Below are 115,343 nucleotides of genomic sequence, written 5' to 3' on the forward strand. Positions count from 1 at the left end.
GAGGGCCTCCGGGCGATGTGAATCTTGGTCGACTCACACCACGCCAGAAGGCCCTCACCCTTTTCAAGGTCATCGACAGCGTGTCGCCGATCCTCCACCGCTGTCACCAACGTCCATGGTCAGAACATCTAGGGCAGACGGATCCTTTGAGGCGCTGCCTACCGTCCAGAGCCTTGCCCCATCGACACGGCCACGGAAGTGCTTGACGTGCTAGATCGACTACATAAAGTGATTCCCTGCGAGTGATTATCGGGGGGATGTATGAGATCGCGAGCAGGGTGGGTGTCGGTCACGCTAGTCGTCGGGGCGCTGGTTCTGGGCTCGGCCAGAGCGGCGTTGGCGGGGACGCCCGGATGGAACGATTCCTTCGGTGACGGTCGGGTGACAGTGCCCGCCGATCGGTCGATGATCAAAGTGTGCGATGCCAAGGTGGACAACCTGGCTTACAAGGCTGTCTGGCACAACGACAATCCCATCGATGCGCGAAAGCCGTTCGAGGTGCGGGCGCCGCAGGGCGGTTGCGCGACCGACAGTTCCCTGTTCGGATCGGTGAAAGTCTTCAAGCTCTGTCAGGGACAGATCGGTACGGACAAGCGCGTGAAATGGGGTGCCTGCAGGGCGGCGGTGTGGCCGGGCGGTCGCTGACCGACCCCGCATGATGAGCGCCGAGGCGATGATGGCCGACCTGAGGTTCGGGGTCACGCACCTGTGCTGCCGCCTCCGAGGGTCTGCTGGATCTCGCCTTGCTTCTGTTCCACCACGGTCTTGATCAGGGTGGCCAAGCCCAGTGCGACGCCGGCGATGATGGCCGTGATGATGACCCACTCGACGGCGGAGGCTCCGCGTGTGGGGGCCGTTCGTGCGCGTTGTATCCGAACGGCGAGGCATGCTCGCAGGTAGATGACCCAGGGGTGGTTCACGCCGCCTCAATATCCTTCAGAGCAGTGCGGATGTGACTGACGGCGGTCTGGGAGTTACCTCGCAGGTCGCCGTCATTCGTGCGCTGATTACTCTTTGCAATATCTTGCAAGCGCATTGTTGCCGATTTTGTCGGTGCGTGAGGCGCAATCGCTCTGGAATCTGGAACTCCGGCCGGTCGATCCACGGTGCCCCTCCGGTTCGCTGTAGTGCCTCGCTCGACCACGTCCGCCAGCCAACCCCGGCATCCAGGCGTGCGTGCCGCTTTTGCCGGCCGCGTCCCGTGCTCACGGTTCGATCACAGTTGCCTGTGGCCGCCGAATGTGCGTGCACCGCCGTTATCAGGTGGCCGTCCTCCTTCTCGACCGGTGACCAGCCGGGTTGACGCGAGGGAGGGCGCTGATGACGGAGTACCGGTTCAACTCGCCGCCGGGGTGGCCGGCTCCGCCTCCTGGATGGAGGCCTCCTCCTGGATGGCAGCCCGACCCGTCCTGGCCTCCGCCCCCGGCGGGCTGGCAGTTCTGGGTGGCCGACGCCCCGCCCGCTCACGCACCCGTTCCGTCGCCTGCTCCTGCTCCTGCTGGGACGAACGGCCGTCACGCCATGCCGGTGCCTGAGGCTCCCGTAGTTCCCGTTCCGGAACGTTCCGGCGGCGGGCTGTTCGGCGGCAAGAAGCGGCTGGAGGCGGAGAACGCCCAGCTGCGGGAGTGGGTCGAGCGGCTCGGCGGCCTGGACGCGATGCAGATCACCGCCGCGACCGAGCTGTTGCGCGCGGAGCAGGCCCGGTTGCAGGTGGCGATCCAGGACGCCGATCGTCGGCTGCGGGAGATCGAGGCGCAGATCGTGCAGACCGAGGACGTCGCCCTGCTGCAGGAGGTGGGCGTCTATGAGTACCAGCATCCCCTCGGCGACGCGGTCGCGTACAAGGCGAAGCTGGCCGAGGTCAAGGACAAGATCAAGAGCATGGCCCGCGCCGGGCAGGCGGTGCTGGGCGCGACGAACTGGACGGTCAACGGCTCCGCTGCCGAGGGGCGGCGGATGGTGCGGGACTTTTCCAAGCTGATGCTGCGCGCCTACAACGCCGAGGCCGACAACTGCGTACGCACCATGCGGCCGTACAAACTGCAGTCGGCGATCGACCGGCTGAGCAAGGCCGGCGAGGCCATCGTCAAGCTCGGCAAGACGATGCACATCCACGTCAGCGACGACTACCACCGCTTACGGGTCTACGAGCTGCAGCTGACCGCCGAATACCTGGCCAAGGTCGAGGAGGAAAAGGAACAGGTCCGCGCGCAGCGGGAGCGGCAGCGGGAGGAGGAGGCCGCGCGCCGGGAGTTCGAACGCGAGAAGGCCCGCCTGCGTAAGGAGGAGTCCCACTACCGCACCGCGCTGGCCAAGCTGCTGGCGAACGGCGACACGGCGGGCGCGGAGGAGCTGAAGGCGAAGCTGGAGGAGATCGGCGCCGCGGTCGCCGTTGTGGAGGCGCGCGAGGCCAACATCCGGGCGGGCTATGTGTATGTGATCTCCAACATCGGCGCGTTCGGCGAGAACGTCGTGAAGATCGGCATGACCCGGCGGCTGGAGCCCGAGGACCGGGTGCGCGAGCTGGGGGACGCCTCGGTGCCATTCAAGTTCGACACCCACGCGCTGATCTTCAGCGACGACGCCGTCTCCCTCGAAGGCCGGCTCCACGACGAACTGCGCGAGCGGCGCGTCAACAAGGTCAACCCGCGCCGCGAGTTCTTCTACGCCACACCAGCGGAGGTCCGCGACCTGCTGGAGAAGATCGCCGGCCAGCACCTGCTGGAGTACCGCGACGTGCCCGAGGCGTTGGAATGGCGGCAGTCGGTGCACGGCGCTGCACCCGCAGTCTGAGTCCTGCAGGGCGGGAGCTGAGTCCCGCAGGGCGGGAGCAAGATATTCGTAATGTCCCAATACCGCTGCATCCGGCGGGATGCGGCGGGGGACATTCGTGATCAGAACCCCCCCACTCCCGTCACTGGTACGGGGGTGGGTTCTGATCGATAGCGACCGGGCGCGGTCGTTGGGGGAGCGGTCATGAGCATGTCCGATGGGGGAGAGGACACCGGGTCCAGCACGGGGTCCAGGCAGGTGCGGCAGCGGCGGCGTCAACGGGAGGCGGTGCCGCGGCCGCACGTGGTGAAGTTCGTGCTGACCGAGGAGGAGCACGCCGACCTCCGCACGGCCGCCGAACGCCTTGGGCTGGCGCACGGGGCGTACGCGGCGGAGGCGGTCTTGGCGGCGGCGCGGATGGTGAACCCGCCGATGCCCGACCCGCTGCGCGAGGCGCTGATCGAGCTGATGCACGCCGCCGGCCAGGTGCGCCGCATCGGGGTCAACCTCAACCAGGCCGTGGCGGCGCTCAACGCGACCGGCGCCGATCCCGGCAACCTCGTTCCGTACGCCGCCGCGTGTGCGCGGGCGGTGCAGCGGCTGGACGGAATCGCGGAAGGCGTCCGGAAGGTGATCCGGTGATCGGAAAGGTGATGCGCGGGCGCCGCGTCGGCGGACTGCTGTACTACCTGTACGGTCCGGGCCGGGCCAACGAGCACATCAACCCGCACCTCGTCGCCGGGTGGCGGCATCCGTCCGAGCTGGAGCCGGCGCTCCGGCCGGAAGGCGGGCGGGATTTCCGGAATCTGATCGGATTGCTCAACCAGCCGCTCGCCGCGCTGGGGGAGCGCGGTTACGCCGAGCCGGTGTGGCACTGCGTCGCCCGCGCCGGCCGGGAGGATCGGACGCTAACGGACGAGGAATGGGGCCAGGTTGCTCAGGAGATCATGACCCGCACCGGGCTGGCGCGGGTCGACGATGACGACGGAGTGCGCTGGGTTGCCGTACGGCATGCCGACGACCACATTCATATCGTCGCCACGCTCGCCCGCCAGGACGGCACCAAGCCCCGGACCTGGAACGACTTCTACCGGGTACGGGAGGCCTGCCAGGCCGTCGAACGCCGGTACGGCCTGCGCCTGACCGCACCTGGAGACCGAACTGCGGCGCGCCGGCCGACCCGCAGCGAGACGGAACAGACCCGGCGGCGCGGGTGGGACGAGGTGCCGCGGACGGTGCTGCGGCAGCACGTCGTCACCGCAGCCGCCGGAGCGGCCTCGGAAGAGGAGTTCTTCCGGTCGTTGGACGCCGCGGGCGTGCTGGTGCGGCAACGGATGAGCCAGCGCGATCCCGGCGAGGTGACGGGGTACGCGGTGGCGTTGCCGGAGCATCGCAACCGCGTCGGCGAGCTGGTGTGGTTCGGCGGTGGCAGGCTCGCCGCCGATCTCACTCTTCCGAAACTCCGCGCGCGGTGGAGCAGCGGAAGCGATCACCACCCCGGCGGAACGGGCGCGGACGAACGTCGGGAGATCTGGGAGCTCGTGACGACGGCGGCCCGGAAGGCCGCCGCGCAGCTGCGTGAAGCCACAGCCGGCGAACCGTGCGGCGCGGCGGACGTGCCGGGTGCCACCTCTGACCTGCTGCATGTCGCGGCGCGCCTGCTGAAGGACCGGAGGCTGCACAACGCCGCAGAGGCCTTCGATCGCGCCGCGCGGGAGCCGTACGCGCGGATTCCGCCCCCGACACGAGCAGGGCTGGAGCTGCGGAGGGCCGTGCGAAGGCTCGCTGCCGGGACGCGAGGGTCCGCAGGATCGCTCATCGCCGACATCGCGGCGCTGGTCGCCGCGGTGGCCGAACTCCGTACGGCGCAGGGCAGGATGGCCCAGGCGGTCGCGGCACGAGCGGCGGCCCAACAGCTCGCCGTGGCGTCACCTGCGGCGGGTGCCCCGGTGCGGCTGGCCGCGGCGGACTTCCCACAACCCGTCGCCAGGCCGCTCGGCGCGGATTCCGGCCAGAATCCGCGCTCGTCCGGGCGTTCCACCGGTCCTCCGGCACCATCTGCGTCACCTCGGCATAGGTAGCTGGAAGATCGTTATTTTTGCTCGTGCGACTCGGCTCTGAGCTGCGCTGTTGCACCGGTGTAGCTGCCTATCGTGGTTGATCATCTTCGCTTCGTGATCGACCCGGGGGTGGCGTCGTGACAGCCAGCAATCCGTTCCGAGGCCGGAAGGCGATGTGGCGGTCGGCTGCCGCAGGAGTGCTGGCAGGCGCCGCAGCGCTGGGCGTGGCGGGGACGGCTCAGGCGGACCCGCCGCCCGGGTGCCCGCACCTGACCGGTACGGCAGGCCGGTACGTCGACAACACGAAGTTGTGTTCCGCCATGCAGCGCGAGGTGCAGAACTGGCTCGCCGGCAACAGCATCGACGTGGGCCGCGCCGTACGGGACTCGTGGCGCGGGCAGGCCTCCCAACCGGCCCCGGAGCAGCCCCAACAGGTCGTACACCTTCCGCAGGTCCCGCAGCAGCCGGCACCTGCTCCAGCCGCCGCACCTTCTCCCGTGGCTACAAAGAGTCCCGAGAAGCCGGAGGCGGCACCTGTGAGCCGTGATCGGGAAGCGGAGGAGCATCACGTCCGGAACCGGCCCCGGCGCGATCACCGGCGGACGCCAGGCCATCATGCGGCGAGCCCGTCAGCAGCGGCCACCGGCGACAAGCCGCAGTTGATAGAGGAAGTGGCGGCGAGACGCGGGCTTGGCTGACGGCGGCGCTCCAATACTGGACCAGTGTCGACGCTCGAAAACGGACCCATCTACCGGCCTCATGGGCCTAGATCGGGAAGGTGCTGAGCGTGGAGGACTGGGCGGAGATACGCCGGCTGCATAGAGCCGAGCAGATGCCGATCCGGGCGATCGCCCGCAAGCTGGGTGTGGGTCGCAACACGGTGCGGCGGGCGTTGGAGTCGCAAGGACCACCCAAATACGTCCGCGAGCCGTCCGGATCGATCGTGGACGCGGTGGAGCCGCAGATCCGGCAGTTGCTGCAGGAATGGCCGGACATGCCCGCGACGGTGATCGCCGAGCGGATCGGCTGGCAGCGGGGGCTGACCGTGCTGAAGAAACGCATCCGGGAGCTGCGGCCGCTGTATGCGCCGCCGGACCCGGCGTCGCGGACCAGCTATCTCCCTGGTGAGCTGGCTCAATGCGATCTGTGGTTCCCGCCGGTGGATGTGCCGCTGGGATGTGGGCAACACGGGCGACCGCCGGTGCTGGTCATGGTCAGCGGATATTCGCGCTGGATCAGCGCAAGGATGCTGCCCTCGCGCCAGTCGGCGGACCTGATCGCGGGCCAGTGGGTGCTGCTGCGGCAGTTGGGCCGCGTCCCCAAGGCGCTGGTGTGGGACAACGAGGCGGCGATCGGCCAGTGGCGGGGCGGACGCCCGCAGCTGACCGAGGCGATGAACGCCTTCCGCGGCTGCCTGGGCATCAAGGTCATCCAGTGCCGGCCCGGCGACCCGGAGGCAAAAGGACTGGTCGAACGCGCCAACGGCTACCTGGAGACCTCGTTCTTGCCGGGCAGGTCCTTCACCGGCCCGGCCGACTTCAACGCCCAGATGGCCACCTGGCTGCAGCGAGCCAACCAGCGTCATCACCGCCGCATCGAGTGCCGGCCCGCCGACCGGCTGGCCGCCGACCTCGCCGCGATGCTGGAACTGCCGCCGCTGCCGCCGGTCACCGGCTGGCACCTGACCACCCGCCTGGGGCGGGACTACTACGTGCGCCTGGACTCCAACGACTACTCGGTGCATCCCTCGGTCATCGGCCGCCGCATCGAGGTCACCGCCGATCTGGACCAGGTGCGGGCCACCTGTGACGGACGGCTGGTCGCCTCCCATCAGCGGTGCTGGGCAGCCCACCAGACCATCACCGCACCCGAACACGACCAGGCCGCCCGCGCATTGCGCGCACTCGCCCGGCGGCCGTCGCCGCCTCCAGCGGTGGACACCGACGTCGAGCAGCGCAAACTCACCGACTACGACCGCCTGTTCGGCCTGGGTGAGCACCAGGTGGTGACGCGATGACCGCGAAGAACGCCGTGGGCAGCCGTGACGCCACCGCTGAGATCGCCTACCTGACCCGCGTGCTGAAGGCGCCCTCGTTGGCCGCATCTGTTGAGCGGCTGGCCGAACGCGCCCGCGCCGAAGACTGGAGCCATGAGGAGTTCCTGGCCGCCTGCCTGCAACGAGAAGTCGCCGCCCGCGAGGCCCCCGGCGGGGAAGGCCGCATCCGGCTGGCCCGCTTCCCCGCCCGCAAGTCGCTGGAGGAATTCGACTACGACCACCAGCGCTCCCTCAAACGCGAGGTCATCACCCACCTGGGCACTCTGGACTTCGTGGCCGCCCGGGAGAACGTGGTCTTCCTCGGCCCGCCCGGCACCGGCAAGACCCACCTGTCCATCGGGCTGGGCATCCGCGCCTGCCAGGCCGGTCACCGGGTGCTGTTCGCCACCGCGGCCCAATGGGTCGGCCGTCTGGCCGAGGCGCACCACGCCGGGCGCCTGCAAAACGAGCTCGTCAAACTCGGCCGGATCCCGCTGCTGATCGTGGACGAGGTCGGTTACATCCCGTTCGAAGCCGAAGCCGCCAACCTGTTCTTCCAGCTCGTCTCCTCCCGCTACGAACGAGCGAGCCTGATCGTCACCAGCAACAAGCCCTTCGGCCGCTGGGGCGAGGTATTCGGCGACGACGTGGTCGCCGCCGCCATGATCGACCGCCTCGTCCACCACGCCGAGGTGGTCTCACTGAAAGGAGACAGCTACCGGCTCAAAGACCGTGACCTGGGCCGCGTGCCCGCGGCCAAGACCAACGACTAGATCAACAAACGGGTCCAGATTCGAGCGTCGCCCCTGGTCCCACATTCGGGATCAGGCACACTTTCCGTGATCGGACCCCGGCTGAGCTGATCACAGTTCAGGTGTTCTAGCCAGTAGCTCGCCTCCCAATGGCGACGATCTGCGGCGTGTTGATCAGTGAGATGGTCGCGGTCTTGTTTCCCCACCTCGCCCGCGTGCGCATCGACCAGGTGTTCCGTGCGGGAACGACGGTGCGGATCCGAGCCAGAACCGGCACCATGGAGGCCGCGTGCCCGGACTGCGGGATTCAGTCACGGCGCAGGCACAGTCACTATGAACGGCGGCTGTCCGACATCGCAGCCGGCGGCCAGGAACTGCTCATTCACCTGCGGGTACACCGATTCTTCTGTCGTAATACCTCCTGCGCGAGGGCGACGTTCGCCGAGCAGATCCCCGACCTGACGGTGCGATACGGCCGCCGCAGCATCCCGGCGGGCAAGGTATTGCGGGCGATTGCGCTGGCGCTGGGCGGTCGCGCCGGGGCCCGGCTTACCCAGCGCTTGGCCACCTCAGTGAGCCGGACGACGCTGATCAGACTGATCCGCGGCCTGCCCGAGCCGCCCCTCCTGGCGGGTCCACGGGTGCTCGGCGTGGACGACTTCGCCTACCGGCGGGGCCACTCCTACGGCACCATCCTGATCGACATCTCCACCAGCACGGTGGTCGACGTGCTGCCCGACCGGACGGCCGACACTCTCGCGGCCTGGCTGCACACTCACCCCGGCGTCGAGATCGTGTGCCGGGACCGGGCCAGCGCCTATGCCGAGGGCGTGGCCCGCGGCGCACCACATGCGATCCAGGTGGCAGATCGCTGGCATATTTGGAGGAACCTCGGCGAGGCCGTCGAACGCACCCTCACCCGGCACCGCCATCATCTGCCGTCCCTGATCCCCCCGGTCAGCGTTCAGCCCACACCTTCTCCACCTGAGCAGGCGCCCACCCCACCTCGGTCGCCCGCCGACCGCGACGACCGGATCGCCGTCCGCACCCGGGAACGGCATGCCGTCGTTCACGCTCTGCTGAGGCAAGGCCACGGCGTCCGGGAGATCGCCCGGCGGCTGAACCTTGGCCGCAACACCGTCCGGCGTTTCGCCCGCGCCGCCAACCCTGAGGACCTGCTCGTACACATCGGCACCGGCCAACGCCCCAAGGCATTGGACGCTTATGACGGCTACCTGCGTAAGCGGTGGGCGGAGGGATGCACCAACGCCGAACTCCTCTGCCGTGAACTGCGCGATCTTGGTTACTGCGGCGTAGCACCGTCGTCCGCCAGTACGTCCGCCCCTGGCGAAGGGGCCTGCCACCTGCACCGGCTTCGCCCCGCCCGCCCACGGTTCGGCAGGCCACCGGGTGGTTCCTGCGCAACCCCGCCCGCCTCGAACCCGGCGAGCAACGCCAGCTCGACGCACTCACCGCCTTAAGTCCCCAACTGGGAGCGCTCCGGGACCACGTGCGCCAGTTCGCTGAGATGATGATGAACCGCCGCGGCCGGGACCTGGAGGCATGGATCAACGCGGTACTCCGCAACGACCTGCCTGACCTTCACTCCTTCGTCACCGGGCTACGCCGCGACCAAGACGCCGTCACCGCCGGCCTCACCCTGCCCTACAGCTCTGGGCCCGTCGAAGGGCACGTCAACCGCACCAAAATGCTCAAGCGGCAGATGTACGGCCGCGCCAACCCCGATCTCCTGCGCAAACGCCTCCTGCTGGCCGACTGACCAGGGTCAGATCACGGAAAGTGTGCCTGATCCCACATTCGAGCGACGTTGACAGAGAACAAGCAACTCAAGGCCTGGATCCGGGAACTGGAGCTGGAACGCGACATCCTGCGCCGGGCGGCCAAGTTTTTCGCCGGGGAGGCCAACTGGTGAGTCGCTTCCCGTTCATCGCCGACCACGCGAGTGCCTTTGGGATGACCGGCGACAAAGCTGTTTCAGCCGGGCGAAGAGTCGATGTTTCCTCGTACGGCTTGCAGCGCTTCGTGTAGATCGTCCCAGGGGAAGGAGACCGCTCCTGGTGCACCTGAGTTGGGTGCGGGGAGACGCTCCCAATCGAGGATTATCCGTACGCCCCATTCCTCGAGCCGGGCCACGCTGCTGGGGAAGGCGGGGTGCCTCGCGAGCGCGTGGTTGGGCCAGGGGACGGCGACGATCGGCAGGCCGAGGCCGAGGGCTTCGTTCAGCAGACCCAGCGCCAGGGTGTCGCTGATGCCCTGGGCCCACTTGTTGGTCGTGTTGAAGGTCGCCGGGACGACCGCCATGGCGTCGGCCGCCGGCAGGACGTCCGGTTCCTCGGGCCGCTTGTAGTCGTGCCGTACGGGATAGCCGGTGAGCGTATTAAGCCGCTCGGCGTCGATGAACTTCGTCGCTGACGGCGTCGCGATGATGCAGACCGTCCAGCCGTCCGCCTGAAGGCGCTCGACGAAGGCGGGGAGGTCGCCCGCCGGCCGACCTCCGCACGCGATCACATACAGAACCGGCTTGCCTTCTGCCATATCCCGCCGTTCCCCATTCCTCTGAGATCACCATCGGTTACTATCCGCTGACTCACGGGCACGGTTACCGTGGTCGAGGCGAACACTACGTCCCCAACGTGAGGTCGTGCCATGGCGACTGAGCACGTGGAAAGTGGAGAGCTGGACCGGCGCATTGGTAGGCGCGTCCGAGCGCTCCGATTGCGCCGAGGCCTTGGACTGCGCGCGTGTGCGGAGTTGTGCGGACGGACGGAGGAGTGGCTGCGCCAGGTCGAGCGCGGTGAGCAGCGCTTGGACAAGCTCTCCACCCTCGTCGCCCTTGCGAACGTGCTCGGCGTACGAGATCTGAGCCTCATCGTCGAAGACCGGCTTCAGGGCATGACGTGCACCGTCACCGAGGGCGGCAGGATCCGGCACGAGGCCGTCCCCGCCATTCGCCAGGTGCTGTCCACGCCGATCTATCCGCCGCAGCCCGTGGCCGACCTGCTCGCCGAGAGCGAGAAGCTGCGGAGTCGGCTGGCCGTCGCCTGGTCGGCCTGGCACGGGTCGGCCCGGCCGTACACCGCTCTGGGCGCGGTGGCGCCCGGCCTGCTACAAGACGCACTGAACCTGCACCGAGCGGCCGCGCCCAGCATGCGGCGCACCACCTGGGCGCTTCTCGCCGAGACCTTCCAGCTCGCGCAGCGTTTCCTCTACTGCGTCGGGGAGGCCGAGCTGGCGGCTCGCGCAGCCGACCGTGCGATGGTCGCCGCCGAGGAGACCGACGATCCGCAACTGATCGCGATCTCCGCCTGGACCTCCACGATGGCCGCAGTCGGGCGCGGACAGACTGACGAGGCCTTCGAAGTGGCGTCGACCGCGGCGACTTACGTGGAACCGAGGTCGAGTTCCTCGCAGGCCGTGCTTTCGGCGTGGGGTTCCTTGCACCTGTTCGCCGCCATCGCCTGCGCGAAGAACCACCGCGGCGCCGACGCCTGGCGGCACTGGGACCTCGCTCACAGGGCCGCCTCCGCTCTCGGCCCTGCTCACCACAACCCTCTGACGATGTTCGGCCAGGCCAACGTCGCCATCTACGGCGTCGCGATAGAGGTGGAGACAGGGCGCTCCGGCGCGGCGATCGCCCGGGCCAAGGCCATCACCGTCTCCGCCATCCCTTCGACGAATCGGCGGGCCCAGCACCTCCTCGACCTGGCGCGAGGGCACATGCGGCAGCGGGATTTCGACGCAGCCCTCACCTGCCTTCGGATGTCGGAGACACAGTCGAGGGAGACCGTCGTCTTCAACCCGCTCGCACGTCAGACCATCAGCGAGATGATCGAGGCGAGGCGCCGTCCTCCGGCTCTTTTGCTGGACCTCGCGACAAGAGCCCGCGTCATCGCCTGAATGCCACCCCCAACCGCTGGTTGGGTTTGCCCACGCGAGCCGGCCGTACGGTCGCGCCATGAGTACGCAGCTTGCCGATCCGGCGGTGGTCCGCGACGCGCTCCAGTCGCTCGCCACCGCACTCGAAAGGCCGGGGCTTCGCCGCGCGGCTCCGTAGCGGTGAGGGGTCCTCGCTCCACCTCTTCGTGATGAACCCTGAGGCTCCCGTCCTCACGGAACACATCATGATCGCGCCGGATGCGGAGGGGGAGTGGAGCTTCTGGTTCCCCTGGCCCGAACGGATCGCCCTCGTCACGAACGTCACCGAGGCCGCTGACCGCATCGAGTGTGTGCTGGCCGAGGTCGACCGTTAGCCGGAGCGTACCCGTATGGTCTCGCACGGTGCGACTCGCGGCGCTCCCAAGGACGCGCAGCTTCCCGCGCCGTTCCACAGTGTCCACGTCGCGCCACCGCAGACAGGCTGCGAAAGGCTCGTGTGGAGGAAACCGACGGCCCGGTGCACACACCTGCGGGTACGACGGCACACGTGTGAGTGCCAGCCGGTGGTCTACGAGCTGTGCGTTTCCGGCGGCCTGGTGTTCATCCGCCGCACCGTCCGCAAGCCGACCGGTCAGTCCGTACGCGAGACGGAGTGGCTCCTGACGGCCAGAGCCATGGAGCTCTGGCAGCGCCTGCTCACCGGGCAGGCCCGATAGCTCCCCCTCCACCAGGAAACCCACGTCAGAAGGAGAGTGCCTCAATGACCCTGAGCGCCCAGCTCGACGCGTTCGCCGTCGAATTGCCGGTCGCCTTTGACCCGCGCTGGAACCGTATCCCCGGGATCACCGTGGACAGAGCCACCATCACGGTCGACCCCGAGAAGTACTTCTTCCGGTTCGAGAACTCCACCTGGCTCCTGTGCGACTGGAACCTCGTCGCCAGCCAGCTTCTCGGCATCGAGGAGTCCGCGGAGACCGCCGTCGAACAGCTCGCACTAGAGTTCGTGCAGGAGCACGGCTACTCCACCTCCGACGCCGGCCGGGTGCTGGCCACGGCCTGGGAGGTCTACAGCTACCTGTTCCGCGAGGAGCACCTGCCCACCCTCGGCTTGCCCCAGATCACCGCCGACCACCTGCGGATGCTCCGCGAGGCCGCCACCTTCATGGCGCTCAACAAGGTCGAGCTGGATGGCCACATCTCCAACGTCGGCCCGTGCTGGTTCTTCCCCGCCGCGACCTCCGTCGTCTACGAGCTGGACGAGGAGGACGGCGGCATGCTCGACGAGGTCTACCACGGCACAGGGGTCGACAAGCACTGTTCAACGAGTACCGCCGCATCGAGTCGATCAAGGCGCACGCCGCGCTCGGTGGCCGGCTGGTCCACGGATGCCAGTCCGTGCCCAATCAGTCCGGCGGAGCCTGCGTGCCGTACGGCGCCTCGATGCAGACCTTCCGCACCCAGCTGACGAGCTTCCGTGAGGAGTGGCTCGCCAAGGTCTACGCCTGCCGCACCGCCAGCTGACCCTTCCCGTACGGCCCGCGCTTCGATGAGCGCGGGCCGTGCGCCCCAGATACCGAAGGAGTAACCGTCGTGGACGACTCGACCGTCACCCGGCTGTGCGCCGAGCTTTGTACCAAGGCGAGGTTCCCGGGTGAGCCGAAACGCGAGCCGATGCGTGCCTGGTCGCTGTCGGCGGTGGAACGCCTGCACTTTCCCGACAGCTCCACGGCCATCTTCAAATTCGCCGCCGAGCCGTTCACCGGCGAGGACCGAGCGCTCAAGCTGGCCGCTGTCCATGGCGTGCCCGTCCCCGAGCTGTACGCCTCCGCCGTCATCGGCGGCATCCTCGGCATGCTGATGCAGGACCTTGGCGAACCGGTCCGGGAGGCAGCGGACGACGACGGGGTCAAGGCGGCGGTCGTACTCCACCGGGTTCGCCCCTCGGAGATTCTGCCGACGACCCTCGACGCCGACGAACTGCGGGCCCTGCCCTTGCGCGCGCTCGCACACCTGGACTACCTGCGGCAGGTCCGCCGCTGGAAATCCACTCTCGACATCGCCGAGATGCTCTCCGCCCTGGACAAGGCGGCTCCCGCACGTGCCCAGGGGGCGGAGCTGGCGCCGTTCGGGCTGTGCCACTCGGAGTTCCACCCCAGCTCGCTGCACGTCGGGCGGACGGGATGGCGGCTGCTCGACTTCGCCCGCGCGTTCAACGGCCCCGGCCTACTCGACTTGGCCTCCTGGCCCGGAACTCAACAGCCCGCCAACGTCCAACGGGTCCGTCGGCTGATCGAAGCCTACGTCGCTGTCGGCGGATCGCAGGAGGCCTTGGCGCCACGGGGTGGTCTGTCCGCCGAAGCATGGGCCCTCGGCTGGCACCGGGTCTGGATCGTGGAGTGGTTCATGGACCAGACCGTGCACTGGATCAACGACCCGACCAGCGATCCGGCCTACATCAAGGCCGTACGGCGTCACCTCCGCGAAGCCGTACGGCTGCTCGCGCCATGAACCGCCAGGCATGGCAGGAGCACGCCCGGCAACGTCAGGCCGTCGAGTCGGCACTGCCGGCGGCGGCTCCGTCTCGCATGTACTGGACGCCGGAGCCTGACGGCGGGCCAGGAGCTGAGATCCTGGGACACCTCGCCTGTGCGCGCGTCCTCGAGTTGGGGTGTGGCACGGGCCATCACCTCGCCCACCTCGTCGGAGTCCATGGCGCCACCGGAATCGGCGTCGACATCTCCGAGAGGCAAATCGAACGGGCACGTACGCGCTATGGGCACCTGCCGGGGATCGCCTTCGTCGCCGATGACGCGGTTGAGTTCCTGGCGACGCCGTGCCATCCGTACGACGCCTGCTGCTCCGTCTTCGGCGCCGTGGGGCTCACCTCCCCGAATGCGCTCGTTCCGTTGATTGCGCGGGTGCTGCGGCCTGGCGGGGTGTTGGCCTTCGCCGTTCCGCATCCCAGACGCAGTGACCGGGGCACCACGTTGCTGTTGCCGTCGGGCGGCAGAATGCCGGTCCGCCGCTGGAAGCCGAGCGTGCTCGCCTGGGTCGCGCTGCTGTCGGCAGCCGGTTTCCGGGTCAAGGACCTTCAGCACCTGGGTGAGTCGCCGGCAGGCCCGAACACCTTGCTCGTTGTCGCCCGTAAATCATGACGGTTCGAGGAGGCTGTCGTGCCCGAGGTTTATCTGCTCATCGACGTCGACGGCGTGCTGATCCCGTTCCCCGACAGCGAGGGGAACGGACCGGCTACTCACGTGAGGCACAGCGTCGTACCCACCGGCTATGACGCGGGCTCACAGGTCCCCATATGGCTGGATCCCACGCACGGGCCCATGCTGGCTGAGCTGATCAGCGAGCTGCCTCTGACACCGGTCTGGTGCACCAGTTGGCGTGGCGACGCCAACCCCTTGATCGGCGCCAAGCTGGGCCTGGAGCCGTTCCCGCATGTAGAGCTGGCCCGTCAGGACATCACGACGAGCCACCCCAACGGCTACCTCTGGAAACGGGACGACGTCTCGGCCTGGCTCGGCACCGCTCAGGCCGTCTGGATCGACGACGACTTCACCCCCGCCGACCACGTCTGGGCCGCAGGCCGGACGGCAGCAGGAATTCCCACCTTGCTCGTCCAGCCGGATCCCAAAGTCGGTCTGCTGCCGACGCATCTGGAGACGATCCGTTCGTGGATGGCCGGACTCGTCGGCATGCCCTCCCGGTCCTTCACGTCCCTGCGCGATTGATACAAGCGTCGCCCGAGCAGCCTGTCAGCAGATGGGCTTGCGATACCGGGATAGGCGCAGTTCGTATCCGTCTCGGCGCCGGCGGCGGTGAGTACCGTGCCGCCGCTGGTCGTGGCGTTCCAGATCCAGGGCAGCACGTGGTGGACGGGGGGAGGGGTCGGGTGAGGCGCAGATGGCCTGCCGTAGGGATAGGCGCAGCTCCTGCAGATCCTGCAGGTCCGTCACCGCGTGACCGAGGGCCCGTTGCCGTCCGTCCCGGGCGGTGGCATCGACAAGCGCCATCGCCTCCTTGAAGGGGTCGGCCGTCGGCTGCGTGTCAGCGACGGGAGCCTCGAACTCGGTGCCCGGCACTACCTGGAGCCGGGCTGCGCGCCAGGTGCTCCAGTCGGTTCCGATGCCGTCCAAGGCGGCCAGCAATAGTTCGACGGCGCGCCGATCTGCGTCGTCGCCGTTCCCCCAGACAGCGGTGATCAGCGGGATGACCTGAGCCCAGGTGAGGTGGTTGAAGCGCGTCCGCGTCTGGGCGGCTGGCGGTGTGTGAGGCATCGGCGGAGTCAGGTAGGTGAGGTCGATGCGGCGAGCCGGATGATGATGTTCGGCCAGGGCGAGGTACCCCGAGAGCTGCCCTCGGCGGTGACTTGCGGTCTCGGTCTTCAGCTCGATCATCCACAGGCGCTCGGGCCATAGCATCGCGTAGTCCGCTGCTCCGCCCTGTTCGTCGTCATGCCGCCGTGGAAGGTCGAACTCGTCGACGAACTGCGGCCGAACTTCCCAGGCGCCGGTGCCGAACGAGAGCGCGTCCAGCACAAGCAGGAAACGGGCTGCGCGATCCGAGGGAGTGTTGGGCGTGTTCCATCGCGGATAGGGGTGTTCACGAGTGAGGCTGGCCTGGGACTGTGAGAGGGTTGAGAAGATCGCTTCCCAGGCTGCAGATGATCGTTTCCCATCACGGCTCGGAGATTCAAGATCTTCTGAGTGATGTACCAGCGTCGGGCGGCATTGAGCACCGCTACTCCGCCGATCATGTGGGTCCGCGGATCAGGCTTCTACGCGTCTTGATCAGGTCGGACGACTGCTGCCTACCAGTGTCAGCTACCGGTGCCTGCAGGCATACACCTTCGTACCAGGCTGGGGCGCCCCCAACGCGCCGACTCTCTAACAGCACGCCAGGGTGGTCACTGGTCTGTGGCCACGGCTTCCCTATTGCACCGGCTTCAGTACCGCCTGCTGGAGCACTACGCCCTCGCCGTACTTGCCCTCCAGACGTTGCTGGAGCTCCTCGCTGGCCACCCAGACGCCCACGACCACCTGCTCCTTCATGATGTCGACGGAAGTCGAGGTGATGGGCTGGCCAAGATCCTCACCGACGAACTCCTGGATCTGCCGCAGCGTTTCCAGGCTGCGCTGGGCCTGGCTGACGCAGAGCGCGCCGCCCCAACTCTCCCGGATCCACGCCTCCCTGCCGGCCAGGTCGCCCGTGGACTTCACGTTCAGCACCAGCTTGGTTGGGTCGTTGGCGTACTTCTCCGCCCACTCCCGCTTGCTGCCGTCGTAGCCGGGGATCGAGTCCAGATAGCTCTGGTCCAGCCACACCCCGCCCACGGCTTCTTCATTCTCCAGCCGCTGCTGAGTCGCCTGGAGCGCTTCCTGTGTGGTCTTGGCGGGATCGGCTGGCCGCCAGCCGCCCTCCGGGACGGGGCACGGGCTGTCGAACCTGTGCTCCTCCGGTCTGCCCTGGACCGCCGCCCCTGGTGGTTCGGTCAGGGTCAGCCGGGAGCCGTCCCAGGTACCGACCACCCGATACTGACCCCACTTCGTACCCTGGACGCTCTCGTGCTGGACCTTGGACCAGTCCCAGCCGACGATGTCCGGCCCATCGCACTGGAGTGGCAGCGACTGGGCCATCGCGGCGCACATCTGCGGCCCGTGACCGGGGTTCTCTAGGACGGAGACGGCGTCGGCCGCGTACGTAACCGGCTCGTCGGCCGCCACTCCGCTGCCGCAGGCGGTCAGCACGATGAAAGCAAGGAAGGCGAGTGAGCGCATGACCTTCAGACGTGCGAGCGCTCCGCCAGGTTCAGCAGCATGGGGGTGTTCAGGAATGGGTTCTTTGGATAGGGGCCGCCGAGGATCAGCATGGTCAGCAGCCGCTGGCAATATTCTTCCCGGCCGAGCCGGAGCCGTCCTAAAAGCCGCAGAGGATCTTCGGTCGCCATGACCCTCACGATCCCACGGCTCGGCTCGGGCCGCCCAGGGCCAGGATGGCCGAGCGCACGAGAGCCGGGGGAGGAACCAAGGCCTTCCCGCTCCCCGCCACTACCTCGTCGGCTTGCTTGCCTGCCGCCCGCCGTCCGGGTTGGACCTTGAGGCTGCCGTGACCGCGCCGACGGTAGCCACCCGGATGTTCGAGGTGTATTGCGATGCCGTCGCTCTGTTGACCGCGGTGGCGTCGTCGAAGAGTGCCGAGACCTGAGCGGGATTTCGGCGGCGGTCGAGGATGGACAGCGCGACCATGACGCTCGGACGCTCCCCAGGAGTGGCCGTATCGAGAGCGGCTCGATTCAGATCCGCAAGCACCGCGTTCGTGTAGCCGACGACTTCTCGGTACGCCCCCACGAGGGCTCGTACCCCGGATGCTCCCACCTGGCCATTCACGGCAGCACTGGTTCTCGACATCGCGTGGATCGCTTCGATCTGGCCAGGGGCGGTGACCTGAGCCAGGTCATGCTGGCCGAGTACGGCGAGGGCTTCTGCGGCGTGCCGGACGGAAAGCAGGATCTGCGACATGTCCGCGGTCGTCGGCGCCAGCTCGGCTGGGGACTTCAGCGTCGGCAGGTTACGCAGCTCAAAGGACCACTCCGGGTTGGTCGAGATGAGACGGCCCATGCGAATGGTCATCTGGTCAAGGTGATCCGCGGGGCCTGGACGCCGCTGGTCGAACAGGAGCCGCTGCCAGCCGTGCCGTACGGCCTGCCAGCGGTCGAGCACACGGTGAAGGCCTTCCGCGGACAGGCGTAGCGTGCGGCGGACGAGCAGTTCGCGGGCGGGATGCAGTTCGGTGTGCCGCCGGGTCAGCATCGCTACGGCCTGGTAGGCGCAGTGGAGGGCCACGACAGCGGCGGTGGCGTTGCGCCGGCAGTCCGCGGACGACAGCTGTCCTCCCGCCTCGGGCTGGGCCGTGCGTATCCCCTCGGCGTTCGTGATGATCCCGGCGCAGAGCTGCTCGACCGAAGCGGTTGCAGGTAGCGCCGAGGGCGGCTGGGTCGCCCTGAGGGGTACGGCGGCCAGCGTCTCGGTGGCTCCCGGCGCGGTCACCCGGAAGGCGATGTCCCCCGCGGTCTGCAGGGCGGTGGTCAATCGGTCGAGTCGCACGCTGTCCAGGCCCGCTCTGCGCACTTCGGCTCGGGCCGCCTTCATGACTCGGCCGAGGAATTGTGCCTGGCGTGCCACGACGTCCAGCACCGCGTGCCGGACGCCCATGTCCTCAATCGCGTTCGCCCAGTCCGATCGGGGGTTGTAGTGCGTCTTCAGCAGGTCATGGCCGGTGCCGAGGGCGAGCGCGGCGCCGGCGACATGGACCGGGACGGGATGCGAGGTGTTGCGACTCCGGCCGGCGAGTTGCCGGTCGAGGTCGCGCAGGATCACGTCGGCTTCCTGAAGCAGGACGCGCGGATGGTTCACCCGGTCCCACAGGTGGGACAGCTGCTCGTGCGCGGGGGCGCGTTCGGGCGCGAGATCGTCCAAGTATCGGAGCAGGACCGTCGTCATCCGGCGCGCCGGCTCGATCGTCGCGACGGCGGCGACACCGGAAACGGAGCGTTCGGCGCAATAGACGGCGGTGTTCATCTGCTCGGACGCCTCACGCAAGAAGTCGCCGAAGACGGTTGCCATGGCCGTTCACCCGCCCAGGAAAAGCTGGATGCGGGTGCCGCAACGTGAGGCGGTCAGCGCGGCAAGCCGGGCGTCCGGGGTCTTCAGATCGAGAGCCCTTTCGGCCATCACCTCCCGGATGAGCCCGCCCAGGGCAGCCATGGCTTTTGTGACAGCCGACCGGTCGTCGGCGTCCTTGAAGACCAGCGGCATGTCGTACGCCGTGGCGGGAACCGACCTCAGCGCGGACGCGCCCTCGAACGCGGCGCTTCCGGCCGAGACCCACGCCGGAAACTCCTCTGGGGCGCTCGCGCCTTCCATGGCTCTGGCCGCCTCCGATGCGACCAGGAACGCGTGTAGAGCGGTATCGACGTCGCGCCATGCCTCCAACTCGGCGTGCGCCTTGGACAGCTCATCGATCAGGGACATGAGACCTCCTAGTGATTCAGACATGACTGTCGAGTTCGGGCTCATCCGCCGGGCTATCCGAAGCGGATTCTGTGGAAGGGCCCCACCAGCCAGGCGGGGCGGGTTCGACGTTGGCCAGGTGGGGTTCGAGGTGTTCGTCCTCGCTGCACTGATAGAAGGGGCCGCGGGCACCGAGCAGGATCGGCAGCTGGTGGTCGAGGTGATCGCGGTACCACACGCCCATGCCGGTGCCGGCCTCCAGACGCAGCGCCTCCCAGGCGTGCCACAGCGCCGTGAGCCGCGAGATGGCCTCGGCGTGCCTCCACCACTGGGCGCACCAGCGGAACTCCCCACCGAGCGTCCGCCGGTACATGGGGACGAAGCGCTCGGTCACCCATTCCTCGACCGTCTCGTAGACCGGTTCGGTCATCGTGCCGCTCCTTCCGCGATGAGCCGTTCGAGCCGTTCACGGCAGGCCTGGATCCGGTCGGCGTCGCGGCTCTCGTACCACGGGAGCAGCGAGATCAGGGCGGGACGTCCGCCGGTGGCCAGCAGCAGTGCGGTCCCCGGCGGTAGCGCGCGGATGGCGGCGGGTTCGAGGATGTCCTGTCGGCGCAGCGAGATCTGCTCCGACGCCCGGCCGTCGGCGTACGAGACGGAACGGACGGGCACGTCGTGCTGGCCGACGAGCGTGGCCAGGTCGCGGGCCAGGCGCGGGGAATCGACGCCTGCGCCGATGACCTTGCGGGTCGCCGCGCCCCACATGGCGGCCATGCCCGCTTCGCCCCACACGGTGACGCCCTGCTCGTACGACTGGAGGATCGTCACCGGAACAATGCCGCGCGAGCCGAGGTGGTTGTACAGCTCGGGCAGGTCGGCGATCCGGCAGATGTTGGCCGCCTCGTCGAGGGAGACGACCATCGGCGGGTCGAGCCTGCCGCCCATGCGCTCGGCCCGGCGTTCGGCGGCCCGCATCGCGGTGTCGGTGAGCGCGGCGATGAGCGGCGCGGCAGCCGAGCGCGACTTGGACAGCAGGTAGAGGGTGTCGGTTCCGGCGGCGAAGGCCTTCGGGTCGAAGACCGGCAGGGCCGACGGCGTGACCCAGGAGATGATCGCTTCGTCGCGCAGTGCTTTGGCCGCCGTACGAGCCGTCTGGTAGATGCCGTCGCGCGTCTCGACCGCACCATTCTGTGCGCCGCGCAGCGACGAGGCGAGCAGGGAGAAGCCCGCGGCCTCCAGCAGTTCGACCGGTGTCGGTACGGCAGGCGTGTCGAGCCACTTGGCGACATCGCGCATCGTGCGGCCGGAGGAGGCGGCGGCGAGGAACAACGCGCAGAGCAGGTCCTGCGCGGCGGGTCCCCACAGGTCACGCTTGGTGCCGTCGTCGACGGTGAGGACGAAGTGCCCGGCCAGCCGGTGAGCGTCCTCTACCGTCGAGAGCCCGCGCAGCGGGTCCCACCACCAGGTCTGCGGCTGATAGGTGATGTGCTGCGGGTCGAACAGCCACACCGTGCCCTCGGCAGCGCGAAGGGTGGCGGTCGCCGCCCACAGGTCGGATTTGTTCGACGTGGCGATGACCGGCCCGGGAGCCGAGAGCACGTACGGAATGCTCAGGCAGGTCGTCTTGCCCGACCTGGGGGCCATGAAGGCCACGATGGTGTCCTCCCAGGAGGCGTACAGCGTGGGCCCGTTGCGCATCAGGTCGCCGAGCGCCAGCCCGATGTCGCAGGGCATTACCGGGCCGGACAGAGACGGCCGCAGCTCTCGGGCCTTCTTCTCCGCTGCCTCCGGCTTCAACGTGGCGAGGCCGGGGTTGTCCGCGAGGGCGGCCACCGGATCCACGGGATCGGGGAGCCGTCCGATGACGAACCACCAGGCGGCCACGACGACGGCGAGCGCAGCGATGATGAGGACCGCGGCAACCACGACAACGGCAAGCGTCGGCGTGCCGGGCCACGCGGAAGCCGTACGGCCTTCGATCACACGCCACGCGAAGTCGGCACCGAATTCGCGGACTCGCCCACCGAACAGACCGGCCGCGACGCGGGCCGAAATCCAGATGAGGCCGAAGAAGGCCACGACACCCCACCCAGCGAAGAGCGCCACCCATGCTCCGGTCGCGCCGTGCGGGGTGAACCCGGTGCGCGGCCCCACCGCCCTCGTCATCGGATCGCCTGATCGGTGTCGTAGAGCTCGTGCTCGACGCCGACGAGCGCGAGCTCGACCGGAATGCCGAGCCGGTCGCCGGTCTTGATGAGGTACTTGCCACGCCCCGGGTGCCGTACGCCCGGCTGCCAGGAGTCCGGTGCGGACCAGGATGCGACGAGTTCTTGCTCCGGCCCGGTGAGGCGGGTGATCTCACTGACGCGAGCCAGCTCACGCGGAGGCAGCCCGGCCAACACGGTGATAGCGCTGCGGTCGATGAAGCCGCGGGCCTTGGCCCGGTCCTCCTCGGTGGGCAGTGCCTCCAGATCAGCAAGCGAGTGGGTGATCATGATGGAGGCCATGCCCTTGGCGCGGTTGAGCCGGGTCAGGCTGTCGGCGTACTCGACCAAACCCGGCGCCCCGCGCAGCGCCCGCCACAGCTCGTCCATCACGGCCAGGTAGGAGTGGCCGGTGGTGCCGTCGACCATGGCGAAGCCGTACGCCCAGGTGCACAGCATGGCGGCGGTCAGCAGCTTGTCGCCGGCAGCGCCGACGCGGGAGATGTCTACGGAGACCGCGGGCGCGGTCAGGTCGATGGAGCGGGTGGTCGGCCCGTCGAAGACGCCGGCGAGCGAACCCGTGCAGAGCAGTTCGAGGGTGAAGACGAGGTCGCTGACCCGCTCGCGGTACCGCTCCGGGTCGTCGGTCCGCGCGGCCGATCGCAGCGCTTCGGGGCCTTCTTCGAGTACGGCGAGCACATCGGGCACGGTCGGTGCGGTGAGTCGTTCGTCGAGCAGATCGATAGCCCGGCCGAGGATGACCTCTTCGGCGTTGCCGACCGGCGCCTCGCGGATGAGTGTGCACAGCGCCATCAGCAGCGAGAGCCGCCGTCCGCGCAGCTCCCAGCGCGTACGTTCGGCTTCGGCCCCGCGCTGGGTCCGTACGGCGGCGCCGAGCGGGCCTGCGTCGAGAGGGTTGATGCGGTCGAGGCCGCGACCGACGCGGATGACCTGCCCGCCGACGTGCTCGACGAGCATCGTGTAGTCGGGCTTGGTGTCGCCGAGGATCAGCGCGGTCGAGCCGGACGCGATGGCCCCGACGATGAGCCGCTTGACCAGGGTCGACTTGCCGGTCCCCGGCTGACCGAGGACGAACACGCCCGGGTTGGTGACCAGCCCGGCGCGCAGCCAGGCCAGCGGGTCGAGACACACGACCTCCCCGAACAGCTGATGGCGGCCGATCGGTGTGCCGACGGCGGGGGAGCCCGAGCCGGCCACGAACGGGAACAGCCCGCACACCTGGGCGATGGTCGCCTGAAACTCCGCGCCGGCCTCGACGTGCACGGCGCATCCGCCGTACGGCTCTCGCCAGCCGCGTGCGGGAGTCTTCACCATGACCTCCTGGTGAGCTCGGCCGGGCAGACGCCGCAGGGCAAGGTGGTGGCGAATCCGGCGGACTGGCTGCCCTTCTGCTCATCGCGATACCGCTCGGGCTGATCCTGGCGCTCACCGCCCTGAGCGGCTCCGTTGGCTGCGGTCAGGGGCAGGACGGTGACATTCCACCGGACTACCTACGGATGTATCAGCAGGCCGGGCAGAGGTACGGCATCCCCTGGCACGTGCTCGCGGGAATCGGCAAGGCCGAAAGCGACCACGGGCGCGGTACCGGCGTCGGTATCCGGGAGGGTGCCAACCACGCCGGCGCGATGGGGCCCATGCAGTTCCTCGGTTCGACCTGGGCGGCGTACGGCGTAGACGGGAACGGCGACGGGCGGACCGACGTCTACGACCCGGCCGACGCTATCCCGTCGGCGGCGAAGTACCTGAAGGCGAGCGGAGCGCCGGCGGACATGTACCGGGCCATCTGGCGCTACAACCACGCCGACTGGTACGTCCGCCGGGTCCTCGACTTCGCCCGCGGTTACTCTTCGGGCTCGGCTGGTGTGGGGGAGGAGCTGTGCGCGCTTCCCGCGGCGCCGACTGCCGTGGCCGGCCGTGTCCTCGCCTACGCGCGGATGCAGCTTGGCAAGCCGTACGCCTGGGGAGCTGAGGGGCCCGGCGCGTTCGACTGCTCCGGGCTGACCATGCGCGCATATCAATACGCGGGAATCCTGCTGCCGCGCGTCGCCGCCGACCAGTGGCGCCAGGGCCCCGCTGTCACTCGCGGCCAGGAGCAGCCAGGCGACCTGGTCTTCCTGCACCCGGGAGCCGACGGGCCCGGGCACGTCGGGATTGTCGTCTCTCCCGGCCAGATGATCCACGCGCCGCACACCGGAGACGTCGTGCGCTACGCGTCCTATTCCGCTCGTTCCGACGTGGTCGGGTTCACCCGACCGGCAAGCTTGATGGAGAAGAGATGAAGGGCCTCACCCTGGCCGAGCTGCAGCAACTGCCTGCGACGGTCGACCTGCTCACCGCCGCCCGGGCTCTCGGGCTTGGGCGGACCAAGGCGTACGAGCTGGCCAAGAAGGGCGAGTTCCCCTGTCGCATCATCCGCGTCGGCGTCGCCTACCTCGTCCCTACCGCCGAACTACTCAAGCTCCTTGGAGTGGAGTCGCAGTCCGGGGGCAAGCCTTGATCTACTTGGGGGTTGATGTCGGAGGACTGAGCGCCACCGGACGCACATGGCCTGCCGCTTCCGCTGTCCTCAGCCTCGTACATCGCATCCGCATGACGTGATTCTGCTTGCTGTCTGTGCATGCCAATCGGTCTGTCGAGCGAAAGTCGAGTGGGCACACGCAGAGCTTGTGCAGTCGAATTCGTACGAGACCGAGGACCGCGGAGCAATGGTCAAGGCCTGTGGATCACGGATTCCTGAGCGGCTGTGGGGACGGGTGATTCTGAGGGGCGTTTGACGAGTTGCCGTTGATGAAGACGACGCCGGCACGGATGAGTGCGAGAGGTGGGCACGGATCCCGCCGAACAGGGCCGTTATCGCACCGTGGTGCAGGACGTCCAGGCCGTCGATGCTGTCTGCTCCCGCGAGTATTCCGGCCACGATGCTGGTGACATTGGCGTCCGCTGGGCACCCCCACTGTTCATCGTCCTGCTCGACTCCACCTTGTCCGCCATCAGACGGGCGAGCCCGCACCGCTCGGCAAGTCGCATCACCGGAACCAGCCCGGCGCACTCATGTCATCGAACGCAGCGGACACCGCCGAAGCAACATGGGAGATCTCAGAAGTGCTTTGTTGATCGCGCGTGAAGAACTCGCGTCATTGCAGGCCACTCAGTCTGCTGCGCTTGCTCGGCAAGACACTTCGTTGATCTCTTCCAGAGTGGGTTGCGCTTCGAGAAAATCCTGCGTCAAAGGTAGGCGTTCACTGAAGTGTTCCCGCCAATCCTTGCTGCCGACGTATTTTTGCAGGGCGATTCGGAGGCGTTCGCAAGTATCATGATCGCCCTTGGGTATCGCAAATCCGGTGGATTCGCGAGGGCCGAACCTGATCCCATTGATAAATTTAGTACCTTGTTGCTCTGCCAGGTGTATGCCGGCGAGTGTCAATCGGTCTCCGACGATCGCGTCCACGGTACGCTGATACAGCCTGGTGAGGCAGTCACCAAGGCTCCGTGGCGCGGTGATCTGTACCCTCATCTCCTTCGTCAAATATACGAGTGTCGTCGAACCCGCAACCGTGCATACACGCCGCCCGGAAAGGTCGGAAGTTTTTTCGATACCTCTTTCTTGATGACGAACCAATACGCCCAGTCGCGCGGACGCGAGCGGACCGACAAAGTCGACTTGTCTTTCTCTGGGTGCGGTTATGCCCAGCGTGCCCGCGATATGAACTTCGTTACTGGCCAGCGTCCTTATCGCATCTTCTCGCGCCACCTTCTTGAAGGTGAAACCTCCCTTGAAGCCGGCGAGGGTAAGCAATCCCTTGATTGCCTTTTTGTTGTAGCTCGAATCTGCTTCGCTATTGCGATTTCCATCGTCTTTCCAGACTCCGGCCACTACGCGCGTGGCATCGAGGAATGAGTCCGGCGCCTGGGGCACGTAGGTGCTGCCCGGGAGCAGAACGAGCGGCAACATCGCGAGCAGGGCACGGCCAGTCTTCGCCGTAGCGCTCGGCGCCTTTTTGCGGGAGCGGGAAGTGGCCGGACGAAGTCCTTGTCGAGAAGACAGTTGGGTGACAGCAGGCGGGGGCGGGGGTTTGATCGGCCCCCGTGTCACGGTGAGATTTCCGGCGGTGCCGACGGAGCGGCGTTGCGGGCGGGGGAGGCCTCGGCCAACCAGTTCTTGGTCGATGTGGCGGTGGATCTGATCCAGGGTGAGCGGGCCGGGCATGCGTAGTGCGTTCAGCAACGCTCCGGTGAAGGCGGTGTTCCGGGCACCAAGTGGGGCGTGAGAGAGGGCGGTCGCAGGCGTGGACGTCAAGGTATAGGTGCCCGTCAGATCAAGCTGCCCCAGGGCGAGGCTCCTCCGGTTGCTCATGACTGTGACGGCCTGGCCGGAGAAGCAGCAGTCCAGTAGGAGCACGCGAGCTTTGGCGCGAGCGCTGCCGACCATGCGTTTTACAAGGTCTACGTGGATGGCGGAGAAGCCGACGTGTTCGGCATCTGTGCCGGTCAGAGCGAAGTGCAGTACGCCGGTGTCGTCGAGGACTCCGTGTCCACAGTAATAGACCAGCAGCAGATCCTCCGCCTCACGGACAGCGGCGGTCAGGGCCACGCCGACAGCGGCCTGGTCTGCGGGATCGGCCAATATCTGACAATGATCGGCTGTCAGGAGGCCATGTACGGGATGCGTCAGCACTTCGCGCAGGTCTTCCAGATTCCTGCGCACAGCCGGGATGTCAGGCAACTCCGGGTCGCGGAAGGTACCTGCCCCGATGAGTACCGCCCGGCTGCCCCTGCCGTCCAGGAGCGGCTTACGACTCACTCTGCCGCTCGACAGCCGCCGGAAACTGTTCCGCCACCTCCCGCAGCACCGCCGCCGGGTCCGCAGCACGACGGATATCCACCTCGATACGCCGCCCGTCGGCAGCAGTGACGGTGACCTTGACGTCGGTACGGCGGGAGGTAAGCCAGGTGCACACCGATTGGATCAACACCGCCACCGCGCCACCGGAGCCCACCGCCACCGTCAGCAACTCCACCGACGCGCCCATCTCTCCCGGCTCTGGTGCTCGCCGTTGAGGCCGTACCCGCCCTCGCAGTTCATCCTCCGAACCAAGCCAGTTGAACAACTCCACAGCGTGGAGCGCGGCCTCCGCACCCTCGACGACTACTTGCAGGTCCACTGCATCGGACAGCTCAGACACGAGGCCACGTCCTTTGAATTACGGCTACTTGGTATCGATCATGCTAACGGCCTGGATGTGCCTAAGCTTCATCATGTCGCTAATCGAACGGCCCGCAGCCTCAAGTGATCTGCGCCAGACCAGATTGACGGCGGCCACGGCATCTCTGCTGGTGTGTCCAGTAAACGGCTCATCCAAGAGTCCGGAGGTGACGGACAGTCACGCGAGGAGTATTCGCTTTCGGAGGAGGGCGAAGCCGGCGCGCCCGTACATCTGTCGTTTGATCATTTCGTCTTGTTGACGACGCCCTCGGTGGGCCCATTGCTGTTCGTCGAGCCGGCCGGTGTGAGTGTCATCTCTTGCAGGAGTGTCCAGATCGGTAGGTCCGGTTCCCGTTCGCGGCGCCTGCGCAGGTACTCGCGGAAGGGGGCGACCAGGATGGGGCCGTGGATCAGCTGTTCGGGCCGGTCGGCCGCGGCGTATTTCTTGACGGTGTTGCGGGCCAGGCGCAGGCGGGTCATGATCTGGCCGTGTGAGGCGCCCTGGCGCGGGTGCGCTGTGCAAGCGGTCCTCACTGCGTCCGGACCTGCCGCCATCGGTCGGCGACCTGCTCCGTCGGGGGCGCCGTCGCGAGGGCCGGGCAGCGCCATCAACGCCGCCAGGACAGCGGTGGACGACCGCACCACCCCGGTCATGGCCGGCAGTGAGGAAGCGGCCCGCCCTGCCAGCACGATCGCGAAGCCGGTCACCATCTGCACTAACGGCCAAGTCCGGCGGGCGTATCGTTCGGCCGGCCCACCCGGCTCTCCAGGTCACTACCAGCGCCAACGCAGCAAAGCGGGAGAAGTCGCAACTTCTCCCGCTTTGGTGTGAAGTGTCCGAGGGTCGACACCAACCAAATCCCAATGTGCGCTGACCACCGAGTTCCTTCTCGGAACCCCGGGGGCGTGAGATGCGCTCCGACCGCTGGATCCGGAACACGACGACCGCGAGCGTGGTGCTTGTCGCGCTGATCGCCGCCGTCGTCTCCTTCCGTCACATGCACCGTCTCGCCCTCGATCACCATGAGGACCCGCTGGCGGCGGCACTCATCCCTCTCGCCGTCGACGGAACGATCGTGGCTGCCTCGATGTCCCTGCTCCTTGCCAGCCGCTACGGCTCACGCGGTGGGGTTCTTCCGTGGACGTTGCTCATCGTCGGCAGCCTGGCGAGCTTGGGCGCGAACGTTGCGGTTGCCGAGCCGTCCCTGATCGGCCGAGTGATCGCCGCTTGGCCGTCGTTCGCCCTGATCGGCGCGTACGAGATGCTGATGAGCCAGATTCGGAGGTCGGCCGACGGACAGGCAGAGGCTCAGGACTCGTCGACTCTCAGTGCGGACCCTGCCGCGCGTCCTGATGCGATGGAGGAGCAGGGCGACCGGGAAGACGCCGAGTTGTCCACTGTCCAGAGTGCGAACGGCCGGTCTCTGCAGCGAGAGGCCTGGCGGTGGGCGCAGCAGAACCCTCAGACAGACGGCAATCTCCCCAGCGGCGTTGCCATCGCCAGGGCCTTTGCTCGTAGTCCCCGTTGGGGCCGACGGTCACGTCCAGGGAAGTGGTGTACGAGCTGCCACCGCGTGATCCGTTTCTGCAGGTTAAGCGGTGAGGGTGTCGGGGAGCGGTTCCTGGTTCGGTGTGTCGCCGCAGATCACGCGTAGGCGAGCTTTGGCCAATACGTCCAGGCCCATGTATCGGCGGGCTTCGGTCCACTCGTCGGTCTGCTCGGCGAGCACGGCGCCGACGAGGCGGATGATCGCGGCCCGGTCGGGGAAGATGCCCACGACGTCGGTGCGGCGGCGGATCTCCTTGTTCAGCCGCTCTTGGGGGTTGTTCGACCAGATCTGCTTCCAGATCTCCCGTGGAAACTGGGCGAAGGCCAGCAGGTCGTCGCGGGCGCCATGGAGGTGGTCGGCGGCGGCCGGGTACTTGGCTGCCAGGGCGTCGATGACCCAGGCGTGCTGAGTACGCACCTGTTCAGCGGTCGGCTGGTCGAAGATGGTCCGCACCAGGGTGGCCACCCACGGCTGGGCCGACTTCGGGACCGTGGTGAGGAGATTGCGCAGGTAGTGGGTGCGGCAGCGCTGCCAGGAAGCGCCGGGCAGGGTGGCGCCGATCGCTTCCACCAGTCCAAGGTGGGCGTCGGAGATGACCATCTGCACCCCCGACAGGCCGCGGGCGACCAGACCGCGCAGGAACGCCAACCAGCCGGCGCCGTCTTCGCGGGAGGTGACCTCCAGCCCGAGGATCTCCCGCTGGCCGTTGGCGTTGACCGCGGTGGCGACCAGGGCGTGCACGTTGACCGTCCGTCCGCCCTCGCGGACCTTCTGCGTGAGGGCGTCCAGCCAGACGAAGGCGTAGGGCCCGCCGTCCAAGGCCCGGGTGCGGAAGGCCTCTACCTGTTCATCCAGCACCTTGCCATCTGTGAGACCTGGCTTTTGGAGATGCCGCCGATCCCGAGTTGCTCGACCAGCTTGTCCACCCGCCGGGTCGACACCCCCAGCAGGTAGGAGGTGGCGACGACGCTGACCAGGGCTTGCTCGGCGCGGCGGCGGCGTTCCAGCAGCCAGACCGGGAAGTAGGAGCCTTGGCGCAGTTTCGGGATGGCCAGCTCGACGGTGCCGGCGCGGGTGTCCCACTCCCGCTTGCGGTAGCCGTTGCGGGAGTTGGTCCGCTCGCTGCTGCGCTCACCGTAGGAGGCGCCGCACAAGGTGTCGGCCTCGGCCGACATCAACGCCTCGGCCATGGTCTTCACCATGGATGGCCGCCATCCTCGCCGGCGGCACCCTCTGACCTGTCGTCAGGCTGGCAGGACGCACCTGCGGGCGTGCTGGAATACAAAGACGTCGGCCTTCCGGGAGATCATGTACCGCAGGCTCGACAAGGGCGGCGGGGTCACAACCCGGCTGCTCAAAGCACCCCTCAACAAAGAGGGCAGGACCACGTACAGCGGGTGTTCCTGAGAGTCCGCAAAAGAGGTAGTTGATACACCGACTGCGGCAGATGGCCAAGCTCTGCGAGGGATACGGTCATCGTGTGCAGCAATCGGTCTTCGAGATAACTTGCTCGGACGCCGAACTACTGACCCTGCTGCATGGCGCGAGACAGATCATCGCAGAATCCGACGATTCGGTATCCCCAGGTGGTTATTTGCGAGCCGGGTCTGCTCTTCGAGCTGCTGCGCGAGGTCGGACGCCTCGATCGTCATGGCGATGGCGCTCGTCGTGAGCAGACCGTAGGGGAGTTGACGTCGCCTGGTCGCCGACAGCCATGGTTGGCGTCGGACCACCCAGTCGTCGCGGTACGCGTCGACGAGTCGGCGAAAAGGAATGATCCCCCCGCCGTACCACGGCATCCACGTCCCCGACCCGCAACCCGGCGCCGAGCAGCTGCAGTGGCTCGCGCCGCAGCGCCGCTGCACGCACGTTAGGGTGCGGCGGCATACCTGCGAGTGCCGGCCCCGGATATACGAGCTGTGCCAGGCTGGAGGGCTCGTCTTTATGGTGGGGATCGGCCAGCAGCGCGTTCAGCACCGACATGGCCTGCCCGCCGCACGTGTCGCAGATCGGGGTTGCGGTAGGCGGCGTGCCCGTCGAGCTTGCGGCGGCCTCGGTTGTACCGCTGGGTGAGCATTCATGACGACTGGTGGCGGTCGGGCGACCTGCGGTTCAAGGTGACGGGCGGCGGGCGCGCCGTGCGGAACATCAGCATGGGAAAAGCCCAGGTAGGGCGCGCGTACCTCGACCCGCTGACCATCGCGCGGGCCCTGGCCATCATCGACTACGCCAAGGAACGCCGGACGGCGGCGTGAGCCAGCCACCTACCCGCGCCGCGAGGCCCTCGGCCTGGGCGTGCCGGATGGCTCGCGGCCGTCAACGCCTCGTCATCTACCTGCCGGGGGTTGAGGAACATCGGAACGAAAAGTCACGCTAAGCCGCGCGACGCGGGTCTTTTTGGCGTGGCTTTCCGTTCCGGCACTGCGGCCCAGGCTGCTTGCTCGGGCGAGCGCCGTGCCCGGGGCGGCTTAACGTAACGTCCGTACGCGACCCTCTCCAGGCATGGCCAGGCCCTTACCCACGACCGGGGGAACCGGCCCGCGACCTGCACCCGGCTTGGATCCGCCCGGATCGCCAGCGCCGCCACCCGGTTATCCGACCGCGCCGCGCAAACGCGCGCCCGACTTATCCCCGCCCGTCCGGCCGGCGGGCGTCCGGAACCGCTTGCTGCCGCACGCGCTTCGCATCCAACGCGAAGCCTTCGCATCGAAGGCGAACGGCGTAGCCCGGCCCGGTGACCGTTGCGGCGGCTGACCTGGCAGAGCGCGGCTTAGCGTACGTTTTCGTTCCGATGTTCTCACGGGCCAATGCCTGCCCGCAGGGGCCCGGTCAGGGTGGCGGCTCCCCGTAGCTATAGGAGTTGCAGGCCGTGAGCAGGTCGGCGCGCTTCAACGCGGCTGGCTGGTGGGGTGTGCCGGCTGGGTGGCTGCCAGGCTGGCCAGGAGCTTGAGCCGCTCTTCTGAGGTGCTGCCCGGTTCGGCGGTATAGATGGTGAGGTCGTACACGGTCCGGTTGAAGATGGGCAGGTCGAGAGACTGGTAGGTCAGCTCCAGGTCGCCGACCTGCGGATGCCACAGCCGCTTGCTGCCGGCGTGGCGGAGACGCACGTCGTGGATGGCCCACTGGCTGCGGAACGCGGTGCTGAGCGTGGACAGCTCACCGACGAGGTCACGCAGCGCCCGGTCATGGGGCTCGCGTCCGGCCTCGGCGCGCAGCAGCGCGGCGCTGACGGCGGTGGCCGCGTCCCAGTCGACGAAGAACCGCTGGGAGCCCGGGTCGAGGAAGACGTAGCGGGCGAGGTTGGCGCGGCCGTGCCGTGTGGTGGCAGGGCTGTCGAAGACCGGCGCGAGTAGGGCCCGGGCCAGCGCATTGTAGGTGACGATGTCCTGGCGGCCGTTGCGTACGAACGCCGCGGACATCGTCATGGAGTCCAGCAGCCACTGGACCGGCGGCGGGACCTGGACGTCCTTGCGGCGCGAAGGTGCGCGGCGGGCGGGACGGGCGGCGTGGGCCAGGTCGAACAGGTAGGTGCGTTCGTCCTGGTCCAGGCGAAGGGCCTGGGCGACCGCGTCGAGTACCTCTTCCGATACGCCGCTGATGTGGCCCTTCTCCAGCCGGGTGTACCACTCGGTGCTCACACCGGCCAGCACCGCGACCTCCTCGCGGCGCAGCCCGGGGACCCGGCGCCGACCGCTGGCGGGCAGCCCGACCTGCTCCGGGGTGAGCTTCGCGCGCCGGGTGGCGAGGAAGTCCCGGATCTGGTCGCGGTTGTCGGGTCGCTGCTCCATGCCCCCCACGGTAGCCGCAGGGTTCGCGCAGGCGCCGACGGTAAGGGGGTTGAGCTTATCCCCCCTATAAATGCGCTCTGCCTCGCGCCCGGCCAGGCGGGTTTCCTGGGATCAGCATAGAACGCGACTTGCGATACGGAGATGGACCTTGTCCGACCAGCTCTTGTAGTGGTGATCGGCCCGCCCATCACCGTCGAAGCCCTCCTGTGATGCACCAACAGGACCTCCAGCACCCGGGAGTATGACCATGACCGGCAAGACCGTACTGATCACCGGCGCGACCAGCGGCATCGGCGCCCACACCGCACGATTGCTCCTCGACCGCGGCCACCGCGTGGCCGTCACCGGCCGCGACGAGACCAAACTCAAGTCCTTCCTCGACGAGACCGGCCACTCCGACCGGCTGCTCGGCATCATCGCCGACGCCGCCAACTGGCCGGCCACCCAAGCCGCCGTGACCCGCACCGTGGCACACTTCGGCGCCCTGCACGCCGCGGTGGCCAACGCCGGCTTCATCCCCGCCGACCACCCGCGCACCATCGCCGACGGCGACCCGGAACTGTGGGCGCCCATGGTCCTCACCAACGTCCTCGGCCCCGCCCTGCTGGCCAACGCCGCCCTGCCCCACCTCGAGACCACGGGCGGGCGGCTGGTGCTCATCGGCAGCGTCGCCGGCCTGAAGAACAGCCCCGCCAACCTCTACTCCGCCACCAAGTGGGCCGTCACCGGCATGGCCGAGAACCTGCGGATGTACGCCACCAGCCGCGGCGTCGGCGTCACCCTCGTCAACCCCGGCATGACCGACACCGCCTTCTGGCAAGGCGGCGTCCCGCCCGTCGCCCTGTCTCCCGAGCCCGTCGCCGAGGCCATCTGCTTCGCCCTCGGCCAGCCGTCCGACGTCGACCTCAACACCCTGACCATCCGGCCGGTAGGCCAGCCCGTCTGAGGCAGATCTGACACTCTGTGGTGTCGCAGCCGGTCGTGAGCCGTGGTGTTCCCATCGGAAGCGAGACAGTCACCCGGCAGGTGGCCAGAGATCTCCTGGTCTAGTCCGCGGATAGTCCGGCTCCATGCCCGCCCATACGGTAAAAGCGTGAGCGGCCCCTGCCCGTGAGGCTGCATGCCTCTCGTTCACTCCGCTCGACCCCCGCCGCGCCGCCGACGCTCTCCGCGCGGCCGACCCAGGGGCCGCTTCCGGGCGACCGTCATTGAAGCCGGTCAGCAGCTTAAAGGCCGGCCAGGTGCGCTAATCGTGCGTGATGTCCGGGTTCTGGATCAGGGCGCGGAACCCGGTCAACAATGCCTTGAGGCCTACTTCGAACTCGTCGTCGCTGCTGACCTCCGCGAGGGCGTCGGCGTGCTGCACGATCAGGGGCAAGGCCGCGGCGTCGCGGGAGCGGTACAGCAGGCGCCGGTGACGGCTCTCTTCGGGATCTGACGAGTCCAGGCCGAGGTTGAAGTTCACCGAGCCGATGATGAAGGTGGCCAGCGACGATGCGGCGGCGTACGCGAGCCGGGGGCTGAAGCCGGCGCCGATGAACAGTTCGAGGGAGTATTGCACCCCGGCCAGCGAGTTGGGGCCGAGCCGCTCGGTCCCGCGAAGGAGCGAGGCCACGCCGGGGTGCCGGAGCAGGTGCTCGCGGAACAGGCGTGCGGACCACGCCGCCTTCTCGGCCCAGTCCGTGTCGCCGGGCGGAACCGAGCTCGCCACGCTGAGTGCCCGGTCGACCAGCAGGGTCACCAGTTCCTCGCGGTTGCGCACGTGGCGGTAGAGGGACGCCTGCGTGCAGCCGAGTCCCTCGGCGATGTTGCGCATCGTCAGCGCGGCCACCCCGCGCGTGTCGAGCAGGGCCATGGCCGTGTCGAGGACGGCATCGAGGGTCAGTGATCTGCGCCGCCGCCGCCGCGCCGGTTCGTTCTCCTGGGCAAGCCACCAGGCCGCCGTGCCCGGCCTCGGTTCCGCCCGCTGGTTCTTCCGCGGGTCATGCGGCGGCAGCTCGCTGGCCATGCCTGTCGTTGTGGGTTCGCGCACGGGACCACGATAAGGCGTAGGCGAACGACGATCACTTATCATAAGCTAACAGCGTTCACATAGTGGCGAGTTGAATGGATCCTCATGCGCGCAGTGCGTAACACCGACCAGGGCATCCTCGTGACCGAGATTGACGAACCGGTAGCGCCCGGCGTACGCCTCACCATCACCTCGACGGGCATCTGCGGGACCGACGTGAACTTCGCGGCCGGCGGCGTTCAGGGCTACACCGTTCAGGGCTACACCTACGGCCACGAGTTCGCCGGCACCGCCGCCGACGGCCGGAGCTATGCCGTCGAACCCACGGTTTACTGCGGACAGTGCGACCAATGCCGCACCGGCCATGTCCAGCGGTGCACTGCCCCGGAGCACGGAACGCTCGGCATATTCCGAAACGGCGGCATGTGCGATGCCGTGACGGTCTCGGAGAACATGCTCGTCCCGCTTCCGGCCGGCCTGGACGTACGCGACGCCTGCCTCGTGGAGCCGGCGTCAGTGGCCTGGCACGGCGTCCGCAGGGCGGCGCTCATGCCGGGCGAGCGGGTGGCGGTCGTTGGCGGCGGCAGCATCGGGCTGCTGGCCGTGGCCGCGGCCCGGCAGCGCGGCCACGACGTTGATATCGAGGTGCGCCACAAGCACCAGAGGATGGCTGCGGAACGTCTCGAAGCCGGCCCAACCGAAGGCCTCTACGACGTCGTGATCGACGCCGCCGGCAGCGAGTCCGGTCTCGCCCGGTGCGCCGAGTTGGCCCGCCCCGGCGGTCGCATCGTGCTGCTGGGCGTCTACGTGCACACCGTTCCCATCCCGGGCGTCGCCAGCCTGGTCAAGGAACTCACCTACGTCAACTCCATCTCCTACAGCCGGCACGACGGCATCCGCGACACCGAACAGGCCGCAGCGTTGCTCGCCGGCAACCCTGCGATCGCGCAGACGGTGATCACCCACCGCTTCCCCCTCGACGATGCCGCAGAGGCCTTCCGCGTGGCCGGTGACCGGGCCTCCGGAGCCATCAAGGTCGTCCTCCACCCCTGACGGCCCTCTCCCCGTCGCCATCACCCCGCTGTGGCCTGCGGCAATGCTCTACTCGGGACTCATGGCAACCGACCCGAGGCGAAGGCGGCACTGCGACTGGTGGGGGCGGCCCGTTTCTGCCGTATTCCGGTGGCACCCGGTGATCGGCCCCAATATGTGCCGCCGCGACCTACGGAGACAAACTGGTACTGGCAGTCCATAGGCCGGCGCGGGGCACTGTCTGTCCGCCGGCGATGCGACGAAGGTGGAGACCGGAGGGGGCACGCACACTTCCGTGTAAAGGCACCACCTATCGTGCCGGCCCCATGATGCGGAGGCGCTGCGGCGCCTCACCGTTGCCATCGCATCCTGAAGACACCCGCTGTATCGGCGAAGAAGTTCGGTCCCTGATTTCCCTGACCCACGGGAGCGTCAATGCACATCTCCTCGGTAAAGAAGATCACCGTCGCGGTCGCCGCCTGGCCCGCCTGATCGGCTGGACCAACATCGCCGCCGCCGACCCCTACCGCCGCCACCCCGCGGATGGACTCTAGTTACTCGGTCTCACAACCCGAGAACGCTTCAGCCCTGCCCGCTGAGCGGCGCGCCGGTCCGGGGCGTCGGCAGTACGGTCTCGTGTTTGCGGCGGCGTCACAAAGGGTGCCTGTCAGTTGCAGGTGTCCACGTCCGGCGCTGGCCGCTGCGGGAGCCGCAATTTCGTTTCGAGACTACGAGCCCGACCGTACCTGGGATCGCCCTGAGCCGTTCAGGTGATCCTCGCCATTTGGTCACTGCGACGACGTCACCAAGCTCGCCCGCGTCACCCGTCACCGGCGACAACGCGATAGTGGTGCGCTCCAGCGTCAGCGCGGCGGGAGCGGCGATCCACCGCCCCCGCCGCGTGAACGGGTCAGTGGCGGTTGAGGTTCTGCATCCACTCCCGCAGCTCGCGCGCCTGCCGCGCGAGCTCGGAACGCGCCGCAGCGTCGCCGGAGGCCTCGTCGTTCGCCAGGTCGACGATCGAGTTCAGCGCCGGGATGGCGGTGGTGTAGTTGCGTGCCAGGTAGCTGTCCCGCGCGGTGTCCAGGGCGGCACCGGCGGCGTCCGCGGCGGCCGCGGTCAGCAGCCCGGCTGCTCGGTCGGCCTCGATCAGAAGGCTGGTCTCGCGGTAGGACGAGCAGTTGGCGCCCTTGCGGTCGGCGGTCGTCTCGATCCCGCCGAGGATGATCCGCATGAACGAGTCGTCGTAGTACTGCGTCCGGAAGTGGCCGAGGATGTTCGAGAACGCCTTGCCACCGCCCCAGTTCTGGCACCACGCGATCGGGTGGTCGCCGTTCATCAGCCGCAGCGGGTTGGTGGCCGCGTTGCCGCTGTTGAGGCTGCGCTGGTAGCTGTCCTCGTTGAGGCTCAGCAGCGTGTGCACGTCGGCCCGCATGTTGCGGTCGAAGTTGTAGAGCTCGTCGACCGTCATCCACCGGTCAGGGAGATGCGCGGTCGCCGGGTGCGTGTTGTCCTCGGTCACCACCTCGGTGTGGATGCAGCTGCCGCACTGGCCGAACCCGTTCTGGCCGCTCGGATGGTTGGTGAAGAACCCACCGACGAGGTCGCCGTACCACGGCCAGGTGCCGATCTCGAACGAGTCGGCGGCGCCGTGGATGCCGACATAGCCGCCGCCCTGGTGCATGTAGGCCTCGAAGTTCGGCTGCTCGGTGATCGGATCGAGCGGGCCCGGGTGCCCGACGTTGGACTCGAAGACGATGGTGTCGTACTGCTTGAGCGTGTCGAGGCTCAGGAACGGGCTCGTGGGCAGCGTGACGGTCGGGAGTTGCGGGTCGTAGACGTCGACGTTGAAGTTGTGCGCGATGCCGAGCTTCTGGATCGCGGCCACGGTGTGCGGGATGTGGTCGTGCCGGAAGCCCGTCGTCCTGGAGAAGACCAGGACGTTGTAGTCGGCGTCCGGGTTGTGCGGGAGCGGGGCGAGCACCGGGTCCGGGATGAACTTCGGGCCCTCCGCGGGCTCAGACTCGAGGCCCGTCGCGGGCTCCGGCGCGAGCCGGCCTTTGAGCTGGTCGATCAGGTAACGCGCATCGCCCACGAGTGTGCTGCGGGCCGAGCCGGGCGCGATCCCGTCGCCGGCGATCGAGACGAACTCGTTCAGGACCTGGCTCGCTTGCTTGGCCGAACCGGCGTCGGCGAGCGCCTTCGCCTGGTCGAGCTTGGCTTGGAGCGCCGCGCCGACCTCCGCCGGGACGCTGCCAGCGGTCACGAACCGGGTGATCAGCGTGCCGACGTCCGCGAACGATGTCGTCACGATGAACGTCTGCGTGTACTTCGCGCTGTTGGAAGCAGCGTCAGAGAGATGCACCGCGAGCGTGTGCACGCCGAGCGATAGGTCGGAGGTCTGCACCGGCAGCGGCGGGACCAGCTTGCCGTCGAGGTACATGTTCAGCACAGCCACTCCGCCCGAGCCGGGGGCGGGGTCCGTGCGCGTCGGGATAAGTGTGGCGACGTGACCGACGTGACCGTCGGTGATCGCCGGGTACGATGCAGCCGGCGCGCGCGTGTCGATCCGGACCGAGATCGAGCGGAACGCCGCGACGTTTCCGGCCGTGTCGACCGCGCGGTACCGGACGCTGGTGTTGCCCTCCTGCGTGATCACCGCCGACGCAGTGGCCGACGCCGGCGCCCCCTCGACGGGCACGTCGATGTAGGCGGCGCCGCCGTTGAGCGAGTACTGGAACTTGGCGATGCCGACGTCGTCGGTCGCCGACACGTTCAGCGTCACCGGGCCGCGGTACCAGTTGTTCTGGCCGGTCGGCGCAGAGGGCGACAGCGTCGCCACGTTGATCGTCGGCGGCGTCGTTTCCTGTGCCCACGACGGTGCCGCGGGGATGAGTGCGGCCGCCGTCAGGAAGGCGGCCACTGCCGATGTGCGAAATCTTCTTCGCATGAGTGTCTTCTCTCTCTTGCCGCTATACGGGCGGGATCGCTAGGTGCCGATGCCCGTGCCGACGAACTCGGGTTCGTCGGCACGGGAGGGTTCGCTAGGTGCCGATGCCCGTGCCGACGAACTCGGCCCAGTTGAGGTTGAACAGGTTGCCGCCCGTGGCGCCACCCGTGACCGAGCGGAACACCAGGAACAGCTCATGCGTCCCGGACATCGAGACTGGGAACGTCTGGCTTGTCCAGGTTCCCGTCCCGCCGGTGGACATGAGGTTGGCCGTCGTCAGGATCGGCCCGGTGATCGAGTCCTGACGGACCTCGATTGCTGCCAGCGGCGACCCGGGCGCGCGGCCGGTCGCCGCGTCCGCCACGCGGAACGTGATCGAATCGATGTTGGTCAGGTTGAATGGGCCGTTGAGCTGGAGCCAGTCGCCCGAGCCCAGGCTGCCGCGGTGCACGCCGGCGCCGCCGTCGGTGTTGGTCGCCGTGTTGGTGCCGGACTGGTTGACGACGAACTCCACCTCCTGGTGCTTCTGGCGGATCTGGTGCTGGCCGGTCGTGGTCAGCGGTGGGATGCCGCCCGGACCGCCGTGGTCGGTGTAGCGCGCCTGGACCACGCCGGAGACGTTGCCGCCGTGTGAGACGTCGTCGGCCTCCGTGTGGAGCACGCCCGAGCAGCCGTTGACGGACTCCTCGGCGTGGCCGTGCGCGTCGTGGCCGAGCACGAACGTCACCTGCACCTCGGAGCAATTCACCGTCCCGTCCTCGGGGTCGGTGACCGTGACCGAGAACGGGATGTCGTCGCCGAACGCGAACGTCCCGCCCTCCACCGGCGTATTGACGACCACCGCCGGGCTCGTGTTGCCCACGGTGATCACGGTGCTGGTCGGGGTTTGCTTGCCGGACGAGTCGAGCACGGTCAGCACGGCCGTGTAGCGGCCGGACTGCGTGTAGGTGTGTGTCGGGTTCGGGTCGGTCTCGATCGCCGAGCCGTCGCCGAAGTTCCACTCGTAGCGGATCGAGTCGCCGGGATCCTCATCCAGCGAGCCGGCGCTGGAGAAGTTCACGGTCAGCGGCGTTGAGCCGTCGGTGCGGTCCGTGGTGAGCACGGCCTTCGGCGCGCGCTTGCCCTTGACGTACTCCCACTTGTACATGCCCGCGTCGGGGCTGATGACGTTGAACCCGTTGCCGTAGGTCAGCAGGTAGAACGCGCCGTCAGAACCGAACTGCAAGTCCATCGGGTTGTCGCACTCGAACCGGAACCTGCCTGCCCCGGCGTTCGCACGGCTGCCGCAATCCAGGAAGTTGTTGATCTTCTGGACGTGGTTGTTCTGCTTGTCGAGCTTGACCTCGCGCAGCGTGTCCTGCGTCCACTCGCTGATGATCACCGAGTCGTCGTAGTACGGCGGGAACTTGTGAGGGTTCGGGTTCTCCGGGTCGTAGTGGTACTTCGTGACCCCGTGCGGACCGACGCCGCCGGTGTAGAGCTCGGGGAACAGCCGCGGGCATTCGGTCGTCGAGCCGGGCGCGATCGGGCCCGGGGTCGGCGCGTAGTAGGCCTCGCACGGGGTGCCGAGCGGCGCGCTCGGGTTGTTGTCGCGGTAGGAGTACCAGATGTCCGGGTCGGTGACCGGCGGGACGTCCCTCAGGCCCGGCTCGACCGTCGGACCGCCCTCAATGTTCCACAGCGAGTCGTTGCGCTGCGTCGGCCCGTCGCAGTCGAACTTCTGAGGCGGGTTGTTCAGCGGCGTGCCCGCGGTGGTGGTGCCGGGCGCGAACTCGTGGAAGTTCCACTGGTAGTGCGCGAGGTCGCGCTTGTAGCACGTCGGCCAGCCGTAGTTGGACGGCTTGCGCACGATCTCGTAGCGGCCGGTGCCCGACGGGCCGTGCGAGCGCTGCGGTGTCTGGGCGTCGGGCGAGTAGTCGCCGATGTAGGCCACGTCGTTCTCGTCGACCTGGATCCGGAACGGGTTGCGGAAACCCATCGCGTAGACCTCCGGCCGCGTCTTGTCTTGCGGCGCGCCCGCGACCAGCGGGAACAGGTTGCCCGACGGGATCGAGTAGGCGCCCGTGCCGGAGCCGAAGTCGGCCTTGTTGGCGTCGGCGGCGGAGATGTCGCCGTCCTTGACCTTGATCCGCAGCACCTTGCCGCGCAGGTCGTTGGTGTTCAGCGCGCTGCGGCGCGAGTCACCGGTGAGCCGCTGATACCAGCCGCCCGCCTGCGCCGTGTTGGTGGCGATCGCCGGCGTGGCGGTGCCGGTCAGGCCGGCGCCGTCGGCGGTGATCTGCGGCTGATCGGACTGCTGCTTGCCGCGGCGGAAGAACACGTTGACGTTCGACGTGTTGACCGGGCCGCCGCTGGTCTGGATCTCATCCGCCTCGATGTTCGAGAGCGCCTCGAGCGCCGCGTCGATCGCATTGCGATCCGCGTTCCACGCGATCGGCTCCGTCGTCTGGCCCTCGAAGGTCAGCGTGAACGTGCCGCCCGTCGCGTTGGTGACGCGCACGGTCTGCTGCTCGTCGGTCTTCTGCGAGTTGTACGGCCCGTAGCCGCCGGCGTTGATGCCGCCCGCGGGCGTGTCATCGCCGGTGACCATCCAGAGGTTGCCGTGCTTGTCGAAGTCGATGTCACCCCCGACGTGGCAGCACTCCTGGCGGTTGACTGGCACGCGCATGATCTGCTGCTCGGAGCCCATGTCGAGGTGCGCCGGCGTGCTGTCGGTGGCGTCGACGAACTTGAAGCGGCTGAGCTGGAAATAGCCCACGTACGGATCCCACGCGGTCTTGGACGCCGCCACGTCCGGCGGGGTGGTGTTCGGCGTGATCTGGGTGACGACCGATCCGTCGCTCAGCTTGACGTCGGTGACCTCCTTCGGCGAGTAGTAGAGGTAGACCCACTTGTTGGTCGCGAAGTTGGCGTCGACCGCCGGGCCATAGAGCCCGTCCTCGCCTGCGGAGTAGATCTGCTGCGTCATCGGCAGGCTCGGATCGGCGAAGTTGGCGACGACCGTGGTGACGCCCGTGGTCGAGTCGTGCATGCGCAGCGAGCCGAGGCGGTCCGTCTGCAGAACGCGGCCGTCCGGCAGCTGGTCGAAGCCGATCGGCTCCTGCAGGTTCGGCGGCGAGCCGATCTTCGTCTGCTGGTAGTTGGCCAGCACGGTCGCGCCGCAATCGCTGTAGACCGGGTCGGCCTGGCCCGCGGCCCAGCCGATCGCGCCCTTGAGGTGCTTGGTGAGGCCGGCGTCGAAGCTCGCGGCCGTGTTGCCCAGGCCGGTGTAGAACGAGCGGCCGCCCTGGAAGTCCTTACACCACGAGACCGGGTGATCGGCGCCCATCGTGCCCCCGGCGATCCCGTCGAGGTCGGCGCCCTGCGGCTGCGGCCCGAACGGGTCCTCGACGACGGTGTCGAGGACGTGTGACACACCGCGGACGTTCTTCGTGAAGTTGTACCAGTTGTCGGTCCGCGACCAGATCTGCGGCAGATCCTTGGTCGCGTCGTGGACGCGGTCGGCGACCTTCACGTCACCCGATTGCACGTCGGTCCTGCCGGACGCACGCGTCCCCAGGAGGTCAGTCAGGAACGACCAGGACTCGTCGGTCTCGACCGCCGAGCCGACGCCGACGAAGCCGCCGCCGTCGCGGAAGTAGCTCTCGAAGTTCGCGCGTTGCGCGTCCGTGAGCGGGCTCGCGTGACCCGTGTCCAAGAACACGACCGCGCGGTACTGCGCCAGCTTCTTCTCCGTGAAATGGTCGCCCACGTCAGCGGGCCCGGGCGCCACGACCGTGAAATGACCGGTTCTGGCCGCATCCCGGATCGCGGCCAAGCCGGCCGACGACACCGCGTCCTGAGTGCTGCGCACCACGAGCACCTTGAAGCCGGCGTCTGGTGGTGCGGGCTTGGCGGCAGGCGCGGACGGCTGCGGCAGCGCCGCTGCAGCGACCTTGAAAGCGGGCTCAGCCGCCGTGGGGGCCTCGGCGCTCACCGGCGTCGCGAGGAGCGTGATGAAAGGGGCGATGAGGGCTAAGGCCATCGTGGTCGCGGTGCGACGTCTCGGGCGTCGTCCGTTTTCTGGCAGGGCTGCGTCGAGCAGCCTGGCCCACGTTCGATGACGTGGTGACATGGGAAACCCTTTCCTGACCGGGGGGACGTCAGGCAAGGCGCGCGCCGCCGCGCTTGTTGCCGCTTGTTGGCGTTGGTTGCGGATACGGGGGGTTGCTGGAGAGGTGCCGCCTCCAGGTCTGTGGGGGCCGTCAGTAGGCTGTCGGCCGGGGTAGTGAATCCATGATCGTTTTCGGGTCGTCGATGATCCGGTTGACCACCATGCTCGCGGCGCCGCGGGAAGCGGCGCCGAAGCCGAGCGTGGAGGCGACGAATCGGCACTGGGCGGCGGGGGCGGCCACCACGAGCCGCTGTAGCTGATCCTGCGCGTGGGGCAGCAGCCACTCGGCCAGTGAGGCGAAGTAGCCTCCGATGACGATCAGTCGCGGGTTGAACAGGTTGGCCACGATCGAGCCGCCGAGCCCGAGCCATTGGCCGACCTGCGCCACCGCCTGCATCATGCGCCGGTCGCCAGCGCCTGTGCGGTCGTCGCCCAGGCTCCGGATCCGGTCGTACCGGGTCCGGAGCAGTGCAGCATCAGCACCGCGGGCCCGGTGCCGCTCTCCAGCACGTGGACGGGGGAGCCGTCGACTGTGACGGTCCGAAGTGCCGTCACCGGGACAGGCCAGGTGTGCTCATGCCGATGCGGAGTTGACGGACTTCGAGAAGACCTCCATCATCACCCGGCCGAACTGCGGCATGTCGGGCCAGCCGCGGCAGGAGACAAGGTTTCCGTCCACGACGTCGGGAGCGTCGATGACCGTCGCGCCCGCGTTCTCCATGTCACCGGTGATGGGGGGGAAGCACGCCGTCTTGCGGCCCTTCAGCAGCCCGTACACAGCCGGCACCTGCGCGCCGTGGCACACCAGCGCGATCGGGAGGTTGCGCGCGAAGAAGTGCTCGGTGATGCGCCTGACGTCGGCGTCGACCCGGATCCACTCGGGGGCACGTCCCCCGGGAATGATGAGGGCGTCGTAGCGCTCGACGTCGACCTCGGCCCAGGGCACGTCGACCGGCAGCTTTCGGCCGTTCTTCTCCACGTACGCGTCGGAGTTGGGGTCGAACTCGTGGATGACCAGCTGAACGTCACGCATCGTCCGTGACGAGACGTCGACGTCCCAGCCGCCCTCCTGCACGCGATAGTAGGGATACATGGTGTCGAGCTCCTCGGCGGCATCGCCGGTAAGGAGCAGCGCTCTGGGCACCTACTTCTCCTCGCAACTGGGGCGGGTGAGGTGGATCCAATCCGATCCGATCCGACTGCGTCAGCATTCCTCGGCCCGGCCCGCCCGTCAAGCCTTTACCGTCATTCCGTCCGAGCCCTTGACTTCGTCGAACAATCGGCGGAACCGCTCGCCGGACAGCAGGATGTGCCGGCGCATGGCGTAGGCGGCGGCGTCGGGGTCACGCGCGGCGATCGCGGCCACGACTTCTTCGTGCTCGGCCATGGCCAGGTGAGTGACCTGGGTGTCGTGGAGAAGCCGGAACAGGTGCACGTGCGTGTGCAGGCGACCGAGCGCTTCGGCCGCTTCCGGCCCCGACACACCCGACCGGCCCCAACAACTCCAAGTCACCGACCGTCACATCAACATACGTAATAGCCGAGTTTCGGGAAGTCCTCCAGCTGTCCGAGCAGCGTGTCGTACACCTCGTCGGCAAGCCGGCCGCGAGATCTTCCCGGCGGCGTTCCGCCCGTCCTGGCCTCACGGCCCCGCGCGATCGTCGCTTCGTCGTCCGTCGTGACGTGAGGTCCCTTCTAGCGTCTTCGCGAACCTGTTGACATCGGTCGCAACGCTGCTGCATGCTGACGACGACTCGGATCGTATAGGAAAGGTGACGGATGCTAGCCATCCTGCACTATCGCGGAACCGCCCGCCAGCGCCCTACTTCGACCACCTAAAGCTCCCCTGAGCATGCTCGACATCCTGCTCGGTTCGCCACCGGGCCACACAAGGACCGAAGGACTTTTCGACTGACTGAAGACCCAGTACGTCGCGGCGTACTCGTGACGCCGGTCTGCGGGGCGGCGCCCGCGACAGCCCGGCAATTCGACCAAGGGTCACCGTCATCTTTCTCCCCTCCGATCGAGGACGCATCCGTTCTCCGCGTCGCGGAACGCGTTCTTTCATTTCATTCGGCCGGCTCATCACGACCTCGCGATCGGCCTCGTTGATCGCTCCTGCCGGCGCAACCGCCGTCGGCCTGGACCTAGTGTTCGAATGCCGCCTGCAGGGCGTCGACCCGACGCAACGCCTCTACCAGCGGAAACTCTTACACCACTCCCGTGGACATAACCCGATGAAGACACCGTTCGCGATGTCATTCACCGCTTCAACGAGATCGGGCTGGCCTGCCTGGACCCTCGGTGGGCGGGAGGCCGTCCCCGCCTTCTCAGTGACGACGAGGAAGCCTTCGTCGTCCAGACGGCCACCACGCGACCGACCCGGCTCGGGCAGCCGTTCACCCGCTGGTCCATTTGGAAACTCGCCGCCTACCTGCAGACTCTTGCTGGCCGGGCCCTCCGGATCGGCCGGGAGGCATTACGTGCTCTGCTGGCCCGGCATGAGGTCACCTTCCAGCGCACCAAGACCTGGAAGGACTCCCCTGACCCCGACGTCGACGCCAAGCTGGACCGCATCGAGTACGCCCTCACCCAGCGCCCGGAGCGGACCTTCGCCTTCGATGAGTTCGGCCCGCTGGGCATCCGCCCTGCCCACGGGTCCGGGTGGGCCAAGCAGGGCCGGCCGGACCGGCTGCCGGCCACCTACCACCGCACCCACGGGATCACCTACTTGGGGGTCAAGGGGTCGTGGGTTCAAATTCCGCCGTCCCGACACTGCTGTAGCAGGTCAGAGGCCTGACCACTCTCCAAGTGATCAGGCTCTTTTGATGTCTGACCGTCGTTTGACCGTAAAGCTGAACGTGCCGACCGCTCCCGACCAGTGCCCCTCAATACCGGAGCTGACCAGGGGATCCACGGTCAACGAAGGTGCGCGTGGCCGCCATGTTCAAATGAACTTTCTCGTCATCGCAGGAAGCTGTCCCGTTATGGTGGGATTCGACGCAGCGAATCTACGTTGTAAAGGTCGCCACGCGCCCGAACTGATCCGTAACAAAGGCCCCTGGCGGGACATCGACGATGTTGAGATCGCTGTCGCGAGTACATCGACTGGTACAACCACCGCAGGCTGCACGGGGAGTTGGGCCTCATCCCGCCCGTCGAGCACGAGGGCCACGGTGGAGGACCTGTTCTCCCGCCGGATGCTCGGCTTCGCCATGTCCGCCCACCACGACGCCGCGCTGACTATCGCCGCGTTGCAGATGGCCGCCGTGACCAGGGGCGGCGGCGTGGACGGAGTGATCTTTTACAGCGACCGCGGCAGCGAGTACACCGCCGCCCGCTTTGCGGCCGCCTGCCGCCACTGGGGTGTGGTGCAGTCCATGGGGAGGGTCGGCTGCGCCCTGGACAACGCCGCGGCCGAGTCATTCAACTCCACCCTCAAAGTCGAGTTGGTCCACCGGCACTGCTTCGCCACCCGCGCCGAAGGCGCGTGAAGGTCGCCACCTGGATCGCCGACTTCTACAACACCCGCCGCCGGCGGGTTAGCGCCGATCGAGTACGAGCAACAAATCATGGCCGCCCGAACGGCCGCCAGGCAAGGGCCCAGGAGGCCATCGCCGCATAGAAACGTCTCCACGCTTTCAGGGGATTGCCAGAACGCCATGTTTGTCACCGCAGACCGGTGAGCTCGTCCACCGGGGCGTCAGCGACGGCCAGCGCGTGGAAGCGCGCAGGCCAGGTCGCCGTCAGCGCTGTGCGCCGCCCTTCGGCGCCACGCCCGGTGCGCTCTGCCGCCCCCGTCCTTCGGTTGTAGTGACGCAAGGGTGCTTGAGCAGGTGGGTGCCCACCCCGGTCGCTCCGGCTGGCTGCGCATGTTAGATTTTGCTCACCATCTTACGTGCGGGGCGTCGCCCGTGCCCTGGAGCCTGGACGGTTTTTGCGCGGACTCGCTGGTGCGACGGATTGGCGGTGGGTGCCGGCTGGCAGGGAGCCATGGCAGGCGATAGACGGCAGGCGTGATCTTACACTCGGGGTGTTAGTCCGCTGGTCGATGTGACGACCTGCGACGGGGCAGAAGGCCGGCATTACGGAGGGTGATGAATGGGTCGCGTCTCGCAAGCAGAAGCGAAGGTCAACAGAGAGCGAGTGGTGGCCGCGGCCTCTCGGCTGTTCCGTGAGGACGGTGTGGTCAAGGTCGGCATCGCGGATGTGATGAAGTCGATCGGACTGACTCAAGGCGGCTTCTACAAGCAGTTCGCCTCTAAAGATGCTCTCGTTGACGAAGCGACTGCCAAGGCATTCGCCGACAACTTGCACGACCTCGTGGCTCTGGACCACGAGGCCGGGGGGCATCAGGCGGCGTGGCAGTCGCTGCTCGAGTCCTACTTCTCCGTCGAGCATCGCGACAACCCTGGCACTGGTTGTCCCGCAGCCGGTTTCGCGGGCGACATTGCGCGTGAGCCCGAGCACAGGGAGACCTACGCCAGGGGCGTCCAGGAACTCGCGGGGTGGATCGCGCCTGGTGACGCCGGCCTGGCCGCCTATGCCACGCTCGTCGGCGGCATACTTCTTGCCCGTGCCACCGCAGGCACGCCTTTGTCGGAGCAGATCCTGCAGGCGGCACATGCGGCGGTGGCGAGGGCTGCCGACGGTGGTCAACCGGAAACCGGCTGACGTGTAGGCCACCTCGGTGTCCTGACCCGCTTGGTGTCCCGCAGGGTTGTGTGCGCGGCGCCGGTGTTGCTGGCGGTGGCCTCCGCGTTGGCGTGCTGGTGGGGCTGACCGTTACCTCCTTCGGCGGATCCGTCCTCGCAGGCGTGGAGTCGGGACGCGATCGCGCCGCGGTGACCTCAGTCGGCGCGGACGCCCGTGTGCAGACCTTCGGCGCCCTGCCGCAGGGACTCGGCGCGCAGGGCCGGAAGGTTACGGGTGTCCGCGAGGCGACGGGCGTCCGGATCGGGAACGGGCAACGGATCGCCAACTCTTCGACCCGTTTCGACCTGTTGGTCGTCGACCCCGAGCCGTACGCCCGTCTCGTGGCGGCCACCGGCCTCGGGTCCTCCCTCCGCGCAGACAGGCTGGACTCCGGCACATCGGGGGCCATTCCGGCCATCGCCTCCCCGGCAGTCGTGCGGAAGCTCGGGAAGGGCGTCGGTGACCCGGAGACCGTCAGGTCCTCAGGCGGGTCATCGTACGCGTCGTCGACAGACAGGACGCCACACCAGCAGCCCCAGCCACGAGTTCGTCATTGCTTCGAAGGCCGCCCTGGCGAAGGTGGCACCCGTGTCCAAGGAGCCGGCGCACGGGCCCTCGGTGCTGTACGCGACGGGGACCGGCATCGACACGAAGGTCCTGCCGCGCCGTCGTGGTCAAGGCCACGCCCAAGACGCAGGTGACGCTGCGGCCCTGGCCAACCACGCCTCACTGGTACTGGCCGACGAACCTACCGGCCAACTCGACTCAGCCGCCGCCGAGCAGGTCTTCGACGGATTCCGCACCGCCAACGAAAAGCTCGGCACGGCCATCGTGTTCGTCACTCACGACCGGGCGGTGGCCCTCCGCGGTCGACCGCACCGTCGCCATCCGCGACGGCCGCACCGTCTCCGAGGTCGTCCGCCACACCAGCGTCGACGACGAAGGCCGTACCACCATCCATGCCAGTGAGTACGCCACCGTCGACCGTGCCGGCCGCCTCCAGCTTCCCCGTGGCTTCACCTACGCCCTCGACATCCGCCACCGCGTCCGGCGTGAACTCGAACCCGACCACATCGCCGTCCGCCCTGACCATCCCGCGGAGTACGGACAGCCCTGGCAGCGTTCGCCTTTCGCGATGTGATGCGCCGTTCGGGTTCTGAGTGGGACGGAGTGCAGCCGTCAGGCTGTGCGTGCGTGGCCGAACGAGTACGTGTTCGTCAGATCGATGACGTGAAGGCAAGTCCCGCGCGGAACGGCCCTGACCCTAGGGGTCAGGGCCGTTGCGTCTTCAGCTCGCGGGCCACTCACCTGGCCGGTTCCGGTCGGGATGACGACGTCACTCGGTGGGCGGCGATTCGCGCAACTTGAATGTCGGTCGTGATCTAAATGAGGGTGGTGCCTCATTGGGGCAATCGTCGACACTGCGTGGGCTGGCGCAGACCTCTTAGATTGTGAACGTAATCACAGATGCGGCCGGACGACCTGATCAAGGTTGCGCCGCTGGCAGGTCGGGAGGGGTTTTCCCTTGCGGCAGGGTGGCTCGCCCCCGCCTCATAGATAATTGGTGACATCTATCACGTGGACGCTGTGAGGCGGGGGCCTGCATGATGGGCCCGCACATCATGCCCAACGCATCACCTGCCCCTATGAGGTTCGAATGACCCTGCCGTCGCTGTTGCTGGTCCCCGGAGCGTGGCACAAGCCCGAGCATCTGCAACTCCTCATCGATGACCTGCCCGGCATCGATGTCCAGACCGTGGCGCTCACCTCGTGTGGCGACGATCCCAAGGCGCTGGGCGACATGTACTCCGACGCGGCCGTCATCAGGGCTGCGGTCGAGGCGATCGGCGGGCCCGTGGTCGTCGTCGCGCACTCCTACGGCGGCGTCCCCACCACGCAGGCGCTCGCCGATGCGTCCAACGTCAAGAGCATCGTCTACCTCGCCGCGTTCCAGCTCGACGCAGGGGACTCCCTGCTGTCGAGCGCGGGCGGCGACCCGGCACCTTGGTGGGAGTTTCACCGGCAGGAGGGTGTCGGCGACTTCCTGACCGTCGCGAACCCGGTTGAGGTGTTCTACGGCGACGTGGACAGGAGCGTTGCCGAGAAGGCGGCGGCAGCCCTGGGTTACCAGTCCTACGCCGCCACCACCCAGAAGCTGACCGCGGTCGCCTGGCAGACGATTCCGAGCACCTACATCATCTGCGAAGCAGACGGCGCCATCCCGCCCTTCGTCCAGGAACTCTTCGCGAAGCGCGCCGACAGGACGCTGCGGCTGAACAGTTCGCACTCGCCCTTCCTGTCGCAGCCCTCCGCACTCGCCCAGCTCATCAGGCACGAACTCAGCCTGCCCTGAGCCGGCCAGCGCGGACTTCAGCCGGAGCGTGAGCCGGCTGCCCCTACCGCCCGTCAGTCGCGTCCGCTGCGGCCGGCGGGCCCCCAACCGCTTCCCCACGGCTCCGCGGGTTGCCGCTCGTGGGCAAGCAGGAGATGCGATCTCGTGACCTGGTTCATTACGGACAAGCCTGAAGTGTTTCGCTCCGAGGCGGGACCTTTTCTCACCGCACGTCCCGACCTGCACACCATGCTGCTGTCCGGACTCGACACGATCGAGCAGCTGCGGTCCGGGGGTGAACCCCCGCCCACGGTGCTGGGCTGGTGGCGGGAACCGGATGAAACAGCGACGACGGCCGCGTTCGTGTGGATGCCACCGCACCTGCTGACCGCGAGCCGCCTTTCCCAGGCCGCGGCAACGCACCTGGCCGGACTCCTGGCCACCCAAGCTCAGCCGTTTACACAGCTCCTGGCCGACGACTCATCGGTCCGTGCCTTCTCCGAAGCGTGGCAGACGACCACCGGCTCCGCGCCGAAGAGCGGACCGCACCTGCGCCTCTATCGTCTTGGCCGGCTCGTGTGCCCTGACGTCGCACCGCCTGGGGCACCGCGGACGGCAAGCGACGGTGACCGGGCTCTTCTCCACGACTGGTGCACCCGTTTCGTCACGGAAGCCGGCTCGCTCGGAGCGGATCTCGACGCATTCATCGACGAGCGGATGAGCCGGGGCGGTTGGCGGTTGTGGACGGTCGGGGACGAACCAGTGGCCATGGCCGCCATGACGTCGGTGGTGGCCGGCACGGCTCGCCTCACCCCCGTCTACACGCTGCCCGAACAACGCGGCCGGGGCTACGGCTCCGCCGTCACCGCAGCCGTTTCCCAAGCAGCCCGCGACGCCGGTGCGGAACACGTACTCCTCTTCACCGACCTCGCCAACCCGACGAGCAACAGCGTCTACCAGCGCATCGGATACCGCCCCGTCTCGGACTACCGAATCGTGGTGTCCTGACACCGCAAGATCAATGAATGGCTGTTCCGGGCAGGCGATCAACACACTGCCGGAGCCGCCAGACGTTGGCGGCCGCGAATCACTCGCCGCCAACGGCTGCCGGCGATTGCCGCGCCCAAAGACAACGACGCAACGGCTGGATCACACCGTCAGCGAGGCACCAGTGTGAAGTCGGCAGGGACAAGACACGAGATACCCTCGGGCCGCCCAGGCCCGAGGCTTTCAGACAGAGGAAACATCCATGATGGGCGTATCAAGCGGAGCTGATGAACCGCTCGCGGCGGCCGCGTCCCCGGGCAACCGTGCCCCGCGAGCCCTGTGGCACCCCGGGAGCATGGCCTGCGTGACCGCCAACTTCCGCCAGTACCTCACCGGTTGGGGCGTGGCGGACTGCGGTGAGGGTGACCTCGACTACTTCCGCAGCGGGCTGGCTCAGCCACAGTTCAACGGAGTGGTCCGTGTCCGCTCCCTGGATGCGGTCGAGCAGATCACTGCCACCGCGCGAGACCGGCTCGTGGGAGTGCCCTGGTGGTGGTGGGTCGGCCCGGACAGCCCCGCGGGCACGTCGTTCGCCCTCACCAAGCACGGAGCGAAAGAATTCACAACGATCCCCGTGATGGTCAAACCGCTCGACCAGGCTGTGGATCCGATGGATCCACCGGCCGGCCTGCGGATCGAGGTGGTAACCGATCACGATCAGCTGTCGGAACTGGTACGCACCTACAGCGCTTCCATGGGCGTCGCACCGAGCCTCGAACCCGACATCGTGCGGATCGAGTCGCAACGTCGGGACAACGCGGACATCGTCCGCCTGGCGGCGGTTCTCGAGGACCGTGTGGTCGGGACGACCACAGTGATCGCAGCCCACGACGTGGCCGGAATCTTCCTCGTCCACGTCGCGGACACGCATCGCCGACGCGGCATCGGCACAGCACTGACCGCAGCAGCGCTCCGCGTGGGACGGAACCGCGGTACGCGGCTGGCAGCACTCGCCGCGAGCCCGGTCGGCGAGCCACTGTACCGGCGATTCGGGTTCGTCGAAGTTTCGCAGTACCGCCTCTTCAGCTTCCCCGCCTAGCGTGATCTGCCACCTGTACGGAGTGAGGAACCGGAGCGTGTCCCCTAGGCCGGGATGTTCGAGCAGTACATCGACTGCAGCCGGGCAGTGGAAGAGGCGGCCGTGCACGGACTGTTCCTCGGAACGCACCGACATGGTGAGCAGGTTCGTTGAGGGAGTATGCGCGGGCTGACCAGTAGGCGGGCTCAGGGCCCGCCTTTCACATACCCGGGCCTTGCCCAACGGCGGGGCCCGCGTCGCCATCATCGACAAGCCCTGGGTGCCTGTCGGCTTCATCGCCCCAGGCCGCGATGAGGCCCGTTTCTGATGGGTGGGCCCGATTTTGCGAGCAAGTGCAGTACCGCACCCGCTACGTTTTCTGGCTGCGGGAGATGGAGGTGGAGTGGCTGCGGACGGCGACAGGCTGGATGGAGCCCGCCGAGACCTACGAGATGCCGCCGACGCAGCGGTGGGGCTGCTCAACGCCCGTCCCGTCACCGTCTACCTGTGGCATAGGTCGCGCTCGTCGCCGGCGTCCCGCTGATTCGACCTGAAGTGGGACGTATCCTCCTTCGAAGCCCATCTCCCGCTCGATGCGACCTGGTTCCAATTCCTCGCCGTCTGGCCGCTCGGCGCGGCCGTCGTGCTGGCCGGCGGGACGCAGAAAGCGGCGGCCGGGCTAGAGCTCGACATGCGCCTCGCCACGACGGCGTCGACACGCGTCCGAGCGCGGATGCACCGTCCGCGGCCGCGGCGGACTGGAGGACTTCGTCACATCCCGCCAAGGCAGGCCGCGGCTCCGTCTCAGATGTTCGCCGTCATCCGCCTGCTCATCGGACTTGGCCACCGAGGCGAGGCACGCCTACGCGCCCAGCACCTCAACGCCCACCTCGCCAGCCTCGACCTCGAACCCACCCCCGCGACCCAAGCCGTCCTCATGCAACTTCACACCCGCCCCAGATCCTGACGGGAGACGAAAACTCCGGCATCCGCCACGTCCGGCGGCCGGCTGATCCAACAATTTCGCGGCCCTGGCGCCGCCGCCGTGGTTACGGGAACCTCCGCTCGCGCAGCCGCTCAGGTTTCAGGGTTCGCGGGCGGTGACCGGGGTGACGGGGTGACCGGCGCACCAGACGGCGCGGATGTCGCGGGTGGCCGTGATGTCCCGGGTCGGGTCGCCGTTGACCAGCAGCAGGTCGGCCCGCATGCCCGGCCGGACGGCGCCCCGGTCGGCCAGGCCGAAGGCGCGGGCGGGCAGCACGGTCGCCGAGCGCAGGATCTCCACCGGCGTCATTCCGGCCCGCGCCATCAGCTCGAACTCGTGATGCAGGCTCTCGCCGTGGGGCACGGGCACCGGCGCGGACGGCCCGGCGTTCGCGTCCGTCCCGGCGAGGATCTCAACACCGGCCCGGTGCAGACGCCCGACGTCGCCCAGCACCTCCCCCAGGTGGTCGGCCCGCCCAGGCGGCGGGCCGGAGGTCACGAAGGCGGTGAGCAACGCCTCCATCATGGTGATCGTCGGGATGGACCGCTGGCCGGCGCTCCTCATCGCGGCCACGTCGTGCTCCCGGACCCCGCCGGCGATCGGCGTGTGCGTGACGAACTCCGCTCCTGACTCCACGGCCATCGTGTAGGCGCCCGGGGTGGCGGCGTGCACAATCGTCTTGAGCCCGTACTCGCGCGCCGTCTCCACCAGCGCGCGCAGCGCGTCCGCGGGCGGCCCGCCCTCGCCGGGGGCCTCGGCGACGCCCTTGATGTAGTCGACACCCTCCGCCGCCCGCGCCTCGACGTGCCGCCGGGCATCGGCTGCCGTCAGGATGACGGCTTCCGGCGGCATTCCCGGCATGCGGGCGTGGTGGCCGCCCGGCCCGATCGCGGGCAGTCCGGCGGTACGGAAGTCGGCCGCTCCTCTGGCCTCGCGCAGCGAGGCCACCCGCTCGGCCGGCCAGCAGGCCATGTCGAGTCCGGTCGTCACTCCCCAGGCGGCCAGGGCGGTCAGGTTCCCGGGGCTGTGCAGGTGGACATGCGCGTCGATCAGCCCGGGCAGCAGCGCCGCCCCCGCCGCGTCGATCTCCTCCGCTCCTGCGGGATCGTCGCCGATCAGCGCACCGTCGATGACGACGGTTCGGGGCTCGCCGAGCCGCTTGCCATCGAAGATCCGCACATTGCGCAAGGCTGTCCTGCCGTCAGTGGACATGGGCCACCCGCCCAAATAAGGAACAATTTTGTTCACTAACGGAGGCTAGCACGGCGAAGTGCGTGATAAACCGTCCTCATGAGTCCCACCCGCCGCCGCGGAGACGCCCTCACCACCGCGATCTTCCAGGCCGTCCTGAGCGAACTGGCCGGGAGCAGCTTCGAGGAGCTGACATTCGACAAGATCGCCTCCGTGGCCGGGACCGGGAAAGCGGCCTTGTACCGGCGCTGGTCCACCCCGGCCGAACTCGTCCTCGCCGCGCTGAGCGACCCCGGGACCGGCTTCGGCGAGCCGACGGCGCCGCCCGGCACGGGAGTGCTGCGCGATGACCTGATCGCCCTGCTCGAGCACTTCGTACGGGTGCTCGACGAGCCGCGCGGCCGCGCGCTGCTCCCGCTCATCGCCCACCGCCACCGCCATCCCGAGCTGTTCGAGCAGGTCCACCGGCTGGTGGTGCGCCCGCATCAGGAAGTACTGCTGTCCGTCCTGCGCCAGGCGGTCGAGCGCGGCGAAGCCGCACCGGGCAGCCTGACCCCGCGCGTTGTCTCCGTCGGGCCGCGCCTGATCCTTTTCCAGGCATGGGAGGGCGGTCTCGTGGATTCCGGCGAGATCGCCTCCATCGTCGATGAGGTGCTCATTCCGCTGACCAGGCCATGACCCCCTGCCCGGCATCCCGCAGGGCGTTCGTCCAATCGGCCGTGATGACCAGGAGGTCTGGGCTCGGATCGAGCTCAGCCGGCACGGTGCAGTGGCGGTCGAGCACAGTGACTGGTCGTCGGAACGGAGGATATGTGCGGGAGTACGCAGCCGTCCTGAACGAGTTGGCGCAGGCTCTTCGTCCGATGTCCTGGGGCGTCACCTGGTTCGAGGAACTGGCATCTGAGGACCAGTTCGCTGTTCTGCGCGATCTGGCTGGGTACTCCACTCAGCGCAACGTGGCCCGCGACATCGCGCTGCGCGGTGTCACGGGCTGGGCGGTGAGTCACGCTGCGGACGACCCGGCCTGAACCGTCGAAGCCGTCGACGGCGAGGAGGTGCAGGCTCGGTCGTCTACGGCCGGGAAGCTGACCATGAGACCGTCGACCAGAGGTCGCCCGTGGTGAGCATGATTTTGATCGACTCGCGGGCGGCCATCGCGGCATAGCCCTGCGCCACGTTCTCCAGCGGGAGGACGGTGTCGAACACGGGGCCGGGATCGAGGGTCCCGGCCGTGATGCGCGAGATCAGGTCGGGGAGGTACCGGCGTACGGGGGCGATCCCGAGGTTCAGGCTCAGGTTGTGGACGAGCGGCTGGAACAGCGGCAGCGTCGGCGCCGTGTGCGGCACGCCCACCGCGCCGATGGAACCGCCGTCCCGCGCCATGCCGACCGCCATCGCCCAGGACTCCGGCGTGCCGACCGCCTCGATCACATGCCGCACCCCGAGGCCGCCGGTCCGCTCGCGTACCGCCGCGATGCCTTTCTCGCCCCGCTCGGCGATGACGTCGGTCGCTCCGAAGGACTTGCCGACAGCGGCGCGGTCCGCGTGGCGGCTCATCAGGAAGATGCGCTCGGCCCCGAGGATGGACTTCGCCCCCAGCACCGCGCACAGCCCGACCGCTCCGTCGCCGATGACGGCCACGGTGGACCCCTCGGCGACACCCGCCATGACGGCTCCGTGCAGACCGGTGCCCATCACGTCCGAGGCGGACAGCAGCGCGGGGTACACGGACTCGTCGACACCGGTCGGACCGCCGGGCACCTTCACCAGCGTTCCGTCGGCCCATGGCACCCGCACCGCCTGGCCCTGGCCGCCGTCGGCGCCGGGTGCGCCGAAGGTGCCGCCCCTCTCGCACGAGGACTGGATTCCGTCCAGGCAGGCGGGGCAGGTGTTGTCGGACCACGTGAAGGGCGCGACGACCAGGTCGCCGGGGCGGACGGCACGGACCTCGCTGCCGACCTCCTCCACGATGCCGATGAACTCGTGGCCCAGCCGGGACTGCTCCGCACGGGTGATGACGCCCCGGTAGGACCACAGGTCCGAGCCGCAGATGGCGGCGCGCAGAACACGCACGACGGCGTCGGTCGGCTCGGACAACGCGGGGTCGGGCACGTCATCGACGACGACGTGGCCGGCGGACATGTAGAGGGCGGCGCGCAAGGGGATTCCTTCGTGGGGTCGGTTCGATCGGTTAAAAGGCCGGCCTGCGGACGTCCACGGCGAGCGTCGACTCGACGTGGGCGGCCACGGCCAGCAGTTCCATGTCGGTGCCCAGCGGGGACGACAGCTGGAGTCCGATCGGGAGGCCGTCGGCGCTCCAGCCGCAGGGCAGCACCAGGGCCGGGGCTCCGGTGAGGTTGTAGATGCCGGTGAACAGACCCTCCGCGGCCCCCTCCGGCGTGTCCACGGGAGGCGTCGTCACGGGCGCGACGAAGGGCGCGGCGGGGGTCAGCAGGACGTCGATCCCGGCGTAGACCTTGGTCGCGGCGGGCAGCAGTCGCTCCCGTACGGCGAGGGCCTTCCGGTAGTCGGCCTCGCTCACCCCGGAGCCGGAACTCAGCAGCCGCAGGGTCTCCGGCCCGTAGTGGCCGGGATCCGCGCTCACCCGCGCCCCGTGCACCTGCCACGCCTCGTACAGCAGGATGTGGGGGAAGGCCGCGTCGAGTTCGTGGAAGACGGAGCCGTCCACCTCGACGACGGAGTTGCCGGCGTCGCGGAGGATGTCGAGCGCCGCCCTGACCGCGGCGGCCACCTCCGGCTGGACCTCGGCGTGCTCCAGCATGCCGGGGAGCACTCCCACCCGGATGCCGGCACCGGCTCGTGTCACGGGACGGTCGCCGGTAAGGGCCGAGAAGACCGTGGTCGTGGTCGCGACGTCGCGGGCGAGCAGCCCCACGTGGTCGAGTGTGGGGGCGAGCGGCTCGACGCCGTCGACCGGCAGCGCGCCGTAGCTGGGCTTGAATCCGACCGCGGCGCAGTAGTGGGCCGGGATCCGGATGGAGCCGCCCGTGTCGGTGCCCAGCGCCGCCGGGCATACGCCGGCACCGACCAGGGCGGCCGATCCTCCGCTGGACCCGCCGGCCGTTCGCCCGGGGTTGTAGGGGTTCATCGCCTCCGGCACCTCCGGGTGGACCGCGCCGGCCGCGTACTCCAGCAGCGAGGTCGCCGCGAAGACGTCCGCGCCGGCCGCGCGCAGCGCCCGGACGACCGGGGCGTCGTCGGCGGCCGGCTCGGCGCGCATCGACAGGGGATTGCCGTTGCCGCGCGGGTGTCCGGCGATGTCGATCATGTCCTTGACGGCGACCGGCACGCCGTGCAGGGGTCCCTCGGGCGCGCGCGGCGGCGCGGGGAACAGCGTGACCACGGCGTCGAGCGGCCGGCCGAGTCGTTCGGCTCGTTCGTACGCCGCGAGCAGTCGCAGGTTCGCGACCTCGCAGGTGCGCTCGCCCCGCTCGATCGCCTTGATCAGCTGACCGGTGTGGGTGGTCAGCGGCCCTGAGAGGTCGTGCAGCAGGTCGTCGACCTCGGTCTTGCGCCTGCGGACCATCAGGTCGCGGTAGATGCCGCTGTGGGACTTGGCGCTGTTGCGGTTGAACGTGACGAGCCGGTCGAGCGAGCCCTCGAGGTCGTCGGGGTCGAAGCCGTCGAACCCCTCGGGCTTCACCGGCGCCTGCGCGAGCACCTCCCTGGCGATGCCGAGCATGAGCGGCCGCCACTCGGGCGCCTCCAGGGAGTCGGCGATAGACAGGTCGGAGACCGCGCCCGCGTAGAGCATCGCGCCGTAGGCCTCCTTGCCCCAGAGGAAGCCCATGATGTTGCCGGTGGCCACGGCGTAGGGCAGGGCCTCTACGAGCTCGCGGACCCGCGGTGTGATCTCACCGCCGGTCGGCTCGCCGACCCGGAAGGTGCCGATGTTGCCCTGCATGATCCGGCCCGGGCCCAGCACGTCCGCCCCGAAGTTCACGAAGCTCACGAGGAGCCGGTGGGCGCCGACGACGGCGGAGAGCCGGTCGGCGGTCAGGCCGTTCTGGAAGCTGACCAGGTATCCGTCGGGAGCGAGCCGATCACGCACGAGCTCCGCGGCCTGGTCGGTGTGATGGCTTTTGACCGCGATCGCGACGCGGCCCAGGCGTTCCGGCAGGCCATCGGGGGTGACCGCCCGCGCCCTCACCGTGAAGTTCTCGACCGGCCCCTCGATGGACAGGCCGTCGCGATTGATGGCCTCGACGTGCGCGGGGTCGGCGTCGCACAGGAGCACGTCGTGGCCGGCACGGATCATGTGCGCGCCGATCGTGCCGCCGATCGCGCCCGCGCCGATGATCGTCAGTTGCATGAGAAGCCGCCTGGTTTGGGAGTGATTGGGGGGCTTTGCCGTTGGACACTACCTGAACCGATTTGAATGCTCTAGTCTGCATCTGCTGGTGAAGTCGGGACGGCGGCCTTACGTATGACAGCTGATCGACGCGTAACCTTTACGAAACGTCGTGATGCTCCAATACTTCGTCGCGGGCCGATCTGATCCTCCGTCGGACCCCCGGAGGCCCTTGCTGAGGCCCCTTTTTCGTCCATAGCGACCCCTGCGCACCACCGCGACATCTCGTGAAGGATAGGCATGTCTGACCACAGCACTGACGCACCGACTCCATCGGCCGCACAGATTTTCGCCGGCCTCAGGGTCCCCGACATCAGCCGGCGCCGGATGCTCCAACTCGGCGCGCTCGGCATCGGGGCGTTCGCGTCCGCGCCGCTGCTGGCAGCCTGCGGATCGTCATCGGACACCTCCACCGGCACCTCGTCCGGCGCCTCGTCCGGCGCTGCCAAGAAGGGGGGAGATCTGGTCATCGTCCGTGACCATGACGCGGTGAACATGGACAAGACGATGGTGTTCAGCAACGCCTCGATCTGGACCTACGCACAGATCTACGAGCCGCTGGTCGCCATGACGGAGGACGGCCTGGGGGTGAGGCCCTGGCTCGCGGAGAGCTACGAGATGTCGCCCGACAACAAGTCGTGCACGCTGAAGCTGAGGAAGGACGTGAAGTTCCACAACGGCCAGGCCATGACCTCGGCGGACGTGAAGTTCTCCCTCGACGAGTCGAGCAAGACCAAGGGCGGCTGGGAGTTCATCAACTCCGCGATCAAGGAGGTGACCACGCCGGACGACTACACCGTCGTGGTGACCACCAAGTATCCGTGGGCGCCGTTGCTGGCCGACCTGAGCTGCCCGAACAACGGAATCATCCCGAAGGACTACGCGGGCAAGACCAAGGACGAGTTCTACGCCAACCCGATCGGGACCGGCCCGTTCGTGTGGGGCACCTGGCAGAAGGGCAACGCCCTCACGCTGAAGAAGAACCCCTCGTACTGGCAGTCGGGCAAGCCGTACCTGGACTCGGTCACCTGGAAGGTGGTCGCGGACAGCAATGCCCGCGCGATCCAGCTGCAGGGCGGGCAGGCGCACATCAACGAGAGCCCGCCGTTCTCCAGCCTCGCCCAGCTCAAGAGCACGCCCAACGTGAAGGTCGACCTGTTCCCGTCCACCAGGACGGACTACATCATGATGAACCAGCACAAGAAGCCGTACGACGACGTGCACGTGCGCCGCGCCATCTCCTATGCCATCGACCGGGAGGCGCTGGTCAAGACCATCCTGTTCGGCAACGGCACCCCGGCGAACTCGTTCCTGATGCCGTCGACGCCGTTCTACGACAAGAACTGCCCCGGCATCCAGTACGACATGAACAAGGCCCGGGAGGAGCTGAGTCAGTCGAGCGTGCCGAAGGGCTTCACCACAACGTGGCTCGCCATGTCGGGCGACGCGGTGGACGCGGCGATCGCGCAGGTCCTGCAGGCGTCGCTGAAGGAGCTCGGCATCACGATGAACATCCAGAACGTGGACCCGAGCGCGCAGCACGACATGACCGGCAAGCTGGATTACGAGATCGCGCACTCGTACTGGACGATGGACCTGGCCGACCCCGACGAGCTGGCGCAGTTCGCCCTCGATCCCACTTCCGGCGGGCACTCCTTCGACACCGGCTTCAACGACCCGGAGATCATGGATCTGGTTCACCAGGCGCAGAAGGAGTTCGACAAGACCAAGCGCCAGGCCCTGTACAGCCAGCTCCAGGCGAAGGCCGCCGAGTCCGCGTTCCTCGCGTTCCTGTTCTACACGCCCTTCCCGTACGCGACGGCGAGCGACGTGAAGGGCTTCAAGGTCCTGCCGACCGGGTCCTACCACATGGAAGACGTCTCGCTCTGAGCAGGGCCGATGCGGACTGAGAACTTGGAGCGCGAGCAACGATGAGGTATCTCGTCTACATCCTGAAACGGGTGGTGTCACTGATCCCGGTGCTGCTCGGGATCTCGTTCATCGTCTTCTTCCTGATCCGGCTGATCCCGGGAGACCCGGCGGCGACCCTGCTCGGCGTGCACGCCACCCCGGAGGCGGTCAAGGAACTGCGCGATCAGATGGGGCTCGAGAAGCCACTGCTGAGCCAGTATCTGACGTTCCTGGGCCACCTGCTGCAGGGCAACCTCGGATTCTCCTACGTGTACAACAGCTCGGTCCTGGGACTGATCGGGACCAGTCTGCCGGTGACGATCTGGCTGCTGGTCTCGGGCACCTTCTTCACGCTGCTGATCGCCGTACCGCTGGCCGTCCTGGCCGCGGCGCGGCGCAACGGGGTCGCCGACAACATCATCCGGGCGGTGCCGGTCGTGGGTCTGGGGTTGCCGGCGTTCCTGCTGGGCATCGTGCTCATCCTGGTCTTCGGACTGAAGCTGGGCTGGTTCCCGGTCGGGGGGTACGGCGACAGCCTGGGCGAGCACCTGCGCGGCATCGTGCTGCCGGGCATCACGGTCGCCCTGACGCTCGCGCCGATCGTGATCCGCAGCCTGCGCGCCAGCATGATCGAGGTGCTGAGCAGCGACTACATCGTGACGGCGCACAGCAAGGGGATCAGCACCGCGCGGGTGGTGCTCGGACACGCCCTGCGCAACGCCGCCGTCTCGTCGGTCACCGTCCTGGGCGTCAACATCGCCTATCTCACGGGATCGACGCTGGTGGTCGAACGGGTCTTCTCGCTCCCCGGCATCGGACAGCAGATGATCAATTCCATTTTCGGAAGGGACTTCCCCACCGTGCAGGGAATCACTCTGGTCTTCGCGATCATGGTCGTCGTCGTGAACCTGTTGACCGACGTGGCGCACTCCGCCCTCGATCCCCGGGTTCAGCTCACATGAGCGCGGTCGCCACCGCGGGCCCCGCCGTGCCGGCGGGTTCCGGCGGCCGCCGCCGGCGTGGACGGTGGAACGCGCCGCTCGTCGCCGGGCTGATCCTGTTCGGCCTGATCGTCGCCCTCGCGCTCTGCGCGCCCCTGCTGACGAGCCAGGATCCGATCAAGCAGAACCTCCAGGCCGCCTTCCTCGACCCCGGCGCGAAGGGCCACCTGCTCGGCACCGACGCGCTCGGGCGCGACGTGCTGGCCCGGCTGCTCTACGGAGCCCGCGTCGACCTGCGGGTCGGCGTGGTGGCGGTCATCTCGCCGCTGATCATCGGCAGCCTGATCGGGCTGGTCGCGGGATGGTTCGGCGGATGGGTGGACGCCGTCATCGGCCGGATCGTGGACATGGTGATCGCGTTCCCGTTCCTGGTCCTGGTCATCGCGCTGGTCTTCGCGATGGGGCCGGGGACGACCAGCATCTACGTCGCGGTCACCCTGGTCGGGTGGGTGGCGTACTGCCGCATCGTCCGTGGTCAGGTCCTGGTCGCCAAGGAGCAGGAGTACGCCATGGCGGCGCGGGCCAGCGGGCTGCCGACGTGGCGGATCCTGCTCCGGCACCTGCTGCCGAACGTCGTCCTGCAGGCGATCATCTTCTCGATGAGCGACATCGTGCTCACCCTGCTGGCCATCGTGACCCTCGGCTTCCTCGGCCTCGGCGTGCCGCCGCCGACCCCCGACTGGGGAACCATGATCCAGGAAGGTCAGCAGTTCATCTTGACCAAGTGGTACATGGCCACGATCCCGGGCCTGGCCGTCGTCGTCACGGGACTCGCGCTGGCGCTGATCGCGGACGGCATCGTGGAGAAGGCGAACCAATGACCCCTCCGCTGCTAGAGGTGCACGACCTGCACGTCGACATCCCCATGCCGCACGCACGACTGCACGCGGTCCGCGGCGTGTCCCTCACGGTGGGCGCGGCCGAGTCGGTGGGGCTGGTCGGCGAGTCCGGCTCGGGCAAGAGCCTCACCCTGCGCGCGCTGCTCGGACTGCTGCCCCGCCCGGCGCGGATCGTCTCGGGAACCATCCTCATCGACGGCGAGGACGTCACCGGGCTGCCGGCCAAGCGACTGCGGCGCCGGCTGGCCGACACGATGAGCATGATCTTCCAGGACTCGCTGACGGCGCTGAACCCGGTCATGCGCGTGGGCGACCAGATCGCCGAGGCGCCGCTGCGCAGGCTCGGCAAGTCGCGCGGCGAGGCCAGGGCGATCGCCGTCGACCTCATGAGAGAGGTCGGGATAGCCGATCCCGAGCGCCGGTACGAGCTGTATCCGCACCAGCTGTCGGGCGGGATGCGCCAGCGTGTCTGCATCGCGATCGCGCTGTCCACCAAGCCCCGGCTCATCCTCGCCGACGAGCCGACGACAGCCTTGGACGTGACGATCCAGGCCCAGGTCCTCGGCGTCCTGCGGCAGCTCAAGCAGGAGGAGCACGTCGGCCTGCTGCTGGTCAGCCACGACCTGGCCGTGGTCAGCCAGACCTGCTCGCGGCTGTACGTCATGTACGCCGGCAAGGTCGTCGAGTCCGGCGACCTGGTCGACCTGGTGACCGAGCCCCGGCATCCGTACACCTTCTCCCTGCTCCGGTCGGTGCCCGACCCGGACCGGCGCGTGGCCCGGCTGCTGACCATCCACGGCCGGCCGCCCGACCTCACCCAGCCTCTGACCGGCTGCTCCTTCGCCCCCCGATGCCCGTTCGCCGAGGACGCCTGCCGAGCGGGGGAGCCGGAGCCGGTGCCTGCCGGAACGGGGAGACTGAGCGCCTGCCGGCGCGTGGACACGGCGGAGCGGTGGAATGCGATGGCCGAGGAAGAAGCGGGGAGCACGCGGTGACGGCGGCTGACGAGATTCTCTCGATCGAGGGCCTGGCCCGGCACTTCACCCCTCCCGTCGCGGTGACCGACCGGCTCTTCCGGAAGAAGCCGGTGGTGAACCGCGCCGTCGACGGCGTGGACCTGGTGCTGCACAAGGGGGAGACGCTGGGCCTCGTCGGCGAGTCGGGCTGCGGCAAGTCGACCCTCGCGCGCACCATCGTCGGCCTGTACCGCCCGACGGCGGGCACGATCAACTACGAGGGCGAGGTCCTGCCGGAGAGACGCACCCGGGCACAGCAGCGCGCGATCCAGATGGTCTTCCAGGACCCCTACAGCTCGCTGAACCCGCGGATGACGGTCGGGCAGATGCTCTCGGAGCTGCTCCGGTTCCACAAGCTGGTCCCGCGGAACAAGGTGGACGCGCGCAACCGCGAGCTGATGCACCTGGTCGGCCTGCCAGAAAGCGCCCTGGGCCAGCGCCCGCGACAGTTCTCGGGCGGGCAGCGGCAGCGCGTCGGCATCGCGCGGGCGCTGGCGCTGGAGCCAGCCGTGCTGGTGGCGGACGAACCGGTGTCCGCCCTCGACGTGTCGGTCCAGGCCACCATCATCAACCTGCTGGCCGACCTCAAGGAGACGCTCCACCTGTCGGTCATCTTCGTCTCGCACAACATGGCGGTCGTGCGGCAGATCTGCGAACGCACGGCGGTGATGTACCGGGGCCGCATCGTCGAGACCGGGGCCACCGCCACCCTGTTCGACGATCCGGCGCATCCGTACACCCGGCTGCTCATCGGCTCGGTTCCCCGCCTGGCCGGCGCGGGGGGCCCAGTGGAGGCGGAGGCGGAGGCGGAGCGGACCGGCGACCTCGGTCCCGTGAGGGAGGAGGTCGCGCGGTCCGCGGCACGCGACGGGACCCAGCCCTGCCGCTTCGCGGACCGGTGCCCGTCGGTCGTCGCCGCGTGCGCCGCCGAGCCGCCGCTGCTCGCCGATCCCCGCGACGCACGCAGACGCGCCGCCTGCGTGCACATGACCCACCACCCTGAAGGAGTGATCGCGTGAGCGGTCCGATCGTCATCGGCAGCGAGCGGAGCGAGGCCGGCCTGCCCGCCGCCATGGAGACACTCGCCCGCGGCGGCTCCGCCCTGGACGCGGTCGAGGCCGGTCTGCGCAGATGCGAGGACAACCTGGACGACCACTACGTCGGGACCGGCGGGCTGCCGAACGCCCAGGGTGTGGTGGAGCTCGACGCGTCGGTGATGGTCGGCTCGACGAGGGCGTTCGGCGCCGTCGGCGCGGTGAAGGGATTCCCCAACCCCGTCTCCATCGCCCGGGCCGTCCTGGAGCGGCTGCCCCAGCACAGCCTCCTCGTCGGCGAGGGCGCCGAGCTGTTCGCCGAGGAGAACGGATTCGCCCGCGCGGAGCTGCTGACCGAGGAGTCCACGAAGCTGTTCCTGTCGGCACTCCAGCCCTCGGACGAGTCCGTCGAAGGCGAGCGGACCGCGGCGCAGGCCGGCGACGAGCTGTACCGCCGGACCGCGCTCGACCTCGTCAACCGCTTCGCCCCGCACGACGGGCCCTGGGGGACCATCAACATCATCGCCCTCGACGCCTCGGGCGAGCTCGTCGTGGGCGTGTCCACCAGCGGCTACCCCTGGAAGTACCCGGGGCGTATCGGGGACTCCGCCGTTCCGGGCGCGGGAAACTACGCCGACGCGCGGTACGGAGGCGCCGCCTGCACGGGCCGGGGAGAGCTGAGCATGCGGGTCCTCGGCGCCCGGGGCATCGTCGCGGACATCGCGCGCGGGCTCGACCCCTCGGCGGCGTGCCTGGCGATGCTCGCCGATGCGGCCACCCTGCCCGACGAGTTCCGTGCCGAGCTGCGCTGTCTCGCCCTCACGCCGGACGGCCGGCACGGCGCGGCGGCGGGACAGGCCGGCTCGTACTACGTGGTGATGACCGAGAGCTCGACCGGACCGGAGTCCCACCCGAGGAGCGTGCTGTCGTGAAAATCTTCATCTCCTCCGACATGGAGGGGACCGCCGGCGTGGTGGACTGGGACCAGTGCGTCATCGGCGGGTCGCAGTACCCGTACTACACCGAGCTGCTGACGGGCGAGATCAACGCCGCCATCGAGGGCGCGATGCGGGCGGGCGCCACGGAGTTCCTGGTGAACGACGCGCACTCGAAGATGGCGAACCTGAAACCGGACGCACTCGCCGGACGTGCCGGCTATCTGTCCGGCCGGTACAAGCCGATGTACATGATGCAGGGGCTCGACCCGAGCTTCGACGCGATCTTCCTGGTCTCGTATCACGGATCGATGGGCAGCAGGGGCTCGGTCCTGTCGCACACCTACTTCCCGTCGGCGTTCGCCGAGGTGAAGATCAACGGTGCCGTCGCCGGTGAGGCGGGCATCAACGCGCTCGTGGCGGCGGCGTACCAGGTGCCGATCGTGCTGGTCACCGGCGACGCGACGACCGCCGAGGAGACCGAGCGGTTCTGCCCGGGAATCAAGTCCGCGGTCGTGAAGCGGTCGGTGTCCCGGTTCTCCGCCGAGGCGTTGCACCCGGAGGCCGCGAGGGACCTGATCCGGGAGCGGGCGCGCGAGGCCGTCGAGCACCTGCCGGGCGCGGCGCCGCCGTCCATCGGCCTCCCGGTCACGCTCGGCATGTCCTTCCGCAGCAGCGACTACTGCGAGCTGGCCGCCAGGATCGCCGGAGTCGAGCGGACCGGGGACCTGTCGGCGGTCATCGTCGGAGACGACCCGCTGTGGATCTATCAGACGTTCATCACTGTCGTGCTGCTGTGCCGGGGGCTGGTCGAATGAGGATAGTCAACGTGCTCACGCAGCCGGTTCGCACCGGCTTCTTCGCCGACGACCAGGCGGCGATCAGGGCCGGTGCCGAGCACGACGGCTTCGCCTACGCGGGCGCCCCGATCACGCCCGGGTTCTCCGCCATCCGGCAGGCGGGCGAGGCGCTGTCGGTCATGCTGCTCCTCGAAGACGGCTCCGTGGCCCACGGCGACTGCGCGGCGGTGCAGTACAGCGGTGCCGGCGGCCGCGACCCGCTCTTCAGCGCCGCGGCGGCGCGCCGGGACGTCGAGGAGCACCTCGTCCCGATGCTGGCCGGCGCGGAGCTCGGCTCGTTCCGCGAGCTGGCCGGGCGGGTGGACGCATGCCGTACGACCTCCGGTCCGTTGCACACGGCCATCCGGTACGGCGTGACCCAGGCGGTGCTCGACGCCGTCGCGCAGAGCCGGCGGCTCACCATGGCCGAGGTCGTGCGTGACGAATACGCGACCGGCGTCGATCTGGAACCGGTGCCGATGTTCGCGCAGACCGGCGACGACCGGTACGCCAACGCCGAGAAGATGATCCTCAAACAGGTGGACGTCCTTCCGCACGCTCTGATCAACAACGTCGACACCAAGCTGGGCCGGGGTGGCGAACTCCTCGAGGACTACCTGCGGTGGCTGGTGAAGAGGATCGGGGAGCTGCGCCCGGACAGCGCGTACACGCCCCGGTTGCACGTCGACACCTACGGCACCGTGGGCCTTGCCTTCGACGGCGACGTCGGCGCGGTCGCCGCCTATCTCGCCCGTCTCGGGGAGATCGCGGCCCCGTACGAGCTGGTGGTCGAGCATCCCGTCGACGCCGGGAGCCGGGAGGCCCAGATCGAGACGTACGTCCGGCTGCGGTCCGCCCTGCGGCGGCTGGACGCACGGGTGAAGATCGCCGTCGACGAGTGGTGCAACACCCTTGAGGACATCGAGATGTTCGTCGACCGGGGCGCGGCCGACGTGATCCACGTCAAGACACCGGACCTCGGCGGCATCGACAACACGATCGAGGCGCTGCTGCTGGTGCGCGACCGCGGACTTGTCGCGTACTGCGGCGGCACGTGCAACGAGACGGACCGCTCGGCGCAGGTCACCGCCAACGTCGCCATGGCGTGCGGTGCGGGACAGGTGCTGGCCAAGCCCGGAATGGGAGTGGACGAGGGACTGATGATCGTGGGAAACGAGATGGCACGGGTGGCGGCGATCGCCGCGGCACGCCGAGAGCCGGTCCTGCCGTGAGGCCGCTGGAGGATGTCAGGATCATCGCGATCGAGCAGTACGGCGCGGGGCCGTTCGGGAGCGTGCATCTGGCGGACCTGGGAGCCGAGGTCATCAAGATCGAGGACCCGTCGACCGGCGGTGACATCGGGAGGTACGTCGTTCCCGAGCAGCACGGCGAGGACAGCCTGTTCTTCGAGACGTTCAACCGCAACAAGCGCAGCCTCAGCCTCGACATCTCCACGCCCGAGGGCCGCGCCGTGTTCGAGGACCTGGTCAAGGTCAGCGACGTGGTGCACTCGAACCTGCGGGGGGACGTCCCGGCCAAGCTGGGGATCCGCTACGACGACCTCAAGCATCTCAACCCGGCGATCGTGTGCAGTTCGCTCAGCGGGTTCGGCATGACCGGGCCGCGCAGCGCCGAACCCGGTTACGACTACGTGCTGCAGGGCATGGCCGGCTGGATGGACCTCACCGGCGAGCCCGGCGGACCGCCCACCAAGTCCGGGCTGTCGCTCGTGGACTACTCGGGCGGGCTGGTGGCGGCGGCGTCCATCCTGGCCGCGCTGCACGCCGCGCGGCGCGACGGCGTCGGCGCCGACTGCGACGTCAGCCTGTTCGACACGGCGATCTCCATGCTGACCTACCCGGCCGCCTGGCAGCTCAACGGCGACTTCGAGCCCAGGCGCACCCACCACTCCGCTCATCCGTCGCTCGTCCCCTTCCAGGCCTTCCCGACGGGAGACGGCTGGCTGGTGGTCGCCTGCCCGAAGGAGAAGTTCTTCCGCCGGCTCGCCGGGGCCCTCGGGCATCCGGAGTGGCCGGACGACCCCCGATACCGGGACTTCGCCGCGCGGCGGGAGAACGCCGAGGCCCTGCTGGCCGAGCTCGAGGCGGTGTTCGCCACCGGCACGAGCGAGCACTGGCTGGGCCTGCTGCGGTCGGCCGGGGTGCCGTGCGGGCCGGTGAACACCGTGGCGCAGGCCCTGCGGGATCCGCACACCGTCGCCCGGGGCATGGTCGTCGAGACCGAGCATCCCTACTTCGGCACCGTGCGGCAGGTCGCGAGCCCGCTGCGGGTGGGTGCGGAGCAACGCGCCCACGCGCGTGCTCCCCGGCGCGACGAGGACGCCGGCTACGTCCTGGGCGAGGTGCTCGGGTACGACGCGGAACGCATCGAGCGGCTGCGCGCCGCCGATCGCCGGGACTGAGGCCTCCCAGATGGCCACGCCGCCGCGAGGTCCGTGACCCGCCCCCGAAAACGCCTTCGGGCGCACGGACCCCCCACACGATCCCCGGTGAGCCGGCCGGACCGCTCAGGCCGGCTCACCGGACGGGGCCGACAGCAGATCGGCCACCAGGTTCTTCGGCTCTATCTCCACCAGGCTCAGCGCGGTCTCCGTGCGCTGCACGCCCTCGATCTGCCAGATGCAGTCCATGAGCAGCTGCCGCAGATGCTGGTGATCACGCACCCGGAGCCGGGCGAGCATGTCCATGGCACCGGTGACGATGTCGAGCCCTTCCAGCTCGGGTATCAGGGCGAGCTGCTCGACGAGGTCCTGCTGCTGGTAGCCCTGGACGGCCGTGATGATCAGGTACACCGTCATCGGATAGCCCACGGCGCTCCAGTTCACGCGCACGCCGTACCCCTGGATCACGCCAAGACGTTCCAGACGCGCGATGCGTTCTCCGACCGCGGGGGCGGACATTCCGAGCTCGCGGGCGAGCGCCCGCTGCGAGCGCCTGGAGTCCTGGCTGAGCAGGACGAGTATCTGCCGGTCCACGTCGTCGAGCGGAACCGGAGGCACAGGGACGGGCACGTCGGCGAGAGCACGCAGGGGAGTGGCCGAGGTATGTGAAGCAGCCGGGGCGTGCGAAGCAGGGGAGCGGCGGCGAGGGGGCATGGCGGGAAGGCTACCCCGCCGGGGACACGGAAAGAGCACGGAAAGAGCACCGCCGCCGGAGTCACCCGTACGACAGGTGCCACATCCCGGGGCGAACACCCGAGGCGACAGGCGATCCGAATGCGTTTGCAGTGGACGGCTGGTATTTGCGGGGCAAATGGTTAGTATGAGACGCAACTTCCCTTACAGTTGACCACTCCTAAGGTCGACATTGGTTTCACTTCGCACATCGAACGGAGTGTGAGGACCGGTGCGGGTCTTCGACAGCAACTGGATGCAGATCGCCGACTACCTCCAACGCGACGATCGCATCGTGCTCCCGGTCGGGTCGACCGAGCAGCACGGGTATCTCTCGCTCGGGACGGACGCCTTACTGGCCGAGCGTGTGTCGGTGGAAGCGGCGGAGCCGCTCGGCGTGCCGGTCCTGCCGGTCCTGCCGTTCGGCATGGCGCCGTACTTCGTGGAGTACCCGGGCAGCATGAGCCTGCGCATGAGCACCTACATCGAGGTGATCCGCGACCTGCTGGACTGCCTGGCCTCCCAGGGGTTCCGGCGGATCGCGGTGGTCAACGGCCACGGCGGCAACGCTCCCGTCGCCGGCCTCATCCGCGAATGGGTGTGCCTGCCGCGCGCCGAACGGGTGGAGGTGCTGTTCCACAGCTGGTACAACGCGCCGAAGACGGCGGAGGCCGCGTCCCGGTTCGACGACGACCAGTTCCACGGCTCCTGGCTGGAGAACTTCGCCTGGACCAGGGTCGACGGCGCCGAGATCCCCGGCGGCAGCGCGCCGGTCCTGCCGAGGTCGCTGGCGGACAACGTGACCGCGCGCGAGATGAGGGAGCTGTCCCCGGACGGCAGCCTGGGCGGGGCCTACCAGCGCAGCGACGAGGACATGCAGGTCGTGTGGGACGCCGGCGTGGCCGAGGTCCGCGAGCTGCTCGAGAAGGGATGGCTCGACCAGTGACAGCAGCCAGGGGCAGGGTCGCCGTCGTCACCGGCACGGCACACGGGATCGGGGCGGCCATCGCCGCCGCGCTCGAGGCGGACGGGGCCCGGGTGCACGGCGTCGACAAGGACACGGTGGACGTCACAGACTCGTCCGCGGTCGACGCCTTCTTCGCCGAGATCGGCGACGTCGACATCCTGGTCAACAACGCCGGCGGGGTGGTCGGCCAGGTCCACCACCCTCTGGAGGAGATCAGCGACGAGGACTGGTCCGCCGTGGTCGCGGCCAACCTGACCAGCACCTTCCTGTGCACCAGGGCGGCGGTGCCGGGCATGAAGCGGCGCGGCTTCGGCCGCATCGTGAACATCTCGTCGGGTGCGGGCCGCAGCGTCAGCCTGACCGGCATCCAGGCGTACGCCAGCGCGAAGGCCGGGCAGATCGGCTTCACCCGTCAGATGGCGCACGAGCTGGGGCGGTTCGGCATCACGGTCAACTGCATCGCGCCGGGGTTCGTCCTGTCCAATCCCACGACGATCGAGCAGTGGGAGAGCTACGGCGAGCAGGGCCAGGCCGCGCTCGTCGAAGGCATCGCCGTACGCCGGCTCGGCCGGTCCGAAGACATCGCGCACGGCGTCCGGTTCTTCGTCTCCGAATCCTCATCCTGGATCACCGGTCAGACCCTCTCGATTGATGGTGGACATGCTCTCTTTTGATTCGACCGACGCCGCCTACCTCGACGAGCTCGCCGGCTACGTCGCGGTGCCCAGCGTGAGCCGGGACGCCACCCCGGAGACCATGCGGACCGCGGCCCGATGGCTCGCGGCCCAGTTGTCCTTCGCCGGCGGCCGGGTCGTCGACACGGCGGGTCACCCCGTCGTCCGGGGCGAGTGGCTCGGGGCGCCCGGCGCTCCCACCATCCTGGTCTACGGCCACTACGACGTGCAGCCGACCGGCGATCTCGCCGAGTGGCGTACCCCGCCGTTCGAGCTGAGCGTCGACGGCGACGTGATGCGCGGGCGCGGGGTCACCGACGACAAGGGCCCGGTCTTCATCGTGCTCAAGGTGGCGCAGGCGTTCATCGAGCAGGAAGGCGCGCTGCCGCTGAACGTCAAGTTCCTCTTCGAGGGGGAGGAGGAGATCGGCAGCCCCCACCTTCCCGCCTACCTGCGCGAGCATGCGGACGAACTCGCGGCCGACCTGGTCATCTCGGCCGACGGGGCGATGTGGCGGCCGAGCGAGCCCTCGCTGTCCATCGCGTCCAAGGGCCTGGTGACGCTCGACGTCGAGGTCAGCGGCGCCGCCACCGACCTGCACTCCGGGCGTTACGGCGGCACCGTCGCCAACCCCGTGCACGCCCTGAGCGAGATCCTGGCCGGCCTGCACGCGCCCGACGGCCGGGTCGCGGTCGACGGCTTCTACGACGGGATCCCCGAGCTGAGCGACGAGCGTCGCGCCGCCATCGCGGCGGTGCCGTTCGACGAGGACCGCTACCGGGACGACCTGGGTCTCGACGGCCTCTTCGGCGAGGCCGGCTACAGCACGCTGGAGCGGCTGTGGGAGCGTCCCACCCTCGAGATCAACGGCGTACTGGCCGGAGGCAAGTACACGGTGATCCCGCACGTCGCGACCGCCCACATCTCCTGCCGTCTCGTGCCGGGCCAGCGCCCGGAACGGGTGCTCCAGGCGATCACCGACCATGTGCTCGCCCAGAAGATCCCCGGCGTCCGCGTCGCCGTCCGCCCCGACGAGGGCGGGGTGCCCGCGTACACGATCCCGGCCGGCCACCCGGCGATCCGCGCCGCCACCGAGGCGCTCGCGCACGTCTACCCGGACCAGGACGTCCTGCTGGCCGTCATCGCGGGGACGCTGCCCGCGACGGCCCTGTTCGAGGAGGTCCTCGGCGCGAAGACCCTGTTCTTCTCCTTCTCGACCGCCGACGAGAACCTGCACGCGCCGAACGAGTTCATGCGGATCTCCCGGCTGCGCGAGGGGATGCGCGCCTGGGAGCGGCTGTGGCGGCTGCTCGCCGACGGGCCGCACCGGCTGGCGCCGGTCCGCGGGGACGGCACGCGGTGACCGCGGGCGCCTACGAGTCGTACGGCTACCTCACGCCCGGCGTCGACTTCCCGGACATCGAGCTGGCCCCCGAGTTCGGCCGCGTGCCGCCGTACGCCGGCGGCCTGAGCGAGCAGGAGCGGGAACGGGCCGAGCGGCTGCTGCGGGACAACGTCGTGGTCAGCCTGCACGACCATCCCGTCCGGTTCCCCGCGGACATGCGGCAGACGCCGGAGTACAACAGGACCGGACGCCAGCACACCGCGTTCGCCGGGCTCCTCGCGTCGGGCATGACCGTGGTGTTCGACAACATGATGGACGGCACCGCCTGCGTCACCGGCAACGCCCCGTGGCGCTGGCTCGACATCATCACCGACCTCGGCATGCGCCAGGCAGACGTCGCCCACCAGTCCGACGTGATCGTGATCCGGACGATGGACGACATCGAGGACGCGCACCGGTCGGGCAAGGTGGGGCTGCTCTTCGGCCTGGAGGCGGCGACGCCGATCGAGAACGAGATCGATCGGCTCGACGTCCTGTACGGCCTCGGCCTCCGGCAGATCGGCATCGCCTACTCCGACGCCAACGCCCTCGGCAGCGGCCTGAACGAGACCACCGACGGCGGGCTGACCGACTTCGGCAGGCGCGCGGTCGCCAGGATGAACAGGCTCGGCCTGGCCATAGACATCTCGCACTCCTCCGACCGGACCGGCCTGGACGTCTGCGCCGTGAGCGAGCGCCCGGTGTTCATGACCCACGCCGGAGCGCGTGCGGTCTGGGACACGCCGCGGATGAAGCCGGACGACGTCCTGCGCGCTGTCGCCGAGACGGGCGGAGTCATCGGGATGTCGGCGGCGCCCCACACGACGTTGTCCGAGGCCCATCCGCGGCACACCATCCTGTCGGTGATGGACCACTTCCGGTACTGCCTGGACCTGGTCGGCATCGAGCACGTCGCGTTCGGGCCGGACACCCTCTACGGCGACCACGTCGGTTTGCACACCGTCTTCGGGCACCTGCTCAAGGTGGGCGCCGCGGCGCCCGGCGGCCCCTCCTTCGAGAAGGTGGAGTACGTCGACGGGCTGGAGAACCCGACCGAGAACTTCCACAACATCTGCGGCCTGCTCGTGCAGGAGGGGTTCTCCGACAGCGAGATCACGGCCGTGCTCGGCGGCAACATCCTCCGGGCGCTCAAGCGGATCTGGGCCTAGCGATGGAAGAGGATCAGTGATTCCCGACGACCAGCCCCCGGCGGACGACCGGCTCGCCCGGCTCAGCGACGAGTTCTTCCAGGTGAAGCACACCGCCGACCCCTTCAGCGCCACGCTGCTCGGCGTCTCGGGCTTCGACGGGCTGGTACCCGACCCCAGCCGCTCCGGCTCCGCCGCCGACGCCGCGAAGATCGCGGACATCGAGCGGCGGCTGGCGGAGATCGACCCCGGCGGCCTGAACCCGGCCGACCGGATCAACCACGCGGTGCTCGGCCGCCTCGCCTGGGGCGTGCGGTCCGATCTGGAGCACGGGCTGTGGGAGACGGGGGCGTCCGCGGACGGCTACTCCTCACCGCAGGCGATGATGTTCATGTCGGTCCCGGCCGCGTCCCTCTCCGACGCCGCGGCCGTCGACCAGTACCTCCGGCGGCTCACCGCCCTGCCCGCGTTCGTCGACGCGATCCTCGACCGCTATCGGGCGGCCAAGGAGGACGGGCGCATCCCCACCCGTGTCGGCGTCGGCCAGGCCATCGACCAGCTCACCGGGCACCTTTCGCTGAGCCTGGCCGACGACACCCTGCTCGGCCTCCGGCTGCCGGCCGGCGTCGACGAGGGGAGCGTCAGGGCGCGCGCGTCCAACATCGTCGAGGAGTCCGTCCGCCCCGCGCTCCGGCGCCTGCTCGCCGGCCTCCGGGACGAGTTGCTGCCCGTGGCCCGGCCCGACGAGCGGGTCGGCGTCCGCTTCGTCCCCGGTGGCGAGGAGGGCTACCGGGCCGCGGTGCGGCGCCACACCACCACGGACCTGTCTCCGGAGGAGATCCATCAGATCGGCCTCGACTGTCTCGCGGAGCTGAGACAGGAATGGGCCGAGCTGGGCGGCCGGGTGCTCGGCACGAGCGACGTGGGCGAGATCCTGTCCCGGCTGCGGGACGATCCCTCGTTGCGGTTCGGCTCGGCCGGCGAGATCGTCGACGTGGTGACCGACGCGCTGCGCCGGGCCGAGGAGGCGCGCGACGACTGGTTCCCGGCGTACGACATCGCCGACTGCGTCATCGAGGAGATCAACCCGATCGAGGCGGGCAACGCCGCGCTCGCCCACTACCGGCCGCCGGCGGGCGACGGGTCCCGGCCCGGCGCCCACTGCGTCCTCACGGCCGACCCGAAGGAACGCTTCGTGTACGAGTACGAGGCGCTGGCCTTCCACGAGAGCACGCCCGGCCACCACCTGCAGATCGCCTCCGCGCAGACCTTGACGGACCTTCCGGCGTACCGGCGTTTCCTGGACGCCGAGGTGTGCGGGTACGTCGAGGGCTGGGGCCTGTACAGCGAACGGCTGGCCGACGAGATGGGCCTGTACACCTCGGACATCGCCCGGCTGGGGATGCTCTCGTTCGACGCGCTGCGCGCCTGCCGGCTGGTGGTGGACACGGGCATGCACCACCTCGGCTGGTCGCGGCGGCAGGCCATGGAATTCATGTGGGACAACACCGCGACGACGCGGGCCAACGTCCGCAACGAGATCGACCGCTACATCGCATGGCCCGGGCAGGCGCTGGCGTACATGATCGGCCGTCGAGAGATCCGCCGCCTGCGGGCCGTGGCCGAGGCCCGGCTCGGATCCCGGTTCGACATCCGCGCCTTCCACGGGACGGTGCTCGGCAACGGCGCCGTCCCCCTCGGTGTGCTCGACCAGATCGTGGCCGCCTGGATCGACTCCGCGGCGGCCTGAGCCAGGGCGCCCGCTTTTCCTCAGCAAGGAGTGCACATGTTCGTGAATATCAATGGCGCGCGGCTCAACGTCGAGGTCCTCGGCGAGGAGGGCGCCCCCGTGTTGATCGCCCACCACGGCGGCGGGGGCATCGGCTCGCTGGCGGAGCCGAAGGCGACCTTCGGCCCGCTGTCCGACCTGTTCCGCGTCGTGGTGTTCGACGCCCGCGGCTGCGGCCTCAGCGAGGGCGTCCCGCCCTACTCGCACGCCCAGTGGGCCGCCGACGTCGACGCGCTGCGCGAGTGGGCCGGCGCCGAGTCGGTCGTGATCGCGGGTGGCTCCTACGGCGGATTCATCGCCATGGAGTACGCGATCGCCTACCCGGACAGGGTGCGGGCGATGATCCTGCGGGACACCTCACCGGACCGGACCAACCTGGAGCTCGCCCACGAGAACGCGCGCAGGCAGACCCGGGTGGAGCTCGACTGGGAGAACTACCGGCGCTACTGGAGCGGCGAAATCCGCGACGACGCCGACCTGAAGGCCCGCTGGGCCGAACTGATCCCGCTGTACGACCACGAGTACGACCCGGCGAAGGCGGCTGCGCGGGTCGAGGCCGGCATCTACCGCCACGAGGCGCACAACTGGTGCTTCCAGCACAACGCGCCGATCTATGACGTCAAGCCGCAGCTTCCGTCCGTGACCTGCCCCACCCTCGTCACCGTGGGCCGCCATGACTGGGTGACCCCCGTGTCGTCGTCGGAGACCATCGCCTCCCTCATCCCGAACTCCACGCTGGTCGTCTTCGAGAAGTCCGGGCACTCCCCGCAGATCGAGGAGGCGGAGCTCTTCCAGCGGACGATGCGCCAGTTCCTCGCCGAGGCGCTGCCGGACCTCGGAACGGCGGTGCGATGATCGAGCGGCGGACTCTCCGCATCCCCGGCCTCGGCCCGGACGGGCTCGACATCCCGTACTTCGACATCCGGGGCCGCGGAGACGGGCCGCGGCTCACCGTGCTGTCCGGCGTGCACGGCGCCGAGTACGCCTCGATCGCGGCCGTCCGCGAGTTCGTGCGGAACCTCGACGACGCCGCCGTCTCCGGGCGGATCGTCGTCGTCCCCGTGGTGAACGTGCCGGGATTCTGGGCCAGGACGCCGTTCGTCGTCCCGGTGGACGGCGAGAACCTGAACCGGAGCTTTCCCGGCGACCCTCACGGCTCGTTCACGGAGGTGCTCGCGCACCACGTCTTCACCGAGTTCGTCCTCGGCTCCGACTACCTCGTCGACATGCACGCCGGCGACCTGCCCGAATCGCTGGAGCCGTTCACGATCTTCGAGGAGTCCCCCGTCGAGGCGGCCTCGCTGGATCTCGCCCTGGCGTACGGCGCCGGGCACGTCGTCAGGCAGGCCGCGGTAGCGCGGACCGTGGCGGGCAGCACGTGCGCGGCCGCGGCGGACGCCGGCATCCCGGCGATCGTCGCCGAGTCGGGCCAGAACGGCCTGCTCGACCGGGCGGCGATCGACCGGCACCTGGCCGGGCTGACCAACATCGCCAGGTCCGTCGGGGTGCTGGACGGTGAGCCGTGGCCGGTGCGCGATGTCCGCCTGCACGAGGGATGGCACTGGCTGCGCACGGACCGGGCGGGCTGGTGGGAGCCCGCCGTGGCGGTGGGGGAGCCCGTGCCGGCCGCCGGGCTGCTGGGAACGATGAGCGACGTGTGGGGTGAGGTCTTCGCCGAGGTGCGGGCGCCGGAGGCGGGCACACCGTTGTTCCTGACGAGCAGTCCGGCGGTATCGGCCGGCGGCCTGCTGCTGGGCCTGGCCCGGCACTGATCCCGGCTGGGGCGGCCCAGAGCTCGCAGTATGACATCCATAGGAGCAGCCGCTTCCCGCCTTCGCCGCTCCGGGCATGCCGAGGGCGGCACCGACGTACAGACACCATCGACAAGGAGACCCGACGTGGACGAGAACGGAACCGCCTCCCCGGCTCCCCGAACGCCGTCAGTGAGCTGGGAGGGCCGTTACCTGGAGGATTTCGTCGTCGGCGACGTCTACCGGCACCCGCTGGGCCGTACGGTGACCGAGGTGGACAACGCATGGCTCACCCTGCTGACCCAGAACACGGCGGCCATCCACTTCGACCGGCACTACGCGGAGCGAACGCAGTGGGGCAGGCCGCTGGTCGACTCGACCTTCACCCTGGCCCTGGTCACCGGGCAGAGTGTGCACGACGTGTCCATGAACGTCATGGCGAACCTGGGCTGGGACCGGGTGCGCCTGCCCAATCCCGTCTTCGAAGGCGACACGATCTACTCCCAGTCGGAAGTGCTCTCGGTGCGCGAGTCGCAGTCCCGTACCGACGTGGGCGTGGTGGAGGTGCGCACCATCGGGTTCAACCAGGACGGCGTGATCGTGATCAGCTTCGAGCGCACCCTTCTGGTCTACCGGCGGGGGCATGGTCCCACCCGCACCGTCGTCGAACCCCGGTGGGACGAGAGGTCTCTGCGGGCCGCCGGTCTCGACCCGCGTCCCGGCACACCGTGACCGAGGCGTACGGGACGACGGCGCGGACCCTGCTCTTCGTGCCCGGGACCCGGCCCGACCGCTTCGCGAAGGCCGCCGCCAGCGGCGCGGACGCGATCATCATCGACCTCGAGGACGCCGTCGCCCCGCAGGACAAGGCCCACGCGCGGGCGGCCGCCGCCGGCCACGTCTCCGTCCACCCGGCACTGGTCAGGGTCAACGGGATCGGCACGCCGTGGCACGATGACGACCTGGCGGCGCTCGCCGGGGCCGAGGGGCTGGCCGGAGTGGTCCTTGCCAAGACCGAGGCGCCGGAGCACGTCGCGGCGGTGGCCGCCGTGCTCGGCCCGCGGGTACCGGTCTTCGCGTTGCTCGAATCCGCCCGGGGCGTACGGGACGCGGATCTCATCGCACAGGCGCCGGGCGTGGCGCGGCTGCTGTTCGGAAACCTCGACTTCTGCCTCGACATGGGCATTCCCTCGCGGGGCGGCGACGAGCAGGGGTTGTTGTTCGCGCGCAGCAAGGTCGTCCTCGCGGCGAGGGCCGCCGGGTTGCCCGGGCCCGTCGACGGGGTCGAGCCCGAGATCGACAATGATGCGGCGACCCTGGGGGCCACCCGCCGGGCGGCGGCCCTGGGATTCACCGGCAAGTTGTGTCTGCACCCGCGTCAGGTCGCTCTCGTCCGCAGCGCGTTCACGCCCTCGGACGGGGAGCTGGACTGGGCCCGGCGCGTGCTCGACGTGGCGGCCGGATCCGCGGGCGCCGCCGTACGGGTCGACGGAGAGATGATCGACAAACCTCGTCTGGAGCTCGCCCGTCGCATCGTCGACTCCGCGGGGGAGGAGTCGGCGTGAAGCGGGCGACCTCGGTCGGTCTGAAGGCCCCGGCGGCAACGTGATCGAACTGCCCTGGTATCTCCAGGACAGGACAAGAAGCAGGACAGGGGAGAGTGGCGATTCACGCCAGGTCCCACAGCAGCCGGTAGTAGGCGATGCGCTCGGGGTCGGGGGCGACGCCGTACGCGTCGTACACGACGCCGTCGTACCCCGGGCCGTAGTTCCACTCCGTGCTCCAGGCGGCGACCGCGAGATCGGCCCACCGGTCGGCCACGCCCAGCGAGCCGAGGTCGACGTGCCCGGCGAACGTCCCGTCATCGTGCAGCAGGGTGTTGGGAGCGCAGGCGTCGCCGTGGCAGACGACGAGGCGGTCGACCGCGGGCGGCTCGCCGAGACGCTGCCGGGCCGCCTCGTCGCGACCGCGGAGCCGTCGCTCGACGCCCCAGTCGTACGGGCACTCCTGTACGGGCAGGGCGTCGTGGAGCAGGCGAAGCCCCCGGCCGATCGCCGCCGCGGCGGTGGCGGGATCGGCGGTCCAGCGCGGGTCCACCGCCGAGCGGCCGGGAAGCGCCGCCGTGACGAGCCAGGCGCCGTCCGCGTTCGAGCCCCACGCCGACGCCCGAGGAACGGCGGCCCACCGCCCGGCCCATTCCAGGCGCTCCGCCTCGCCGGGCAGGTCGATCTCCGGGGTGCCGGCGGCGGCCCACTTGACGTACCTCGTGCCGCCGTTCGCGTCCTCCAGCCGGAACGTCAGGCCGCCGAGCTGGTTGCGCCATACCGGAGTGACGGTGTCGCCCGCGGCGAGTTCGGCGACGGCGCCGGGCATGGCCACCGGCCCGGCCGGGATCGAGGCGAGGGGGAGCCGGCTCATGACCACCATTCTCCCGCGAAAAGCAGTGGCAGGGCTGCGACCGCACCGCCACAGAGCCCGTACTCAGGATGAACTCGTGGCGTTCTCGTGGTGGCTGACGGATCGTTGCGGGGCGCGCTGTCTCCGGGTCATGAGGAACGCGGCAGCGGGCGGGCACACTCCGGACGAGCAGGAGCGGCGCGAGCGGCTGCGCTTGGAGGCGGGGGAGCGGTTCTCGCGTGGCGAGTCGGGCGCATCGCGCGGGAGTTGCGGGTCACGCTGCCGCTTGAACGAGATGTTCACAACAGTACGTTGACAATGAACAGTTGTGGCTACATTCTTGACGGTATGAGACCGACCGCCGAGCAGCCCCTCGATCCGTTCACGTCTCCGCGTCCGGAGGCGGCGCGCGCGCAGCGCGTCCACGCGTCGTTGTTCCGTGTCGCCGAGCGGCACGCCACCACCGACGAGCAACGCGGCCGGCAGGTCCACCCCTCCGTGATGGGACCCCACGAAGCCGTCAGACTCGTGTCGTTCCTGCTGAGCGGGGCCGCGCAGCTCGATGACGGCGAGCCGGAGGTGGACCAGGCCGACATCACGGCCGCCTTGACTCTCGTCCCCCAGGCCCGGGCAGAGATGGACGAGTTGGAGGCCGCGCTCCTCCAGATGGCGCGGGGGCGCGGCATGACGTGGCAGGAGATCGCCTTCGGCCTTGGGCTCGGCACCCCGCAGGCCGCCCGGCAGCGTTACGAACGGCTGGTGGACCGCACCGCGATCGACCCCGACGAAGGCCGGTAGGCGGCTCCGTGGCGGACGCGGCGGCCAGGAGCGATTCGGCGGCCGAGGCGCGGGCGTACAGGACCGAGCAGCGTGTCGCGGGCGCTCAAGAAGTGTGAGGGCCGGCTCTACGACTCTGAGCCTGGGCGTTGCCGACGCGTGCGTCTACGCTGCCGCCGACCTGCCCAACGTGCGGAAGAACCGCTTGAGCCGGCTCGGCGAATCAGTCGCCGAACAGGACTGCGGGTATCTTCGGTTGCCAACGCAGGGGCATCCGTTCAGCCGCTTGGCAAACGACTTCGATCTCACCGAGCCCGTGGTAGGCGAACCCCTCCCGCACCACCCGAGCCACGTCCTCCGTCGGCACCCGCCACTGCAGCCGCACGCCCGCGTTGCGGGCCACGAGCAGCTGCGCCCGGGCGTCCGCCACCTTCTCCAGAGCGATCTCGGACCCCCTGTATCCGCGCATGGATCTGCTGACGGTCCCCCAGTAATGCCAGTTCTTCGTGTCGATCAAGCGACCGTCGATGAAGTTCTCGAACTGCACGCCGTTGACGCGATACCCCCATCCCGGAGGTGTGCCTGCGGCGGAGAGCTGATACCAGGCGTCCTCGGGGCGCATGTTGGCACCCGCTTCGAAGTCGGGCACCCATTCACCCGGTCCGCCGCGCGCCGGTTGGATTCCGGACCATTTCCACGGTCGCTCCTGCAGCCGGGCGGCGCCGGCCGATCCGGGCAACTCCGCGCTGCCCGCCCTGGCTCTGACAACGGCAGAGGCGATCGGGCCGGCCAGGCCGTAGATGGTCCACGCGAGGGAGATCTCGTCGAACGCTTGTTTCGACTGTTCGATGATTGCGAGGAGGTTCTCGTTGCCCAGACGTTCCAGGACCGCGGTCTTGGCCTCGTGCATTCGCGGGGTCGATTTCCGGGTGAACCACCTCGGATATCGGAGGCAGCCCGGTCCGTACACTGGCAGATCGTCCGAGCGGTCTGACGAGTATATGTCGTCGGCGTAGATCACAAGGCTTCGGCGCGGCGGATGCTTGTCGTAGGTGAACCTGATCTGCAGAGTGGAAAGACCGAGCGCGGCACGTTCGGGGTCCGGGCGGCGACTGTCGGGGTCGATTACATAAGACGTGAACGAGTCGACATGCAGATCCGCGGGTTTCGCCGAGAAACTCTCGAGGGCACGCAGCACCCGGCACATTCCGTCGGTGTCGTCGATGACGTCCTTGGACTGGTTGAAATCCGCGAGAAGGGCCATGACGATGTGCTGGCCCAGCTGATCTACCGACCACAGCTGGTCGATCGTGTCGTAGAGCAGCACGTCCGATAGCCCGATCAGCAGCAGCCAGGCGGCAGCCAGGTTGTGGTCCTCGTCGACGAGCTTGTAGAGCGCCCCGACGAGCACGTTTACCGAGTCGAAGTCTGACGACGACCGCATGCCAGGGCGGGCCAGCAGGGTAAGCGGCTCCTCGTAGTGCAGGGTGAAGGGATCGGGACCGTCCAGGTCGACCGTGAACCTCAGCCCGGTCTTCACCTGACCTCGTTGGAACTTCCACAGACTGTTCTTGCGGTCGACGGTGAGCAGGTAGGCGCCCTCGTCAAGGTCTGTCGAGACGTATCCCCGCAGCGGCGGGCCGTGCCGCGACAAGAGCGCCACCCGTCCCTCGTACAGGTCGATGTCGAGCCGATAGATTCCACTCCGGCCGGCCACATCTACGTCGGACGACGCGGCACGTCGATGCCGCTGGGACGGCGTCCCGGTCGGCGGCACCGAGGACTCCGGGCTTACGGCCGGTGGTGGGGCCGGATCGGCCGGCGGCGGTGGTGGCGAGGGCGCGGGCACAGCGGGGGGCCGGGCCGTCGTCGGCCGCGCAATCGGGGGAATCGGCCTTATCTGGCCGCTCATGGCCGCAGCGGCCGATCAGAGAGCCGTTCCGCTTGACGAACCGGGCGCGCGCCCTGTTCGTCCGAACGGCGCAACGGTTGGTCCAAGTGGCGCGACATCGGCACCGGAATTCAACACGCCAGCAAACCCCGGCTCTCTGACCCCGAGACCGTACTGGCCTCAATCGGCTCATTCCGGCCGCTCACCAGAGTCGGCCCACTTGCGATTGTGACGGTGTGCCTCTGCTCAGGTCAACCGCCTCATTCGCCGCACAGTGGCCGGCAAGGATAGTGCGGATCGCGCGCGAACTCGAGCGTTGACGAGGTGACCGATACTGGCTAGCGTGTAATGCGCTGAAGAGATATCCGATGCAGGAAGCGGTGACTCACCCGACCGCGTCGGTATCCAACTCATTCTTTGCGCCCGCCCCGGATCGAAGAATCCGATAATCCGACCGCGATCCGAGCTGTGAGGCGTGAATGGGTATCGGCTATCTCGACACAGGTCATTTTCACCTGACCGTCTCGTTTCGTCACGTAGCCGACGCCGCCCGGATCGACGAATGGCGGGCATCGTTCCAGCAGGCCTCGCGGTTGCTGTTCGACGCGACGAACGGGTGCCACCAGTTCGGCGATATCCGGGTGTGCAACGCCTCGACCGGCGGCCACGACGCCGACGCCTGGCTGTTGGAGGATGACGGCCGATCCAACTCGCCGGAACTCGGCCTGGGCCAGCCCGGCGCGCACATGGTGCTCTACGGCGACGAGCGATTCAAGCCGTTCGTGATCCTGCGCCATTTCGCGCAGTACGCGTACGGCGTCTGCGACGAGTTCGTGGGCCCCGGCGACGTACCGGCCTGGTGTGTCGAGGACGCCACGGGCGACGTATGTGTCATGGAGGCCGCCTGGACCGAAGGCGACCGGTTCGGACCGGCCGGCACGGGCGGTCCGCTCGTGCCCGGTCGCGTCAGGCGCTTCTGCACGAGGGAGAACCACGATCCCGACGGCGACACGCTGCAGCAGAGCGTTCACGGCACGTCCTGCTGGGAGACGATGGTCGCGGCCTTCCCCGAGCTCGCCGCGCCCGCCTCGGGAGGCACATTCTCGGGCATCGACTGGGTCACCCAGACCTCCGGCCCGCGGCTGGTCATCGTGCTGGACCGCTCGGGGAGCATGGCCGACGACGGCAAGATCGATGAGGCGAAGATCGGCGCGCATTTCATGCTCGACGCCGCGAAGGCCGGCGAACAGCTGGGCGTGGTGTCCTTCGCCGACAGCGCGAGTCTCGACTCGCCCGTCCTCGCGATGGAGGACACGAGCCACAAAACCCAGGCACACGACGAGGTCGCGGCGATCTCGGCCGGCGGGAACACCGCGATCGGTGACGGGCTGCGGGCCGCGCTGGACGCCGTGACATCCTCGGGCGCGAACGCGACGACCAGAACGGCGGTCCTGGTCACCGACGGCATCCACAACACCGGCGAGGATCCGGAGTCGGTCCTGCCCGACCTGGTCAAGGCCCGGGTCCGGGTCTACACGATCGGTGTCGGCATCTCGGTGGGAACCGCGCTGCTGCAGCGCATCGCGGACGCGACCGGCGGCGAGTTCGCCCGCATCGCCACCACGCAGCCCGGCGTCAAGCAGGCCGAAGAGATCCGCCACGAGCTGGAACGCGTCTTCGGCCTGGTGCGCAACAACGGCGGGATCGTCGCGGCTCAACCCCTGCCGTTCCTCGAGGGCGAGCGGACCGTCACTCGCACCGTGGACATCGAGCCCGGCAGCGAGGCCGCGACCTTCCTGGTCAGCTGGAACACCCCCAGGTCCTCGCTCGAGCTCACCCTGCACGCGCCGGACGGCGAGACCATCGCCGTCGGTGCGCTGCCCGCCGGCGTGCACGAGATCCGGGGCGAACGCCCGTACGCGGCGTTCGCGGTCGACCGCCCGGTCGACGGGCCCTGGGCGGTCGAGGTCACCGCCCTGGACGGCGGGGCGGAACTCGACGCCAGGCTGCTTGTGTTCAGCGAGCACCCGCACATCGATGGCGGCGTGACGGTCGGGCGCGGCGCCTACCAGCCCGGCGACCAGATCCCGGTGTTCGTGCGGATGTACTACGACCGGCCGGTCACCAATCTCCTGGTGCGCGGCGTCGTGCGCCTCCCCGATGGTGGCCGAGCCCCGTTGCGGTTCGTGGACGACGGCGATCCGTCGGGCGCCGACGTGTTCGCCTCGGACGGCCGGTACACCGCGCGGTTCGACGACACGCACAACGCACCCGGAACCTACGTGTTCGACGTCACGGTCGAGAGCACGGACAGCAGCGTCGCGGTCGCAGGAGGAGAGCCGGTGTCCGAGTCCGAGCAGTTCGAGCTCGGTCCGGTACCCGCTTTCCGGCGGCGACTGACCACCGCGGTGGTCGTCGGCGACGAACCCTTCGAAGGCGGTCCGGACTGAACATGGGGGATTTATGACCGACTACACCGGCTTCCGGGGGAAGCTGCCCTATGCGAGCGAGATATTCGGCGTCTACCAGCCGCTGATCGGGTGGAAATCGAGGCGCAAGCTCATCCGGGTCGGCAACGACATCGACGGGATCAGCATCCCGACGGACGCCTACGTGCCGGACGTCGACGTGCGGTTCGACGGCGACACGGTCAGCCTGGGGCACGTCTCGCCGGCCCAGCACGCTGGTGAGCGGCCGAAGTCGCAGAATGACAGCCTGTTCTTCGCCTCCGTCGGCGACAGCCTCAAGCGGCTGAGGCGGGCACCGCAGAACGCCGAGGAGTGGAAGCGCGTTTTCACCAACGTCGGAGGGGCTGGCGAGGCGCCGTCGTTGGAGGACTCGTTCAAGATCCGGCTGGAGAGGGATGTCTTCCCCAAGTGGCGCGACGCGACCGCCACCCGGATCAAGGTCGCGGCCCGTGCGGTGCAGCGACTTCCCAACGAGGATCCAGCGCAGTACCAGCAGCGGCAGGACGTGGCGCGGGAAATCGCCAAGGCCGGGGCCCTCGCCGACCTCGAGCGGGAATCGGTGATCGCGCAACTGTTGAACGACCTGTTCACCGTGGGCGACGTGGCGACGCTCAACCGCTTGTTCTACCCGCCCTCCTCGGTCGTACCGACCGACGAAGCCGTGCGGGCGTTCCTGGCCAAGGCCCGGGAGGCGTACGACGATCCGTTCGTCCTGTTCCGCCCGAACAAAGACCTGGCCGACGTGAGCCTCTCCCCGATCGGCATCGTGCACCTGTTCCGCCAGTACTTCTTCGAGCTCGACACCTTCCTGGGCACCCCGACCGGCCACATCTGGCTCAGCCCCGGCTCCTCGGTGGAGCTGGTCGAGGTCAGCACGCGCAAGGTGACGGTGGAGCGGACGACCTCCACCCTCTACGAGACCACGTCAGCGGTCGAACGCACGGCGACCGACCAGGATGAGATCAGCGCCGCGGTCAAACAGGACAACCGGGACGACGTGAAGCTGGGGATCACCTCGACGGTGCACCAGTCCTGGGGCAGCGGCAACGCGACCGCGACGGCCAGCCTCAGCCTCGACCGGACCCAGCAGACCGCGCGCGAAGAGACGCACAAGCGGATGCGGCAACAGACGGAGAAGCTGTCCACGCAGATCCGGCAGAATTTTCAGTCGACCTTCAAAACGGTCACCGAGACAACCGACGTGTCGAGCAAACGCTACGTCCTGCAGAACTCCACCGCCGAGCTCATCAACTACGAACTGCGGCGCAAGATGCGGCAGGTCGGCGTGCAGGTGCAGGACATCGGCACGTTTCTCTGCTGGGAGACCTTCGTCGACGAGCCGGGTCGCGCCCTCGGCCTGGCCGAACTCGTGCACATCGCCAAGCCGGCCGACCTGCAGCCGCAGCCCGACCAGAACGAGATCCCGGTTCCTCCGCGCATCGTCAAGTCGTTCCAGGTCAACGCGGTCTGGAACTTCGGCGATCGCCGGCAACGAAACCACCTGGATCTGGGCTACATTCCGCTCGACACTGTGTCTCTGCCCGTACAACCCGAGACGGGCTACCAGCTCGAGAACCCAGGAGGCCGGGTCGCTCTCTCGATCAGTTCCCTGGCTGGCGAGGGTTCCGAGGGCCAGCGATACGCCTTCGTCGGTCAACTGGTCGGCACCAACCAGATTCAAGTCGGTGTCCTCGCTGGAGCCTCGGGGATCAGCTGGGACAAGCGAGTCGACTACGTCCTGGTAGGTGAACTGGCCTTCGTCCCGACCCCAGAGAAGATCGCCGAGATCGAGGCGGCCAACAATAAAATCGTCGCCGACAAGGAGGCCGCGTCGCGGGCGCAGAAACGCGCGGCCGAGGAGGCATTCCAGCGGGCGGCCAAGGAACGCATCGAGCAGGCGGCCGACATCCGCTCCCGGCCGTTCGAGGAGCTGCGCGAAGAGGAACGGACGGTGGTCTACCGCCAGCTGATTCGCACGCTGATGTCCGACCACTTCTACAACATGCCCGCGAGCGCCGAGGCGGACGAACTCAGGCACGTGCTGTCCGAACTCATCAACGCCATCTTCGACGTCGACAAGATGCTGTACTTCGTGGCCCCTGAGTGGTGGAAGCCCCGCACGCACTACAGCCAGTACGCCGGGTCCGCTCACCCGTTCGGCGCCTCGTCGATCACGGACTGGGCCGATCACGAAGCCCGTACGGACAACTACTACATCACCCACGACTCGCAACCCGCGAGGCTGGGCAGCTCACTCGGCTGGCTGCTGCAGCTGGACGGCGACAATCACCGCAACGCCTTCCTGAATGCCCCCTGGGTCAAAGCGGTCATCCCGGTGCGGCCCGGGCGGGAACGCGCGGCCGTCAACTGGCTGCAGCAGATGAACGTCGAGGGCATCGACGGGCTGGACAAGCCCTACGCCGCCTCGGCGGCAGAGCTGGACGAGATCAGGCACGGCCTGCTGACCGCCGACCCGCACGACCCGGTGGGCGACGTCCCGACCCTGTCCGACGCTATCCGTTTCCTGTGCCTGGACGTCACGCGTAAGCACGAGGAATCGGTGCAGGTCAGGAAGTTCCCCAACGACGTGAGCATTCACGACGACGACAAGGTGTCGTCGACCCCGGTGGAGAAGGTCTACGAACACGGCTTCTACCCTCTGCAGGGCGGCTTCCGGGTTGATCCTCGCAAGCCCGACCCGAGCAACCCGGACGCCCACTTCCAGATCTTCGATCAGTGGATGGAAGTCCTTCCGACCGACCAGGTGGTTCCGGTGGAGGTGCGCTACGACCCTGTGACCGGGCGCCTGATCGCGGAACCACCGGACTGATCCGCGAGCCGGCCCTGGTGTCCTGAGCCGACTCGGCTCTGCGGGCGACATGTTGCGGCGCTGAGCCGACTATGCCGCACTCGCAGCACATCGGCGTCCGACCGGCGCAAGCGAGGTAGGCATCGGCGGAATGTCGGTCATGATCTGTAGCGTCCCGGGCGGGTACGGCTGCCCCGCGCCACCGCCAGGGAAGCGGCCGGACGGGCCTCAACGCTCCGCACACCCGCGGGCCGGATGCTCGCCCGCTGGCTGGATCGGGGAGGTCGGCAGCCGAACTCGGGCAGACGGTAGCGGGGATGGCGAAGAACGGTGACCTCAAGCTCAACCGGTTCGCCGCCGCGCTCGACCACGCGACACATGGACGAACAGGCCGAGTCGAGCACGATGTACGAACTGGACCAGGCCTGATCATCTGGGGTGGCGCGTGTTCGCCCTTGCCCAGCATCGTGACCATCGACGGCCGGCGATCTCCTCAGGTGGCCGCTGCGGCGGTGGTCTCACGCAGAGCACGGGTGAGAGCGGGCAGCGCCACGGCCAGAGCGGAGCGTTCGGTGCCCGAAAGCCTCGTGAGCACCTGGCCGTGACGCTCGTGCAGGTGCGTCGACATTCGTGTCACGACGGCACGACCGGCGTCACTCAGCATGAGGCGGTAGTAGCGACGGTTGGCCTGATCGCGTTCCCGGACGAGCCAGCCCTTACGCTCCAGCCCCGCGACAAGGCGGCTGACGCTGCTCTTCTCCAGGCGTAGACGGTCGGCGATGTGCTGCTGCGGCACCGGGCCCGTGTGCCAGATCTCCAGGAGGGCCAGCCCTTCGGAGAGAGTCATCGCGAGATCCGGCACCAGCGCGTCGCCCCGCTGAAGGCCCATCTCGATGACGAGCTCCATCAGGAGCGCTTCAAGGCCGTCGGGCGTCGGTTCCTGCCGCACAGATCCTCCATAGTTGCAACATACAACTCTGCTCACTACTCTCTCTAAGAGTTGCATCGTACAACTAATGAGGGGGTGGGATCGTGGCAGTTACGCAGATACCGCAGGACATGCGGGATCGCGAAATGGTCCCGCTCGCTGCGCCGGCCCGCGGCTGTGACCGGATGGACCGGAAGCCCGCTGCTCCTGCTCGGGGTCATCCTGCACCGGCCCGCGATGACGCCGGGATCCGTGCGGCCGGCCAGGTGTACGGGCTCACACACGGTCTTCAGGTCCCGAGCCTGATGCTGATCGCTGCATGCCTGGTCGCCGCCTCTTTCCCAATCGCGCGAGAGGCCCGACGTCGCGCGCACGCCGGCCGGCCTCGAGCCGGGAGTCGCCATGGTTGCCCTGCCCCCCTCGTGACTGAGCCGCGCTGACCCGCACATAACTGCTCGACTCACCCGCTGCGCTCGGGTTCGTCGTGCAGCCTTCACATCCCCTTCCGGAGGTCTCTCGTGAGCCATCCCGTCTCTGCTCACCATTCGCATGCCGTGCAGGCACATCCCGGGACCCCACCTGACCGGCGCCGCTGGGCCGCCCTCGCGTTGGTGTGCCTGGCCCAGTTCATGCTGATCCTCGACGTCACCGTCGTGAACGTCGCGCTGCCCAGTATGAGCGCCGACCTTCACTTGGACCGCGAAACGCTCACGTGGGTGGTCACCGCTTACACCCTCTGCTTCGGAGGGCTGATGCTGCTGGGCGGCCGACTCGCGGACGGGCTCGGCGCGCGACGGACCCTGCTGGCCGGTCTCGCCGTCTTCACCCTCGCGTCGCTTGGAACGGGCCTGGCCGCGAACGGATCCGTGCTGATCGCCGGTCGTGTCGCGCAGGGAGTCGGAGCGGCCCTGCTCTCCCCGGCGGCGCTGTCCATCGTCACGACCGCCTTCCACGGCGCCGAGCGCAACAAAGCGCTGGGCGTCTGGGCCGCTCTGGGCGGCATCGGATCGGCGGCGGGAGTCATCCTGGGCGGCGCGATCACGGCCGGCCCCGGCTGGGAATGGGTGTTCTTCATCAACGTCCCTGTCGGCGCCGTGGTGCTGGTCGCCCTGCCGTTCACCGTCCCGGCTCCAGCACGCCAGGCTCAGCGGGGCCGGATCGATCTGCTCGGGGCGCTGCTGGTCACCGGGGCGACCGCCTCCCTCATCTACGGACTGGTCACAGCGGGCGACGCCGGCTGGGGCGGGACGGCGACGCTCGTGGCACTGATCGCCGCCCTGGTTCTGTACGCCGGATTCGCCATCGTGGAAGGGCGGGTTCGTGCGCCGCTTATGGACGTTCACATGCTCTCCCGCCGTCCCGTCCTCGCGGGTGCCTTCCTCATGCTGGTCGCCAGCGCGCTGCTGATCGGATTCTTCTTCCTCGGTTCCGTCTACCTTCAGCACGTCCGCGGTTACACCGCCCTCGGCACCGGCCTCATGTTCCTGCCCGTCGCGATGTCCACCGGAATCGGTGCGCACGTCGGCAGTCGTCTCGTCGGGCGCACAGGCAGCCGTCCGATCGCCGCCGCGGGATTGGCGCTTGCCGCCGTCGGCTCCTGGCTGCTCACCGGCCTGTCCGCGGGGGCCGGCGTCTGGGCGGTCCTAATCCCCGGGTTCGCCGTGGCTGCCGCCGGCCTCGGCGCCGTGTTCGTCGCGGCCACCACCTCCGCACTCGGCTACATCTCCCATCAGGAGGCCGGCCTTGCATCCGGCGTGGTCAACACCTTCCACGAGGTCGGCGGGTCGGTCGGCGTCGCCGTCGTCTCCACCGTCGCGGCCGTCGGTATCGAGACCGGCACGATCACCGGCTTCGGAACGGCCTTCACGGTGTGCGCCGTCAGCGCCGCCCTCGGTGCCCTCGTCGCCTTGACTCTGGTCCCAGGCGGCAGACCGCAGCACGTTGCGGGGCCGCACGCTCACTGAGGACCTGGGCTTCATGCGTTGTCACGGCATGCGAAAGCCGTACGGTGGACGGCCGACGGGGGAGGACGGCTCGCCCCGCCGGCGTCTCGCCCGAGGCGCCGGCCCGCCGGCGAGAGGGCCGGGATCCCGCCGCGCACCGCTGACCCGGGCAGCGCCCGCGCCGTGTCGCGCGCGCTGTCCTGGAGCTTCTCGCCGCTGACGGATGTGACGAAGGTCAGGCGCGGCGGCCGTAGGTGCGCGGATCCACGGGCTGCTCGGACTTGGGAAGCCCGCCGACCACGAGACGGTAGGAGTCGATCACGAGCTCCTTCACCAGCTGCTCTTCGATGGTGCCCCCGCCTTCCACCGTGATCCAGTGCCTCTTGTTCATGTGATAGCCGGGGGTGATGTCCGCGTACTGCTCACGCAGGGCTGCGGCGTTGTCCGGATCAGCTTTCAGGATCACGACGGGGTGCCCCGGCATGTCGGTCATGAGCATGAAGACCTTGCCGCGCACCTTGTAGACCTCCCAGTCGGGGCCGAGACGACGCTCCAGGTCGGCGCCGGGCAGTTCCGCAGTGCAGTCGCCCGCGATCTTCTGCAGTTCCTGTCCGTCCAAGGTGACCAACTCCTCTATCGATCCGAGTGCCCTGACCGCCCGGTCAAGGCCAAGGTGGCGTCTCCCGCATGTCCGCCACGAACGGCGGCGTCCAGCGAATGACGTCGCCCGCCGATCCTGCGGATCGGTGAACTGCGCCCACACCTGCCGAAGATCGGCTTTCGGGCCCTGGGCCACAGGGCCGTCCTGCTCGGCCAGGACAGTGGCGATGACCGGGACGGCCTCTGGCATGACACGCTGCAACGACAACGAGGCTTCAGAGAACGAGATGGCCTTCGCGTCATTGCTCATCCCTTGACGGTGAAAGCTACTTCTGCAGGAAGGACTGCAGCAGAGCAGTCACTTCCTTCGGCCTCTCCTCCGTCACGAAGTGGCCCGTATTCTTCAGGACTCGTCCCTGGACGTTCACGGCGTACTCACGCCACTGGTCGGGGACCCTTGAACCGAAGGAATTCTGACCACCGATCGCGAGGATGGGCATCTTCAACTTGCCCTGAGCCAGGAATTCCTTGTTCCGATGAACGTCTGTGCGGAGCCCGCGGTATACGTTCATCCAGGCCGTCGTGCGGCCGGGTTCCTTCAGGAAGTGGGCGTAGAAGTCAAAGTCCGACGCCGTGAACGGCGACTTGTCACCCGCCAGGTACTCGGTCATCATGTCGTGGACGAGGACGCGTTCGTGACCGGCGATGAGGCGTTCAGCGAGGGGCAGCTGGAACAAGCCGAAGTGCCACGCCGCTGGCTTGTTCGGATCGGCGTTTAGCACGGGGTAGCCGTAGATGCTCTTATCCGGGATGGGAGCTTCCATCACAGCCATGCTCCGCACTTCCGACCGAAATTGCGCCGCGTAGTCGTAGGCGACCCACACCCCGATATCGTGGGCGACCACCTGGACACCGTTGTTGAGCTTCAGCTGCGTCAGCAGCTGATGCACGTCCTTCGCCAACTGCGCTGCCTGGTAACCACTCTCGGTGACCTGGGACTCGCCGGCGCCACGCAGGTCGACAGCGATCACGGTGTGGGTCTTGGAGAGCGGGCCCATCTCCTGCCGCCACTCGGACCAATCCTCGGGGAACCCGTGGATCATTACCACAGGTGAACCTTTGCCACCCCGCACGTAGTGCATGCGAAAGCCATTTACTTCCGCATACTTGGACCGAAAACCAGCGGGTGGTTGAGACTGCGGATAAGGCGACTGCGCCGCCACTGAGCGGTGCTCGCGACTCTCGGCCCGTGCTCCAGAACTCAACGCCACGGGGACCACCAGGAGAGCCACCAACGCCGTAATGGGCGCACTGAACCTGTTGTGCCTTCCTATTCCGATGCCCGGATATTCGCTGGCCTGCTTGATGTCGTTCACTTTCTTGTTCTTTCCCTGTGCGTTTCGGCGTTCACTGCAGGCGCCGTGTACGCGGTGCCGACGTGCAAGGCTGCGGTCTATCGATCAGGTGAGGATCGACGTGGCCGACGCGGCGAACGAGGCCAGGGATTGATGGGACCACTCGTCTTGAGAGGACGGCTTCAATGGCAGGCTGGTAACTGGCGAACCCGGCATGAAGAAGCTCAGCGTTCTTACGACGTTCACGCAATCGGCGACGCTGAACTCGCCTGACGCAACTTCGTTCTCCGGCCCACCCATCATGCATCATAAGGGACTATTTAGTCCAGTCAGATGATCGACAAGCGTACAGCGGTACACGCCCAGGCCGGAGCCGTACTCCTCGCCACGCCAGGGTGATCCCGACCTCGCAGGCCTGTCTGCGGTACTTGTCGTGGTCGTGGTCGTGGTCGTGGTCGTGGTCGTGGTCGTGGTCGTGGTCGGCGTACAGCGTGCCCGGTGGCTGGTGGTCGGCGGGGCCGGCCGCGACGGCCCGGCACTGGTGGGATCGCGTTGATGAGCGGCATCAACTGACCAGGACCAGGCGCGCACGCCTGCCGAAGCCGCGATAGCCTTCTTTGGACCGAATCGTCCAATCATCTTCTAGGCAGCGGATCGACCGAACTCATCGGGCCCACCACGCGCCGCAACTCGAGGACGGAGCAAAGGGAGACCTGACGGCGCTCGCGTCAAATTTGAACTTCGGCCACATCATCGACCTCATCAAGGGCTAACACGGCCGCGCACTGGGCTCATGGACCTAGATCGCGACGTGAGCTGTTCTGAATGCCCGCGTGACTCGTGCAGATACACCCTGAGTGCTTACAGAGCAGAGCCCCGTCAGGAGCATGCGGTGAGCGAGGAGTACACATGATCGAAAATGCAGAGGCGACGCCGGCACACCACGCACCGCGGGTGCGCGTGGTCGCGGCATCGTCGTGCGCCGCAGCCGTCCCGACCCAGCCTGCAGCCGTCCGCGCTGCCGCCACTGCCGCCACTGCCGCGGAGCCCAGGAGCAGGCGGGGCTGGGCGTCCGTCGGTGCGGTCGCGCTCGGCGCGTTCGTCGTCGTCATGACCGAGACGCTGCCGGTGGGGCTGCTACCGCAGATCGCCGACGGACTGCATGTCTCGCTCGGCCTCGCAGGGCTGATGGTGCTCGTGCCGGGCTTCAGCGCCGCGGTGTCGGCGCCGCTGTTCTTCCTCGGCTCCGGCCGCTTCAACCGGCGCTCGGCCATTCTCGTCCTGGGTCTGACGGTGCTGGTGTCGAATGCGGTCGTCGCGGTGGCGCCGACCTTCGTCCTGGTGCTGATCGCCCGTATGCTCTTCGGCGCCACCCTCGGAGCCTTCTGGACCGTGGTCTCACCGGTCGGCCCCAAGCTGGTGGGCCCGGCCGGCGGCACTCGTGCCATCACCATCATCGCGGCGGGTATTTCGGGTGGGACGGTGGTGGGGCTGCCGGCGGGACAGTTCCTCGGCGACCTCGTCGGCTGGCGTCTCACTTTCGCCACCGCGGCGGCGGCGACACTGATTGTCGTGGTTGTGCAGACGGTCCTGCTGCCGGGTATTCCACCGGACGGGCGTACGCACCTGCGTGATCTCGTGGGAGTCGTGACGCGGCGGGCCGCCCGGATTGGGATGGCGGCGGGCGCGGTGGTGTTCATCGGACAGTTCACCGCGTGGACGTACATCACCCCGTTCCTGATGGACCACACGCATCTGTCCAGCGGCGTGGTCTCCCTGCTGTACGTCATCTACGGCTGCGGTGGCATCGTCGGCTCACTCGTCGCCGGATCGCTGTTCAAGCGCGGAGTGATCGGCAGCTTCGCCGGGTCGGCGACGGTGGTGGCCGCATTGCTCATCGGGCTGGCCAGCGCGGGCACCATACCCTGGCTGGCCGGCCTGTTGCTCGCGCTGTGGGGCCTGGTCTGGGGAGTCGTGAACCCGGGAACACTGGTCTGGCTACTCGACGCGGCCCCGGAAACTCCGGAGGCCGCGTCGGCGGTGAATGTGACGAACCTTCAGATAGCCCTGGCGGCAGGGTCTGGCCTCGGCGCGATCCTTGTCTCGTCGACAACCCTGCATACGGTGTTCCTCACGGCGGGCTTCACCGTCCTTGCCTCCGCCGTGCTCGCCACGGTGGCGGCGCGGTTCATAACACTCGCCCGGAGGGAATGAGGAGACCGGAGCGAGGCAGGGGGTGGCCGACTTGGCGCCTCGTCGGCTCACCATTCTTGGGTCAGGTGAGCGTCCGGACACTGTTCTAGCAGGTCAGAAGCCTGATCACCTCCGAAGTGATCAGGCTCTTTGGATGTCTGAGCGTCGTTCGACCGTGAAGAAGAGTGTGCCGATCGCTGTCGACCGGGGCGGGTGAGCAGAAGCCGAGCCAGACGGCGGGGTGTGACCACGGGCCGATCGCCCTCGGCCCGGCCTTGGGCGATGTAGCGATAGACCGCCTTGGCGTGATGCGCGCCCCAGGACCGTGAGTTCAACCGGGAGGTCTCAGACCTGCGCCCTCCAAGAGCCGCCGAATGCTCGGCGGTCTTCAGGCAGCCCTGTGCGGCGACGAACCGATCTGCGCGCGGCCCCCTCCGAGCGGGCTCGGGCCGCGCTCGACAAGCCTCCATGTCACGCTTCCTGTGCCCTGAGTGTGCCGGAAGTGCTTGAAGCGCATGGTCTTCTTGGTCCAGTGTGAGCACGATCCGGCTGGTCGGTACGTCAGCCCCGGGGGTGCGGTCCAGCGCGTTGAGGTGCCACATTCTTGGCTCGCCAGGTTTTGGACTGCACAGTCCTTCTCGCCTGGGATTGGACTGTATAGTCCTTCTTGCATGCGTTGCGACGAGATCCGGAACTCGGCGCCGACGGAGTCGCCCCTCGCAGTGCACTTCACAACGCGCCCGGCGCAACCGACGTCCTCTGCCGGGTTGCGGTCAACACAGGTAAGGCCGGCGGCGGAGCTCTGCGGCACTGAGAGCCCGACTTGGGCTTGATGAGGTCTACTCGCACCCTGGCCGGAGGTCGAGATTCGCCGTGTCACGACCGACGCGGTCCGCGCACGCAGCCGGCGAACCCTCACCGACTCCACGATCACTCAGGAAAGGCTCCGACATGCCGGGCTCCGAGCTTTATGAGAAATTCATGGCGCTGCACACCCGCGACGGTGGCCTCGTCATGCCGAACGCCTGGGACGGCCTCTCGGCGCTGATGCTGGCCGATGCCGGCTTCGAGGCGATCGGGACATCCTCGGCGGCGCTCGCCAGCACACTCGGCCGCCTCGACGGGCGTCACCAAGTTACCCGCGAAGAGCACCTCGAGCATGCGCGGCTGCTCGGCCGGCTCACCGGGCTGCCCGTAAATGGAGACTTCGAGGACGGTTACGGCGACACGCCTGAAGACGTCGCGGCGACCGTCGAAGCCGCCGTCGAGTTCGGCCTGGCCGGTATCGGTATCGAGGACACCTCGGGCGATCCCGATCACCCCATCCGCGACTTCGACGACGCAGTCAATTGCGTGCGTAGCGCCGTCGAGGCAGCCAAGGGACGCATCGTTGTCACCGGCCGCACCGACAACTTCATCCAGGGGCGGCCCGATCTCGACGACACCATCCGGCGTCTGACGGCCTTCGCCGAGGTCGGCTCGGATGTGGTCTACGCCCCGTACCCACCCGACCTCGACGCACTTGACGCGATCGTCACCGCGGTCGCGCCGACACCGGTCAACGTCCTCGTGTCACCGGCGGACAAGGTGCTGACCGTCGCTGAACTGCAGAAGGCCGGGGTCAAACGCATCAGCTTGGGTCCGTCGCTCTACATGCACGCGACGGGGGCACTCGAACACGCGATCAAGGCGCTCGTCGCGGGCGATCTCGGCTCGGCGACGACAGGCATCAGCTTCGAGCGCATCAGTGGAGTTCTTGCCCGCGGCAAGAACTAGCCCAAACCCTACGAACCACCGCTCCTCACCTAGTGATCACAAGAAGAAGGCAGGTTGACATGGATCTCGACAAGCTCATGAGCAAGCACCTCACCAGGGCTTTCGATCCCAGCAAGACCATCCCGGCAGAAACCCTGCAACACCTGTTGGAGTTTCTGCGCTCCGCGCCGACATCGACGAACATCCAGCCCAACCACTTCTACGTACTCGCCACGACTGAAGCCAAAGAGCGCCTCGCGGCCAACCTGGGCGAACGATTCCAAGACAACAGCGGGAAGATCCTGAACTCGTCGCACACCATCATCCTCACCACCCGAGCAGATCTGCCCGAGAGTCACATCGAGGAGGTGTTCGACAAGGAGACGGCCGACGGCCGGTTCCCCGACCAGGCGAAGAACGCGCTGTGGCAGTCAATGACCCGCGACTTCCTCAACCTGCGCATTTACCGCTACAAGGACCTGAACCACTGGATGGAAAAGCAGACCTACCTGGTGCTGGGCATGACCATGATGGCGGCCGCTGAGCTCGGCGTCGAGGCCACGCCGCTCGAAGGGTTCGACCCGATCAGTGTCGACGCGGCGTTCAAGATCCGCGAAACCGGACACACCACGACAGTGCTGCTGGCCCTCGGCTACCCCGACCTTACGAAGGTGTACAACGGCCCGGTTTCGCGCTTCGAAGCCGACCGGCTGTTCACCTTCGTCTAAAACATCGCCGGCATCGGGAACGACCGTGGTTGAAGTACGCAGACCACCGACATCCCGGTCCTCGATGGCGTCCCACCCCGGACAACCAGCGCGGCGGCAGGCGCCGCCGGCGGTCATCACGGCCCGCGCGATGCCGTCGGCAGTGCCAGACCGTCGTCCGCAGGCCTGATTCGGGCCTTCCGGCCGAGTGACCATGGCTGAGGGGACAGCAGCGCTGACAGCAACACGCCCCCAACGGCCTTGAGTCCACGCTCGCACAGTTGTACGCCGTCTCGGCCTGCCCCCTCACGTCCATGGTGCGCGTCCCCGCCGCCTTCATGGGCGTCCGGGGCAGCAGACGCACCACGACGTCATCGCCGCCGTCCACCAACCTTCGTCACCTGCACGGCTTCGCCAACGGCCTCGAACTCGACCGTCAGGCTGTGAACGCCGGCATCATCTGGGCGCACGTCATCCGGTGAAGGCCACGTCCTCCAGGTTGAGTTCCAGCGTGGGGTTCACGACGGAGCCGCTCACGTTCTTCTGCATGAGGTAGTTGAGCGTCTCGTAGTGCGTGAAGATCAGCGGGCAGTCGTCCTGGACGATCGCGCGGATCTGGGTGTACAGCTTCTTGCGCTCGGCCATGTCTGTGGAGGATGCGGCCTGGTCGATGAGCTTGTCGAGGGCCGGGTTGGAGTACTTCATCGAGTTGATGGAGCCCCCCGTCCTCGCTACGAGCGAGTAGAAGTTGTCCGGGTCGATGGTGCGCTCCTGGTAGGCGCTGGTGATCTCGTAGTCGCCCTTGGAGTACCTGTCAAACCACACGGACACGTCGACCTGCTCGATCTGCATCGTGATGCCGATCTTCTTCAGCGCCTCGGCGACGATCTCGCCGGTCTTCAGCAGCTCCGGATACTGCGGCAGGCCGAGGTAGTGGATCGTCAGCCCGTTGGGGTATCCGGCAGCGGCGAGGAGCTGCTTGGCCTTGTCGAGGTTCGGCCCGGCGGCGAATGGGTCGACGCCGTCGTACCACGGAGATCCGCTGGGCACCTCCTGTACGCCGACCTCGCCCGACCCGAAGTAGGCGATGTCCTTGATCACCTTGCGGTCGATGGCCCAGGCGATGGCCTGACGCACTTCCTTCTTGTTGAACGGCGCCTTGGCTACGTTCATCGCGAGGAAGTCCGGGATGCCGGCCACGGGGCTGGTCTTGTAGGTGAAGCGCGGGTCCTTGCTCAGGGTGGGCAGCTGCTGCAGCGGAACGGCGTCGGCCCAGTTGATCTCCCCGGCGGACAAGGCGTCCACGCGGCTCTGATCCACCAGCAGGAACCGGAAGTCGACCTCGTCGAAGTACGGACGACCGGAGCGGAAGTACTTGTCCCACTTCTTCAGCGTGATGTGGTCGCCCTGGACCCACTCGACGAACTGGAACGGTCCGGTGCCGACCGGGTTGCGGGCCGGGTCTTTCGACTCGATCGCCTTCTGGTTGACGATCTCGCCGTTGTTGGCCAGGTTCGTCAGGAACGGACCGAACGACGACTTCAGATGGAAGATCACCTGTGTGGGGGAGACCACCTCGATCGAGTCGATCGGCGTGTACAGCGGGGCGTACGCGCTCGCGGTCTTCGGGTCGAGGATCCGCTCGAAGGTGTACTTCACGTCGGCCGCGCTGAACTTCTCACCGTTGTGGAAGTAGGCGTTGTCGGCGAGGTCGAAGACCCACGTCTTGTCGTCCTGGGCGGTCCATTTGGTGGCCAGCCGCGGGACGACGGAGCCGTCGGGTCCGAGGTCGACAAGCTTGCTGAAGATGCCGTCGTAAACCTGAGCGCCGGTGTAGACCGACGACACCGCGGGGTCGAGGCTGTCCGGCTCGCCGGTGAGGGCGGCCTTCAGCACGCCACCCGGCTTCAACGCGGCGGCGGCTCCGCCCCCGGCAGCCGTGGAGTTGGTGGGACCGCAGGCCGACAGCAGCGAGCCTGCTGCGCCGACGCCGACCACGCTGAACCCGAGAAGGCCCGCGCGCTGCAGGAACGACCGCCGCGAAAAGTCAGGGCCGGAATTGAATGTCATGACTTTCTCCTGGTCAGCCGGAGTGGGCGCGGACGAAGTCGATAAGGGTGGTGTTGAACGGCTCGGGGGTCTCCCACAGGCAGGCATGGCCGCCGGGAACGGTGGCCCATCGCGCCCCCGGCACGGCTTCGTGCAGACGCCGCGAGAGCCGGACCGGGATGAGGATGTCCTCCTCTCCCGCGAGCACAAGCGTCGGAGCGGTGAGCTGCGCCAGCCGCTCGGTGGTGTCGTGGGTCTGGATGACGTTGAGCTGGGACAGGTACGCCTCGACGGTCATGGTCATCTCCGCCATGGCGGTGTCGAACTCCGCGGCCTCCTCCGGCCGCTCCTCGAAGAACGGCACGGTGAAGGCCCACAGCCCGACGTCCCGCATCACCGTGGGGACGCCCATCTCCCTGGCCATGTCGGCCCAGAGCGCGAACATGCGGGAGCAGAACGGTCCAGGCGCGGCATAGGTGCAGGCGAGCGTCAGGGACTTCAGATCGTCGGGGTAGGCCAGGGCGTACTCCTGGGCGATCATGCCTCCCATGGAGACGCCCGCCAGGTGGATGCCGGTCAGCCCCAGGTGGTCGACGAGCGCCTTCGCGTCATCGGCGAGCAGCCGGGAAGTGTACGGCCCGGCCGGCTTGTCCGACGCGCCGATACCACGGTTGTCGAAGCGCAGGACCCGCAGCCCCGCGTCCAGCAGCGCCGGCACCTGGGCCTCCCAGGTCTCCAGGTCGTCGGCGAGGCCGTTGACGAGGACGACCGTTTCGGGCCCCTCGCCTTCGAGCTCGTAATTGATCGTGATGCCATTGACGAAAGCGGTCGACATGGGACCTCCGAAATCAGTTCTGTAGTGGAGTCGGGTCGTGCTACGGCCGGGCCGGCAGCACGACGGGGCAGGCGACGAGGTGGGGGGTGTGGTCGGCGCTGTTGAGTGTCCCGACGGGTGTGAGGGCGGGACGTTCCCGCGAGCACGAGTCCACTCGTAGCGGGCAGCGGGGATGGAACCGGCACCCCGACGGAGGGTCGATCGGGCTGGGAATGTCGCCGGACAGCGGGACGTGGACGAGCCGCGCGTCCGGCTCGGGAATCGGGACAGCGTCCAGCAGCGCCCGGGTGTACGGGTGCACCGGGTTGGCGAACAGATCGGCCCGATCCGCGGTCTCGACGATCTTCCCGAGATACATCACGCTGACTTCATCGCTGACGTGCTCGACGACGCTGAGGTCGTGGCTGACGAACAGGAAGGCCACCCCGAGGTCGCGCTGCAGCCGCGCCATCAGATTGAGAATCTGGGCCTGCACGCTGACGTCGAGGGCACTGACCGGTTCGTCGGCCACGATGAGGTCGGGGCCGCTGGCCAGCGCCGCGGCGATCCCCACCCGCTGCCGCTGGCCGCCGGACAGTTGCACGGGGTGCCGGTCCGCGTGGTCGGGCGACAACCCCACCAGGTCGAGTAGTTCGCGGACCCGGCGCTCCCGATCGGGCGGCGACCCGACGCCGTAGGCGTCCAGCGACTCGCGCACGCTGCGGCCGACCGTCCACCGGGGGTCCAGGCTGCCGAGCGGATCCTGGAAGACCGGCTGGATGCGCCGGCGAATGTCGCGAAGCGCGCTGCCCCGCAATCCGACGATCTCCGTGCCGTCGAAGAGCACTGAGCCGTCGTCCGGACGCTGCAGGCCGAGAACGCAGCGGGCCAGCGTGCTCTTCCCGCTGCCTGACTCGCCGACCAGCCCGTGGGTATGGCCGCGCCCCAGAGTCAGGTCGACGCCGGACAGCGCGTGCACGCGTTTGCGCCGTAGGCCCGACCCGGGGGCGGGGAAGGTGACGACGAGTCCGCGTACGTCGAGTAGTGCCGTCATGAGACCTCCTGGGCCACAGGTGGGAGAGCGTCGTGCAGCCAGCAGGCGACTCGGCCCCCGCCCTGCGTTTCCACCACCGGCGGGGCAGTGGTGCAGCGGTCGTGGACCCGGGCGCACCGCGCCGCGAACCGGCAACCGGCGGGCGGATGGGTGAGATCGGGCACCTGGCCGAGGATGACGGGAAGATCTCCGGATCGGTGGTGGGCGGCCGGCTGCGAGTCGAGCAGCGCCCGGGTGTACGGGTGCAGCGGGTCGGCGAAGACGTCGCGGACCGTCCCCTGCTCCACGACCTGTCCGGCATACATCACGGCGATGCGGTCGCAGACCTGGGCGACGACGCCGAGGTCGTGCGTGATCAGCAGCACTCCGGTGCCCGTGCGGACGGTGAGGTCGCGTAGCAGGTGCAGGATCTGGGCCTGGATGGTCACGTCGAGGGCGGTGGTCGGTTCATCGGCGATGAGCACCGAGGGATCGTTGGCGAGAGCCGCGGCGATCACCACGCGCTGCTTCATACCGCCGGAGAACCGGTGGGGCGGGTCGGAGTATCTGGCGGCGGGATCCGGGATGCCCACGGCGCGCAGCAACTCGACGGCCTGCTCGCGCGCTGCGCGCCGGCTGATGTCGCGATGGTTGCGGATGGCCTCGGCGACCTGGGCCCCCACCGCGAATGTCGGGTCGAGGCTGGCCGAGGGGTCCTGACTGACCAGGGCGATGTCGTTGCCGCGTACCTGGCGATACTCCTCGGCGGTGAGACCGCGCAGATCCCGGCCGTCCAGCAGCACCTGGCCGGACAGTTGTGACCCGCTGGGCAGCAGGCCCATGACAGCTCCGCCGAGCGTGGACTTCCCGCAGCCCGATTCCCCCACCAGGCCGACGATCTCACCGGAGCCGACGGCCAGTGTGACCCCGCCCACGGCCTCCACCCAGCGACCTCCCTTCACCGGGATGCGCACCCGCACGTCGTCGATCTGAAGCATGGCGCGGGTCACGAGACCATCCCCTGCGGGTCGAGGCGGTGACGCAGCCCGTCACCGAGCAGATTGAAGGCGAGGACGATGACGGCGATGGCCAGCCCGGGGAAGATCTCGACCCAGGGGGCCTGCGTGAGCACGTCGCGGCCTTCGGAGAGCATGAGCCCGAGCGACGGGGTGGGCGGCTGTGTGCCAAGGCCAAGGAAGCTCAGCGAAGCCTCGATCTGGACCGCGAACCCTGCCAGGATCGCCGCCTGCACGAGCAGTGGGCCCAGCGCGTTCGGCACGACGTGACGCCGCAGTACGGCGAACGACGACCAGCCGCGGGCCCGGCCGCCTTCGACGAAACCCGCATGCGCGACCACGAGAGACGCCGCACGCTGCACCCGCGCCAGAATCGGCAGGTAGATCAGCGCGATGGCCAGCGCCGCCACGATGCTCCCGGGCCCCACGATCGCGATGAGGGTGATCGCGAGGAGGAGCGCGGGAAGGACGAGAAGCATGTCGAGCGGGCGCGAGATGACCTGGTCGACCCATCCGCCGAAGTAGCCGGCGGCCGTCCCCAGGGGGAGGGCCGCAAGGGAGGCGACGGCCACGGACGCGAAGACGATCGCCAGGCTGGTCCGCAAGGCGTACACCGTGCGGCTGAACACGTCCCGGCCGAGCGCGTCGGCTCCGAAGGGGTGCCCCAGGTCAGGCCCGGCGAGCACGCGTGTGGGATCGATGGCGTTGGGATCGTGCGGCGCGATCAAGGGCGCGAGGAGGGTGACGATCACCAGCACCACGAGGATGAGCACGCCGGCCCGCGCGGAGCGCGGCAGCCAGAAGAACGCCCTGACCACGGCGGTCACCCCTGCCGGGATGCTCTTGGCCGTCATGAGTCTCCCCTGTCGGACACCTGCGGGTCGATGAAGCCCACCACCAGGTCGGTGATGAGGCTGACCAGGATGAACAGCGTCGCCACCACAAACAGCCCGGCCTGGACCACCGGGTAGTTGCGCTGGTTGATGGCCGTGACGATCAGCCGGCCGACTCCCGGGAGCGCGAAGAGCGTCTCCACGACGATCGCGCCGCCCAGCAGGACACCGAACTGGATGCCGATGACCGTGGCGATGGGCGTCGCCGCGTTACGTAGGGCGTGACGGTAAACGATGGAGCGTTCCTTGGTGCCCTTCGCCCTCAGATAGACGATGAAGGGCCGTCCGATCACTCCCAGCATCGCCCCGCGGGTCGTCCGGATGATGTACGCCGCCTCGGCGACGGCCAGCGTGAGCACCGGAAGGATCATGTACGTGAGGTTGCCGCCGGGATCTTCCATGAAGGGCACGTATCCCGACGGCGGCAGCCACATCATCGTGCCGGCGCAGACCAGCACGAGCATGATGCCGAGCCAGAAGTCGGGGACGCTGATCCCGAAGACCACGAAGCCCTCGGTCAGGCGGCGCACCCACCGGCCGCCGACCGCCGCGCGGACGCCGAGCGGCACGCCGACGGCGACGGCGAGAACCATCGACAGCAGCGTGATCTCCAAGGTGACGGGGACGCGCTGCGCGAGCAGTTCGCTGAGCGGCGCCTTACTCACGAAGTCCTGGCCGAAATCGCCGTGCAGGACACCGGCGACCCAGTCGCGGTACTGCGTCCACAACGGGTCGTCGAGGTGAAGCTGGGCCCGCACCTGCGCTACCGACTCCGGGGTGGCGCGGAAACCCAGCATGGTCCGGACCGGGTCGCCGGGAACCAGCCGGATGATCAGGAAGATGACGACGCTCATCACGAACAGCACCGGGATGGTGAGCCCGAGCCGTCGGAGCACGAAAAGCAGGCGCGGGTTCATTCGTCGGTCTCCAGGATCGCCAGGTCCCGGACTCGCGCCACCAGGTCGCGAACCAGTTTCTCGGTCAGGCCGAAGTGCTCGAGGGCGATCGCCGAGGCGCGTTCGGAGTCCTGGTCGATCACGGCGTCGGCCAGGAGTCCGTGCTGCACCGCGGCGACCCGGCGGATCTCCGGCGTGTACGGCTCGGCGCCCAGGTCAAGACTGATCCTCGTACGGATCTGAGCGCTCAGCCCGACCAGGACAGGGTTGTGCGTCGACTCCGCGACCGCCCGGTGCACGCGCTCGTCGGCGACGCGGGACTCCTCGCGGTCGGTGGCCGCGTGGTAGTCGTCGAGGGCCTGCGAGAGGGCCGCCACGTCGTCGTCGTTGCGGCGGAGGGCCGCCGTCGCGGCGATCACCGGCTCCAGGAGCTGGCGGGTGTCGAACAACGCCTCGAAGCGGGTCCAGTTGGGCAGCAGGTGCCGTCGGATGAGGTCGGCCGACGACGGCCGCCAGTCCTCCAGCACGAACGAGCCGCCGTTGCGGCCGCGGCGTTGCTCGATGTAGCCGCTGTCGGTCATGCGGCGCAGCGCCTCACGCACGGTCGCCCGGGAGACGCCGAGCAACGACGCGAGCTCGCGCTCGGGCGGAAGCGCCTGGCCGGGCACGTACACCCCGAGGGCGACGGCGGTGACGAGACGCTCCACGATCTGTTCCGGCGCGTTGCGCACCACGATCGGCCCGGCCAGCGGGTCGGTGCTGTCACGCTGCAGCTCGTTCAGCAGCGGAGCCTCGAAGATCTCGCTCATCCGCGGTGCTGCCGCTCGAACCAGTGGTGGAGGAAGCGCGCGAGCACCTTTGCTCCGTCGACGATGCTGCTCAGCTCGACGCTCTCGTCGATCCCGTGCATGTCGTAGACCTGCGGGCCGTAGCAGAGGGCGGGGACGTCGAAGTCGTTGACGTAGAACCGGGCGTCCGTGGTGGCGCCCGTGACGAACCTGCGCGGGTCGGCGCCGTGCACTTCGCGATGGGCCCGGGCCATGGCGGCGCTCAGCGGATGCCCGTCCGCGAGGGCATACCCGGCCGCCCGGAACCCCGCGGCCGTGACGACAGGCTCGGACGGGAACCGGCCGTCACGGGCCACGATGTCTGCGATGGCGGCTCTGATCCGCTGCTCGGCCTCGCCTGGGGACCATGACCGCGGGAAACCGACACGAAGCCTCAGCACGGCGTCGGTCGGCACACTGGAGTGCCAGTCACCGGCGGAGATGCCCCCGACATTGAGGTTGTACGGGCTGGCCAGCTCGGCGAAGGCCTCGTCGGGCGCCTCCTGCGGGAGCTGTTCGCACCACTTCCGCAGACCCTGGGTGAGGACGCCGCACAGATCCACCGGATTGACGGCCATGTGGGCGGACTCGGCGTGCGCGGACCGGCCGACGACGCGCACGTCGAGCCAGATCACGCCGACCCCTCCGGCGAGGATGCCGAGGTCGGTGGGTTCGAGTACGACGGCGGCGTCGGCGAGCACCCCGGCCCGCGACGCCGACAGCGTGCCGTTGCCTGTGCACTCCTCTTCGATGGCACCCAGGAACATCAGCCGACCGGTGTCGAACCCCGGCGCCACCTCGTCGAGGGCCCGTACGGCGAGCACACCCATCGCGAAACCGCACTTCATGTCGCCCGCGCCACGGCCGTACAGCCGGCCGTCCCGCCGGGTCGGCTGGAACGGGGGGCTGCTCCAGAACTCGGGTGAGTCGGCCGGCACCACGTCGAGATGGCCGTTCAGAAGAAGGGACGGGCCGTCTCCACGGCCCCGCCTTCCCAGGACGTTGGCCCGCCCGGCATAGGACGTCTGACCGACGCCGGCGAGCGGGTCCGAGACGATCTCCTCCGGGATCGGCAGGAACTCCACGTCGAAACCGGTCGCGGCGAGCTCCGCCCCGAATACGTCACAGACCTCGGCCTCGTGGCCCACCGTGCTGGGCGCCGCGACGAGGCGCTCGAGGAAAGCGAAGGCTTCCTCCGCCAAGGCATCGACAGCGCTGTCGAGAGCTTCCCCGCTGACCATGTCACCTCCAAAGGTATATGGTTCGGTCCATAGACCATAAAGAGGTGGCATAACGCCCGTCAAGCCTGTCCGTAATTCGGTTATGTTACGTTTCCCGAGGTAGTGGGCCTGACCGAAAGTGAGGCGCCGCCGGCCGGAAGACCGTGGGCCGGGATGGTGAGAGCGGCCGTGCCGCTGACGGGGCTGGTCCCCGGTGGCGCTGCCGGGGATCTCACCACTGGACCGGCTGCCGAGTTACGGGCCAGTGCTCCGGCCTTCAGGCTGGGGGTGAAGGCCCGCGTGGGAGGGCCGCCAAGGCCCGAGCGTGCCCTGACGGTCAGTGTTCGTCCTGCGCTTGCTCGGCGGTTTCGGCGATCGGTACTGGCACGACGGCGGCGATTGTCCGTCCCCGGTTGGTGATGTACGTGATCCGGCCGCGTACAGCTGCGTCGTTGAGCACGTCCGCGAACAGGCGGCGCGCTTCCGCGACGCTCATCTCTCCCGAGCCCATACACGTCATGAAGCGCGGACACACGTTCATGCACGTGGATGCCGACGTCCCGGTGCGCTGGTCCCGGGACCTGCCCGCCGAACCGACCAGTGTGACGGTGGTCAAGGACGCGGCCGGGCGGTACTTCGCCTCGTTCGTGGTCGGAACGAGCAACCAGCCGTTGCCGGAGTCGGCCGCCGAGGTGGGGATCGACCTCGGTCTCACGCACTACGCAGTCCTCTCGGACGGCAGGAAGATCGACAACCCGCGTTTCCTGCGCCGCGCCGAACGCCGGTTGAAGAAGACACAGCGGGCGCTGTCCCGCAAGGCGAAGGGGTCGGCGAACAGGAAGAAGGCCGTCGCCCGTGTCGCCCGCGCTCACGCGAGGGTGGCCGACGCGCGCCGCGACCGGGCACACAAGCTCTCCACCGCGTTGATCCGCGAGAACCAAGCGGTGTACGTAGAGAACTTGGCCGTGTCCGGTCTCGGCCGTACCCGGTTGGCGAAGTCTGTTCACGACGCGGGCTGGTCGCAGTTCGTGTCCATGCTGGAGTACAAGGCGCCCCGGTACGGCCGCCACTTCGCCAAGATCGACCGATGGTTCCCCTCATCCAAGATGTGTTCTGCCTGCGGGGCCATCCAGCCATCCATGCCGCTTGCCGTCCGGTCCTGGACCTGCCCGTGCGGGGCCGTCCACGACCGGGACGTCAACGCGGCGATCAACATCCTGGCCGCCGGACGGGCGGACAGGCTAAACGCCTGCGGAGGGACCGTGAGACCCGCCGCCTAGCGGAGGGCAGGACCCGGTGAAGCAGGAAGCCACAGAAGTGCCGCACGCGCGGCACAGGCTGAATCCCCAGCCTTCAGGCTGGGGAGCGCGTCAAGCCCCGACCGCGTACACGGCGTCGAGGATCGACGCGGTTACGACGTCAGGCTGGGAAACGCTGAGCGCGTGGGATGCGCCGGGGACCTCGCGTATCCCCTTGGCGCCGGCCCGGTCCGCCATGAAGCGGTGCAGGGCGACGGGGATGTTGAGGTCCTCGTCGCCGAAGACGAACCACGACGGGATGGATCTCCATGCCGGGGCGTCCGTCGGCAGCCCCGCGGCGAGGGCGATCTCCGTGACCGGGCGCTGGGTCGCGCTCATCACGGCGGCCCGGCCGGCGGGTACGTCGGCAGCGAACTGGTGGTGGAAGGCGTCCGCCCGGATGGCGAACTCGATGCCGCCGGTCGTGACCGGGTAAGCGGCAAGGGTGTCGCCGAGGGTGCTCCCGGGGAACTTGGTCGACAGCGCGAACGCGGACTCACCCTGCTCGGGCGCGAACGCGCAGACGTAGACGAGGCCGGCCACCTTGTCGCCGCCGGCGGCTTCGGTGATCACCATGCCGCCGTAGGAGTGCCCGACGAGGACCACGGGGGTGTCGATACCGGCGAGCACATCGCGTACATAGGCGGCGTCGCCCGGCAGGCTGCGTAGCGGATTGGCGACGGCGATCACGGGTACGGCGTTCGCCTGCAGTCGCTCGACGACGCCGTTCCAGCTGGCGGATTCGGCGAAGGCGCCGTGTACGAGAACGACGGTCGGGTTCTGCTGGGCCATGATTCTGCCTCTCTGATCAGTGGCGGCCGAGGGCCGTGCGGAGGACGTGGATCGCCTGCTCGATGGCGCCGGTCGTGGCGGCGGTCCCGCGCAGGGGGTTGAGCATCATGAAGTCGTGGAGGGTGCCGTTGTAGCGGACGGTCGTGGTGCGAACGCCGGCCTCGGTGAGCTTGCGTCCGTAGGCCTCGCCCTCGTCGCGCAGCACGTCGTTCTCGTCCACGATGAGGAAGGTCTCGGGTAGTCCGGCGAGTTCCTCGACCGTCGCCCGCAGCGGCGACGCGGTGATCTGGTCGCGCTTGTCCTTCTCGGGCAGGTAGGCGTCCCAGAACCACGCCATGGCCTTGGCCGTGAGGTGCGGCCCGTCGGCGAATTCGCGGTAGCTGTCGGTGTCCTGGCCCGCGTCGGTGACCGGGTAGTACAGCGACTGGTGTACGAACGTGACGTCGCCGCGCTGCTTGGCCAGGATGGCCAGGACCGCGGTCATGTTCCCGCCGACGGAGTCCCCGGCGACGGCGAGGCGAGAGCCGTCGAGGCCCTCGGCGGCGCCGTGCGTGCTGATCCACTGCGCGGTGGCGTACGCCTGCTCGATCGCGACCGGGTAGCGGGCCTCGGGCGAGCGGTCGTACTCGACGAATACGACCGCGGCGTTCACGCCGACGGCCAGCTCCCGGACGAGCCGGTCATGGGTGCCGGCGTCGCCGAGGATCCAGCCACCGCCGTGGACGTACAGGATGGCCGGCAGTTGATCTTCGGCGCCGACCGGCTTGACGATGCGGACCCGCACCTCGCCGGCCTCGGCGGGGACGGTGATCCACTTTTCCTGGACGTCGGGCTTGTCGATCGGAGCGGCCTGGATGTCGTCGAGCACCTTACGGGCGCGATCGGGCCCGAGCTCGTACAGGAAGGGGGGTTTGGCGGCGGCATCGGCGAATTCCTGCGCCGCTGCTTCCAGAACGTGCCTGTTCATAGTGTTGCCTTTCTGTCGTGTCAGTCAGCAAGACAGCGCAGCCACTCGGGTTCGTGACGGGACGCCACGAAAGTCTTCGCCTGCCCCCGCCCAAGCGGACAAGCAGCGGCGGCGTGCCGAATCAACGAGTGACGTGATGGCATCGACACGCTGCTCGACGCGTACCCCGACGTGAACTCGCTGGTCGACGACGTCACGTGGGCGGCCCCAACCGTGGACCACGGTGCCGGCCGCGGCCTTGCAAGGGCGCGATGGAGGGGTCCGACAAGCGGCCGTGCTCACAACGGCATCACCGGATGCCGTATGCGAATGGAGCCGAAATCGTCACCGTGAACCTGTTGGAGCGGTCGGCGACGCGAGGCCGGACTTCGACCAGGTCGCAGCCTACACAGAAGGAGGCGATGCCGCGGTCACCGTCATCGCGCGCCGGCATTGAAGGAACCCGCCTGGCTATAGGAGGACGATCAGGGGCCGTTGCACTGGAAGACCCGCGGCCTGGTCGAGTGGGCGGCGGGACGCTCATTCGTCTGGATCGACGACGAGATCACCCATGCTGATCGTGCCTGGGTGTCAGCGCACCATGACGCCCAGGCCCACCTTCATCGGGTGGACCCTCGCCGTGGCCTCACGGGCAGTGATTTCGTCGTCATCGCGGATTGGCTGGCACGGCTACAGCGGTAATGGTCGCCAATCTGCGTGCGGAATCGCCGCGCTGGAGTTCCAACCAAAACTCCTTCGGCGGGCAAAGTTTTCGTGATGCGGGCAACTCATGGGGTGAAACGCCCGTCTATCCAACGGTTATCGTTCACTTTGTAAGGAGTAACCCCCGTGAAAGCCGCATATCTTCTCCCCGTCGCTGCGCTCGTCACTCTCGCCGCGTGCGGTACGGCCGGGGGCAGTGCCGCGCCCGTGGTGACGGTCACGGCCGCCGAGCCCGCTCCCGCGGTCACCGTGACCGAATCGGCTTCACCTGCCGTATCCGTGGAAGACGAGACGCCGACGACGTCGGCACGCAAGCCCGTGGTCGCGGAGAAGAAGACCCTCCCCGACGTCGTCGGCATGAATCTTCAGGCCGCCCAGGACAGGCTCCAGGCGGCGGGGTTTTATCTCCTCGACGACAAGGACGCCACCGGCCGTGGCAGGTTTCAGGTCTACGACCGCAACTGGGTGGTGACGCGGCAGAAGCCAGCCGCTGGCCGGAAGGTCTCGACGGACATGCTCATCGTGCTTTACGCCAAGAAGTACGGCGAATAGCCAAAGTGTCCTGCGATGCATGTTTACGCATCGCGTTGGGCAGGGCATCGGCATTGTTGCTTGATGCCGGTTCTGGGCTGGCTTCCGCGGAGCAGAGGACGGTGAGAGGCGGATGCACTGGGCCAACTCGCCGGCCTGACCAAGGACGTAGCCACGCTCCCAGCGGTGGAGTGTGTGAGGCTGCTCGTATCCGGAGCGTCGAAGCAGCAGCCCCATCCGCCACCGAATGTAGCCGGTTGCCGGATGGGGCTGCCTGAACATACGACCGGGAATGCGGTCCTTGCGCTACTTGGCGGCTACCAGGTGGTCGAGGTTGAACCACCCGGCGTCACCGGAACCGTAGCTGACGCTGATCGTGTTGATACCCGCTGCCAACTGCACCGGAATGGTCGCGTCGGCCCAGGTGTTCCAGCTCCCGGTGAGCGGAAGTGAGATTTGGTGACGATCTCCGCCGTTCACCGACACCGATGCGCTCCGGGTGCCGGCCGGACCGTCAGGGCCGGCCGAGTAGCGGAGGTCCAGTGAGTAGGTGCCCGCATCCTGGGCGACGATCTGCTGAGTCACGCTCGGCCCCCGTGTGGTGAAGCATGCGACGAAGCCCGATCCCGTATACCCGGGGTGGTCCGTGGCCAGGCATGCTCCGCCGGACATAGCTCCATCCTCAGCCTCGCAGACGTCCCCTACCTCACAGTGCAGCAACGCGTCGACAGAGTTCTTCACGGAGATGTCCTGCCCTCGTGCCTTCGTCGTAGCGACCGCCGTGAACCGGTAGTTGCCTTTGGGCAGATCGGCAGAGGTCGTCATCGTGTATCGCACAACAGTGCTCTGACCGGAGGCCAGCTTGGGCACGCCTGGGCACGCCGGCGCATGACCGTCCGCGCAGGTGATGGTGATTCCGGGGGCCGGCTCGCCGTCCGGGTTGTAGGCGGCGAGACTCGTTCGGACGTCGCGATCAATCTCCCCACCGCCGTTGGTGAACGTTACCGGGACCGTGTAGGTGCTCCCAGCATGCACGGCGGTCGGGGCGTCGAGAGAGATCTCCTGTGGTTCGGTCCAGGACAAATAGACGCCGTAGGCGTCGTGCTGCGACTTGAAGTCGAACGGCACGGTGATGGCATTGTTCTCGACCTTGACGTCCTGGCTGAAGACAGCCTGGCGCGTGTACAGGGGTGCCTGCTCAGGGATCCTGTAGACGGTGGCGTGCACGAGACCGTCGCGGACCAGCCACGGCGTCGAGGACAGCCCCTTGAACGTCACGGCCATCGGCCCGACGTACGCGCCCTGAATGTCACCGAGCAGCGCCACAGCGCGCTTCTTCGCGGGGTCCTCGGACGCGGAAATCGCGGTCGACCCGACTTGCTCGGAGGTGGAGACCAGCGTCCCGGTCAGGTCGGCGTAGGTTCGCATCGCCCACCAGTTCCCGTTGGGCGCCCATCCGCTCGGGGTCTTGGTGAGCAGCCCGGTCAGGTTCGGGATGACGCAGCAACTCCAGTTTCCGCGCATGGCGTTGGCATAGTTCGACTGAGCCAGTCGGGCGTTGTACCAGGCGGTATCTCCGGCGGTCTGCCGATCCGCGGGCTGGTACTCGTTGGCCGAGAGGGGCCGTTGGGCGATCCCGTTGGCGTCGAGTGCGTCCGACAGGGACTTGCCGACGGTGACCGGGTCGTCCACGGTCCCCTCGTCGTGGTTGGTGATCTCGTCGGGGACAGTGTTCGCGGCCTTGACGTGGGCCAGGAAGGCCTGCCATTCATCGGGTCGTCGCTCAGGGGTGTAGGCGAACGACGGGCCGGCGATTGTCGCGGCCGGAGCGATGCGCCGGATCTCGCGGTAGGCGCTGTCCCACATCTGGAAGTACTGTTCCGTGTTGACGCCCGGTCTCCAGAAGATGCTGAGGTCGGGCTCGTTCCAGATCTCGTAGGTGAACTTCTGGCCGGAAGCCTGGAGCTTGGTCACCGTCGCGTCGATGAACGTGATCCAGTTGCTGCAGTCGCCGTCGGTGCACGGCCACAGGGTGTTCGCCGGAGCCCCGCCGGTCGAACCGAACACATCGCTGAGCAGGACCTGGTACTCGACCTTCTGACGGGGCGGGCGCTGTAGACGCTTCGCCTCGGCGATGACCGCGTCGATGTTGCCTTGGGTGCCCGGTCCGAAGGTGTACTTGTCCTTGATCCAGCCGCCCGCATACCAGCCGCCGCTGCGGAAGGCATTGATATTCAGCGGGGCGAGGTATTCGTCGGACGGTTGTAACCCGTCCTGCGTGATGCCATAGAGAATGCCAAGACCCACCCCTTCGGACCGCTTCGTCTTCGCGGACAGATCGACGTTCAGCTCTTTCACGCTGGAAGAGCTGACGTTCGGGTCTGCCGCGGCAGGGTGCTGGCCGATGACCAGCAAGGCAGCGGTAGTGAACAGCGCCCCGAGGGCTGCGAGTCCCTTTCTGCCGTTCAGGCCCCGGCCCTGACCGGGGGCCGCAACTGTACCGTCGGGACGCCTGACTGTGACTGAGCGTTTCGGATGAGCTGACATTCTTCCTTCTTTCGCGGACGGGCCGACCCGCATCGCGGCCACGGGGTCGCGGTCAGCGCGAGTGCGGAGGCGGGAACGGCGTGCGGCACGATCCTGCGTGCCCGCCGAGACAAGGATGTGACCATGCGCCTTTCCCGTCGGGGGTGCGTCTGTCGAATCGATTCGCCGAATCGATTCGACTAGACCATAAGCGCGTGTCGGCGGGATGGTCAAGAGCTGGAAATGTCCGTGATTCGCCTTCGCCATGCAGCCGTCATCCGACGCCGTGGACCCAGAATCCGCGCAGGTCCCAGGGGCCGGGTGCTGTTGTTCGAGGAGGACTCGACGGGGAGGAGCCGAGGTCGGGCGCGGGGTTTCGCCGGTCCTGTGGCGCCCTGAGGGGAGATCGGCGGGGCGTCCAGAAGGTGGCGGTGTGGGCTGCCGGCGATCTCCCCGATGTTCGCCCGCTCCCCATCCGCCTCCGCCGGTCCGCGACCATCGGAGGTCGATCGGTTCACGGCACGCCGCGGTACTGGATTCTGTAACGAGGATGTGTCGTGCGGCGCACGCCTGGGTCGGCATTCTGGGCCGCATCGGGTCTCTTCCCATCGATCACGCGAAGAACCAGGCCTCTGTTCAGTCGAACCGGCTCGTCGAATCGATTCGATTTGGGATATAAACAGCAGTGCATGCCTGACGTGAGATCGGGTCTACCGGGTGGAGAAGCTGGTCGAGCCGTACGGGGAGGACCGGGACCCGTGGTGGATCGGGCATGGCGCCGGGCTGAGCATCGAGGAGCTCACGGTGGGTCCTCGAATGCCTGATCTCCGACGCCCGCCGTCAGCCGGCAATCACCGAAGGGGTGGATCCGGAAAAGGGGATGCGCAGGACGAATCGTGCGCCGCCCATTGGTGAACAGCCGGCCGTCAGGGTGCCCCGGTGGGCGAGCGCGATGTCGCGTGCGATGGCGAGCCCGAGGCCGCTGCCACCCTGATCCCGGCAGCGAGCGGCATCCAGCCTGGTGAACCGTTCGAAGATGCGCTCCCTGTCCGCCAATGAGACCCCCACCCCGTCGTCGGAGACGGTCAGCTCGGCCGTGGCGTCGCGGCGGTGGACTTCGACCTGCACGACATGCTTCGCGTGCCGCTGGGCGTTGTCCAGCAGATTGGTCAACACGCGGGCCATCTGGATCCGGCAGGCTCTGACGGTCGTTCCGGTCTCGAGCCGGAGCAGAACGGGAACCAGGTCCATGCGCTGGCCGACCTCCTCCTTGACCAGCTGGGACAGGTCTATCAAATCCCTATCTGCAGGGATTCCCGCATCCAGGCCTGACAGGAGGAGCAGGTCGCCGATGATTGTCTGCAGCCTGTCGACATCGCGCAACGCCTCGTCAAGGAGCTGGGGAAGCTCGGTGTCGCATGGATGCAGCTGCGCCTCCTCAAGCAGGACGCGGAGCCCTGCGAGGGGGGTGCGCAGTTCGTGAGAGGCGTCGCTGGTGAACCTGCTCAGATGGGTGAGAGCCAGCTTGGAACACTCGTTCGCCTTCTCAAGGCGATCGAGGGTGCCGTTGATCGTCCACGCGAGCCGAACGATCTCATCGTTGCCGGGCGGCACCGGTACGCGGCTGCTGAGGTTGTGGCTGTTGATGCTGCACAGTGTGGCGCGGATGCAGCCGACCGGGCTCAGGAGCCGATCGGCGATCCTCCAGGTGATGCAGGCGGCCAGCGTGATGAAGACCGCCGCCTCGAGGACCAGCAGCCAAAGTCTCCTCGCGGAGGTGGCGTCCGGGGCGCGCCGTGCCGCGTAGACGACGGCCGAGTCGGGGGATGAGCTGAGCCGCACCGCTGAGAGGTAGAGGCGCCCCTGGGGAGCCGAGGCCTGGACATCGCGCTCGGGAGTGAGGAGTGATGGCCACACGTCGGACAACGGCGCGAGCCCGCGGGCCGGGGGCGTCGACATGATGACGCGGTGATCGGGCCCGACGACCTGGATGAGATCGACTCCCGGGATGTCCGGCCTGATGGGGATACGCGCCGGTCCGGCCCGTACGGCGGCCGCGGTGAGAGTCGCCTGCCGCTCGACGTCGCGCCAGGCGCTGTCGTCCTGCGTCTGACGTGTCAGGGCCTCCACCCGCACGTAGGCGGGCACGATGAAGAGCGCCAGCAGCACGGTGAGCAGGAGCGTTATCCGCGGCCGTATCGACCGGAGGAAAACCTTGATGTAACGGTCGGGAAGAGTCAAGACGCGCAAAACGGCCTCCTCGCCTCGAAGTCATGGCGCACCGTGGGGACGACGGCATGAGCATTGTGGGAGCAGGGACTGTGCCGCACATCGCACAACCGGGTGAGGTGGCATGAATAAGCAGGTCAGAGGGGGCGGTGCGCTCGTTTCCCAGAGCTGCGTCGTACTGTCGGTTCATGGCTGACGCCGGTTCACGCGATTGGGCGCTCGCAGGCAGGCTGGACTCCGACTGGACGTCGTGGCCGGGGTGGCGTGGCCGTGTCCGCGAGTGGAACCTCGTCGTCCAGGTGCTGAAAGAGGCCCGCGCAGGCCGAGGTGCCGTCCTGCTGGTGGAGGGCCGGGCGGGGATGGGGAAGAGCCGTCTGCTCGCGGAGGCGGCCCGTGCCGCGGCGCGAGGCGGATTCATGGCCGGCCAGGGCGCGGCGGACGATCTCGATTTCACGCCGCTCGTCCCCCTCAGAACGGCGGTGCGGGGGATCGCCGGTCTGTATGCAGCCCCACCGATACCGGTCCCGACAACCGTCGACATGCGGCTTTCCATGCTGAAGTGGCTGAGCGAACCGCTGGAGAGATGTGCCGCACGCGGGCCGGCCCTGGTCACCCTCGACGACCTGCAATGGGCCGACCAGCTGACACTCCTGGCGATCCGGCGGATGGTCCGGGATCTGGCCTCCTATCCGCTCGTCTGGATGCTGTCACGCACCTCGGGCAACGGCTCGGTGACACCTCTGGACCGCCTGTACGACGGACTGGAGCGCGACGGCGCGACCCGCGTCGTGATGGAGGCGTTGGACGAGCAGGCGGTCGCCGAGGTCGCCTCGGACGTTCTGGGCGTCGCGCCCGGACCTGACGTGCTCGCGCTGGCGGCCCTGACCGAGGGGAACCCTTTCCAGCTCCTGGAGACGCTGGACAGGCTGACCTCCGCAGGCGTGATCGAGGTGCGCGACGGTCAGGCGCGCGTGGTGCCGGGGCAGCGGCCGGGCGTCCAGACGATCATGCGCGAGTGCATAGACGAGCTTTCCACGCAGACTCGCGAGCTGGTCCAGGTCGCCGCGATCCTGGGCCGCACGATGACCGTGATCGACCTGGCCGCGATGCTCGGAAAGCCTGCCGGTGACCTCGTGCGGCCGTTGGACGAGGCGATATCGGCAGGCATCCTGCTCGCCGATGAGGTCCACCTGGCCTTCCGGCACGAGCTGCTGAGACAC

The 115,343-nt window shown here is 68.4% G+C and carries 103 protein-coding genes and 3 pseudogenes (1 of these 106 running past the window's edge); 61 read left to right on the plus strand and 45 right to left on the minus strand.

What is annotated here, in order from left to right; translation table 11 throughout:
• Positions 1-282 precede the first annotated feature (282 nt).
• Positions 283-645, plus strand: coding sequence for a hypothetical protein (locus FLX07_RS29885; RefSeq protein WP_142575037.1), 363 nt, complete (start codon positions 283-285; stop codon positions 643-645).
• A gap of 53 nt (positions 646-698) precedes the next feature.
• Here FLX07_RS29885 and FLX07_RS29890 read toward each other — a convergent pair whose 3' ends face one another.
• Complete coding sequence (locus tag FLX07_RS29890; RefSeq protein WP_142575038.1) at positions 699-920, minus strand: hypothetical protein; 222 nt, start codon at positions 918-920, stop codon at positions 699-701.
• Positions 921-1,521: 601 nt separating this feature from the next.
• Between FLX07_RS29890 and FLX07_RS29895 the strand changes: the two genes are divergently transcribed.
• From FLX07_RS29895 to FLX07_RS38060, 8 genes and pseudogenes are all read left to right on the plus strand, one after another.
• The gene (locus FLX07_RS29895) at positions 1,522-2,793 is read left to right on the plus strand and encodes an SNIPE associated domain-containing protein (RefSeq protein ID WP_223854143.1); all 1,272 of its coding nucleotides are present in this window, start codon (positions 1,522-1,524) and stop codon (positions 2,791-2,793) included.
• 183 nt (positions 2,794-2,976) lie between these two features.
• Entirely contained in the window at positions 2,977-3,414 is a 438-nt protein-coding gene (locus tag FLX07_RS29900) for a plasmid mobilization protein (protein ID WP_142575040.1), read from the plus strand.
• The gene (locus tag FLX07_RS29905) at positions 3,411-4,853 is read left to right on the plus strand and encodes a relaxase/mobilization nuclease domain-containing protein (RefSeq protein ID WP_142575041.1); all 1,443 of its coding nucleotides are present in this window, start codon (positions 3,411-3,413) and stop codon (positions 4,851-4,853) included. The genes FLX07_RS29900 and FLX07_RS29905 overlap by 4 nt, the downstream gene beginning before the upstream one ends.
• Before the next feature lie 757 nt (positions 4,854-5,610).
• On the plus strand, positions 5,611-6,849 hold the full coding sequence (gene istA, locus FLX07_RS29910; RefSeq protein ID WP_142575042.1) for an IS21 family transposase: 1,239 nt from the start codon (positions 5,611-5,613) through the stop codon (positions 6,847-6,849).
• A complete protein-coding gene (istB, locus tag FLX07_RS29915; protein WP_142575043.1) occupies positions 6,846-7,640 on the plus strand; it encodes an IS21-like element helper ATPase IstB in 795 nt (264 codons plus the stop codon). Before istA ends, istB begins: the two co-directional genes overlap by 4 nt.
• Before the next feature lie 146 nt (positions 7,641-7,786).
• Complete coding sequence (locus FLX07_RS29920) at positions 7,787-9,100, plus strand: ISL3 family transposase (protein WP_208762456.1); 1,314 nt, start codon at positions 7,787-7,789, stop codon at positions 9,098-9,100.
• Entirely contained in the window at positions 9,037-9,399 is a 363-nt protein-coding gene (locus FLX07_RS37210) for a transposase (protein ID WP_223854155.1), read from the plus strand. The genes FLX07_RS29920 and FLX07_RS37210 overlap by 64 nt, the downstream gene beginning before the upstream one ends.
• Positions 9,400-9,453: 54 nt before the next feature.
• Positions 9,454-9,578, plus strand: a pseudogene (locus FLX07_RS38060) (IS3-like element ISRhosp5 family transposase); the annotation flags it as partial.
• 36 nt (positions 9,579-9,614) lie between these two features.
• Here the strand turns inward: FLX07_RS38060 and FLX07_RS29925 are convergent.
• A complete protein-coding gene (locus FLX07_RS29925; protein WP_142575044.1) occupies positions 9,615-10,175 on the minus strand; it encodes a flavoprotein in 561 nt (186 codons plus the stop codon).
• A 111-nt stretch (positions 10,176-10,286) separates the two neighbouring features.
• Here FLX07_RS29925 and FLX07_RS29930 point away from each other — a divergent pair, with 111 nt between their 5' ends.
• The 7 genes from FLX07_RS29930 to FLX07_RS29955 all read left to right on the plus strand — a co-directional run bounded on the left by FLX07_RS29930 (position 10,287) and on the right by FLX07_RS29955 (position 15,256).
• Positions 10,287-11,537 (plus strand): helix-turn-helix domain-containing protein, encoded by a 1,251-nt coding sequence (locus FLX07_RS29930; protein WP_142575045.1) that lies wholly within the window; start codon positions 10,287-10,289, stop codon positions 11,535-11,537.
• A gap of 224 nt (positions 11,538-11,761) precedes the next feature.
• The gene (locus FLX07_RS38585; RefSeq protein WP_263407699.1) at positions 11,762-11,890 is read left to right on the plus strand and encodes a hypothetical protein; all 129 of its coding nucleotides are present in this window, start codon (positions 11,762-11,764) and stop codon (positions 11,888-11,890) included.
• Positions 11,891-12,079: 189 nt separating this feature from the next.
• Positions 12,080-12,232 carry a hypothetical protein gene (locus FLX07_RS38065; RefSeq protein ID WP_223854144.1) on the plus strand — a complete coding sequence of 51 codons (153 nt, stop codon included), beginning with the start codon at positions 12,080-12,082 and terminating at the stop codon, positions 12,230-12,232.
• Positions 12,233-12,276: 44 nt separating this feature from the next.
• Positions 12,277-12,981, plus strand: a complete 705-nt coding sequence (locus tag FLX07_RS29940; RefSeq protein ID WP_208762458.1) for a hypothetical protein — start codon at positions 12,277-12,279, stop codon at positions 12,979-12,981.
• Positions 12,982-13,106: 125 nt separating this feature from the next.
• On the plus strand, positions 13,107-14,024 hold the full coding sequence (locus FLX07_RS29945; protein ID WP_208762459.1) for a phosphotransferase family protein: 918 nt from the start codon (positions 13,107-13,109) through the stop codon (positions 14,022-14,024).
• Positions 14,021-14,671 (plus strand): class I SAM-dependent methyltransferase, encoded by a 651-nt coding sequence (locus tag FLX07_RS29950; protein WP_142575047.1) that lies wholly within the window; start codon positions 14,021-14,023, stop codon positions 14,669-14,671. Before FLX07_RS29945 ends, FLX07_RS29950 begins: the two co-directional genes overlap by 4 nt.
• Positions 14,672-14,689: 18 nt before the next feature.
• Positions 14,690-15,256: an HAD domain-containing protein gene (locus FLX07_RS29955; protein WP_142575048.1), complete on the plus strand. Its 567-nt coding sequence runs from the start codon at positions 14,690-14,692 to the stop codon at positions 15,254-15,256.
• Positions 15,257-15,280: 24 nt separating this feature from the next.
• Here the strand turns inward: FLX07_RS29955 and FLX07_RS29960 are convergent, their stop codons facing one another.
• From FLX07_RS29960 to FLX07_RS29990, 8 genes are all read right to left on the minus strand, one after another.
• Positions 15,281-16,063, minus strand: a complete 783-nt coding sequence (locus FLX07_RS29960) for a hypothetical protein (RefSeq protein ID WP_142575049.1) — start codon at positions 16,061-16,063, stop codon at positions 15,281-15,283.
• Between the two features lie 393 nt (positions 16,064-16,456).
• Complete coding sequence (locus FLX07_RS36725; protein WP_167748438.1) at positions 16,457-17,302, minus strand: hypothetical protein; 846 nt, start codon at positions 17,300-17,302, stop codon at positions 16,457-16,459.
• A 5-nt stretch (positions 17,303-17,307) separates the two neighbouring features.
• Positions 17,308-17,472, minus strand: a complete 165-nt coding sequence (locus FLX07_RS36730; RefSeq protein WP_167748439.1) for a hypothetical protein — start codon at positions 17,470-17,472, stop codon at positions 17,308-17,310.
• 100 nt (positions 17,473-17,572) lie between these two features.
• On the minus strand, positions 17,573-19,147 hold the full coding sequence (locus tag FLX07_RS29970; RefSeq protein WP_142575051.1) for a hypothetical protein: 1,575 nt from the start codon (positions 19,145-19,147) through the stop codon (positions 17,573-17,575).
• 6 nt (positions 19,148-19,153) lie between these two features.
• Positions 19,154-19,555 (minus strand): hypothetical protein, encoded by a 402-nt coding sequence (locus FLX07_RS29975; protein WP_142575052.1) that lies wholly within the window; start codon positions 19,553-19,555, stop codon positions 19,154-19,156.
• Between the two features lie 16 nt (positions 19,556-19,571).
• A complete protein-coding gene (locus FLX07_RS29980) occupies positions 19,572-19,964 on the minus strand; it encodes a DUF4913 domain-containing protein (protein ID WP_142575053.1) in 393 nt (130 codons plus the stop codon).
• Positions 19,961-21,700 carry a type IV secretory system conjugative DNA transfer family protein gene (locus FLX07_RS29985; RefSeq protein WP_142575054.1) on the minus strand — a complete coding sequence of 580 codons (1,740 nt, stop codon included), beginning with the start codon at positions 21,698-21,700 and terminating at the stop codon, positions 19,961-19,963. Before FLX07_RS29985 ends, FLX07_RS29980 begins: the two co-directional genes overlap by 4 nt.
• Positions 21,697-23,073, minus strand: coding sequence for a hypothetical protein (locus FLX07_RS29990; RefSeq protein ID WP_142575055.1), 1,377 nt, complete (start codon positions 23,071-23,073; stop codon positions 21,697-21,699). The genes FLX07_RS29985 and FLX07_RS29990 overlap by 4 nt, the downstream gene beginning before the upstream one ends.
• A 182-nt stretch (positions 23,074-23,255) precedes the next feature.
• Between FLX07_RS29990 and FLX07_RS29995 the strand changes: the two genes are divergently transcribed.
• Complete coding sequence (locus tag FLX07_RS29995; RefSeq protein ID WP_142575056.1) at positions 23,256-24,038, plus strand: C40 family peptidase; 783 nt, start codon at positions 23,256-23,258, stop codon at positions 24,036-24,038.
• Positions 24,035-24,256 carry a helix-turn-helix domain-containing protein gene (locus FLX07_RS30000; RefSeq protein ID WP_142575057.1) on the plus strand — a complete coding sequence of 74 codons (222 nt, stop codon included), beginning with the start codon at positions 24,035-24,037 and terminating at the stop codon, positions 24,254-24,256. Before FLX07_RS29995 ends, FLX07_RS30000 begins: the two co-directional genes overlap by 4 nt.
• A 651-nt stretch (positions 24,257-24,907) precedes the next feature.
• On the opposite strand, the gene FLX07_RS30005 is transcribed toward FLX07_RS30000, so the two are convergent.
• From FLX07_RS30005 to FLX07_RS37215, 3 genes are all read right to left on the minus strand, one after another.
• Positions 24,908-26,629 (minus strand): caspase, EACC1-associated type, encoded by a 1,722-nt coding sequence (locus FLX07_RS30005; RefSeq protein WP_317984483.1) that lies wholly within the window; start codon positions 26,627-26,629, stop codon positions 24,908-24,910.
• On the minus strand, positions 26,550-26,942 hold the full coding sequence (locus FLX07_RS30010) for an effector-associated constant component EACC1 (protein ID WP_142575059.1): 393 nt from the start codon (positions 26,940-26,942) through the stop codon (positions 26,550-26,552). The genes FLX07_RS30005 and FLX07_RS30010 overlap by 80 nt, the downstream gene beginning before the upstream one ends.
• A 263-nt stretch (positions 26,943-27,205) precedes the next feature.
• Positions 27,206-27,673, minus strand: a complete 468-nt coding sequence (locus tag FLX07_RS37215; RefSeq protein WP_189105054.1) for a hypothetical protein — start codon at positions 27,671-27,673, stop codon at positions 27,206-27,208.
• Between the two features lie 200 nt (positions 27,674-27,873).
• Between FLX07_RS37215 and FLX07_RS30020 the strand changes: the two genes are divergently transcribed.
• Entirely contained in the window at positions 27,874-28,617 is a 744-nt protein-coding gene (locus FLX07_RS30020) for a DUF2637 domain-containing protein (RefSeq protein WP_142575060.1), read from the plus strand.
• Here the strand turns inward: FLX07_RS30020 and FLX07_RS30025 are convergent.
• A pseudogene (locus tag FLX07_RS30025) lies at positions 28,555-29,714 on the minus strand (IS256 family transposase); the annotation flags it as partial. The gene FLX07_RS30020 and the pseudogene FLX07_RS30025 sit on opposite strands and share 63 nt — an antisense overlap.
• A 245-nt stretch (positions 29,715-29,959) precedes the next feature.
• Between FLX07_RS30025 and FLX07_RS38925 the strand changes: the two are divergent.
• Together FLX07_RS38925 and FLX07_RS30035 are read left to right on the plus strand one after the other, a co-directional pair.
• Positions 29,960-30,184: a CRISPR-associated endonuclease Cas2 gene (locus tag FLX07_RS38925; protein ID WP_142575061.1), complete on the plus strand. Its 225-nt coding sequence runs from the start codon at positions 29,960-29,962 to the stop codon at positions 30,182-30,184.
• Positions 30,185-30,581: 397 nt separating this feature from the next.
• Positions 30,582-30,767, plus strand: a complete 186-nt coding sequence (locus FLX07_RS30035) for a hypothetical protein (protein ID WP_142575062.1) — start codon at positions 30,582-30,584, stop codon at positions 30,765-30,767.
• Positions 30,768-31,400: 633 nt separating this feature from the next.
• Here FLX07_RS30035 and FLX07_RS30040 read toward each other — a convergent pair.
• On the minus strand, positions 31,401-32,300 hold the full coding sequence (locus tag FLX07_RS30040) for a helix-turn-helix transcriptional regulator (RefSeq protein ID WP_142575063.1): 900 nt from the start codon (positions 32,298-32,300) through the stop codon (positions 31,401-31,403).
• A gap of 247 nt (positions 32,301-32,547) precedes the next feature.
• Between FLX07_RS30040 and FLX07_RS30045 the strand changes: the two genes are divergently transcribed.
• Complete coding sequence (locus FLX07_RS30045) at positions 32,548-33,246, plus strand: SDR family oxidoreductase (protein WP_167748441.1); 699 nt, start codon at positions 32,548-32,550, stop codon at positions 33,244-33,246.
• Between the two features lie 300 nt (positions 33,247-33,546).
• Here FLX07_RS30045 and FLX07_RS30050 read toward each other — a convergent pair whose 3' ends face one another.
• Entirely contained in the window at positions 33,547-34,332 is a 786-nt protein-coding gene (locus FLX07_RS30050; protein ID WP_208762460.1) for a TetR/AcrR family transcriptional regulator C-terminal domain-containing protein, read from the minus strand.
• Between the two features lie 84 nt (positions 34,333-34,416).
• Between FLX07_RS30050 and FLX07_RS30055 the strand changes: the two genes are divergently transcribed.
• Positions 34,417-35,364: a zinc-dependent alcohol dehydrogenase gene (locus FLX07_RS30055; RefSeq protein WP_142575065.1), complete on the plus strand. Its 948-nt coding sequence runs from the start codon at positions 34,417-34,419 to the stop codon at positions 35,362-35,364.
• A gap of 889 nt (positions 35,365-36,253) precedes the next feature.
• Here the strand turns inward: FLX07_RS30055 and FLX07_RS30060 are convergent.
• The 6 genes from FLX07_RS30060 to FLX07_RS30085 form a co-directional block, all read right to left on the minus strand.
• Positions 36,254-38,293: a ThuA domain-containing protein gene (locus tag FLX07_RS30060; protein WP_142575066.1), complete on the minus strand. Its 2,040-nt coding sequence runs from the start codon at positions 38,291-38,293 to the stop codon at positions 36,254-36,256.
• A gap of 94 nt (positions 38,294-38,387) precedes the next feature.
• Positions 38,388-42,317, minus strand: coding sequence for a ThuA domain-containing protein (locus FLX07_RS30065; protein WP_167748442.1), 3,930 nt, complete (start codon positions 42,315-42,317; stop codon positions 38,388-38,390).
• Between the two features lie 220 nt (positions 42,318-42,537).
• Positions 42,538-42,834, minus strand: coding sequence for an ROK family protein (locus FLX07_RS30070; protein WP_229689905.1), 297 nt, complete (start codon positions 42,832-42,834; stop codon positions 42,538-42,540).
• Between the two features lie 8 nt (positions 42,835-42,842).
• Positions 42,843-43,001, minus strand: coding sequence for an alpha/beta fold hydrolase (locus FLX07_RS30075; RefSeq protein ID WP_208762461.1), 159 nt, complete (start codon positions 42,999-43,001; stop codon positions 42,843-42,845).
• 19 nt (positions 43,002-43,020) lie between these two features.
• Complete coding sequence (locus FLX07_RS30080; protein ID WP_139572575.1) at positions 43,021-43,590, minus strand: DJ-1/PfpI family protein; 570 nt, start codon at positions 43,588-43,590, stop codon at positions 43,021-43,023.
• Between the two features lie 87 nt (positions 43,591-43,677).
• The gene (locus tag FLX07_RS30085; RefSeq protein ID WP_208762462.1) at positions 43,678-43,959 is read right to left on the minus strand and encodes an FCD domain-containing protein; all 282 of its coding nucleotides are present in this window, start codon (positions 43,957-43,959) and stop codon (positions 43,678-43,680) included.
• 723 nt (positions 43,960-44,682) lie between these two features.
• Here FLX07_RS30085 and FLX07_RS30090 point away from each other — a divergent pair.
• The 3 genes and pseudogenes from FLX07_RS30090 to FLX07_RS30100 all read left to right on the plus strand — a co-directional run.
• Positions 44,683-45,177, plus strand: a pseudogene (locus FLX07_RS30090) (helix-turn-helix domain-containing protein); the annotation flags it as partial.
• Between the two features lie 445 nt (positions 45,178-45,622).
• Positions 45,623-45,940 (plus strand): DDE-type integrase/transposase/recombinase, encoded by a 318-nt coding sequence (locus FLX07_RS36735; protein ID WP_167748443.1) that lies wholly within the window; start codon positions 45,623-45,625, stop codon positions 45,938-45,940.
• Positions 45,941-46,547: 607 nt separating this feature from the next.
• Positions 46,548-47,120, plus strand: coding sequence for a TetR/AcrR family transcriptional regulator (locus tag FLX07_RS30100; RefSeq protein ID WP_142575070.1), 573 nt, complete (start codon positions 46,548-46,550; stop codon positions 47,118-47,120).
• Positions 47,121-47,979: 859 nt separating this feature from the next.
• Here the strand turns inward: FLX07_RS30100 and FLX07_RS30105 are convergent.
• Positions 47,980-48,234: a hypothetical protein gene (locus FLX07_RS30105; RefSeq protein WP_142575071.1), complete on the minus strand. Its 255-nt coding sequence runs from the start codon at positions 48,232-48,234 to the stop codon at positions 47,980-47,982.
• 564 nt (positions 48,235-48,798) lie between these two features.
• Here FLX07_RS30105 and FLX07_RS30110 point away from each other — a divergent pair.
• From FLX07_RS30110 to FLX07_RS30120, 3 genes are all read left to right on the plus strand, one after another.
• The gene (locus tag FLX07_RS30110) at positions 48,799-49,494 is read left to right on the plus strand and encodes an alpha/beta hydrolase (protein WP_142575072.1); all 696 of its coding nucleotides are present in this window, start codon (positions 48,799-48,801) and stop codon (positions 49,492-49,494) included.
• A gap of 144 nt (positions 49,495-49,638) precedes the next feature.
• Complete coding sequence (locus FLX07_RS30115; protein ID WP_142575073.1) at positions 49,639-50,481, plus strand: GNAT family N-acetyltransferase; 843 nt, start codon at positions 49,639-49,641, stop codon at positions 50,479-50,481.
• Positions 50,482-50,824: 343 nt separating this feature from the next.
• A complete protein-coding gene (locus FLX07_RS30120; RefSeq protein WP_142575074.1) occupies positions 50,825-51,559 on the plus strand; it encodes a GNAT family N-acetyltransferase in 735 nt (244 codons plus the stop codon).
• Between the two features lie 1,063 nt (positions 51,560-52,622).
• On the opposite strand, the gene FLX07_RS30125 is transcribed toward FLX07_RS30120, so the two are convergent.
• A complete protein-coding gene (locus FLX07_RS30125; RefSeq protein WP_208762463.1) occupies positions 52,623-53,702 on the minus strand; it encodes an amidohydrolase family protein in 1,080 nt (359 codons plus the stop codon).
• A 111-nt stretch (positions 53,703-53,813) separates the two neighbouring features.
• On the opposite strand from FLX07_RS30125, the gene FLX07_RS30130 reads away from it, so the two are divergent.
• Positions 53,814-54,392, plus strand: coding sequence for a TetR/AcrR family transcriptional regulator (locus FLX07_RS30130; protein ID WP_142575076.1), 579 nt, complete (start codon positions 53,814-53,816; stop codon positions 54,390-54,392).
• A gap of 134 nt (positions 54,393-54,526) precedes the next feature.
• The gene (locus tag FLX07_RS30135; RefSeq protein ID WP_142575077.1) at positions 54,527-54,742 is read left to right on the plus strand and encodes a DUF5958 family protein; all 216 of its coding nucleotides are present in this window, start codon (positions 54,527-54,529) and stop codon (positions 54,740-54,742) included.
• A 43-nt stretch (positions 54,743-54,785) separates the two neighbouring features.
• On the opposite strand, the gene FLX07_RS30140 is transcribed toward FLX07_RS30135, so the two are convergent.
• Positions 54,786-55,874 (minus strand): zinc-binding dehydrogenase, encoded by a 1,089-nt coding sequence (locus FLX07_RS30140; protein ID WP_223854147.1) that lies wholly within the window; start codon positions 55,872-55,874, stop codon positions 54,786-54,788.
• Positions 55,875-55,905: 31 nt separating this feature from the next.
• The gene (locus FLX07_RS30145; protein ID WP_142575078.1) at positions 55,906-58,047 is read right to left on the minus strand and encodes an amidase family protein; all 2,142 of its coding nucleotides are present in this window, start codon (positions 58,045-58,047) and stop codon (positions 55,906-55,908) included.
• Between the two features lie 279 nt (positions 58,048-58,326).
• Here FLX07_RS30145 and FLX07_RS30150 point away from each other — a divergent pair, with 279 nt between their 5' ends.
• Genes FLX07_RS30150 through FLX07_RS30190 form a run of 9 tightly spaced genes read left to right on the plus strand, consistent with a single transcriptional unit; the run spans position 58,327 to position 68,083 of the window.
• On the plus strand, positions 58,327-59,976 hold the full coding sequence (locus FLX07_RS30150; RefSeq protein ID WP_142575079.1) for an ABC transporter substrate-binding protein: 1,650 nt from the start codon (positions 58,327-58,329) through the stop codon (positions 59,974-59,976).
• Positions 59,977-60,017: 41 nt separating this feature from the next.
• Entirely contained in the window at positions 60,018-60,959 is a 942-nt protein-coding gene (locus FLX07_RS30155) for an ABC transporter permease (RefSeq protein WP_142575080.1), read from the plus strand.
• Positions 60,956-61,819 (plus strand): ABC transporter permease, encoded by an 864-nt coding sequence (locus FLX07_RS30160; RefSeq protein WP_142575081.1) that lies wholly within the window; start codon positions 60,956-60,958, stop codon positions 61,817-61,819. The genes FLX07_RS30155 and FLX07_RS30160 overlap by 4 nt, the downstream gene beginning before the upstream one ends.
• Complete coding sequence (locus FLX07_RS30165; protein WP_208762464.1) at positions 61,816-62,832, plus strand: ABC transporter ATP-binding protein; 1,017 nt, start codon at positions 61,816-61,818, stop codon at positions 62,830-62,832. The genes FLX07_RS30160 and FLX07_RS30165 overlap by 4 nt, the downstream gene beginning before the upstream one ends.
• Positions 62,829-63,872 (plus strand): oligopeptide/dipeptide ABC transporter ATP-binding protein, encoded by a 1,044-nt coding sequence (locus FLX07_RS30170; RefSeq protein WP_167748436.1) that lies wholly within the window; start codon positions 62,829-62,831, stop codon positions 63,870-63,872. The genes FLX07_RS30165 and FLX07_RS30170 overlap by 4 nt, the downstream gene beginning before the upstream one ends.
• Positions 63,869-64,819 (plus strand): glycosylasparaginase, encoded by a 951-nt coding sequence (locus FLX07_RS30175; protein WP_142575083.1) that lies wholly within the window; start codon positions 63,869-63,871, stop codon positions 64,817-64,819. Before FLX07_RS30170 ends, FLX07_RS30175 begins: the two co-directional genes overlap by 4 nt.
• Positions 64,816-65,640, plus strand: coding sequence for a M55 family metallopeptidase (locus FLX07_RS30180; RefSeq protein ID WP_142575084.1), 825 nt, complete (start codon positions 64,816-64,818; stop codon positions 65,638-65,640). The genes FLX07_RS30175 and FLX07_RS30180 overlap by 4 nt, the downstream gene beginning before the upstream one ends.
• 11 nt (positions 65,641-65,651) lie before the next feature.
• Positions 65,652-66,893: a methylaspartate ammonia-lyase gene (locus tag FLX07_RS30185; protein ID WP_208762465.1), complete on the plus strand. Its 1,242-nt coding sequence runs from the start codon at positions 65,652-65,654 to the stop codon at positions 66,891-66,893.
• Positions 66,890-68,083, plus strand: coding sequence for a CaiB/BaiF CoA transferase family protein (locus FLX07_RS30190; RefSeq protein ID WP_142575086.1), 1,194 nt, complete (start codon positions 66,890-66,892; stop codon positions 68,081-68,083). Before FLX07_RS30185 ends, FLX07_RS30190 begins: the two co-directional genes overlap by 4 nt.
• A gap of 105 nt (positions 68,084-68,188) precedes the next feature.
• On the opposite strand, the gene FLX07_RS30195 is transcribed toward FLX07_RS30190, so the two are convergent.
• Positions 68,189-68,692 (minus strand): Lrp/AsnC family transcriptional regulator, encoded by a 504-nt coding sequence (locus FLX07_RS30195; RefSeq protein ID WP_167748444.1) that lies wholly within the window; start codon positions 68,690-68,692, stop codon positions 68,189-68,191.
• A gap of 334 nt (positions 68,693-69,026) precedes the next feature.
• Here FLX07_RS30195 and FLX07_RS30200 point away from each other — a divergent pair, with 334 nt between their 5' ends.
• The 9 genes from FLX07_RS30200 (at position 69,027) to FLX07_RS30240 (ending at position 78,072) form a co-directional block, all read left to right on the plus strand.
• Positions 69,027-69,740, plus strand: coding sequence for a creatininase family protein (locus FLX07_RS30200; protein WP_142575088.1), 714 nt, complete (start codon positions 69,027-69,029; stop codon positions 69,738-69,740).
• Positions 69,737-70,435, plus strand: a complete 699-nt coding sequence (locus FLX07_RS30205; RefSeq protein ID WP_208762466.1) for an SDR family NAD(P)-dependent oxidoreductase — start codon at positions 69,737-69,739, stop codon at positions 70,433-70,435. Before FLX07_RS30200 ends, FLX07_RS30205 begins: the two co-directional genes overlap by 4 nt.
• On the plus strand, positions 70,422-71,798 hold the full coding sequence (locus FLX07_RS30210; protein ID WP_208762467.1) for a dipeptidase: 1,377 nt from the start codon (positions 70,422-70,424) through the stop codon (positions 71,796-71,798). The genes FLX07_RS30205 and FLX07_RS30210 overlap by 14 nt, the downstream gene beginning before the upstream one ends.
• A complete protein-coding gene (locus FLX07_RS30215) occupies positions 71,795-72,988 on the plus strand; it encodes a dipeptidase (RefSeq protein ID WP_142575091.1) in 1,194 nt (397 codons plus the stop codon). The genes FLX07_RS30210 and FLX07_RS30215 overlap by 4 nt, the downstream gene beginning before the upstream one ends.
• Positions 72,989-73,004: 16 nt before the next feature.
• On the plus strand, positions 73,005-74,717 hold the full coding sequence (locus tag FLX07_RS30220; protein ID WP_142575092.1) for a DUF885 domain-containing protein: 1,713 nt from the start codon (positions 73,005-73,007) through the stop codon (positions 74,715-74,717).
• A gap of 36 nt (positions 74,718-74,753) precedes the next feature.
• Entirely contained in the window at positions 74,754-75,611 is an 858-nt protein-coding gene (locus tag FLX07_RS30225; protein ID WP_142575093.1) for an alpha/beta fold hydrolase, read from the plus strand.
• Positions 75,608-76,528, plus strand: a complete 921-nt coding sequence (locus FLX07_RS30230; RefSeq protein ID WP_142575094.1) for a succinylglutamate desuccinylase/aspartoacylase family protein — start codon at positions 75,608-75,610, stop codon at positions 76,526-76,528. Before FLX07_RS30225 ends, FLX07_RS30230 begins: the two co-directional genes overlap by 4 nt.
• Before the next feature lie 126 nt (positions 76,529-76,654).
• Complete coding sequence (locus FLX07_RS30235) at positions 76,655-77,239, plus strand: MaoC family dehydratase (RefSeq protein ID WP_229689903.1); 585 nt, start codon at positions 76,655-76,657, stop codon at positions 77,237-77,239.
• Positions 77,236-78,072, plus strand: coding sequence for an HpcH/HpaI aldolase/citrate lyase family protein (locus FLX07_RS30240; protein WP_167748445.1), 837 nt, complete (start codon positions 77,236-77,238; stop codon positions 78,070-78,072). Before FLX07_RS30235 ends, FLX07_RS30240 begins: the two co-directional genes overlap by 4 nt.
• A 103-nt stretch (positions 78,073-78,175) precedes the next feature.
• Here the strand turns inward: FLX07_RS30240 and FLX07_RS30245 are convergent, their stop codons facing one another.
• Entirely contained in the window at positions 78,176-78,925 is a 750-nt protein-coding gene (locus tag FLX07_RS30245) for an aminoglycoside 3'-phosphotransferase (protein WP_142575096.1), read from the minus strand.
• A gap of 327 nt (positions 78,926-79,252) precedes the next feature.
• Between FLX07_RS30245 and FLX07_RS30250 the strand changes: the two genes are divergently transcribed.
• Complete coding sequence (locus FLX07_RS30250; RefSeq protein ID WP_142575097.1) at positions 79,253-79,702, plus strand: DNA-binding protein; 450 nt, start codon at positions 79,253-79,255, stop codon at positions 79,700-79,702.
• A gap of 202 nt (positions 79,703-79,904) precedes the next feature.
• On the opposite strand, the gene FLX07_RS30255 is transcribed toward FLX07_RS30250, so the two are convergent.
• A complete protein-coding gene (locus tag FLX07_RS30255; protein ID WP_142575098.1) occupies positions 79,905-81,458 on the minus strand; it encodes a hypothetical protein in 1,554 nt (517 codons plus the stop codon).
• Positions 81,459-82,051: 593 nt separating this feature from the next.
• Here FLX07_RS30255 and FLX07_RS30260 point away from each other — a divergent pair.
• Both FLX07_RS30260 and FLX07_RS30265 read left to right on the plus strand, forming a co-directional pair.
• Positions 82,052-84,022: a VWA domain-containing protein gene (locus tag FLX07_RS30260; RefSeq protein WP_142575099.1), complete on the plus strand. Its 1,971-nt coding sequence runs from the start codon at positions 82,052-82,054 to the stop codon at positions 84,020-84,022.
• Between the two features lie 13 nt (positions 84,023-84,035).
• The gene (locus FLX07_RS30265) at positions 84,036-86,870 is read left to right on the plus strand and encodes a peptidoglycan-binding protein (RefSeq protein ID WP_142575100.1); all 2,835 of its coding nucleotides are present in this window, start codon (positions 84,036-84,038) and stop codon (positions 86,868-86,870) included.
• Positions 86,871-87,342: 472 nt separating this feature from the next.
• Here FLX07_RS30265 and FLX07_RS30270 read toward each other — a convergent pair whose 3' ends face one another.
• Complete coding sequence (locus tag FLX07_RS30270) at positions 87,343-87,798, minus strand: MarR family winged helix-turn-helix transcriptional regulator (RefSeq protein WP_167748446.1); 456 nt, start codon at positions 87,796-87,798, stop codon at positions 87,343-87,345.
• 533 nt (positions 87,799-88,331) lie between these two features.
• Here FLX07_RS30270 and FLX07_RS30275 point away from each other — a divergent pair.
• Entirely contained in the window at positions 88,332-89,741 is a 1,410-nt protein-coding gene (locus tag FLX07_RS30275; protein ID WP_229689902.1) for a DHA2 family efflux MFS transporter permease subunit, read from the plus strand.
• Positions 89,742-89,955: 214 nt separating this feature from the next.
• Here the strand turns inward: FLX07_RS30275 and FLX07_RS38070 are convergent, their stop codons facing one another.
• Positions 89,956-90,630 (minus strand): MmcQ/YjbR family DNA-binding protein, encoded by a 675-nt coding sequence (locus FLX07_RS38070; protein ID WP_223854149.1) that lies wholly within the window; start codon positions 90,628-90,630, stop codon positions 89,956-89,958.
• Positions 90,631-90,646: 16 nt separating this feature from the next.
• Positions 90,647-91,696: an alpha/beta fold hydrolase gene (locus FLX07_RS30285; protein ID WP_208762468.1), complete on the minus strand. Its 1,050-nt coding sequence runs from the start codon at positions 91,694-91,696 to the stop codon at positions 90,647-90,649.
• A gap of 412 nt (positions 91,697-92,108) precedes the next feature.
• Between FLX07_RS30285 and FLX07_RS38590 the strand changes: the two genes are divergently transcribed.
• The 5 genes from FLX07_RS38590 to FLX07_RS37220 all read left to right on the plus strand — a co-directional run bounded on the left by FLX07_RS38590 (position 92,109) and on the right by FLX07_RS37220 (position 96,812).
• Positions 92,109-92,231 (plus strand): hypothetical protein, encoded by a 123-nt coding sequence (locus FLX07_RS38590; protein WP_263407700.1) that lies wholly within the window; start codon positions 92,109-92,111, stop codon positions 92,229-92,231.
• Positions 92,232-92,584: 353 nt separating this feature from the next.
• Positions 92,585-93,889, plus strand: coding sequence for an MFS transporter (locus tag FLX07_RS30295; RefSeq protein WP_142575104.1), 1,305 nt, complete (start codon positions 92,585-92,587; stop codon positions 93,887-93,889).
• A gap of 930 nt (positions 93,890-94,819) precedes the next feature.
• Entirely contained in the window at positions 94,820-95,644 is an 825-nt protein-coding gene (locus FLX07_RS30305) for an isocitrate lyase/PEP mutase family protein (RefSeq protein WP_142575106.1), read from the plus strand.
• A 59-nt stretch (positions 95,645-95,703) separates the two neighbouring features.
• Positions 95,704-96,351, plus strand: a complete 648-nt coding sequence (locus FLX07_RS30310; RefSeq protein WP_142575107.1) for a nitroreductase family protein — start codon at positions 95,704-95,706, stop codon at positions 96,349-96,351.
• A 260-nt stretch (positions 96,352-96,611) separates the two neighbouring features.
• On the plus strand, positions 96,612-96,812 hold the full coding sequence (locus tag FLX07_RS37220) for a hypothetical protein (RefSeq protein WP_208762469.1): 201 nt from the start codon (positions 96,612-96,614) through the stop codon (positions 96,810-96,812).
• On the opposite strand, the gene FLX07_RS30320 is transcribed toward FLX07_RS37220, so the two are convergent.
• From FLX07_RS30320 to FLX07_RS30360, 9 genes are all read right to left on the minus strand, one after another.
• The gene (locus tag FLX07_RS30320) at positions 96,802-98,400 is read right to left on the minus strand and encodes an ABC transporter substrate-binding protein (protein ID WP_167748447.1); all 1,599 of its coding nucleotides are present in this window, start codon (positions 98,398-98,400) and stop codon (positions 96,802-96,804) included. The genes FLX07_RS37220 and FLX07_RS30320 overlap by 11 nt on opposite strands.
• A 13-nt stretch (positions 98,401-98,413) precedes the next feature.
• A complete protein-coding gene (locus tag FLX07_RS30325) occupies positions 98,414-99,214 on the minus strand; it encodes an alpha/beta fold hydrolase (protein ID WP_142575109.1) in 801 nt (266 codons plus the stop codon).
• 40 nt (positions 99,215-99,254) lie between these two features.
• Positions 99,255-100,247, minus strand: a complete 993-nt coding sequence (locus tag FLX07_RS30330; protein WP_142575110.1) for an ABC transporter ATP-binding protein — start codon at positions 100,245-100,247, stop codon at positions 99,255-99,257.
• The gene (locus tag FLX07_RS30335; RefSeq protein WP_208762470.1) at positions 100,244-101,236 is read right to left on the minus strand and encodes an ABC transporter ATP-binding protein; all 993 of its coding nucleotides are present in this window, start codon (positions 101,234-101,236) and stop codon (positions 100,244-100,246) included. Before FLX07_RS30335 ends, FLX07_RS30330 begins: the two co-directional genes overlap by 4 nt.
• On the minus strand, positions 101,233-102,096 hold the full coding sequence (locus FLX07_RS30340; protein ID WP_142575111.1) for an ABC transporter permease: 864 nt from the start codon (positions 102,094-102,096) through the stop codon (positions 101,233-101,235). The genes FLX07_RS30335 and FLX07_RS30340 overlap by 4 nt, the downstream gene beginning before the upstream one ends.
• The gene (locus FLX07_RS30345) at positions 102,093-103,052 is read right to left on the minus strand and encodes an ABC transporter permease (RefSeq protein WP_142575112.1); all 960 of its coding nucleotides are present in this window, start codon (positions 103,050-103,052) and stop codon (positions 102,093-102,095) included. The genes FLX07_RS30340 and FLX07_RS30345 overlap by 4 nt, the downstream gene beginning before the upstream one ends.
• Complete coding sequence (locus FLX07_RS30350; protein WP_142575113.1) at positions 103,049-103,840, minus strand: FadR/GntR family transcriptional regulator; 792 nt, start codon at positions 103,838-103,840, stop codon at positions 103,049-103,051. Before FLX07_RS30350 ends, FLX07_RS30345 begins: the two co-directional genes overlap by 4 nt.
• Positions 103,837-105,099: a M20/M25/M40 family metallo-hydrolase gene (locus tag FLX07_RS30355; RefSeq protein WP_167748448.1), complete on the minus strand. Its 1,263-nt coding sequence runs from the start codon at positions 105,097-105,099 to the stop codon at positions 103,837-103,839. The genes FLX07_RS30350 and FLX07_RS30355 overlap by 4 nt, the downstream gene beginning before the upstream one ends.
• Before the next feature lie 316 nt (positions 105,100-105,415).
• Positions 105,416-105,574: a type II toxin-antitoxin system prevent-host-death family antitoxin gene (locus FLX07_RS30360; protein WP_223854150.1), complete on the minus strand. Its 159-nt coding sequence runs from the start codon at positions 105,572-105,574 to the stop codon at positions 105,416-105,418.
• Positions 105,575-105,596: 22 nt separating this feature from the next.
• On the opposite strand from FLX07_RS30360, the gene FLX07_RS30365 reads away from it, so the two are divergent.
• Complete coding sequence (locus tag FLX07_RS30365) at positions 105,597-106,358, plus strand: RNA-guided endonuclease InsQ/TnpB family protein (RefSeq protein ID WP_263407701.1); 762 nt, start codon at positions 105,597-105,599, stop codon at positions 106,356-106,358.
• 90 nt (positions 106,359-106,448) lie between these two features.
• Here the strand turns inward: FLX07_RS30365 and FLX07_RS30370 are convergent, their stop codons facing one another.
• Positions 106,449-107,168 (minus strand): alpha/beta fold hydrolase, encoded by a 720-nt coding sequence (locus FLX07_RS30370; protein WP_142575116.1) that lies wholly within the window; start codon positions 107,166-107,168, stop codon positions 106,449-106,451.
• Between the two features lie 16 nt (positions 107,169-107,184).
• Entirely contained in the window at positions 107,185-108,135 is a 951-nt protein-coding gene (locus FLX07_RS30375; protein WP_142575117.1) for an alpha/beta hydrolase, read from the minus strand.
• 909 nt (positions 108,136-109,044) lie between these two features.
• Between FLX07_RS30375 and FLX07_RS37225 the strand changes: the two genes are divergently transcribed.
• On the plus strand, positions 109,045-109,389 hold the full coding sequence (locus FLX07_RS37225) for a PASTA domain-containing protein (RefSeq protein ID WP_208762471.1): 345 nt from the start codon (positions 109,045-109,047) through the stop codon (positions 109,387-109,389).
• Positions 109,390-109,674: 285 nt separating this feature from the next.
• Here the strand turns inward: FLX07_RS37225 and FLX07_RS30390 are convergent, their stop codons facing one another.
• Positions 109,675-111,783 (minus strand): CBM35 domain-containing protein, encoded by a 2,109-nt coding sequence (locus tag FLX07_RS30390; protein ID WP_208762472.1) that lies wholly within the window; start codon positions 111,781-111,783, stop codon positions 109,675-109,677.
• A gap of 951 nt (positions 111,784-112,734) precedes the next feature.
• Positions 112,735-114,144, minus strand: coding sequence for a HAMP domain-containing sensor histidine kinase (locus tag FLX07_RS30395; RefSeq protein ID WP_142575119.1), 1,410 nt, complete (start codon positions 114,142-114,144; stop codon positions 112,735-112,737).
• A gap of 167 nt (positions 114,145-114,311) precedes the next feature.
• Here FLX07_RS30395 and FLX07_RS30400 point away from each other — a divergent pair, with 167 nt between their 5' ends.
• On the plus strand, positions 114,312-115,343 hold the start of the coding sequence (locus FLX07_RS30400; protein ID WP_142575120.1) for a helix-turn-helix transcriptional regulator. The gene runs 1,818 nt beyond the window's last position; 1,032 of the gene's 2,850 nt are visible here — the first part of the coding sequence; its start codon is at positions 114,312-114,314; its stop codon lies beyond the right edge, outside the window.

Source organism: Microbispora bryophytorum (assembly GCF_006874465.1).
Lineage (GTDB): Bacteria > Actinomycetota > Actinomycetes > Streptosporangiales > Streptosporangiaceae > Microbispora > Microbispora bryophytorum.

Coding starts and splice junctions, on each gene's coding strand:
- FLX07_RS29895 (WP_223854143.1), top strand. CDS start 1,522: ATGCCGGTGCCTGAGGCTCCCGTAGTTCCCGTTCCGGAACGTTCCGGC.
- FLX07_RS29900 (WP_142575040.1), top strand. CDS start 2,977: ATGAGCATGTCCGATGGGGGAGAGGACACCGGGTCCAGCACGGGGTCC.
- istB (WP_142575043.1), top strand. CDS start 6,846: ATGACCGCGAAGAACGCCGTGGGCAGCCGTGACGCCACCGCTGAGATC.
- FLX07_RS29925 (WP_142575044.1), bottom strand. CDS start 10,175: ATGGCAGAAGGCAAGCCGGTTCTGTATGTGATCGCGTGCGGAGGTCGG.
- FLX07_RS29930 (WP_142575045.1), top strand. CDS start 10,287: ATGGCGACTGAGCACGTGGAAAGTGGAGAGCTGGACCGGCGCATTGGT.
- FLX07_RS38585 (WP_263407699.1), top strand. CDS start 11,762: ATGATCGCGCCGGATGCGGAGGGGGAGTGGAGCTTCTGGTTCCCCTGG.
- FLX07_RS29940 (WP_208762458.1), top strand. CDS start 12,277: ATGACCCTGAGCGCCCAGCTCGACGCGTTCGCCGTCGAATTGCCGGTC.
- FLX07_RS29950 (WP_142575047.1), top strand. CDS start 14,021: ATGAACCGCCAGGCATGGCAGGAGCACGCCCGGCAACGTCAGGCCGTC.
- FLX07_RS36725 (WP_167748438.1), bottom strand. CDS start 17,302: ATGCGCTCACTCGCCTTCCTTGCTTTCATCGTGCTGACCGCCTGCGGC.
- FLX07_RS36730 (WP_167748439.1), bottom strand. CDS start 17,472: ATGGCGACCGAAGATCCTCTGCGGCTTTTAGGACGGCTCCGGCTCGGC.
- FLX07_RS29970 (WP_142575051.1), bottom strand. CDS start 19,147: ATGGCAACCGTCTTCGGCGACTTCTTGCGTGAGGCGTCCGAGCAGATG.
- FLX07_RS29975 (WP_142575052.1), bottom strand. CDS start 19,555: ATGTCCCTGATCGATGAGCTGTCCAAGGCGCACGCCGAGTTGGAGGCA.
- FLX07_RS29980 (WP_142575053.1), bottom strand. CDS start 19,964: ATGACCGAACCGGTCTACGAGACGGTCGAGGAATGGGTGACCGAGCGC.
- FLX07_RS29985 (WP_142575054.1), bottom strand. CDS start 21,700: ATGACGAGGGCGGTGGGGCCGCGCACCGGGTTCACCCCGCACGGCGCG.
- FLX07_RS29990 (WP_142575055.1), bottom strand. CDS start 23,073: ATGGTGAAGACTCCCGCACGCGGCTGGCGAGAGCCGTACGGCGGATGC.
- FLX07_RS29995 (WP_142575056.1), top strand. CDS start 23,256: ATGTATCAGCAGGCCGGGCAGAGGTACGGCATCCCCTGGCACGTGCTC.
- FLX07_RS30000 (WP_142575057.1), top strand. CDS start 24,035: ATGAAGGGCCTCACCCTGGCCGAGCTGCAGCAACTGCCTGCGACGGTC.
- FLX07_RS37215 (WP_189105054.1), bottom strand. CDS start 27,673: ATGGTGACCGGCTTCGCGATCGTGCTGGCAGGGCGGGCCGCTTCCTCA.
- FLX07_RS30020 (WP_142575060.1), top strand. CDS start 27,874: ATGCGCTCCGACCGCTGGATCCGGAACACGACGACCGCGAGCGTGGTG.
- FLX07_RS38925 (WP_142575061.1), top strand. CDS start 29,960: ATGGCCAAGCTCTGCGAGGGATACGGTCATCGTGTGCAGCAATCGGTC.
- FLX07_RS30040 (WP_142575063.1), bottom strand. CDS start 32,300: ATGGAGCAGCGACCCGACAACCGCGACCAGATCCGGGACTTCCTCGCC.
- FLX07_RS30045 (WP_167748441.1), top strand. CDS start 32,548: ATGACCGGCAAGACCGTACTGATCACCGGCGCGACCAGCGGCATCGGC.
- FLX07_RS30055 (WP_142575065.1), top strand. CDS start 34,417: ATGCGCGCAGTGCGTAACACCGACCAGGGCATCCTCGTGACCGAGATT.
- FLX07_RS30060 (WP_142575066.1), bottom strand. CDS start 38,293: ATGCGAAGAAGATTTCGCACATCGGCAGTGGCCGCCTTCCTGACGGCG.
- FLX07_RS30065 (WP_167748442.1), bottom strand. CDS start 42,317: ATGGCCTTAGCCCTCATCGCCCCTTTCATCACGCTCCTCGCGACGCCG.
- FLX07_RS30100 (WP_142575070.1), top strand. CDS start 46,548: ATGGGTCGCGTCTCGCAAGCAGAAGCGAAGGTCAACAGAGAGCGAGTG.
- FLX07_RS30105 (WP_142575071.1), bottom strand. CDS start 48,234: ATGGTCAGGGCGGACGGCGATGTGGTCGGGTTCGAGTTCACGCCGGAC.
- FLX07_RS30110 (WP_142575072.1), top strand. CDS start 48,799: ATGACCCTGCCGTCGCTGTTGCTGGTCCCCGGAGCGTGGCACAAGCCC.
- FLX07_RS30130 (WP_142575076.1), top strand. CDS start 53,814: ATGAGTCCCACCCGCCGCCGCGGAGACGCCCTCACCACCGCGATCTTC.
- FLX07_RS30145 (WP_142575078.1), bottom strand. CDS start 58,047: ATGCAACTGACGATCATCGGCGCGGGCGCGATCGGCGGCACGATCGGC.
- FLX07_RS30150 (WP_142575079.1), top strand. CDS start 58,327: ATGTCTGACCACAGCACTGACGCACCGACTCCATCGGCCGCACAGATT.
- FLX07_RS30155 (WP_142575080.1), top strand. CDS start 60,018: ATGAGGTATCTCGTCTACATCCTGAAACGGGTGGTGTCACTGATCCCG.
- FLX07_RS30160 (WP_142575081.1), top strand. CDS start 60,956: ATGAGCGCGGTCGCCACCGCGGGCCCCGCCGTGCCGGCGGGTTCCGGC.
- FLX07_RS30165 (WP_208762464.1), top strand. CDS start 61,816: ATGACCCCTCCGCTGCTAGAGGTGCACGACCTGCACGTCGACATCCCC.
- FLX07_RS30210 (WP_208762467.1), top strand. CDS start 70,422: ATGCTCTCTTTTGATTCGACCGACGCCGCCTACCTCGACGAGCTCGCC.
- FLX07_RS30225 (WP_142575093.1), top strand. CDS start 74,754: ATGTTCGTGAATATCAATGGCGCGCGGCTCAACGTCGAGGTCCTCGGC.
- FLX07_RS30230 (WP_142575094.1), top strand. CDS start 75,608: ATGATCGAGCGGCGGACTCTCCGCATCCCCGGCCTCGGCCCGGACGGG.
- FLX07_RS30245 (WP_142575096.1), bottom strand. CDS start 78,925: ATGAGCCGGCTCCCCCTCGCCTCGATCCCGGCCGGGCCGGTGGCCATG.
- FLX07_RS30250 (WP_142575097.1), top strand. CDS start 79,253: ATGAGACCGACCGCCGAGCAGCCCCTCGATCCGTTCACGTCTCCGCGT.
- FLX07_RS30260 (WP_142575099.1), top strand. CDS start 82,052: ATGGGTATCGGCTATCTCGACACAGGTCATTTTCACCTGACCGTCTCG.
- FLX07_RS30265 (WP_142575100.1), top strand. CDS start 84,036: ATGACCGACTACACCGGCTTCCGGGGGAAGCTGCCCTATGCGAGCGAG.
- FLX07_RS38070 (WP_223854149.1), bottom strand. CDS start 90,630: ATGAGCAATGACGCGAAGGCCATCTCGTTCTCTGAAGCCTCGTTGTCG.
- FLX07_RS30295 (WP_142575104.1), top strand. CDS start 92,585: ATGATCGAAAATGCAGAGGCGACGCCGGCACACCACGCACCGCGGGTG.
- FLX07_RS30305 (WP_142575106.1), top strand. CDS start 94,820: ATGCCGGGCTCCGAGCTTTATGAGAAATTCATGGCGCTGCACACCCGC.
- FLX07_RS30310 (WP_142575107.1), top strand. CDS start 95,704: ATGGATCTCGACAAGCTCATGAGCAAGCACCTCACCAGGGCTTTCGAT.
- FLX07_RS30320 (WP_167748447.1), bottom strand. CDS start 98,400: ATGACATTCAATTCCGGCCCTGACTTTTCGCGGCGGTCGTTCCTGCAG.
- FLX07_RS30325 (WP_142575109.1), bottom strand. CDS start 99,214: ATGTCGACCGCTTTCGTCAATGGCATCACGATCAATTACGAGCTCGAA.
- FLX07_RS30330 (WP_142575110.1), bottom strand. CDS start 100,247: ATGACGGCACTACTCGACGTACGCGGACTCGTCGTCACCTTCCCCGCC.
- FLX07_RS30340 (WP_142575111.1), bottom strand. CDS start 102,096: ATGACGGCCAAGAGCATCCCGGCAGGGGTGACCGCCGTGGTCAGGGCG.
- FLX07_RS30345 (WP_142575112.1), bottom strand. CDS start 103,052: ATGAACCCGCGCCTGCTTTTCGTGCTCCGACGGCTCGGGCTCACCATC.
- FLX07_RS30350 (WP_142575113.1), bottom strand. CDS start 103,840: ATGAGCGAGATCTTCGAGGCTCCGCTGCTGAACGAGCTGCAGCGTGAC.
- FLX07_RS30355 (WP_167748448.1), bottom strand. CDS start 105,099: ATGGTCAGCGGGGAAGCTCTCGACAGCGCTGTCGATGCCTTGGCGGAG.
- FLX07_RS30360 (WP_223854150.1), bottom strand. CDS start 105,574: ATGAGCGTCGCGGAAGCGCGCCGCCTGTTCGCGGACGTGCTCAACGAC.
- FLX07_RS30365 (WP_263407701.1), top strand. CDS start 105,597: ATGAAGCGCGGACACACGTTCATGCACGTGGATGCCGACGTCCCGGTG.
- FLX07_RS30370 (WP_142575116.1), bottom strand. CDS start 107,168: ATGGCCCAGCAGAACCCGACCGTCGTTCTCGTACACGGCGCCTTCGCC.
- FLX07_RS30375 (WP_142575117.1), bottom strand. CDS start 108,135: ATGAACAGGCACGTTCTGGAAGCAGCGGCGCAGGAATTCGCCGATGCC.